Annotated in this window: 106 protein-coding genes, 1 tRNA gene, 1 pseudogene and 2 riboswitches (2 of these 110 cut by a window edge); of the genes and pseudogenes, 60 read left to right on the top strand and 48 right to left on the bottom strand. The window is 60.9% G+C overall.

The genetic code is table 11. The annotated features are described in order from the left end of the window. Together Q1A44_RS01100 and Q1A44_RS01095 are read left to right on the top strand one after the other, a co-directional pair. A protein-coding gene (locus tag Q1A44_RS01100; RefSeq protein ID WP_299618332.1) for a hypothetical protein crosses the window boundary here: on the top strand, positions 1-181 show its 3' portion. It extends 353 nt beyond the left edge of the window; 181 of the gene's 534 nt are visible here — the last part of the coding sequence; its start codon lies off the left edge, out of view; its stop codon occupies positions 179-181. Continuing rightward, on the top strand, positions 178-396 hold the full coding sequence (locus Q1A44_RS01095) for a helix-turn-helix transcriptional regulator (RefSeq protein ID WP_299618329.1): 219 nt from the start codon (positions 178-180) through the stop codon (positions 394-396). Before Q1A44_RS01100 ends, Q1A44_RS01095 begins: the two co-directional genes overlap by 4 nt. Here Q1A44_RS01095 and Q1A44_RS01090 read toward each other — a convergent pair. Continuing rightward, complete coding sequence (locus tag Q1A44_RS01090) at positions 351-1,652, bottom strand: mechanosensitive ion channel domain-containing protein (protein ID WP_299621297.1); 1,302 nt, start codon at positions 1,650-1,652, stop codon at positions 351-353. The genes Q1A44_RS01095 and Q1A44_RS01090 overlap by 46 nt on opposite strands. Before the next feature lie 406 nt (positions 1,653-2,058). On the opposite strand from Q1A44_RS01090, the gene leuC reads away from it, so the two are divergent. Next, a complete protein-coding gene (gene leuC / locus Q1A44_RS01085) occupies positions 2,059-3,462 on the top strand; it encodes a 3-isopropylmalate dehydratase large subunit (RefSeq protein WP_299618326.1) in 1,404 nt (467 codons plus the stop codon). After that, positions 3,462-4,067: a 3-isopropylmalate dehydratase small subunit gene (gene leuD, locus Q1A44_RS01080; protein WP_299618323.1), complete on the top strand. Its 606-nt coding sequence runs from the start codon at positions 3,462-3,464 to the stop codon at positions 4,065-4,067. Before leuC ends, leuD begins: the two co-directional genes overlap by 1 nt. 234 nt (positions 4,068-4,301) lie before the next feature. Here the strand turns inward: leuD and Q1A44_RS01075 are convergent, their stop codons facing one another. Next, the gene (locus tag Q1A44_RS01075) at positions 4,302-4,502 is read right to left on the bottom strand and encodes a hypothetical protein (RefSeq protein WP_299621409.1); all 201 of its coding nucleotides are present in this window, start codon (positions 4,500-4,502) and stop codon (positions 4,302-4,304) included. On the opposite strand from Q1A44_RS01075, the gene Q1A44_RS01070 reads away from it, so the two are divergent. The 5 genes from Q1A44_RS01070 (at position 4,414) to Q1A44_RS01050 (ending at position 8,914) form a co-directional block, all read left to right on the top strand. Then, a complete protein-coding gene (locus Q1A44_RS01070; protein ID WP_299621294.1) occupies positions 4,414-5,199 on the top strand; it encodes a hypothetical protein in 786 nt (261 codons plus the stop codon). The genes Q1A44_RS01075 and Q1A44_RS01070 overlap by 89 nt on opposite strands. 14 nt (positions 5,200-5,213) lie before the next feature. After that, positions 5,214-6,209 (top strand): endonuclease/exonuclease/phosphatase family protein, encoded by a 996-nt coding sequence (locus Q1A44_RS01065; protein ID WP_366942589.1) that lies wholly within the window; start codon positions 5,214-5,216, stop codon positions 6,207-6,209. 54 nt (positions 6,210-6,263) lie between these two features. Continuing rightward, positions 6,264-7,367 carry a 3-isopropylmalate dehydrogenase gene (leuB, locus tag Q1A44_RS01060; protein ID WP_299618320.1) on the top strand — a complete coding sequence of 368 codons (1,104 nt, stop codon included), beginning with the start codon at positions 6,264-6,266 and terminating at the stop codon, positions 7,365-7,367. A 128-nt stretch (positions 7,368-7,495) separates the two neighbouring features. Continuing rightward, positions 7,496-7,858 (top strand): hypothetical protein, encoded by a 363-nt coding sequence (locus Q1A44_RS01055; protein WP_299618317.1) that lies wholly within the window; start codon positions 7,496-7,498, stop codon positions 7,856-7,858. A 72-nt stretch (positions 7,859-7,930) separates the two neighbouring features. Then, on the top strand, positions 7,931-8,914 hold the full coding sequence (locus Q1A44_RS01050; protein ID WP_299618314.1) for a DMT family transporter: 984 nt from the start codon (positions 7,931-7,933) through the stop codon (positions 8,912-8,914). A gap of 40 nt (positions 8,915-8,954) precedes the next feature. Here the strand turns inward: Q1A44_RS01050 and Q1A44_RS01045 are convergent, their stop codons facing one another. The 4 genes from Q1A44_RS01045 to Q1A44_RS01030 form a co-directional block, all read right to left on the bottom strand. Continuing rightward, on the bottom strand, positions 8,955-10,130 hold the full coding sequence (locus tag Q1A44_RS01045) for a benzoate/H(+) symporter BenE family transporter (RefSeq protein WP_299618311.1): 1,176 nt from the start codon (positions 10,128-10,130) through the stop codon (positions 8,955-8,957). A gap of 103 nt (positions 10,131-10,233) precedes the next feature. Then, positions 10,234-11,439 (bottom strand): alpha-D-ribose 1-methylphosphonate 5-triphosphate diphosphatase, encoded by a 1,206-nt coding sequence (locus Q1A44_RS01040; RefSeq protein ID WP_299618308.1) that lies wholly within the window; start codon positions 11,437-11,439, stop codon positions 10,234-10,236. A gap of 67 nt (positions 11,440-11,506) precedes the next feature. Then, the gene (locus Q1A44_RS01035; RefSeq protein WP_299618305.1) at positions 11,507-12,682 is read right to left on the bottom strand and encodes an alpha-D-ribose 1-methylphosphonate 5-triphosphate diphosphatase; all 1,176 of its coding nucleotides are present in this window, start codon (positions 12,680-12,682) and stop codon (positions 11,507-11,509) included. Between the two features lie 197 nt (positions 12,683-12,879). Next, positions 12,880-13,269, bottom strand: a complete 390-nt coding sequence (locus Q1A44_RS01030; protein ID WP_299618301.1) for a VOC family protein — start codon at positions 13,267-13,269, stop codon at positions 12,880-12,882. Between the two features lie 247 nt (positions 13,270-13,516). Here Q1A44_RS01030 and phnF point away from each other — a divergent pair. Together phnF and Q1A44_RS01020 are read left to right on the top strand one after the other, a co-directional pair. Further along, a pseudogene (phnF, locus tag Q1A44_RS01025) lies at positions 13,517-14,216 on the top strand (phosphonate metabolism transcriptional regulator PhnF). A 117-nt stretch (positions 14,217-14,333) separates the two neighbouring features. Continuing rightward, positions 14,334-14,410 (top strand) — tRNA-Met (locus Q1A44_RS01020). Between the two features lie 84 nt (positions 14,411-14,494). Here the strand turns inward: Q1A44_RS01020 and Q1A44_RS01015 are convergent. Beyond that, a complete protein-coding gene (locus Q1A44_RS01015) occupies positions 14,495-15,385 on the bottom strand; it encodes a hydrogen peroxide-inducible genes activator (RefSeq protein WP_299618298.1) in 891 nt (296 codons plus the stop codon). 220 nt (positions 15,386-15,605) lie between these two features. On the opposite strand from Q1A44_RS01015, the gene katG reads away from it, so the two are divergent. The 5 genes from katG to Q1A44_RS00990 all read left to right on the top strand — a co-directional run bounded on the left by katG (position 15,606) and on the right by Q1A44_RS00990 (position 23,240). Then, positions 15,606-17,780: a catalase/peroxidase HPI gene (gene katG, locus Q1A44_RS01010; RefSeq protein WP_299618295.1), complete on the top strand. Its 2,175-nt coding sequence runs from the start codon at positions 15,606-15,608 to the stop codon at positions 17,778-17,780. 142 nt (positions 17,781-17,922) lie between these two features. Next, the gene (gene aspS / locus Q1A44_RS01005; RefSeq protein ID WP_299618292.1) at positions 17,923-19,779 is read left to right on the top strand and encodes an aspartate--tRNA ligase; all 1,857 of its coding nucleotides are present in this window, start codon (positions 17,923-17,925) and stop codon (positions 19,777-19,779) included. Positions 19,780-19,918: 139 nt separating this feature from the next. After that, a complete protein-coding gene (locus tag Q1A44_RS01000; protein WP_299618289.1) occupies positions 19,919-21,265 on the top strand; it encodes a DUF1800 domain-containing protein in 1,347 nt (448 codons plus the stop codon). 11 nt (positions 21,266-21,276) lie between these two features. Beyond that, the gene (locus Q1A44_RS00995) at positions 21,277-22,449 is read left to right on the top strand and encodes a DUF1501 domain-containing protein (RefSeq protein ID WP_299618286.1); all 1,173 of its coding nucleotides are present in this window, start codon (positions 21,277-21,279) and stop codon (positions 22,447-22,449) included. Between the two features lie 53 nt (positions 22,450-22,502). After that, positions 22,503-23,240 (top strand): GNAT family protein, encoded by a 738-nt coding sequence (locus tag Q1A44_RS00990; RefSeq protein WP_299618283.1) that lies wholly within the window; start codon positions 22,503-22,505, stop codon positions 23,238-23,240. A gap of 43 nt (positions 23,241-23,283) precedes the next feature. Here Q1A44_RS00990 and Q1A44_RS00985 read toward each other — a convergent pair whose 3' ends face one another. Then, positions 23,284-24,003: a response regulator gene (locus Q1A44_RS00985; RefSeq protein ID WP_299618280.1), complete on the bottom strand. Its 720-nt coding sequence runs from the start codon at positions 24,001-24,003 to the stop codon at positions 23,284-23,286. A 130-nt stretch (positions 24,004-24,133) separates the two neighbouring features. On the opposite strand from Q1A44_RS00985, the gene mce reads away from it, so the two are divergent. Together mce and Q1A44_RS00975 are read left to right on the top strand one after the other, a co-directional pair. Further along, positions 24,134-24,538, top strand: coding sequence for a methylmalonyl-CoA epimerase (gene mce, locus Q1A44_RS00980; RefSeq protein WP_299618276.1), 405 nt, complete (start codon positions 24,134-24,136; stop codon positions 24,536-24,538). After that, a complete protein-coding gene (locus tag Q1A44_RS00975) occupies positions 24,539-24,814 on the top strand; it encodes a DUF1467 family protein (protein ID WP_299618273.1) in 276 nt (91 codons plus the stop codon). It begins immediately after the preceding gene. On the opposite strand, the gene Q1A44_RS00970 is transcribed toward Q1A44_RS00975, so the two are convergent. The 5 genes from Q1A44_RS00970 to Q1A44_RS00950 all read right to left on the bottom strand — a co-directional run bounded on the left by Q1A44_RS00970 (position 24,771) and on the right by Q1A44_RS00950 (position 28,546). Further along, a complete protein-coding gene (locus Q1A44_RS00970) occupies positions 24,771-25,487 on the bottom strand; it encodes an EI24 domain-containing protein (RefSeq protein WP_299618270.1) in 717 nt (238 codons plus the stop codon). The two genes, Q1A44_RS00975 and Q1A44_RS00970, sit on opposite strands and share 44 nt — an antisense overlap. Next, positions 25,484-26,062 (bottom strand): nitroreductase, encoded by a 579-nt coding sequence (locus Q1A44_RS00965; RefSeq protein WP_299618267.1) that lies wholly within the window; start codon positions 26,060-26,062, stop codon positions 25,484-25,486. Before Q1A44_RS00965 ends, Q1A44_RS00970 begins: the two co-directional genes overlap by 4 nt. Positions 26,063-26,123: 61 nt before the next feature. Continuing rightward, the gene (locus Q1A44_RS00960; RefSeq protein ID WP_299621288.1) at positions 26,124-27,230 is read right to left on the bottom strand and encodes a class II histone deacetylase; all 1,107 of its coding nucleotides are present in this window, start codon (positions 27,228-27,230) and stop codon (positions 26,124-26,126) included. A gap of 277 nt (positions 27,231-27,507) precedes the next feature. Continuing rightward, on the bottom strand, positions 27,508-27,996 hold the full coding sequence (locus Q1A44_RS00955; protein ID WP_299618264.1) for a VOC family protein: 489 nt from the start codon (positions 27,994-27,996) through the stop codon (positions 27,508-27,510). Between the two features lie 103 nt (positions 27,997-28,099). Then, positions 28,100-28,546 (bottom strand): universal stress protein, encoded by a 447-nt coding sequence (locus Q1A44_RS00950; protein WP_299618261.1) that lies wholly within the window; start codon positions 28,544-28,546, stop codon positions 28,100-28,102. A gap of 154 nt (positions 28,547-28,700) precedes the next feature. On the opposite strand from Q1A44_RS00950, the gene Q1A44_RS00945 reads away from it, so the two are divergent. Further along, a complete protein-coding gene (locus Q1A44_RS00945; RefSeq protein ID WP_299618258.1) occupies positions 28,701-29,813 on the top strand; it encodes an aminotransferase in 1,113 nt (370 codons plus the stop codon). Positions 29,814-29,867: 54 nt separating this feature from the next. Here the strand turns inward: Q1A44_RS00945 and trpS are convergent, their stop codons facing one another. Further along, positions 29,868-30,890 carry a tryptophan--tRNA ligase gene (gene trpS, locus Q1A44_RS00940; RefSeq protein WP_299618255.1) on the bottom strand — a complete coding sequence of 341 codons (1,023 nt, stop codon included), beginning with the start codon at positions 30,888-30,890 and terminating at the stop codon, positions 29,868-29,870. A gap of 71 nt (positions 30,891-30,961) precedes the next feature. Between trpS and Q1A44_RS00935 the strand changes: the two genes are divergently transcribed. Further along, complete coding sequence (locus Q1A44_RS00935) at positions 30,962-31,645, top strand: rhomboid family intramembrane serine protease (RefSeq protein ID WP_299618253.1); 684 nt, start codon at positions 30,962-30,964, stop codon at positions 31,643-31,645. Here the strand turns inward: Q1A44_RS00935 and murJ are convergent. Next, entirely contained in the window at positions 31,642-33,177 is a 1,536-nt protein-coding gene (murJ, locus tag Q1A44_RS00930; RefSeq protein ID WP_299618250.1) for a murein biosynthesis integral membrane protein MurJ, read from the bottom strand. The genes Q1A44_RS00935 and murJ overlap by 4 nt on opposite strands. Positions 33,178-33,482: 305 nt before the next feature. On the opposite strand from murJ, the gene Q1A44_RS00925 reads away from it, so the two are divergent. After that, complete coding sequence (locus Q1A44_RS00925; protein WP_299618247.1) at positions 33,483-34,928, top strand: hypothetical protein; 1,446 nt, start codon at positions 33,483-33,485, stop codon at positions 34,926-34,928. Between the two features lie 44 nt (positions 34,929-34,972). Here Q1A44_RS00925 and Q1A44_RS00920 read toward each other — a convergent pair whose 3' ends face one another. The 6 genes from Q1A44_RS00920 to Q1A44_RS00895 all read right to left on the bottom strand — a co-directional run bounded on the left by Q1A44_RS00920 (position 34,973) and on the right by Q1A44_RS00895 (position 41,534). Then, complete coding sequence (locus tag Q1A44_RS00920; RefSeq protein WP_299618244.1) at positions 34,973-36,985, bottom strand: M3 family metallopeptidase; 2,013 nt, start codon at positions 36,983-36,985, stop codon at positions 34,973-34,975. A gap of 34 nt (positions 36,986-37,019) precedes the next feature. Next, positions 37,020-38,078 (bottom strand): HesA/MoeB/ThiF family protein, encoded by a 1,059-nt coding sequence (locus Q1A44_RS00915; protein ID WP_299618242.1) that lies wholly within the window; start codon positions 38,076-38,078, stop codon positions 37,020-37,022. Next, a complete protein-coding gene (gene dut, locus Q1A44_RS00910; protein WP_299618239.1) occupies positions 38,078-38,539 on the bottom strand; it encodes a dUTP diphosphatase in 462 nt (153 codons plus the stop codon). The genes Q1A44_RS00915 and dut overlap by 1 nt, the downstream gene beginning before the upstream one ends. 55 nt (positions 38,540-38,594) lie before the next feature. Further along, complete coding sequence (gene coaBC, locus Q1A44_RS00905) at positions 38,595-39,788, bottom strand: bifunctional phosphopantothenoylcysteine decarboxylase/phosphopantothenate--cysteine ligase CoaBC (protein ID WP_299618236.1); 1,194 nt, start codon at positions 39,786-39,788, stop codon at positions 38,595-38,597. 100 nt (positions 39,789-39,888) lie between these two features. Beyond that, positions 39,889-40,659, bottom strand: a complete 771-nt coding sequence (locus tag Q1A44_RS00900; protein ID WP_299618233.1) for a ChaN family lipoprotein — start codon at positions 40,657-40,659, stop codon at positions 39,889-39,891. Further along, positions 40,656-41,534 (bottom strand): RNA polymerase factor sigma-32, encoded by an 879-nt coding sequence (locus Q1A44_RS00895; protein ID WP_299618229.1) that lies wholly within the window; start codon positions 41,532-41,534, stop codon positions 40,656-40,658. The genes Q1A44_RS00900 and Q1A44_RS00895 overlap by 4 nt, the downstream gene beginning before the upstream one ends. 103 nt (positions 41,535-41,637) lie before the next feature. Here Q1A44_RS00895 and cobU point away from each other — a divergent pair, with 103 nt between their 5' ends. The 4 genes from cobU to Q1A44_RS00875 all read left to right on the top strand — a co-directional run bounded on the left by cobU (position 41,638) and on the right by Q1A44_RS00875 (position 45,074). Beyond that, positions 41,638-42,147: a bifunctional adenosylcobinamide kinase/adenosylcobinamide-phosphate guanylyltransferase gene (cobU, locus tag Q1A44_RS00890; protein WP_366942588.1), complete on the top strand. Its 510-nt coding sequence runs from the start codon at positions 41,638-41,640 to the stop codon at positions 42,145-42,147. Continuing rightward, entirely contained in the window at positions 42,144-42,716 is a 573-nt protein-coding gene (locus Q1A44_RS00885) for a histidine phosphatase family protein (protein WP_299618222.1), read from the top strand. Before cobU ends, Q1A44_RS00885 begins: the two co-directional genes overlap by 4 nt. Before the next feature lie 60 nt (positions 42,717-42,776). Further along, positions 42,777-43,454 (top strand): glutathione S-transferase, encoded by a 678-nt coding sequence (locus Q1A44_RS00880; protein ID WP_299618218.1) that lies wholly within the window; start codon positions 42,777-42,779, stop codon positions 43,452-43,454. Positions 43,455-43,562: 108 nt separating this feature from the next. After that, positions 43,563-45,074 carry a YifB family Mg chelatase-like AAA ATPase gene (locus Q1A44_RS00875; RefSeq protein WP_299618216.1) on the top strand — a complete coding sequence of 504 codons (1,512 nt, stop codon included), beginning with the start codon at positions 43,563-43,565 and terminating at the stop codon, positions 45,072-45,074. On the opposite strand, the gene Q1A44_RS00870 is transcribed toward Q1A44_RS00875, so the two are convergent. The 4 genes from Q1A44_RS00870 to rsmI all read right to left on the bottom strand — a co-directional run bounded on the left by Q1A44_RS00870 (position 45,044) and on the right by rsmI (position 48,291). Next, positions 45,044-45,961, bottom strand: coding sequence for an alpha/beta hydrolase (locus tag Q1A44_RS00870; protein WP_299618214.1), 918 nt, complete (start codon positions 45,959-45,961; stop codon positions 45,044-45,046). The genes Q1A44_RS00875 and Q1A44_RS00870 overlap by 31 nt on opposite strands. Beyond that, positions 45,958-46,893 (bottom strand): glutathione synthase, encoded by a 936-nt coding sequence (gshB, locus tag Q1A44_RS00865; protein WP_299618212.1) that lies wholly within the window; start codon positions 46,891-46,893, stop codon positions 45,958-45,960. The genes Q1A44_RS00870 and gshB overlap by 4 nt, the downstream gene beginning before the upstream one ends. Positions 46,894-46,992: 99 nt before the next feature. Further along, positions 46,993-47,418, bottom strand: coding sequence for a YraN family protein (locus Q1A44_RS00860; protein WP_299618210.1), 426 nt, complete (start codon positions 47,416-47,418; stop codon positions 46,993-46,995). 3 nt (positions 47,419-47,421) lie between these two features. Then, positions 47,422-48,291, bottom strand: coding sequence for a 16S rRNA (cytidine(1402)-2'-O)-methyltransferase (gene rsmI / locus Q1A44_RS00855; RefSeq protein WP_299618208.1), 870 nt, complete (start codon positions 48,289-48,291; stop codon positions 47,422-47,424). 139 nt (positions 48,292-48,430) lie between these two features. On the opposite strand from rsmI, the gene Q1A44_RS00850 reads away from it, so the two are divergent. The 4 genes from Q1A44_RS00850 (at position 48,431) to Q1A44_RS00835 (ending at position 56,241) form a co-directional block, all read left to right on the top strand. Then, positions 48,431-49,573, top strand: coding sequence for a penicillin-binding protein activator (locus Q1A44_RS00850; RefSeq protein ID WP_299618206.1), 1,143 nt, complete (start codon positions 48,431-48,433; stop codon positions 49,571-49,573). A 101-nt stretch (positions 49,574-49,674) separates the two neighbouring features. Continuing rightward, positions 49,675-52,380: a [protein-PII] uridylyltransferase gene (locus Q1A44_RS00845; protein ID WP_366942592.1), complete on the top strand. Its 2,706-nt coding sequence runs from the start codon at positions 49,675-49,677 to the stop codon at positions 52,378-52,380. Between the two features lie 342 nt (positions 52,381-52,722). Next, positions 52,723-53,283 carry a recombinase family protein gene (locus Q1A44_RS00840; RefSeq protein WP_299618202.1) on the top strand — a complete coding sequence of 187 codons (561 nt, stop codon included), beginning with the start codon at positions 52,723-52,725 and terminating at the stop codon, positions 53,281-53,283. 669 nt (positions 53,284-53,952) lie between these two features. Then, a complete protein-coding gene (locus Q1A44_RS00835) occupies positions 53,953-56,241 on the top strand; it encodes an NACHT domain-containing protein (RefSeq protein WP_299618199.1) in 2,289 nt (762 codons plus the stop codon). A gap of 686 nt (positions 56,242-56,927) precedes the next feature. Here Q1A44_RS00835 and Q1A44_RS00830 read toward each other — a convergent pair. The 8 genes from Q1A44_RS00830 to Q1A44_RS00795 form a co-directional block, all read right to left on the bottom strand. Beyond that, on the bottom strand, positions 56,928-57,860 hold the full coding sequence (locus Q1A44_RS00830; RefSeq protein WP_299618196.1) for a glyoxylate/hydroxypyruvate reductase A: 933 nt from the start codon (positions 57,858-57,860) through the stop codon (positions 56,928-56,930). A 143-nt stretch (positions 57,861-58,003) separates the two neighbouring features. Continuing rightward, the gene (locus tag Q1A44_RS00825) at positions 58,004-58,477 is read right to left on the bottom strand and encodes a hypothetical protein (RefSeq protein ID WP_299618192.1); all 474 of its coding nucleotides are present in this window, start codon (positions 58,475-58,477) and stop codon (positions 58,004-58,006) included. Beyond that, a complete protein-coding gene (gene rodA, locus Q1A44_RS00820; protein WP_299618190.1) occupies positions 58,474-59,613 on the bottom strand; it encodes a rod shape-determining protein RodA in 1,140 nt (379 codons plus the stop codon). The genes Q1A44_RS00825 and rodA overlap by 4 nt, the downstream gene beginning before the upstream one ends. Next, the gene (gene mrdA, locus Q1A44_RS00815) at positions 59,610-61,553 is read right to left on the bottom strand and encodes a penicillin-binding protein 2 (RefSeq protein WP_299618187.1); all 1,944 of its coding nucleotides are present in this window, start codon (positions 61,551-61,553) and stop codon (positions 59,610-59,612) included. The genes rodA and mrdA overlap by 4 nt, the downstream gene beginning before the upstream one ends. Beyond that, on the bottom strand, positions 61,550-62,089 hold the full coding sequence (locus tag Q1A44_RS00810) for a rod shape-determining protein MreD (protein WP_299618185.1): 540 nt from the start codon (positions 62,087-62,089) through the stop codon (positions 61,550-61,552). The genes mrdA and Q1A44_RS00810 overlap by 4 nt, the downstream gene beginning before the upstream one ends. Next, positions 62,086-62,976 (bottom strand): rod shape-determining protein MreC, encoded by an 891-nt coding sequence (gene mreC / locus Q1A44_RS00805; RefSeq protein ID WP_299618182.1) that lies wholly within the window; start codon positions 62,974-62,976, stop codon positions 62,086-62,088. The genes Q1A44_RS00810 and mreC overlap by 4 nt, the downstream gene beginning before the upstream one ends. An 87-nt stretch (positions 62,977-63,063) precedes the next feature. Next, positions 63,064-64,110, bottom strand: coding sequence for a rod shape-determining protein (locus tag Q1A44_RS00800; RefSeq protein WP_299618179.1), 1,047 nt, complete (start codon positions 64,108-64,110; stop codon positions 63,064-63,066). Positions 64,111-64,235: 125 nt separating this feature from the next. After that, a complete protein-coding gene (locus Q1A44_RS00795) occupies positions 64,236-65,993 on the bottom strand; it encodes an FAD-dependent monooxygenase (protein ID WP_299618175.1) in 1,758 nt (585 codons plus the stop codon). Between the two features lie 117 nt (positions 65,994-66,110). On the opposite strand from Q1A44_RS00795, the gene Q1A44_RS00790 reads away from it, so the two are divergent. Further along, positions 66,111-66,698 (top strand): VOC family protein, encoded by a 588-nt coding sequence (locus Q1A44_RS00790; RefSeq protein WP_299618172.1) that lies wholly within the window; start codon positions 66,111-66,113, stop codon positions 66,696-66,698. Here Q1A44_RS00790 and Q1A44_RS00785 read toward each other — a convergent pair. Both Q1A44_RS00785 and Q1A44_RS00780 read right to left on the bottom strand, forming a co-directional pair. Then, positions 66,695-68,035 (bottom strand): DUF4375 domain-containing protein, encoded by a 1,341-nt coding sequence (locus Q1A44_RS00785; RefSeq protein ID WP_299618169.1) that lies wholly within the window; start codon positions 68,033-68,035, stop codon positions 66,695-66,697. The two genes, Q1A44_RS00790 and Q1A44_RS00785, sit on opposite strands and share 4 nt — an antisense overlap. Next, positions 68,032-69,588 (bottom strand): 2-isopropylmalate synthase, encoded by a 1,557-nt coding sequence (locus Q1A44_RS00780; RefSeq protein ID WP_299618166.1) that lies wholly within the window; start codon positions 69,586-69,588, stop codon positions 68,032-68,034. Before Q1A44_RS00780 ends, Q1A44_RS00785 begins: the two co-directional genes overlap by 4 nt. A 280-nt stretch (positions 69,589-69,868) precedes the next feature. Between Q1A44_RS00780 and Q1A44_RS00775 the strand changes: the two genes are divergently transcribed. The 5 genes from Q1A44_RS00775 to Q1A44_RS00755 all read left to right on the top strand — a co-directional run bounded on the left by Q1A44_RS00775 (position 69,869) and on the right by Q1A44_RS00755 (position 73,821). Beyond that, positions 69,869-70,531 carry an SDR family NAD(P)-dependent oxidoreductase gene (locus tag Q1A44_RS00775; protein WP_299621284.1) on the top strand — a complete coding sequence of 221 codons (663 nt, stop codon included), beginning with the start codon at positions 69,869-69,871 and terminating at the stop codon, positions 70,529-70,531. After that, positions 70,528-72,054: a cryptochrome/photolyase family protein gene (locus tag Q1A44_RS00770; protein ID WP_299618163.1), complete on the top strand. Its 1,527-nt coding sequence runs from the start codon at positions 70,528-70,530 to the stop codon at positions 72,052-72,054. The genes Q1A44_RS00775 and Q1A44_RS00770 overlap by 4 nt, the downstream gene beginning before the upstream one ends. A gap of 106 nt (positions 72,055-72,160) precedes the next feature. After that, complete coding sequence (locus Q1A44_RS00765; protein WP_299618159.1) at positions 72,161-72,904, top strand: hypothetical protein; 744 nt, start codon at positions 72,161-72,163, stop codon at positions 72,902-72,904. 75 nt (positions 72,905-72,979) lie between these two features. Then, entirely contained in the window at positions 72,980-73,315 is a 336-nt protein-coding gene (locus Q1A44_RS00760) for a hypothetical protein (protein WP_299618156.1), read from the top strand. Further along, complete coding sequence (locus Q1A44_RS00755; protein ID WP_299618153.1) at positions 73,315-73,821, top strand: hypothetical protein; 507 nt, start codon at positions 73,315-73,317, stop codon at positions 73,819-73,821. The genes Q1A44_RS00760 and Q1A44_RS00755 overlap by 1 nt, the downstream gene beginning before the upstream one ends. Positions 73,822-73,827: 6 nt before the next feature. On the opposite strand, the gene Q1A44_RS00750 is transcribed toward Q1A44_RS00755, so the two are convergent. Together Q1A44_RS00750 and Q1A44_RS00745 are read right to left on the bottom strand one after the other, a co-directional pair. After that, positions 73,828-74,526, bottom strand: a complete 699-nt coding sequence (locus tag Q1A44_RS00750) for a hypothetical protein (protein WP_299618150.1) — start codon at positions 74,524-74,526, stop codon at positions 73,828-73,830. A gap of 5 nt (positions 74,527-74,531) precedes the next feature. Next, the gene (locus tag Q1A44_RS00745; protein WP_299618147.1) at positions 74,532-75,944 is read right to left on the bottom strand and encodes a 2-isopropylmalate synthase; all 1,413 of its coding nucleotides are present in this window, start codon (positions 75,942-75,944) and stop codon (positions 74,532-74,534) included. 287 nt (positions 75,945-76,231) lie between these two features. On the opposite strand from Q1A44_RS00745, the gene Q1A44_RS00740 reads away from it, so the two are divergent. Together Q1A44_RS00740 and Q1A44_RS00735 are read left to right on the top strand one after the other, a co-directional pair. Beyond that, positions 76,232-77,890, top strand: coding sequence for an NAD+ synthase (locus tag Q1A44_RS00740; RefSeq protein ID WP_299618144.1), 1,659 nt, complete (start codon positions 76,232-76,234; stop codon positions 77,888-77,890). An 80-nt stretch (positions 77,891-77,970) separates the two neighbouring features. Then, positions 77,971-78,783: a prolyl oligopeptidase family serine peptidase gene (locus tag Q1A44_RS00735; RefSeq protein WP_299618141.1), complete on the top strand. Its 813-nt coding sequence runs from the start codon at positions 77,971-77,973 to the stop codon at positions 78,781-78,783. A 94-nt stretch (positions 78,784-78,877) separates the two neighbouring features. On the opposite strand, the gene Q1A44_RS00730 is transcribed toward Q1A44_RS00735, so the two are convergent. Beyond that, the gene (locus tag Q1A44_RS00730) at positions 78,878-79,804 is read right to left on the bottom strand and encodes an MBL fold metallo-hydrolase (RefSeq protein ID WP_299618138.1); all 927 of its coding nucleotides are present in this window, start codon (positions 79,802-79,804) and stop codon (positions 78,878-78,880) included. 102 nt (positions 79,805-79,906) lie between these two features. Here Q1A44_RS00730 and Q1A44_RS00725 point away from each other — a divergent pair, with 102 nt between their 5' ends. From Q1A44_RS00725 to Q1A44_RS00715, 3 genes are all read left to right on the top strand, one after another. Next, a complete protein-coding gene (locus Q1A44_RS00725) occupies positions 79,907-80,335 on the top strand; it encodes a DUF1801 domain-containing protein (protein ID WP_299618135.1) in 429 nt (142 codons plus the stop codon). Positions 80,336-80,389: 54 nt separating this feature from the next. Then, positions 80,390-81,715 carry a glutamate--tRNA ligase gene (gene gltX, locus Q1A44_RS00720; RefSeq protein WP_299618132.1) on the top strand — a complete coding sequence of 442 codons (1,326 nt, stop codon included), beginning with the start codon at positions 80,390-80,392 and terminating at the stop codon, positions 81,713-81,715. Positions 81,716-81,787: 72 nt separating this feature from the next. Further along, positions 81,788-83,179: an MATE family efflux transporter gene (locus Q1A44_RS00715; protein ID WP_299618129.1), complete on the top strand. Its 1,392-nt coding sequence runs from the start codon at positions 81,788-81,790 to the stop codon at positions 83,177-83,179. Here Q1A44_RS00715 and Q1A44_RS00710 read toward each other — a convergent pair. From Q1A44_RS00710 to Q1A44_RS00695, 4 genes are all read right to left on the bottom strand, one after another. Beyond that, the gene (locus tag Q1A44_RS00710; RefSeq protein ID WP_299618126.1) at positions 83,159-83,698 is read right to left on the bottom strand and encodes a gamma-glutamylcyclotransferase family protein; all 540 of its coding nucleotides are present in this window, start codon (positions 83,696-83,698) and stop codon (positions 83,159-83,161) included. The two genes, Q1A44_RS00715 and Q1A44_RS00710, sit on opposite strands and share 21 nt — an antisense overlap. Next, positions 83,695-84,564 carry an inositol monophosphatase gene (locus tag Q1A44_RS00705; protein WP_299618123.1) on the bottom strand — a complete coding sequence of 290 codons (870 nt, stop codon included), beginning with the start codon at positions 84,562-84,564 and terminating at the stop codon, positions 83,695-83,697. The genes Q1A44_RS00710 and Q1A44_RS00705 overlap by 4 nt, the downstream gene beginning before the upstream one ends. 70 nt (positions 84,565-84,634) lie before the next feature. Next, positions 84,635-87,163 carry an FtsX-like permease family protein gene (locus Q1A44_RS00700; RefSeq protein ID WP_299618120.1) on the bottom strand — a complete coding sequence of 843 codons (2,529 nt, stop codon included), beginning with the start codon at positions 87,161-87,163 and terminating at the stop codon, positions 84,635-84,637. Continuing rightward, the gene (locus Q1A44_RS00695) at positions 87,160-87,849 is read right to left on the bottom strand and encodes an ABC transporter ATP-binding protein (protein ID WP_299618117.1); all 690 of its coding nucleotides are present in this window, start codon (positions 87,847-87,849) and stop codon (positions 87,160-87,162) included. The genes Q1A44_RS00700 and Q1A44_RS00695 overlap by 4 nt, the downstream gene beginning before the upstream one ends. A gap of 51 nt (positions 87,850-87,900) precedes the next feature. Here Q1A44_RS00695 and Q1A44_RS00690 point away from each other — a divergent pair, with 51 nt between their 5' ends. Further along, positions 87,901-88,536: an arylesterase gene (locus Q1A44_RS00690; protein WP_299618114.1), complete on the top strand. Its 636-nt coding sequence runs from the start codon at positions 87,901-87,903 to the stop codon at positions 88,534-88,536. After that, positions 88,537-89,151, top strand: a complete 615-nt coding sequence (locus Q1A44_RS00685) for an SOS response-associated peptidase (RefSeq protein WP_299618111.1) — start codon at positions 88,537-88,539, stop codon at positions 89,149-89,151. It begins immediately after the preceding gene. A 118-nt stretch (positions 89,152-89,269) separates the two neighbouring features. On the opposite strand, the gene Q1A44_RS00680 is transcribed toward Q1A44_RS00685, so the two are convergent. After that, entirely contained in the window at positions 89,270-89,476 is a 207-nt protein-coding gene (locus Q1A44_RS00680; RefSeq protein WP_299618108.1) for a cold-shock protein, read from the bottom strand. Between the two features lie 289 nt (positions 89,477-89,765). On the opposite strand from Q1A44_RS00680, the gene Q1A44_RS00675 reads away from it, so the two are divergent. Together Q1A44_RS00675 and preA are read left to right on the top strand one after the other, a co-directional pair. After that, on the top strand, positions 89,766-91,088 hold the full coding sequence (locus Q1A44_RS00675; RefSeq protein WP_299618105.1) for an NAD(P)-dependent oxidoreductase: 1,323 nt from the start codon (positions 89,766-89,768) through the stop codon (positions 91,086-91,088). 16 nt (positions 91,089-91,104) lie between these two features. Beyond that, positions 91,105-92,409, top strand: a complete 1,305-nt coding sequence (gene preA, locus Q1A44_RS00670; protein WP_299618103.1) for an NAD-dependent dihydropyrimidine dehydrogenase subunit PreA — start codon at positions 91,105-91,107, stop codon at positions 92,407-92,409. Positions 92,410-92,421: 12 nt separating this feature from the next. On the opposite strand, the gene Q1A44_RS00665 is transcribed toward preA, so the two are convergent. Both Q1A44_RS00665 and Q1A44_RS00660 read right to left on the bottom strand, forming a co-directional pair. After that, entirely contained in the window at positions 92,422-92,952 is a 531-nt protein-coding gene (locus Q1A44_RS00665; RefSeq protein WP_299618101.1) for a DinB family protein, read from the bottom strand. A gap of 29 nt (positions 92,953-92,981) precedes the next feature. Next, complete coding sequence (locus Q1A44_RS00660) at positions 92,982-93,593, bottom strand: TetR family transcriptional regulator C-terminal domain-containing protein (protein ID WP_299618099.1); 612 nt, start codon at positions 93,591-93,593, stop codon at positions 92,982-92,984. Positions 93,594-93,778: 185 nt separating this feature from the next. Here Q1A44_RS00660 and Q1A44_RS00655 point away from each other — a divergent pair, with 185 nt between their 5' ends. From Q1A44_RS00655 to Q1A44_RS00610, 10 genes are all read left to right on the top strand, one after another. Further along, positions 93,779-95,029 (top strand): Zn-dependent hydrolase, encoded by a 1,251-nt coding sequence (locus tag Q1A44_RS00655; RefSeq protein ID WP_299621281.1) that lies wholly within the window; start codon positions 93,779-93,781, stop codon positions 95,027-95,029. Continuing rightward, the gene (locus tag Q1A44_RS00650) at positions 94,995-95,417 is read left to right on the top strand and encodes a hypothetical protein (RefSeq protein WP_299621406.1); all 423 of its coding nucleotides are present in this window, start codon (positions 94,995-94,997) and stop codon (positions 95,415-95,417) included. Before Q1A44_RS00655 ends, Q1A44_RS00650 begins: the two co-directional genes overlap by 35 nt. Positions 95,418-95,489: 72 nt before the next feature. After that, positions 95,490-96,950, top strand: coding sequence for a dihydropyrimidinase (gene hydA / locus Q1A44_RS00645; RefSeq protein WP_299618097.1), 1,461 nt, complete (start codon positions 95,490-95,492; stop codon positions 96,948-96,950). A gap of 7 nt (positions 96,951-96,957) precedes the next feature. Then, entirely contained in the window at positions 96,958-97,365 is a 408-nt protein-coding gene (locus Q1A44_RS00640; RefSeq protein WP_299618094.1) for a hypothetical protein, read from the top strand. Beyond that, on the top strand, positions 97,361-98,137 hold the full coding sequence (locus tag Q1A44_RS00635) for an ABC transporter ATP-binding protein (protein ID WP_299621278.1): 777 nt from the start codon (positions 97,361-97,363) through the stop codon (positions 98,135-98,137). Before Q1A44_RS00640 ends, Q1A44_RS00635 begins: the two co-directional genes overlap by 5 nt. Before the next feature lie 239 nt (positions 98,138-98,376). Next, positions 98,377-99,237, top strand: coding sequence for an ABC transporter permease (locus Q1A44_RS00630; protein ID WP_299618091.1), 861 nt, complete (start codon positions 98,377-98,379; stop codon positions 99,235-99,237). Continuing rightward, positions 99,237-100,082, top strand: coding sequence for an ABC transporter permease (locus Q1A44_RS00625; RefSeq protein WP_299618088.1), 846 nt, complete (start codon positions 99,237-99,239; stop codon positions 100,080-100,082). Before Q1A44_RS00630 ends, Q1A44_RS00625 begins: the two co-directional genes overlap by 1 nt. A 39-nt stretch (positions 100,083-100,121) precedes the next feature. After that, positions 100,122-101,111: an ABC transporter substrate-binding protein gene (locus Q1A44_RS00620; protein WP_299618085.1), complete on the top strand. Its 990-nt coding sequence runs from the start codon at positions 100,122-100,124 to the stop codon at positions 101,109-101,111. A 118-nt stretch (positions 101,112-101,229) separates the two neighbouring features. After that, entirely contained in the window at positions 101,230-101,493 is a 264-nt protein-coding gene (locus tag Q1A44_RS00615; protein WP_299618082.1) for a hypothetical protein, read from the top strand. 198 nt (positions 101,494-101,691) lie between these two features. Then, positions 101,692-102,108, top strand: coding sequence for a BrnA antitoxin family protein (locus Q1A44_RS00610; RefSeq protein WP_299618079.1), 417 nt, complete (start codon positions 101,692-101,694; stop codon positions 102,106-102,108). A gap of 949 nt (positions 102,109-103,057) precedes the next feature. On the opposite strand, the gene ettA is transcribed toward Q1A44_RS00610, so the two are convergent. Next, a complete protein-coding gene (ettA, locus tag Q1A44_RS00605; RefSeq protein WP_299618076.1) occupies positions 103,058-104,713 on the bottom strand; it encodes an energy-dependent translational throttle protein EttA in 1,656 nt (551 codons plus the stop codon). 146 nt (positions 104,714-104,859) lie between these two features. Here ettA and Q1A44_RS00600 point away from each other — a divergent pair, with 146 nt between their 5' ends. The 4 genes from Q1A44_RS00600 to dacB all read left to right on the top strand — a co-directional run bounded on the left by Q1A44_RS00600 (position 104,860) and on the right by dacB (position 108,854). Beyond that, a complete protein-coding gene (locus tag Q1A44_RS00600) occupies positions 104,860-106,158 on the top strand; it encodes an alpha/beta hydrolase (RefSeq protein WP_299618073.1) in 1,299 nt (432 codons plus the stop codon). Then, positions 106,155-106,637 (top strand): MOSC domain-containing protein, encoded by a 483-nt coding sequence (locus tag Q1A44_RS00595; protein ID WP_299618070.1) that lies wholly within the window; start codon positions 106,155-106,157, stop codon positions 106,635-106,637. The genes Q1A44_RS00600 and Q1A44_RS00595 overlap by 4 nt, the downstream gene beginning before the upstream one ends. Positions 106,638-106,701: 64 nt before the next feature. Continuing rightward, positions 106,702-107,316, top strand: coding sequence for a nicotinate-nucleotide adenylyltransferase (locus Q1A44_RS00590; RefSeq protein WP_299618067.1), 615 nt, complete (start codon positions 106,702-106,704; stop codon positions 107,314-107,316). A 47-nt stretch (positions 107,317-107,363) separates the two neighbouring features. Continuing rightward, positions 107,364-108,854 carry a D-alanyl-D-alanine carboxypeptidase/D-alanyl-D-alanine-endopeptidase gene (gene dacB / locus Q1A44_RS00585; protein ID WP_299618064.1) on the top strand — a complete coding sequence of 497 codons (1,491 nt, stop codon included), beginning with the start codon at positions 107,364-107,366 and terminating at the stop codon, positions 108,852-108,854. Positions 108,855-108,962: 108 nt separating this feature from the next. Here dacB and Q1A44_RS00580 read toward each other — a convergent pair whose 3' ends face one another. Together Q1A44_RS00580 and Q1A44_RS00575 are read right to left on the bottom strand one after the other, a co-directional pair. Beyond that, on the bottom strand, positions 108,963-110,195 hold the full coding sequence (locus Q1A44_RS00580) for a D-amino acid dehydrogenase (protein ID WP_299618060.1): 1,233 nt from the start codon (positions 110,193-110,195) through the stop codon (positions 108,963-108,965). Positions 110,196-110,256: 61 nt separating this feature from the next. Beyond that, positions 110,257-110,364, bottom strand: a riboswitch (glycine riboswitch). Between the two features lie 12 nt (positions 110,365-110,376). Further along, a riboswitch (glycine riboswitch) is annotated at positions 110,377-110,466 on the bottom strand. Between the two features lie 285 nt (positions 110,467-110,751). Continuing rightward, complete coding sequence (locus Q1A44_RS00575; RefSeq protein WP_299618057.1) at positions 110,752-111,639, bottom strand: LysR family transcriptional regulator; 888 nt, start codon at positions 111,637-111,639, stop codon at positions 110,752-110,754. Positions 111,640-111,834: 195 nt separating this feature from the next. Here Q1A44_RS00575 and Q1A44_RS00570 point away from each other — a divergent pair, with 195 nt between their 5' ends. Continuing rightward, complete coding sequence (locus Q1A44_RS00570; protein ID WP_299621275.1) at positions 111,835-112,848, top strand: D-cysteine desulfhydrase; 1,014 nt, start codon at positions 111,835-111,837, stop codon at positions 112,846-112,848. A gap of 33 nt (positions 112,849-112,881) precedes the next feature. Beyond that, positions 112,882-113,157, top strand: partial view of a glycine betaine ABC transporter substrate-binding protein gene (locus tag Q1A44_RS00565; RefSeq protein WP_299618054.1) — the 5' end (the start) only. 684 nt of this gene lie beyond the right edge of the window; only the first 276 of its 960 coding nucleotides appear in the window; its start codon is at positions 112,882-112,884; the stop codon falls past the right edge of the window.

Genomic DNA, 113,157 nt, shown 5'->3' with positions numbered 1-113,157 from the left:
GGGCCACACGATTGCGGTGCTTGCGTTGACCTGGGGCAATCCGGCGGGGGAAAGGGCCCTGACGATCAGCTTTGGCAGCACGGAACTCTTCTTGCTCTTGGCTGCTGGGCTGGTCACTCTCTTTGGCTGGATTCAGGCCGAAGCGGCGCAACTCGATGCTGAGAACAAGGGCTTTGTATGACCGAAATCATCGTTCGTCTCGACGTCATGATGGCCCGCCGCAAAATCAAAGGCCGCGATCTGGCGGGCCAGATCGGAATCACCGAACAGAACCTGAGCTTGCTGAAATCGGGCAAGGTCAAAGGGGTCCGGTTCGAGACGCTTGCGCGGCTCTGTGCAGCGCTCGACTGTCAGCCCGGCGATTTGCTTGAGGCGTCGGACATATCCGAAGGCTGATCTTCCCCCAACAAACGCACCTCGCGCTGCGGGAACGGGATCGAAATATTGTGTTCCTTGAACGCGTCCCACAGCGCCAAGTACACATTCCCCCGGATATTGGTCAGCCCCCCGGTCGGGTCCGTAATCCAGAACCGCAGGATATAGTCCACTGAACTGTCGCCGAATCCCACGATGTGACAAACGGGCGGGCGGCTCGACAGGACCCGCTCCACCCCTTGGGCCGCCGCAATCGACAGTTTGCGCACTTGATGCGGATCGCAGCCATAGGACGTGCCAAAGTAGATATCGAGGCGGACAAAGTTGTTGGTATGCGACCAGTTCACGACCTGCCCTGTGATCAGGTCTTCGTTCGGGATTAGGTATTCCTTGCCGTCCCTTGTGACCACGGATGCGTATCTCGCGCCCAGTGTCTGAATCCAGCCAAAGGTTTCGCCCAGCGAAATCACGTCGCCGGGCTTGATCGACTTGTCGAGCAGGATGATGACGCCCGACACAAGGTTCGACACCACTTTTTGCAGACCAAACCCGATGCCGACACCGATGGCACCGGACAGCACCGCAAGGCCGGTCAGGTCGATGCCCAGGGCCCGGACCCCGACAAAGAAGGCGATGGCGTAAAACACCACTTGCACGACCTTGACGATCAGGACCCGCATGGAGGGCGAGATGTCTTCGTTGCTCTGAATGCGGGCCGAGGTGGACACCGTGATAAATCGCGCGGCGGCCAGTAGGCAGCCCAGGATCACAAAACCCTGCACCACCAAGAGAAGCGACAGATGCATAAAGCCGATGTTGATCGCCGCCGCATCCAGCAACTCGGCAGTCTCGTCAACAATCCCCAGCACATAAAGAGTGACGTAGACCCACGCCCCGTATCGCACCATGCGGCGCAGAAAGACGGACCGGATCAACCGCGTCGCGAAGGCCACCAGAAGCCAAGCACTGGCCAACGTCGCCACCAGGCTCAGCAGATAAGAGCGTGACGGCCAGGTGAACTCGCGCATCGCGAGGACGACGGCCCAGATCAGCAAGACAAAGATAATCGCCCGCAGCCGTTGATGTATCACCACCAGCACACGCATCCGCCACTTGGGCCAGTTTTCACGACTTGCCATCCAGGTGCGCACCGGCGGGCCAATCCAACGACGTAGCAAATGGGCGGCAACAAAGACACCGAGAATGATGAGAACCTGATAGGCGACCCAGGGTCGCAACAGCGATTCCGCAAATGCCTGCCCCTCGCTCAGCAACATCTGACCAAAGGACAGCGCAGTTTCGGCCAGTGCATCGCCCGGCTCGGCCCCGGTATCTGCAGCCGCCTCTGCCGCGGAATTTAGCGCGTCGGTCACTGGGGGTTCGACTGTTTGGTCGGTGTGATTGCTCATCTCGCCTCGCTGGTTCAGCCCAGAGTGCACCGGGCGCGGTCGGCAATCAATCGGCAGTCCGTATCCGCTTGCTTGATCGGCGGTGGGAATCCGGCTAACAGCGTCCTCATGACACGCCTCTTTGACATGGACGACCGCGCGCGCCTGCGCGAACGCTTTTTCGGGGCCACGCACACGGTGCTGGCGCGACTATAGCATCCGCGTGCCCATCTCGGCGCGCCGCGCGCGTTGATCCATTCAAAATCTGCACATCAAACCTGAGGGAGAGGACCACATGTCCCCCAAAACGCTCTATGATAAAATCTGGGATGCCCACGTCGCCCACGAGGCTGACGATGGTACCTGCCTGCTCTATATTGATCGTCACCTCGTGCACGAGGTGACCAGCCCGCAAGCCTTTGAAGGGCTGCGCATGACCAATCGCAAGGTACGCGCACCCGAAAAAACAATCGCGGTGCCGGATCACAACGTGCCGACCACCGCCGGTCGGGACGATCCCAAGAACATGACAGAGGACAGCGCCATTCAAGTCGCGGCTCTCGACAAGAACGCCAAGGACTTTGGCATTCACTACTACCCTGTGTCCGATGTCCGTCAGGGCATTGTCCACATCGTCGGTCCCGAGCAAGGCTGGACCTTGCCCGGCATGACCGTCGTTTGCGGCGACTCGCACACGGCGACGCACGGCGCCTTCGGCGCGCTGGCCCACGGCATCGGCACGTCCGAGGTTGAGCACGTTCTGGCCACCCAGACGCTGATCCAGAAAAAATCCAAGAATATGAAAGTCGAGATCACCGGTAAGCTCAAGCCCGGTGTGACCGCCAAGGACATCACCCTGTCGGTCATCGGCAAGACGGGGACGGCCGGCGGAACCGGCTATGTCATCGAGTATTGCGGCGAGGCGATCCGCGATCTGTCCATGGAAGGGCGGATGACGGTCTGCAACATGGCCATCGAAGGTGGCGCGCGGGCCGGGCTGATCGCGCCAGACGAGAAAACCTTCGAATACTGCATGGGCCGTCCCCACGCGCCAAAGGGTGCCCAGTGGGAGGCTGCTGTGGCGTGGTGGAAGACGCTCTATTCTGACGACGACGCCCATTGGGATGAGGTCATCACGATCAAGGGCGAAGATATCGCACCTGTCGTCACCTGGGGCACGTCGCCCGAAGATGTGCTGCCCATCACGGCCAAGGTGCCATCGGCAGATGATTTTGAGGGCGGCAAGGTTGGGGCGGCCCAGCGTTCGCTCGACTATATGGGCCTGACGCCCGGCACACCTCTGTCTGAAATCGAAATTGACACGGTTTTCATCGGTTCGTGCACCAATGGCCGGATCGAGGACCTGCGGGCCGCGGCCGAAATTTTGAAAGGCAAAAAGGTCAAAGTCAAACGGGCCATGGTTGTCCCCGGCTCCGGCCTTGTCCGCGCCCAGGCCGAAGAAGAAGGGCTGGCCGACATCTTCAAGGAAGCCGGCTTCGAATGGCGGCTTGCGGGTTGTTCCATGTGCCTCGCGATGAACCCCGATCAGCTGAGCGAGGGCGAGCGCTGCGCGTCAACTTCGAACCGCAACTTCGAGGGACGCCAGGGCTATAAGGGCCGCACGCATCTGGTATCGCCCGGCATGGCGGCTGCGGCGGCGATCACTGGTAAACTCACCGATGTGCGGGAGATGATGTAATGGACAAGTTCAACACGCTTACCGGAATCGCGGCGCCTATGCCGTTGGTCAATATCGACACCGATATGATCATCCCCAAACAGTTCCTCAAAACGATCAAACGCTCAGGGCTGGGCGCGAACCTTTTTGACGAGATGCGCTTTGACCGGCAAGGCAACGAGATTGCCGATTTCGTTTTGAACCAAGAGGCATACCGCAACGCCGAAATCATCGTGGCAGGTGAAAACTTTGGCTGCGGCTCGTCGCGCGAACATGCGCCATGGGCGATCAAGGATTTCGGCATCCGCTGCGTCATCGCGCCCAGCTTTGCAGACATCTTTTACAACAACTGCTTCAAGAACGGCATCCTGCCTATCGCGCTGCCGCAAGAGGTCGTCGATGTTCTGATGAAGGACGCCGAAAAAGGGGCGAACGCCCGCATGTCCATCGACCTTGAGGCACAGACCGTGACCACATCCGATGGTGAAGTCTTCACCTTCGAAGTCGATGCCTTCAAAAAGCATTGCCTCATGGAAGGGTTGGACGATATCGGCCTGACCATGGCCAAAGCGGACAGCATCGACAGCTTTGAAGCACAAGCGTCGCAAGCGCGCCCCTGGGTATAAGGCTGCGAAAGCCTACCCTTGGTAGAATTTCTATAAACGCTATGCGCTCGGCAAGGCCCATCCACAAGATGTTGGGCCCTGCCTAAATCCCGCCTCAGAAATGATGCACAAAGGCACCACACCCTCCTTCAAAATGCCCAAAGAGTTACGTTTGATTAACCAAGACACTTGAGAGATCGGGTCAATCAAGGCAGAAATACGGCAGCAATGAGGCACCCGCCAGACCCGGTGGGATCAAGTTGGAACAAGCACGCGGCAACGTATCGCGGCTGGCCAGTTTGAAGGGATCGAGAACGTGATAGCACGAATGTCAGGTGCCGCCTTGCGCGGTTTTTTGATTGCATTGATGATCGCCACCCCGGCGTTGATCTTGCCTGATGTGCCGATTGAATCCTCCCAAGTGACTGTTTTGATTGCGCTAATTGCGGCTTTCATGACCTTCGTTGAATACAACTCGTCCAGCCCCAGCATTGTTGAGTTTCGCGACGCGGCGCCGTTCAACCGCCTGCGCTTTGCGGCACTTCTGGGCACCGTTCTGTTTCTTAGCATCGCGTTCAAAGACCAGTCTTCGCCGACGGCACTGACCGGTGCGATGACCTCGATCGGCACAATCCTCGGCAACAGCATTGATTTCCCCTTCTCGCCTGTGCGCCTGGTTGTGCTGATGTTGCCTGCGGACTCGGACCCCCAAGTCGTGCAATCGGTACGGACCGCCGCAGGCATCGCCTACCTCACGTCGCTGACGGCTATGGCGGCCTTCCTCTTTTTGGTGCGCGTCATGGGTTGGCCTGCGCGCGGCCGCGCGTTCAACGTTTGGGTGAATCTGCCACTCTTTGACCCGACTGCCGGTGGCGACGTGCTGTACCGCCTGCAGCGGGATGCACGGGTGAACATCGCCCTTGGCTTTCTGCTGCCCTTCCTCATTCCCGCAGTGGTCAAGGCGGCAGCTGACCTGCTAAACCCGATCGTATTGGACAATCCCCAAACCCTGATCTGGACAATGACAGCATGGGCTTTCCTTCCCGCCAGCATGATCATGCGCGGCATCGCGATGCAGCGGATCGCCGAGATGATCCGCGACCAACGCAAGCGGGCTTACGCCAACGCCGACATCGATTTGCAAGTGGCCTGAGCGCCCTTGCCCTCGTGCTTTGCGCCGTCGTGGCGCAGGCAGACACCCTGCGCGTTGCAACTTATAATACCGAACTAAATCGTGACGGCCCGGGTCTGTTCCTGCGCGATTTGGCGCGCGGAACAGATGATCAGATTGCCGCTGTCTTCAAGGTGATCGCCGCCGCAGATGCGGACGTACTTGCCCTGCAAAGCATCGACTACGATCTGACCGGCGAAGCTTTGACGTTGCTCGCCGAAGCAACAGGCTATCCCCACCATTTTGCGCTGCGTCCCAATACCGGTATGCCCACGCCCTTCGACATGAATGATGACGGGCGCTTGGGTGGCCCCGCAGATGCGCAAGGCTACGGCCGGTTTTCGGGGCAGGGCGGCATGGCGATCCTGTCCCGGTACCCCATCTTGGACGATCAGGTCCGCAATTTGTCAGACATCCTCTGGGTCGATGTTCCCGATCCGCTGTTACCCGTCACCGCTGATGGCCCCTTCCCCTCAGCCGAGGCGCAGGCTGCGCTGCGTCTGTCCACGACCGGTCACTGGATCGTGCCCGTTGATGTGCCGGGCTCACGGTTCGATTTGATGGTGTTTCACGCCAGCCCGCCGGTGTTTGATGGTGTCGAGGATCGCAATGGCCGCCGCAATCACGACGAAATCCGGCTGTGGCAGCACGTGTTGAATGGCGATGTTGGCCCCGCGCCGACAGGGCCATTTGTCATTGCCGGGGATGCCAACCTGGATCCGGTTGATGGTGAGGGGATCAAATCGGCCATTCTGAACCTGTTGGCTGATCCGCGTGTCCAGGATGTCACGCCTCAGGGCGCGTCGGGCACCGATACCGTGGATTGGTCTGACCCGGTACCTGGCGACCTGCGGGTGGATTATGTCCTGCCCTCCACCCATTGGACGGTGCAGGATGCGGGCGTGCTCTGGCCCGAACCGAATGATCCCCTCGCCGAAACGGTGGCCACGGCCAGTCGTCACAGGCTGGTTTGGGTTGACCTCGGTTATTGACCCTGCCGCGCCCGGCAGGTAGGCGAAATGCGAGTTTTCAAAGGAGTTGCCCACATGTCCAATCCGTCGCTTTTGATCCTGCCAGGTGATGGCATCGGCCCCGAAGTTATGGCCCAAGTCACACGTGTCATCGACTGGTTCGGCGCGAAACGCGATCTGCCTTTTGACGTGGAAACCGATCTGGTGGGCGGTGCGGCCTATGACAAGCACGGCACGCCGCTGCATGACGACACCATGGCACGCGCTTTGGAAGTGGACGCGGTGCTGTTGGGCGCCGTGGGCGGCCCGAAATATGACGAACTGGACTTTTCGCTCAAGCCTGAGCGGGGACTTTTGCGCCTGCGCAAGGAAATGGACCTTTTCTCGAACCTGCGCCCGGCGCAGTGTTTTGACGCGCTCGCGGATTTCTCCTCGCTGAAAAAGGAAGTGGTGGCGGGCCTCGACATCATGATCGTGCGCGAACTGACCTCTGGCGTTTATTTCGGCGAACCGCGCGGTATCTTTGAAGAAGGCAACGAGCGTGTGGGTATCAACACCCAACGCTATACGGAATCCGAGATCGAGCGCGTCGCGCGCTCTGCCTTTGAACTGGCGATGCGCCGCGACAAGCGGCTCTGCTCCATGGAAAAGGCGAACGTGATGGAGAGCGGTGTGCTTTGGCGCGAGGTCGTGACCCGTGTTGCTGCTGATTACCCCGAGGTCGAGCTGAGCCACATGTATGCCGACAACGGCGCGATGCAGCTGGTGCGTGCGCCCAAGCAGTTTGACGTGATCGTTACCGACAACCTTTTTGGGGATGTGCTGTCCGACTGTGCCGCGATGCTGACTGGCAGCCTTGGCATGTTGCCCTCGGCCAGCCTTGGCGCGCCGATGGCCAATGGTCGCCCCAAGGCGCTTTATGAGCCGGTGCACGGATCTGCGCCCGACATCACGGGCCAGGGCAAGGCGAACCCGATTGCCTGTATTCTGAGCTTTGCCATGGCTTTGCGCTATTCTTTTGATCAGGGCGACGAGGCCGCGCGCCTTGAGGCCGCGATTGAAAGCGTTCTGGCCGGTGGCGCGCGCACCGCCGACCTGATGGGCCCCGAAGGCGGCACACCGATGAGCACGACGGAAATGGGTGACGCGATCCTGGCAGCGCTTGACGCCAGCCTCTGATCCGGGCGGCGGGATGCGCGCACCAGCAAATCCCGCACCAACTGTCAGGGCAGGAATACCTTACTTGTTGCAACCTGTGGCGATCACCAGTTCGTTTCACAGTGTTACAACAGCGTGAGGATGCGTAAATGTTTGGTTTTAATGCGAAACTGGCCATTTTTGGCCTGGGCTGCCTAGTGATCAGCGCCTGCGATACCGCCTATCCCGTGACGGTAATCGGTGAGGACGGCATGACGTTTCGCGGTGCGGCCAGCAACACGTTCCTGCATGGCGGCAGCTTTCAGGCCACCAATGGCAAGGCCACTTGCACAGGTACGTATGACAAATTTGCCGACATCAGCACCGTCAGTTTTCCAGTGGTGTGCAACAATGGGCTGCGCGGTATCGGCACGGCCTTTTTCCAGTCAGAAACTGCCGGATCCGGCTTTGTCACCATGTCGGATGGCAGCAAATGGCAGTTCATTTTCGGGCGCGGGGCACTGGCCATTTAATCGCGGTCCAAGCATAGACATGTCGGTCGTGGGTGCACTATGCAGCACGCGAACAAACACAAAGGGTCCGCCATGTCTCCGAATGTAAAAGGCGCTGTGCTGGCTTTGGTCGCCTTTGGGCTGTTTTCGACCCATGACGTTTTCATCAAGACGTTGGGCGCTCTTTATTCCCCGATCCAGATCGTGTTTTTCAGCGTCTTGCTCAGCTTTCCGCTGGCCACGGTGATGTTGATGCGGGATGCAAAGCCTGGAACATTGCTGCCCGTGCATCCGTGGTGGATGGCGGTGCGGACAGTGGGCGCGGTGATCACCGGCGTGTCCGCCTTCTATGCTTTTTCGGCGCTGCCGCTGACGCAGACCTATGCGATCCTCTTTGCTACGCCATTGCTGATCACCGTGCTGTCGATCCCGATCCTGGGCGAAACTGTGCGCCTGCAGCGCTGGCTGGCGGTGATCGTGGGTCTTGCAGGCGTGATGGTTGTGCTGCGCCCCGGTGCCACGGATCTGACGCTGGGCCATGCGGCGGCCATCGTGGCGGCTGTGGCAGGGTCTGTGGCCTCGATCGTGGTGCGCAAGATCGGGGCCGAAGAACGGACCGTTGTGCTCCTGCTTTATCCTATGGTTGCGAATTTCGTCGTAATGGGCGCGGCCCTTGCCTTTGTTTATAAACCCATGCCGATTGAGCATCTGGGCCTGCTGGCCATTGTTTCGGCGATGGCGTGGATTGCGGGCCGCTTCATCATCGCCGCTTATCAGACAGGCGAGGCGGCCATCGTGGCCCCAATGCAATATTCCCAGATTATCTGGGCATCGGTCTATGGCCTGATCTTTTTCAACGAAAGCATCGACAAGGCCACGGCGGTCGGGGCTGCAATCATCATTGCGTCGGGCCTGTTCATCGTGTTCCGCGAAAGCCGGTCGGGCAATTCTGAGAACACGCCGGTTTTGCGGACCCGCAGCCGCGTGGGCACGCCGTCGGCCTTTCGGATCAGTTCCATGATGACCAGTGGTCGGGCGCGGGACAAGGCACCCCAGAACGAGCGGCTGCCAGAGTAGGACCTGCCGACTGCTTTTCGATTGGTGTGCGCAACACGGGTCAGGCCCTTTGCGTTGCTGATTTTGCTATCCAAATGACGGCCCCGACAACGATGCTCCAGAACGCGCCGCTGATGCCAAACAGGGTCATGCCGCTCGCTGCAATCAGGAAGGTAAGTGCCGGGCTTTCCAGTTGTTTTGGGTCGCTGAACGCACCAGATAGGGAGCTGACGAGCGCCGGGACAAGCGCCAAGCCAGCCACGGCCGTGATCAACGCAATGGGCGCAAGGCTCGCGGCCGCCGCCACGATGCCCGCAGCGCAGGCAAGGCCGATATAGGCCGCCCCCGACACAACGGCGGACCAATAGCGCGTGGCCGGATCAGGGCCCGCGTCCTCGCCTGCCATCATGGCGGCAGTGATGGCTGACATGTTGACCGGAATGGATCCAAAGGGCGCGATGGCGCAACTCACCAGCCCCGTCCGGCGCAGCAAGGGTTGGCGGTCAACTGCATAGCCATTCAACTCAAGCACGGCAAAGCCCGGAATATTCTGGCCCGCCATTGTCACCAGATAAAGCGGGAGCGCGATCGAGATAATGGATTGGAGCGTGAAAATCGGCCAGACGTATTCCAGCGCAGGAAAAGCCGTCAGGTCAACGTTTGCTCCGCTGCTGGATGTGTCAGCGGTGAACAAAAGGACAATGACAAAGGCGATCACGGCAAGGGGCATGGCGGCCAACCGGTGCCAGACCAAGCCAAGCAACCAAGCTGCCAGAACCGGCATGACCAGCAGCGGGATCGACCCCAAGGCCACAGCCGGTGCAAAGCACAGCTTGAGCAGGACACCCGCCAGCAGTGCGTTGGCAATCGGTTTTGGGATCGCGGTGACGATCCGCCCAAGAGCGGGCACAAAGCCGGTCACAACGATCAGCACTGCACAACCGATCATGGCGCCCACGGCTTCGGCGAACCCGCCCGGCAGAACGGCCGCTGCGGCTAGAAACGCGGCCCCCGGCGTCGACCAGGCCACCGCAGCCGGAATGCGTGTCACGAGGGGCAACCAGATGCTGCAGACTCCCATCCCGATGGCGGCGAAAAAGAGGCCGGTGGCGGCCTGCGCGTCGGTTGCGCCCGCAGCCTTAAGTCCCGCCAGAACGATCGCGAAGGAGGCGGCATAGCCCACAAAGGCCGCCAGCAGCCCCATGTAGATTGCGGGTGCAGACAGGTCACGAATCATCAGTCAAAGCTCTTGGATGGTGGTTTGGAATTACGCGACGGTTCAGACGCTCAACGAGTGTCCCACAGTTAAATGCCGACCGCCACTGACAAAGCATAGGTCATTAGCCCGCAGGCATGCCCCGATAGGCGCAGCGCCCCGCGACCCATGTGCCTTGAATGGCGGGTGCCGCGCCGTCGGGCCAGTCTACCAGCACCAGATCAGCCCGTTGGCCTTCGCGTATATCGCCCCTGTCACTCAGGTTCATCGCCCTTGCAGGCCCTGTTGACACAAGGGACCAGAGCGCCAGCCGATCCGCGCGACGCTCAGCGTTCAACCGGGCAATGGCGGCCAGCATCGCGGGGTAAAAGTAATCAGAGGCCAGCGCATCGCAAAGTCCCGCCTCGACCATGTCACCCGCAGCAAGCGACCCGATATGGCTGCCGCCACGGGTGGCGTTCGGTGCCCCAAAGATGATGGGATCACCATTTGCGTGCGCTGTATTTACCGCCTCCATCGTCATCGGAAATTCGGCAACAGCCGCGCCCAGATCGCGGTAAAAGTTGCGCGTTTCGGCCCTTGTGTCATCGTGGCTGAGCATCGGTGCGCCTGCATCCTGGCCCATCCGCGCGACCTGCGCCATTGTCTCTGGTACGCTGCTGCGGCGGTCCCATACTTTGGCCAAGAGTGCGATATATGCGTCATTGTCCATGCCGGACCGATGCGCCTTGGACGCGGTGCGCGCGCGCATCCGGTCATCATCCAGCGCCGCGATAGCGAATTCGGGCGACTGCTCAAAGGCGCGATCCTGAATCGGCATGTCATAGGCGCGCATCGTCATCGACGTGTGGTCGTTAAATGCAAGCGACGGTAAAAGGGCCCCTGCCAGGGCCCAAGCGATCACCTCCAGTGCTTCAAAGGCAAAGGTTTCCCAACGCAGCTGTATCCGGTTTTCCACAGTCAGCCGCGGGGCAAGATCACGCATGGCCTGAATCAACGCGCGGCCCCGATCCACATCGCGCAGGCCCGGCTCCCATCCCAGGGTAACAGCGTGATAGGCGGTTGCGATTCCGTTTGCCGCCAATTGCCGATCAGTGTCGATCACGGCGGTGTCTGTTGGGAAAAAGACGCCCGGGCGCGGCATCATCTGCCGCTCGAACGCGTCACCATGCACATCAATCAGCGCGGGGGCCAGGATGAGGCCGCGCGCGTCAATTATCTCGCCCTGCTGCGGTCCACCAATTTCGACGATCGTGTCGCCGGACATGGTGACGGTGGTTTCAGCAATCTCGTCGGGCAGATAAACCTGCGCGCCTTGAAAAGTGATCATTGAACGTCATTCCGAAATATGAGGCCTTTACAGCCTGCCGTGTCTGACACGGATACGAGCCATGAGGTTAACCGATCTTGTTGCCCTGGCACCAAACCCCGCGCAGCAATGGGGTCCGGTCAAAGGCGCCCACCCGCAAGACATCGCCCCGCATTCCGACCTGTAACGTTCCACGATCGGTCAGGCGCGCGGCGCGCGCTGCATTGCGGGTCACGGTCGCAACAGCGCGCGGCAGGTCATCCCAAATCTCGGCCAATCGAAAGGCCGACAGCAGCAACGCCGAGGGGACGTAATCCGACGAGACGATGTCCAAAAGGTTGGCCTTGGCGAGGTCGTGGGCTGCCACATTTCCGGAATGCGAAACGCCCCGGATCAGGTTCGGTGCGCCCATCATCACCGCGATACCACTGTCATGGCAGGCTTGGGCGGCCTCGACCGTCGTGGGGAATTCGGCAAAGCCCACGCCATTGTCGGCAGAGGTGGCCACGTGGGCGGTTGTCGTGTCGTCATGGCTGGCCAATACGGCGCCGAGGCGGCCTGCTTCAGCCACGGCACCGGCCTCGTGCTTGGCCCCGAAGCGCGCTTGCAGCCCTCTGAGGTTTTCGACATGGGCAGTGAACTCGGCGTCGCCCATGTGGCGCTTCTTGGTCACATAGTTTTTCATTGCGACCATATCCCGGAATTGCCGCTGCCCCGGGGTATGGTCCATGAGGCTGACAATGCCGACCCGATCCTCGGGGCCAAAGGTGGCCAACTCTTCCAAAAGGGTTTCAGAGCAAATCTCGGCTCGTAGATGCAAAAAGTGACTGATCTTGAACAGCCCTTCTGCGCGTGCGGCCAACAACTCGTTTGCCAAGCTGCGCGCATAGTCGATGTAGCGGCCCTTGCCATTGTGAATCGAACCGACGCGCATCGCATCGAACACGGTCGTGATCCCGGTCGAGGCCAGTTCGGCGTCATGAGCCAGCAGTGCAGGCAGGTGCGGCCAATCCACGCCTGGACGTGGTTCGATATGGCGTTCGACATTGTCAGTGTGCAGCTCAACCAGCCCCGGCAAAACCAGATCGCCCGCACAATCCATCGCATCGGTGGGCACGGTGTCCCCCTCAGTAATATCTGAGATCGTTCCTTGCGTGATCGTGAGCGCCCCGGTGATGACCCTGTCGGGCAGCACCAGACGGGCATTGGCCAGGCAAAGGTCGCCAGCCAGTGTGTTCGCACTGAAGGAGTGTGTAGACGCCATGTTTGTCTCTCGATCCTTGACCTTGGTGTTAGGGCCTGCGAGCGCCCCTGCTCTCAAATGTGCGACCGCCTGCCATTACGCTGTCCTTGCCAGCTCCGGAGGGGCCCACAACTGCAATCAACCGTCCTTGGGTCATGGGGCGGCGCTAACTTGGCCCATTCGCAGCGTGTTTCGGTCGGTCGGTCGGTAGGTAGGCGCTAGCGCGGGTCATAAGAAAACTCCAATCGCGTGCCACCCGGCTCAGCGATCATGAAATGCATCTTGGGTCCTTTGCCGGAGAACTCAGGCTCGAATTCAACGCCCACGCCGGGCCAGTCTTTGACCCTTTCGAACAGGATTCCAAGCGCTGCCTCGTCCGGTACTTTCAGGCAGGTATGGTGCAAGCCGCAATTATTGTGCCGGTCAAAGGCCCCGTCGCCGCGCCGTTGCCAGAGCGTCAGCTTGGCATGACCGTTGGTGACATAGGCCGCCGGGTAGTCTGCGTTGCGGCCGAACACCTCCCAGCCGAGGCAATCGGTGAAAAATCGGGTCGAAGCGCCAAGATCCGTAACGGTCAGGCCCAGGTGGTCAATGCCAAGAGTTGTCATACTGTATCCTTTCGAGGCTGTGTTGCTGGCCAACCGGTCAGGTTATCCTTTGCGGCGGAGCATCCGAACTGACTATTCGTCGAATTTTCGGGGCGCGCCTGCCGTGTTGATCAACTTCGGCAGCCCTCGCGCCGCGCCTGGTATTTTTGTCAAAGGCGCTTTGCATCTCGACAACTTGCCCCAATCCTATACAACTATACATATCTTATCAGAATTGTGGCCAAGCGACAGAAGAGATTTGCCAAAAATGAGTGAGACCTCGGGCAAAACCCCAATCTGGCAGGCCATTGCGAGTGCTTTGCGCAGCGAACTGGCTGAAGGACGGTATGGCCTGGGTGCCAAGCTGCCGACAGAGGCGGACCTCGCCCACCGCTTTGGCGTGAACCGTCATACAGTGCGGCACGGGATATCGGCGCTCGTGGCCGAGGGGTTGATCCGAACCCGTCGTGGTGCCGGTGCATTTTTAGCCGCCAAGCCCACGGACTACCCAATCGGTAACCGCGTCCGGTTTCATGACAACCTGATCGCTGCGGGTCGTCGGCCGGAAAAGTAACTTCCCCAAGTCGAGGAGCGTGCGGCCACTGAAGTGGAGGCGCAGGCCCTCGGGATTGGGTCACAGGCGCTGGTCTGTGCCCATCACGGGCTGTCCTTGGCAGATGGCCACCCCATCGCGGTGTTCGAAAGTGTGTTTCCGGTGTCCCGGCTGCCCGGCATCACTGCCGCGCTGCGCGAGATCACCAGCGTGACTGAGGCCTTTCAATTGGTTGGCGTCCACGCGACTGACGGCGGAGCGTGCCGACGCGACCCAAGCGCTGCATCTTTTGGTGAACGAGGGCGATCCGCTGCCACGCTTCACGGGCCTGAATGTGGATGAAGCTGGCCAACAGGTGGACTATGGCCGGTCGTGGTTAGTCGGGGACAGAGTAACTCTGACGCTCGACACCTGATGCGGCAAGCGCGCCTGTTTCGCGAGAGGCTAGCATGTCCCAACATTTTTGACACCTTTCACGTTTGATGCCCTTGCGGTCCCGTGCGGAAGGGACTAAACCGCGCAAACCAAATGGCGCGGGATGGAGCAGCCCGGTAGCTCGTCAGGCTCATAACCTGAAGGTCGTAGGTTCAAATCCTACTCCCGCAACCAAAAACAAACGCCCTGCAGTTTCGACTGTGGGGCGTTTGTTTTTTGTCCGTGCTTCGTTTGGCCAAGCAGGTGCGCGCAGAGTGCTCAATGCCCTGCACAGGTCTGAACGATTGCAGCCAGTTCGGTGAGCTGGTTTGCCAACGGATTGCTGTTGCGCCAGACCATTCCCACCGTTCGTGTAGGTTGGGGTTCGGCAAAGCGGGCGATGCCAACGGGTGCGGACTTTGTTTCGATCTCGACCGCCATGTCCGGGATGAGGGTCACGCCGATACCGGCCCCCACCATTTGCACAAGCGTCGACAGCGATGTGCCGTCCAACCCGTCGCGCGGACGCCCGCCGCCTATATTGCAGAACGACAGGGCGTGATCGCGAAAACAATGCCCTTCTTCCAACAGCAACAGGCGCATATCGCGCAAGGCCGCCTGATCAGGGGTTGGCAATGCCGCATCGGCAGCAGGGCGCACCAAAACGAGGTCTTCGGTAAAAAGGGCCGTTTCGGTCAGCGCGGCATCGGCAATAGGCAAGGCAACGATAGCGGTATCAATCTTGCCTGCGTGCAATTCATCAACCAGGCGGGCGGTGACGGTTTCGCGGACATGCACGTCAAGATCAGGATGACGTGTCGCCAGATCACTGATGAGCGTGGGTAAAAGATAAGGGGCGATGGTCGGGATGACGCCGATGCGTAAACGGCCGACCAGCCCGCATTGGGTGGCACGGGCCAAATCGCCCAAACCGTCCACTGCACGCAAGATGTCGCGGGCGCGGGCACCAAATTCTTCGCCAAAGGCGGTCAGCCGGACCTGTCTTGGCCCACGTTCGAACAAGGCAACGCCCAGAGATTGCTCCAACTCTTTGATTTGTACCGACAGGGCGGGCTGAGAGATTGCGCAGGCATCTGCGGCACGGCCAAAATGCGCCTCTGCCGCGAGGGCTTCAAAATATCGTAACTGTTTCAAGGTGATATTATTCATAGTCTGAAATTATGACGACCATCAGAAAATGCAACTTAAGTTTATGGTAGGCCTTTGTTAGGATGATTTTAATTTGGGAGAGTTGGCCACAAGTCGAATCGGTGGTCCTGCGTGTTGTGGGGCGTCTCTGACTTATTTGAACGCAAGTCTAGAATCGTTCAAAATCGGGCCTAGCTCTTTCTCGAACCGAAAACAGAACCTACCCAGAACGGAGAACATCATGGACGGAAACGACGTTGGCAAATGCCCAGTCATGCATGGCGCAAGCCTTGCAACCACATTTGGCGGCCGCACAAACGAAGACTGGTGGCCCAACGCCCTGAAGGTCGACGTGCTGCACCAGCATGGTAAACCGACCGATCCGATGAACCCCGACTTTGACTACCGCGAAGCGGTCAAGGGCCTAGATTTCGACGGGATCAAGGCGGATCTGCACGCTTTGATGACTGATAGCCAACCCTGGTGGCCTGCGGACTGGGGACACTATGGCGGCCTGATGATCCGGATGGCGTGGCACGCGGCTGGATCCTACCGCAACTTTGACGGGCGCGGTGGCGGCTCTACCGGCAACCAGCGTTTTGCGCCCCTGAACTCCTGGCCTGACAACGCAAGCCTCGACAAGGCGCGTCGTTTGCTTTGGCCCATCAAAAAGAAATACGGCAATGCGATTTCCTGGGCGGATCTGATGCTGTTGGCGGGCAATGTGGCCTATGAATCAATGGGCCTGAAGACCTTTGGCTTTGGTTTTGGCCGCGCTGACATCTGGGCGCCAGAAACCGACATCAACTGGGGCGAAGAAGACGAATGGCTGGCCCCGTCAGAAAACCGCTATGAGGATCTCGACGACCCCTCGACCATGTCCAACCCACTGGCGGCGGTGCACATGGGGCTGATCTATGTGAATCCCGAGGGAGTGAACGGCAATCCTGATCCGGCCCGCACCGCACTGCACGTCCGTGAAACCTTTGCCCGTATGGCGATGAACGACGAAGAGACCGCCGCGCTGACCGCAGGCGGCCACACTGTCGGCAAGGCGCACGGCAATGGTGATGCATCCGCTTTGGGCGTCGAGCCTGAAAGCGCAGGCATCGAGGCACAGGGCTTTGGTTGGGCCAACCCGAACCAGACGGCGGATGCCAATTCGCATGTGACCTCTGGCATCGAAGGGGCCTGGACAACCGAGCCGACCAAGTTCGACATGGGCTATTTCAAACTGCTCTTTGGCTACGAGTGGGAACTGACCAAATCGCCCGCCGGTGCCAACCAGTGGAAGCCCATCGACATCAAGGAAGAAGACATGCCCGTGGACGCCACAGATGGCGTTACCCGGACAATGCCCATGATGACTGACGCGGATATGGCGATGAAGGTCGACCCGGCCTATCGCGCAATCTGCGAAAAGTTCATGGCGGACGAGGCCTATTTCCGCGACACATTTGCGCGTGCCTGGTTCAAGCTGACGCACCGCGACATGGGCCCCAAGGTCAACTATATCGGCCCCGACGTTCCGGCCGAGGACTTGCTGTGGCAAGATCCCGTTCCCGCTGGAAAAACCGATTATGACGTGGACGCCGTCAAGGCCAAGATCGCGGACGCTGGCATCAGCCAGGCTGACATGATCACGACCGCTTGGGACAGTGCCCGCACTTTCCGTGGGTCGGACAAGCGCGGCGGGGCCAATGGCGCACGCCTGCGTCTGGCACCGCAAAACGGGTGGGAGGGCAACGAGCCCGAGCGCCTGGCCGCGGTACTGGCCAAGCTGGAGCCCATCGCCGCCGACACCGGCGCATCCATTGCGGATGTGATCGTGCTGGCGGGTAACATGGGTGTTGAGGCTGCAGCTAAAGCAGGCGGGTTCGACATCGAAGTGCCCTTCACCCCGGGCCGTGGCGACGCCACCGACGAAATGACGGATGTCGACAGCTTTGACGTGCTTGAACCAGTCTCGGACGGGTTCCGCAACTGGCATGCCGACACGGCCAAGAAAAGCCGCGAGGATATGTTCCTGGACCGGGCCCAACTCTTGGGTCTGACAGGGGCGGAAATGACCGTTCTGTTGGGTGGTATGCGGGTCTTGGGCACCAACCATGGCGGCACCTCCCATGGCGTGTTCACCGACCGGGTGGGCCAGCTGACGCAAGACTTTTTCGTCACCCTGACTGACATGGCATATGTCTGGAAGCCCGGTCCGGACGGGGTCTATGAAATCTGCGATCGCGCTACAGGCGACACCAAATTCACCGCGACCAGCGCGGATCTGGTGTTTGGTTCCAACTCGATCCTGCGCGCCTATGCCGAGGTTTATGCTCAGGACGACAATGCCGAGAAGTTCGCGCATGACTTCGTTGCCGCCTGGACCAAGGTGATGAACGCGGATCGTTTCGACGTCACCTAAGACGCCTTCAAACGGCAAAGACAGACGCGGGCCTTGCAAAGGGCCCGCGTTTTACGTTTGTGACATGCCCTTGCCGCCTTGACTTTCCACCCCCGCCCCGGTGTATCTGCGCCGATCTTTATACGCCCGAAGGGACCAACCCATGCATGCTTATCGCTCACACTCCTGCGCCGCGCTGACCTCGGCCAATGTGGGTGACACCGTTCGCCTGTCGGGCTGGGTGCACCGGGTGCGCGACCATGGCGGCGTGCTGTTCATCGACCTGCGCGACCATTACGGGATCACGCAAGTTCTGTGCGACGGCGACAGCCCTGTCTTTGCCGAAGTGGAAAAGCTGCGCAGCGAGTGGTGCATTCGCATCGATGGTACGGTCAAGGCCCGCGACGAGAGCCTGATCAACCCCAAGCTGCCCACAGGCGAGGTCGAGGTTTACGTCCGTGACCTTGAGGTGCTTGGGCCTGCGGGCGAACTGCCCCTGATGGTATTCGGCGATCAGGAATACCCTGAAGAAACGCGGCTGACTTATCGCTATCTCGACCTGCGCCGGGAAAAGATGCAGGCCAACATGAAGATGCGGTCGGACGTTGTGTCCTCGATCCGCAAGCGCATGTGGGATCGCGCGTTCCGCGAGTATCAAACGCCGATCATCACCGCGTCTTCGCCCGAAGGCGCGCGTGACTTTCTGGTGCCCTCGCGTCTGCATCCGGGAAAGTTTTACGCTTTGCCGCAAGCACCGCAGCAGTTCAAACAGCTGCTTATGGTCTCGGGCTTTGACAAGTATTTCCAGATCGCGCCCTGTTTCCGCGACGAGGACCCGCGCGCTGACCGTTCGCCCACCGACTTCTATCAACTTGACCTCGAAATGAGCTTTGTCGAGCAGCAGGACGTATTCGATACCATCGCCCCCGTTCTGGCGGGCGTGTTCGAAGAGTTCGGCGGTGGCAAGAAAGTCGACGCACCCGAGAGTTGGGAGCAGATCAGCTACCGCGATGCGGCCCTCTGGTATGGCAGCGACAAACCCGACCTGCGCAACCCGATCAAGATGCAGGTGGTCTCCGAACACTTCCGCGGCTCTGGCTTTGCGATTTTTGCGAAACTGCTGGAGCAAGAAGGCACCGAAGTGCGCGCGATCCCTGCCCCAACGGGCGGTAGCCGCAAGTTCTGTGACCGCATGAATGCCTACGCCCAGAAAGAAGGCTTGCCCGGTATGGGGTACATCTTCTGGCGCGACAAAACAGCGGATTCCGTGGCGCAAGAGCTGGGGATCACCGTCAAAGAGGCGCAGGCCAAGCTGAAATCCGGTGAAGTCGAGGGCGGCATGGAAGCTGCCGGGCCGCTGGCCAAGAACATCGGGCCCGAACGGACCGAAGCCATTCGCCAGCAACTGGGTCTTGGCAAGGGAGATGCGGCGTTCTTCCTCGGTGGCAAGCCGAAGTCCTTCGAGGGGGTCGCAGGCCGAGCCCGCAACGTTATTGGCGAAGAGCTTGGCCTGACGGATCAAGACCGCTTTGCCTTTGTCTGGATCGTGGATTTCCCGATCTACGAAAAAGACGAAGAGACCGGCAGGATTGACTTTGAACATAACCCGTTCTCCATGCCCCAAGGCGGGATGGAAGCGCTGCAGGGCGATCCGCTGGATGTGCTGGGCTATCAATACGATCTGGCTTGCAACGGCTATGAACTGGTTTCGGGCGCCATCCGGAACCACCGGCCCGAGATCATGTTCAAGGCGTTCGAGATCGCTGGCTATGACGAGGCCGAAGTGCGCAAGCGGTTCGGCGGTATGGTTAACGCGTTCCAATACGGCGCACCGCCCCACGGTGGCTGTGCTGCAGGCATCGACCGGATCGTCATGCTGCTGGCCGGTGAACAGAACATCCGCGAGGTGATCCTGTTCCCGATGAACCAGCGGGCCGAAGACCTGATGATGGACGCGCCGTCCGACCCCACCAGCGACCAGCTGATGGAGATTGGACTTCGGGTTATCCCGCAAGACTAGGCAATCCTGCGCTCATTTCTCGGCAACGGGCGGTGCAAATTGTGCCGCCCGTTGTTATGTTATGGGCAGAGGCAGTGAGTGAGCGTTGGGCGTGGTGCAGTTTGATCGTCAGTTGGCGGAAATCCGGTTCGGATATGGGATGTCGCCCCTGGTGCCTGGCCCCACGGACGTGGACGCGATGCTGCGCGGCCTGCAAGGGCCGGATGCTATCGTGGACCGGTTCCCCATCGAACCTTTCAGCATCTTTCGCCAACGCATGGTCGCCGTCCGTGAGCAGATAACGATCCGGCGCAAGAACCGAGGCACGCCAGCCGCCGCAGCCGCACGCAAACAGCGCAACGTCCTGAATAAGGAAGCGCGGATCGCGATGTTCGAGTGGTTGGGTCAAACCATGCTGCGCCGCGCGCATACACCGACCGCCTTTCGAGAACGGTTGGTGGCCTTCTGGGCGGATCACTTTACCGCCTTGGGCAAGGCCGGCGTCGCCCGCCGCGCCACGTCGCCCTATATCGAAGATGCCATTCGCCCCAACCTGAACGGCAATTTTGCCGACCTCTTGCAGGCGACTGTGATGCACCCGCTCATGCTGGACTACCTTGATCAAATCCAGTCCATGGGGCCGGAAAGCGAACGGGCAGCCAAAATGGGGCCCAAGAAGAAGCGTGGGCTGAATGAAAACCTCGCCCGCGAGGTCATGGAATTGCATACGCTTGGTGTGGACGGGCCCTATACCCAAGAGGACGTTACCCAGCTGGCAGAGCTTTTTACCGGCATGTCGTTCCAACCGCGCAACGGCTTCAAATTCCGCAAGGATTTTGTCGAGCCTGGGGCGGAAACGGTCTTGGGCAAGACTTACCCTGATGCTTACAACGTGGCGCCTGTCAGGGCGGTTTTGTCGGATCTGGCAACCCATCCGGCCACAACCCGGCATATCGCGCATAAACTGGCCGTGCATTTCGTGACGGACGATCCGGACCCTGATCTGGTCGACCATATCGAAGCAGCTTTTGCCAAATCCGGCGGCGAGTTGATGTCGCTCTATGAGGCGCTGGTAACGCACCCGGCGGCCTGGGCACCCCAGTTGGTCAACTTCAAGCCGCCGATTGATTTTGTCTCGTCTTCTCTACGGGGCCTCGGCCTGCCGGACGGAGCGTTCGCCGCGTTCACAGAGAGGGACTTCAGGCAGGTTTTTGCAACCGGCCTTGTCCTTATGGGACAGCAATGGGAGCGCCCCGGCGGGCCGGACGGCTGGCCCGAAGAGGACGGTGAGTGGATCACGCCTCAGGGTCTGGCCGCGCGCGTCCGTTGGGCCATGGTGATGCCGCAGCGGATCATGGGCGGTGCACTGCCCGATCCACGTGAATTTGTCGAAACCGCGCTCGGCCGACATGGCAATGACGCGGTACGATTTGCCGCCGCCGCTGCCGAAAGCAAACCCGAAGCCATCGGCCTTGTGCTGATGTCGCCCGCCTTTCAACGCCGATAAGGAGCCTGCCCATGACGTCTGAACTGTCGCGCCGCACGTTCCTCACCCGCACTGGGCTGTTGGGCTGTTCGCTGGCGGCCAGCCCGCTGATCACGCCGGTCAGCTTTGCGCAAACGCCGTGGGACACGCGCCTCGTGGTCATCATTCTGCGGGGCGGGATGGACGGCTTGGACGCGGTGCAACCTTATGGCGATCCAGCCTTGCGGACTTTGCGCGGTGATCTGTCGGCTGGCCCGCAAGGTGGCGCGATCGACCTTGACGGCTACTTTGCGATGCACCCGGCTTTGGCCCCGCTGGTGCCCATGTGGGAGGCGCAGCAACTCGCCTTTGTTCACGCGGTGTCGACCCCTTACCGCGACAAGCGCAGCCACTTTGACGGGCAGGACCTGCTGGAGGCAGGGACATCAGAATTGGTGGGTGCGCGTGATGGCTGGCTGAACCGTATGTTGCAGGCCGTGCCCGGCGTGCATGCCCAGACCGCCTATGCCATTGGGCGCGGGGACATGCAGGTGCTGCAAGGGGCCGCAGAGGTTGCCAATTGGGCTCCGGGGTCCGAGCTGCGGCTTAGCCCGCAGGCGATCCGATTGATGGAACTTGTCGCGGCATCCGATCCCGCCATGCTCAATGCTCTTAACGAGGCGCAACTGCTGACCGAAGCGAGCCGCGAAGGCGTGACGCAACGGGTGCCCGGCTATGTCCAGGTCGCGGAGTTTGCAGCCCAGCAATTGTCTAAAGACGCGCGGATCGCCGCGTTCAGCTTGAATGGCTGGGACACCCATAGCAATCAGGGCAACACCTTGCGCCCCGCGCTGGAACGTCTGGCGGAGACCCTGACGACCCTCAAATCCAAGATGCGCGGGAACACATGGAAAAAAACTGCCGTTATCGCGATGACAGAATTTGGGCGAACTGCGCGCCAGAATGGCACACGGGGAACGGACCATGGCACCGGGGGTCTGATGGTGCTGGCCGGTGGCGCCATTCGGGGTGGTCGGGTCTATGGCGATTGGCCGGGCCTGGGGGACGGTGCGCTATACCAAGACCGCGACCTGATGCCGACGGGTGACGTGCGCGCCCATACGGGTTGGATCATGCGTGGATTGATGGGCTTGGACCAATCCGTGATCGAAAACGCGATCTTCCCGGGGGTTGATCTGGGCAGCGATGCGGGTCTGTTGCTGTAGTCGCGCGGTCAAAACCGCTTGGCCTTGGGCGGAACTCTGCCTAACGTTCGGGCATGTCATCGCTCTATCAGATCAACGCCAACCCGGTTCCCGATTGGACGCCGCCCCCGCCGCCAGACACGTCGACTGTTTTGACGGGCCGGTATTGTCGGTTGGAGCCTTTGGTGGCTGAAAAACATGCCGCTTTGCTGTTTCGCTCTTTCGTTGGGCATGACCACGTATGGGATTACCTCTCCTATGGCCCGTTTTCATCCTCGGCGCAGTATCACCGGTGGGTGCGCGAGACGGAAACCGCGTCTGACCCGCAATTCTATGCCATTCGCAATGGGGACAGCGGCGCGTTTGAGGGGGTGGCAAGCTTTCTTCGGATCGCGCCCAAGGCGGGGAGCATCGAGGTGGGGCACATCAATTTTAGCCCCGCTTTGCAACGCACCCGAGCCGGGACCGAGGCGATCTACCAGATGATGACTTGGGCCTTCGATGCAGGCTATCGTCGCTTCGAGTGGAAATGCGATGCGCTGAACATGGGGTCACGCCGCGCGGCGCAGCGCCTTGGCCTGAGTTATGAAGGGGTGTTTCGTCAGGCGACCGTTGTCAAAGGGCGCAATCGTGACACCGCCTGGTTCGCAGCCATCGACCAGGAATGGCCCGCCTTGAAAGAAGCCTTTGGCGCATGGCTGAACCCATCGAATTTTGACGCAGACGGAAAACAGATCGAGAGCCTGGCGGATTTGACCCGCCTGGTCCGGGTGGCCGATGATCCGGCGCTCAACGGGGCAGCGCACCATTGAGCACGGCGGTCTGTTCGCCCTCGGGCGCGCACCGCCTGCTGTTTCAAATTGCGATCTTTTCCGCCAATCGCTGCTGCACCAGACCCGCGACAACCGCCGCCTCTGAAGCCGCAGCATCACCGCGTGCGCGTTTCGCGGCCAAGGCGTCAGCGGCCAGAATAAGGTCATTGTCTTCGGCACTGCGGGCCACGCCGCCCAGAAACTGGGCGATATAATCCAGCGTCCGGGTGTCACCATCACTGTCCAATACGTCCGCGACATGGGCCATATCATCGCGATAAGCGATCGGGTCGGGATTAACCACATCCTGGGTCACGGCCCGTGGCCCGGTTGGGCGGCGGTCGTCAGGCAGGTTGGCCAGGATGCGGTCCTGGAACAGAGCAAGGGCCGTCACCGGCTTGGCAAGGAACCCATCGGCACCAGCTTCCATCGCGGCCGCTTCGCCATTGTCATCCCCTGACGTGCCCAGAATCACCTCGGGGCGGGGGCTGGCCTGCGCCAGTTCGGCAATCAGATCGGCACCGCTGCCATCAGGCAGGCCAAGGTCGATGATCGCCACGCTGGGGCGGTACACCTGTAGATGTCGGCGCGCGGCGCGCAAGGTGTCGGCCCGCCTGATCCGCGCCCCGCTGCGCAAGCAGAGCAGGCGCATCGCCTCGCAGGCATAGCGGCTGTCCTCGATCACAAGGACGGTCAGGCCCAGCAACGGGCGCATCGCCGTGGGTGCGGGGTAATTCGGCTTGAACGGGTCAGTCGTATCCATCACATCCTCCTGCATATGGTGCTGCGCCATCGTTACGCACCGTTGGCTAACAGTACGTTAACGCCGAACCCTTGCGCGGAGCTTTCCCCTTGGCGATAAGGACGAGACCCTGATGCAGAGGAGCCTGACGATGATCGGACGACTGAACCACGTGGCCATTGCCGTGCCTGACCTTGAGGCGGCCGCCGCCCAATATCGCGGTGCTTTGGGGGCCACCGTCGGTGCCCCGCAGGACGAACCCGACCACGGCGTCACGGTCATCTTCATCGAGTTGCCCAACACCAAGATCGAGTTGCTTTACCCTCTCGGCGATGACAGCCCCATCAACGGCTTTCTGGAAAAGAACCCGTCGGGCGGCATTCACCACATCTGCTACGAGGTCGATGATATCCTGGCGGCTCGTGACCATCTGCAAGCCACCGGCGCCCGCGTTCTGGGCACCGGGGAGCCCAAGATCGGAGCCCATGGCAAGCCGGTTTTGTTCTTGCATCCCAAGGACTTCAACGGTTGCCTCGTCGAGCTGGAGCAAGTGTAGATGGGCATCACCTCAGCCCTCGTGCTCTATGCCGTGATCTGGTGGATGTGCTTTCTGATTGCCCTGCCGATCAAGGTGCAGACCCAAGGCGACCTGGGCGAGATTGAGCCTGGCACCCATGCGGGCGCGCCCGAGCATCACCACACAAAGCGCAAGGCCTGGATTGTGACCTGGGTGGCGCTGGTCTTGTGGATAGTCATCGCGGGGATCATCCTGTCGGGATGGATTTCGCTTAGCGATATGAACTGGTTCGACCGCGCCCTGCCGCCCCTGTAAGCCCATGATATAAATGGGTAAACGTGGCGGCCCCGACGATCGGGATCAACAGGTTGATCAGTGGCACGGACAACGGGATCGCCATCAGAATACCCGCCAGCCAGATTGTGCCGGAGTGTTTCTTGCGCAACTCTTTGGCCCCGGTGCGGCCCACGCGGCGCATGGCCACCAGCGTGAAGTATTCACGGCCCAGCAGGTAACCGTTTAAGGCCCAAAAGATGAAGACGGCCGCGGGCAGGAAAATCGCGTAGACGATCAGCGCCAGAATGTTGGCTGCGATCAGTACGCCGAGGAAATTGACCGTGTCCACGACCGCGTCGCCAAAGGGGACTTTGGTGGGGGGTGGCAGGTCATAATGCCTGTCCTCAACTGCCTGTGCCACCTCGTCCAGAAACATGGATGTGATGGCCGAAGCCACTGGCATCATTAGGAAAATTGATAGGATAAAGAAGAGGAAGAACGACCCCCAAGTGATGATGTCACCGAACCATGTGATCTCTCCGATCCAGGGGACGGTGAGGGTGTCGGCGGTCAGTATTCCGATCAGCCAGACAAAGCCTGAGGTGGCCGCAATCAACAGCGCGATGGTGAGCGCGATGCCCAAGAGAAGGACCCGGCGAAAGCGTGGGTCGCCGATCTGGCCCAAGGCCGCGAAAAAGGACGTGAGGATCATGTGTCGACCCATTCGGTGATCGCGCCGAGGTCGGGGCGGGGCCGGTCGGGCGGCGCACTGGTTTCTGTGGCGATATGGATGAAGCCTGCGATGCGCTCATTGTCTTTCAGATCAAGGGCTTGGGTCATGAATGCGCGATCGTGACTGGGCCAGCCGCTCAGCCAATTGGCGCCCCATCCTGCGGCAAGCGCGGCATTCAAGAGCGCCAGACAGACGGCACCTGCGGAGTAGGTTTGCTCAATCGCGGGGATCTTTTCGGACGGTTTCTGAACCTCGATAACGGCGACGGCGAGGTGGCCCTGATCGAATTGCGCACGGCCCTTGGCGATTTGCTCTGGGTCTAAGCCATTGGATTTTCCGCACTTTTCCGCAGTTTCGGCCAGACGCGGCATGGCGGATTTTTCGATGACGATAAAGCGCCACGGTTCGAGCTTGCCATGGTCGGGCGTGCGCGCGGCGCCGGTCAACATAGGTTCCAGCTCGGCCCGCGTGGGGGCGGGGCCCGTCAGCGTTTTGGCCGGGCGCGAACGGCGCGTCAGCAGGAAGTCGAGGGCGGCAGGGTTGGGTACGGGCATATGTTACGCCTTTTTACATCTATGACCCCATGTCGGGGCTTTTGCGTATGATTACAAGGGGTCAGAGGCCCAATTGAGTGGCCATATGGTCGATTTCGCCGCGCAGGAACGCGTCAAAGCGGGGGCCGGGTTGGCGGACGTCGAAGGTGTGCTCGAACGGGTCGGGGGCGGTGATGGTGCTGCCTGACAGGGCCTCAATCGTGGCGTGGCCGCAGAAGGGAACATAGGCCTCGGAATAGCCGCCCTCGTGCACCAGGACGAGGTTTCCGTCGCAGATACGCTCGGCTAACCCTTTGATCTGTAATGTCATTTGGCGGAACGTGTCTGCGGTGGCCAGCATCCGTGCCAAAGGGTCGATGGCGCTGGCGTCATAGCCGCAGGCGACAATGATCAGGTCGGGGTTGAAGGCCTCGATGGCGGGCAGGGCCACGCGTTCCATGGCGTGCAGATAGGCGGTATGGCCGGTGCCTGCGGGCAGAGGCAGGTTGATGTTCAGGCCCTCGCCCGGGCCTTTGCCGCGATGAGCTAAGTCACCGGTATCTAACGGATAATTCCCCTCCTGATGGAAGGAGATGGTCAGCACATCGTCGCGGTCATAATAGATCGCTTCGGTCCCGTTGCCGTGGTGCACGTCCCAATCCAGCACCGCAACCTTGAGGTCGGGGCGGGTGGCCTGGGCGGCCTCAATCGCGACGGCGATGTTCGCTAACAGACAGAAACCATTGGGAAAATCGGGAAGGCAGTGGTGGCCCGGCGGGCGGCTGAGGGCGTAGGCATTGGTGTGGGTGCCGTCCAACACTGCCTCGACCGCCGCGATGGCAAGGCCGGTGGACAGCGCGCAGATCTCGTAACCGCCCGCGGCGAAGGGGGTGCGGCGACCCAGTTCGCCCCCGCCTGCGTCGGATAACTCTTTGAATTCCTGTAAATAATAATCGGGGTGCACGCGCTGCAACTGTTCAGTCGTGGCGGCAGGCGCAGAAGAGACAGCGAGGTCGTTGATCAGCCCGGTGACGTCCATCAGGTTCTTGAGCCGCCGCTTTGTTTCGGGGCTTTCGGGCAGGCCGCCCGCGGCCAAGGGTTGCACCAGACCGCCAATGGGCAGGGTAAATGTATAGTTGCCACCGCCGTGCCAAAGCGTGCGTTCGTCGTGGTAAAACCCTGTGCTCATGATCTGGCCTTTCTGCTGCCCTGCGACGGCAAAGTGACCGAGCGGGGCGGGCTTGTCCATCAGCAGCGTACGCTGTGTTAACCGTGGGAAACAGCGCCACAAACTGGCGATATGGGCGCAGGAAATGAGCAGTCTTGCCGCGCTTCTGTACGTTTTGAGCACCCGGATTCGGCCCGGTTTGCCCCCGCATTTCAGAAAATGAGCAGTTTGCCACCGGGTCTGTACGTTTTCCCGTCAGGCCGTCCAAACAGCCCGGAAAAAGGGTTAATGCAGGCGATTATGTCGCAGCTTCGGCCAGAAGCGCGGGTACGTCCAGTCGGTCATTGACCATGGCCAATGTTCCGTCCGGCCCGCGCGGCCAATCGACCGGGTCGCGATCCACATAAAGCTCGACCCCGTTGTCGTCGGGGTCGCGGAAATAGACCGCCTGCGACACGCCATGATCCGCCGCCCCGTCAAGCGGTGTGCCATGATCCAGCACCCGTTGGAGCGCAGCTCCGAGCGAGGCGCGGTCGGGAAAGACAAAAGCGGAGTGATAGAGCCCGGCGGCCCGCACGGGGGCGGCCCCGGCTCCTTTGGAATGCCAGGTGTTCAGCCCGATATGGTGGTGGTATTCGCCCGCGGCGAGAAAGGCCGCCTGATCGCCATAGCGCTGCGTGACGCTGAACCCCAACACGTCGCTGTAAAAGTGGATGGCACGGTCGAGGTCAGTGACCTTGAGGTGGATGTGGCCGACGCGGGTGTCGGCGGGGACGGTGGCGGGCATGATGTGCTCCTGTCTTGAGGTCTGACAAAAGCTATGGCCTGCCGCCGTCCCGGACAATGCGCGCGGGCGCGCAGTGTTGGTGCGCGCCGGTGGGGCTATGGCCTCAGGTCACGGAGAGGCAGGCGCATTCTGCCAGATGGTTGACCCGTTGGGTTGTGCTGCCCAGCACCAGCGCACCTACGCCGCCCAGCCCCCGGCGGCCCGTCACGATCAGGTCGGCGCCCACGGATTTGGCCACGGCGATGATCTCGTCCGCAGGTTCGCCCGCGTTTGTGTGTACGCCGGTGATGGTCTGGTTGCAGTCCTTGGCCACATCGCGGGCCGAGGTCACGATGGCGGCGGCCGCTTTTTCCACCTCGTCGGCGTGGGGCATGGTCGTGGCGGCGTGATAGCCCGCAACCGCGCCGAGGGCGAAAGCGACCGTATGCGGCTGCGGTGTGTGCACCAGATGCAGCTCTGAATCGTATTTCTGAGCAAGATCACAGGCCAGCCGCATCGCGTTTTTCGCCGTATCCGACCCATCATAGCCGACAACAATTTTCGCAAACATATCGCTTCTCTCCCTTTTAGGTGTGGCTGCGAGGGTAATGCCCTGGCTGGCTTGGCGCGTTGATATGGGTCAATGACCGCGCCGAGGCTGGTGAAGGGGCCGGTTTTGGCCCTAGAAAGGCGCATTGACCTTTTTCCCCGGGGGACTCCTGCCCATGCTGATTGAGCCGTTCAAAGTCGAGATCTGGATGAACGAGTGGGAAACCCGCTGTGCCTATAATCTGGCGGAAACCTGTGTGGCGAGCATCACCATTGATGAGCTGTTGCACCTGGCGGGCCGGAACCATGCGGACCTGTCAGAGCTTTTGCCGATGAAGATGACCTATGGTGCCATCGAAGGGTCGACGCGATTGCGTCAGGCGATTGCCGATATGTATGCCGATCAGTCCGTCGAAGATGTGACCGTGACCCATGGGACCATCGCGGCCAACATGCTGGTCCACAAGGCGCTGGTGTCGCCGGGCGACCGGGTTGTGTCGATTGTGCCGACCTATCAGCAGCACTATTCCATCCCCGCCAGTATCGGGGCGGATGTGGCGCAGTTGCGGTTGCGGGCTGATGATGGGTTTTTGCCTGATCTGGACGCTTTGCGGGCCATGGTCACACCCGGCACGCGGTTGATTGCCCTGACCAACCCCAACAATCCGACCGGAGCCCTGATCCCCCGCGCGATGCTGGAAGAGATTGCAGGGATTGCGCGGGATGCGGGGGCCTACGTGCTGTGCGACGAGGTCTATCGCGGGACAGGGCAGGTGGGCGACGGGATGTCCGCCTCTATCGTGGATGTCTATGAGAAGGGGATCAGCACGGCGAGCACGTCCAAGGCGTTTTCACTGGCTGGCTTGCGCGTGGGCTGGATGGTGGCGCCTGCGGAGGTGACAGAACAGGTGTTGATCCACCGCGATTACGACACGATTTCAGTGGGGATGATCAACGATCACTTTGCGGCGCTGGCGTTGGAGAACCGGGACAAGATCCTGGCCCGAAGCCATGCGATCACGCGGGGGAACCTGGCCTATTTGTCTGACTGGATCGAAGGTCAGCCGCGTCTGTCCTGGGTCAAACCGCAGGCGGGGACAACCGCGATGCTGAGGGTCGAGACGGAGGGGACGGCGCGGGCGTTTTGCGTGGACCTGCTGGAGAAGACGGGCGTGATGCTGACACCCGGTGATGCGTTCGAGATGGAGGGCTATGTGCGGATCGGGTTTGCCAATGACCCGGATGTGCTGCGCACGGGTCTGGCGAAACTGGGCGATTACCTGAGATAGGGGCGCGCCATCCCCGCGTCCCCGTAAGGCGGATCTTGATCCGCCATCGGCGGTTCAGCTGCCGACCATCCCGACGATCTCATAGGTCTTTTTCAGGATCGGCGCGGTGATTTCGCGCGCCTGTTCGGCGCCGCGGGCCAGAACCTTGTCGATCTCGGTCACGTCATCCATCAGTCGGGCCATCTCGCCCGAAATGGGCGACAGTTTCGCCACGGCCAGATCGGCAAGTGCTGGCTTGAACGCGCCGAATTGTGCGCCGCCATGTTCGGCCAGCACCTGATCGACGCTCAGGTCGGCCAAGCCCGCATAGATGTTCACCAGATTGCGCGCCTCGGGCCGGTCCTCAAGCCCCTTGGCCTCGGACGGCAGGGCGTCGGGGTCGGTCTTGGCCTTGCGGATCTTTTTCGCAATCGTGTCGGCATCGTCGGTCATGTTGATCCGGCTGGCATCGGAGGGGTCGGATTTCGACATCTTCTTGGCGCCATCGCGCAGGGACATCACCCGTGTCGCCGCCCCCTCAATCACCGGTTCGGTGATGGGAAAGAAATCGACGCCGAAGTCGTGGTTGAACTTGGTGGCGATGTCGCGGGTCAGTTCAAGGTGCTGTTTCTGATCCTCGCCCACCGGCACGTGGGTGGCGTGGTAGATCAGGATATCGGCGGCCATCAGGGCCGGGTAGGCAAAGAGGCCCAGCGACGAGGCTTCGGCATTCTTGCCCGCCTTGTCCTTGAACTGGGTCATCCGCTGCATCCAGCCCATGCGGGCCACGCAGTTGAAGATCCACGCCAGTTGGGCATGTTCGGGCACCTGGGATTGGTTGATCAGGATCGACTTTTCCGGCGAGATGCCCGAGGCAATGAACCCCGCCGCCAGTTCGCGCGTATTGTGGCGCAGGGTCGCGGGATCGAGAAACTTGGCGGTGATCGCGTGCAGGTCGACCATGCAATAGACCGTCTCAAACGCTTCGTCCTGCATGGACACGAACCGTTTGATCGCCCCCAGATAGTTGCCAAGGGTCAGCCCGCCGGACGGCTGGATGCCGGAGAAAACACGGGGGGTGAAAGAGCTGTCTGACATTGGAACCTCTGGGCATTCTTGCGTGGCTGGCTTACCCATGGGGGCCAGTAGCGTCAAGTAAGGCCCGGCCCATGTCCAACCACCCCGATCCCAGCCCCGTGAACCCATTGCCGGCCCCTGTCTGGATGCTGTTTATCGTCCTTGCGGGTGTCGAGGGGATGTTCAGCCTGGGCGAGGCGGGCCTGATCGGTGGGCCGTCCGCGGTGGGGTGGCGCTTGCAGGCCATCAATGACTACGGATTTTCGGGATCGGCCTTTGATTTCATGCTCGCCAATGCGCGGCTGTTGCCCGAGCATCTGATCCGCTTCCTGACCTATCCCTTTGTCCATGGTTCCTTTACCTCGACCATTTTTGCAGGCGTGATCCTGTTGGCCATGGGCAAGATGGTGGGCGAGGCCATGGGCGGCTGGGCAGTTGTCCTGCTTTTTGTTTTGTGCGGGGTGCTGGGCGCGGTCGTTTTTGGCCTGCTTACAGATCAGGCCTGGATGATCGGGGCCTACCCGTCGGTCTATGGCCTCATTGGGGCCTATACGTTCCTGCTGTGGCAGCGGCAGGTGGCGACGGGCGGGCCGCAGGCGCAGGCCTTTACTCTCATTGGTTTTCTCATGGGTATTCAGTTGGTGTTCGGCATCTTTTTTCAGGTGGGGTACACGTGGGTTGGCGAGCTTGCGGGCTTTGTCGTGGGCTTTGCCCTGACTGCCTTTGTCCTGCCGGGGGGCATGGCGCGTCTGGTGGCGGTTTTGCGCCGCCGCTAGCGACGAACGGCCCGGCGGATGTCGGACAGGCGCAGTGCGCCCGTGATGTGGGCCATGCCGAAATAGCTGATGATGCCGATGGCGATCAGTACGACCAGCGCGCCATAGCGCACATAGGCCGCGCCGAGGGCGGGCGACAATGCCACCGACGCCATCCACAGCGCGACGCCCATCACGGCGGCAGCCAGCACGATCCGGGGCAGCCGCTGGCGATAGCGGGTGTCGAGCGTCGTGACCTCGCCCAGGCCCCGCACCCCCCAAAAGAGCAGGCCCAGCATGACCCAGCCCGCCACCGTTGTGGCAATGGCCGGGGCAATCCAGCCGATCACGGGCGCAAGCCCAATGGCAAGTGCCGCGTTGATGACCATGGCAACCAGCGCATAATGGAAAGGCCGTTTGGTGTCGCCCCGCGCAAAGTATTGCGGTTGCAGCACTTTTTGCAGCACAAAGGCCGGCAGCCCCAGCCCGTAGATTGCCACGGCCACCGCGATGGAAGCCACGTCATCTGCACCTGTCTGTCCCCGCTCAAACAGGACCGAGACCAGCGGCAATGGGATCACCATCAGCGCCACGGCAGAGGGGATGGTGAGCGCCATGGAAAACTCGGCCGCGCGGGAATAGGCGTCGCGCGCGCCAGTGTAATCCTCGGCCTTGAGCCTGCGCGCCAGATCGGGCAGCAGTACGATCCCGACGGCAATCCCCACCACGCCAAGCGGCAGTTGATAGAGCCTGTCGGCGGCAAAAAGCCAGCTGACCGCGCTGTCGAAGCGGCTGGCCACCAATTGGCCCACGACGAGGTTGATCTGCATCACGCCGGTCGCCAGCGCGGCGGGCACCGCCGTGCGCACCATCTTGGCCATGTCTGGCGTCCATTTCGGCAGGCTGAGGCCGAGGCCAAAGCCCGCCCGTGACGCGGCCCCCCAGGTCAGCGCAAGCTGTGCCACGCCCGCCAGCGGGATCGTCCAGATCAGCCAGGTGATGATCGCCCCGCCTGTGAACCAGGCCAGCGCCATCGCCGCGATCACCAGCACATTGAGCAGGACGGGGGCCGCTGCCGCCGCAGCGAACCGGCCCGTCGCGTTCAGCACGCCCGAGAACAACGCCGAGAGCGACATGAAGAAGATGTAGGGGAACACGATCCGCCCGAATTCCACCGTCAGATCAAAGCGTTCTGCGTCGAACCCGCCTGCCGTCGCCCAGACCAGCGCAGGCATGAAGATCATCGCCAATCCGGTCAGCATCAGCGTGGCCAGCGCCAGCAGGCTAAGTGCGTCGCGCCCGAACGTGGCGGCCCCCTCGTCCCCTTCCAGCTTGGCCGAGAACATCGGGACAAAGGCCGCGTTGAACGCCCCTTCGGCAAAGAACCGTCGGAACATGTTGGGCAGCCGGAAGGCGGCGACAAAGGCGTCCATCACCGGGCCGGGGCCGATCAGCGCCAGCAGCATGATCTCGCGCACAAAGCCCAGCACGCGGCTGGCCAGGGTCCAGAAGCCCACGGTGAGGAACCCGGACATGAGGCGGATCGGTTTCATGAGAATGGCGTAGCGGCTGGGGAACGGCGGTGCAACGGGTTTGGGTGCAACGCGGGAGGGCGGTGCGTGATGTGGTGGCCGTTCTGGCCCTGACGCCCTGGCGCAAAAGTCACATCAGATATCCGGGTGCGCAGCGCAGATGCGGGCCAGGCGAGCGGGGGTGACGACACTCGGACCTCGTCGCCAACAAAATCCATAAGCGCAAAGGTTGAGAAGTTTTCCGCATACGATTTATGGTTGAATTGAGGCCCGCCTTATAGCCTCGGTGATAAACAACAAAGACACAAACCAAAGGTCAAAACGCCATGAGCACGATTACTTTTGAAATCAATGATAATACCGGTCTGACGGACGACCAAGGCATCGTATATGTCGCAGGCTGGATCAATGGCGGGAGCTATGATTCCACGGCACACACAACCGATTTTAAAATTTTGGGCAGCACTGGCGCATTTGAGGCGACCACTGGCAGCACCTTGCCCTTTTATCCCCTGTCGACAATGCCCCCGGTCACCCTGACCGACACCACAAACGGCAATGATCGCCTTGTGTTCATGGTCAGCACAAAGGCACCCAAGGCCCTGGACCTGCTGGCGCAGACCTGGACCAGCAAGGACAAGAAAACCGGTAAAACGATCACCCATGACGTCTATGACGATGTGCAGATGTATACCCAATACCCCTATCTGAATGCGCCGGGAGTGGCCGCTGAGGGCCCTTATGATTTCATCGAATTCGGGATGGATGCGGCCTTTGACGTGTCGGCGGTGGATGGGATGTGTCTGAACCTGAACTTCACAGTCTCCGGCAATGGCGGCGCGCCTGACGAAAGCTTTGGCGTGGACAGTTCTGTGACCCGGGCCGATATTGCGTCGGCCTATACCGCGTTTCTGGCCAATCAGACGGGCATTGCCGGATCGGACGCCTATAGCGTGTTGCTGTATGATGCGCCGATCACGGGCAGCATTTATACCCCGCCGTTGGTGGCGGGCCAGTTCTTTGCCCTGACCGGCCCCAACGACTATCTGGCCGCGACAACCAGCAACTATTCGACCTCATCCGGAAGCGCGCTGGAGACCTATTGGACGGCGACCCTTCAGTCGTTTTTTCAGGATGGGAACATGCTGTCCATCAACCTGTCGGGGGACGCAACGAACCCCAACATTTATGCGGGTACCTGCCAGACCAAGACCAACCCGACCACCGGCACCGATATGCTGGCCTATAGCCTCAGCAACGGCACAAACACCTATGACTTCTTTACCCCGCTGGGGGCCGATCCGGTGACCGCGCCCAACGAATTGCAGGGTGCGCAATACGTGTTTCAGCAGGCCTTTACCGATGATCTGACGCCGGGCGTGACTGCGCCGGAGGCGATGCTGCTTCAGGACACGATCTGGGAGGCGCTGTGTCGCGGTGTGGCCCTTGACGGTGTGGGCGCGCTGGGCGCGACCGAGACGCCAACTGCCTTCAGCACGACCGCCTGGAATGACGACAGCAAGTGGTACAGCGCGACGGCCATCAGCCAGCTTTATGCCAAGTTCCTGCACACCAGTGACGTGAACGGAAATGATTACCGCACGGTGGGCACGACGCCCATCATGATCGGTGGGGCGGCCTATGGCTTTTCCATGGATGAGACGCCGATTGGGCCCTATTCCGGTGGTCAGGTCCCGTCGAAAACCCTCGCCAATATCAGCGAAGGCACGGTGACAGTGAATGTGGGCCCTTGGGTGGCTGCATCGACCTAAGCGTTTGCATATGGCGGTCGGTTTCGCGCCGACCGCCATGATGTTTATGCCGCAAGCCCGCGACCCCGGAGCAAGGCATCCACCCCCGGCAGCCGTCCACGGAACGCCACATAAAGGTCGGCGGCATCCGCACTGCCGCCGGTGCTGAGGATGTTGTCTTCCAGCGCCTTGGCCTTGGCGGGATCGAAAGCGCCGCCTGCTTCCTCGAACGCGGCAAAGGCGTCGGCGTCCATCACTTCGGACCACATGTAGCTGTAATAGCCCGATGAGTATCCGTCGCCTGCAAAGACATGGGCGAAATGTGGTGTCGCGTGGCGCATCCCGATCGCGTGGGGCATCCCCATTTCCGCCAGAATTTCGGCCTGGCGCGCCATTGGGTCGGCGGGTGGCGTACCCTCGTGAAAGGCCAGATCGACAAGGGCGGAGGCCACATACTCTACCGTCTGGAACCCCATGTCATAGGTGGCCGCCGCCAGCACATTGTCGAGCAGTTCGGCAGGCATCGCCGCGCCTGTTTCGGCATGGGTGGCGTATTCGCGCAGCACCTCTGGCACGTCGAGCCAGTGTTCATAAAGCTGGCTGGGCAGTTCCACGAAATCGCGCGCTACGGATGTGCCCGATACGCTTTCGTATGTTACGTCCGACAGCATCTGGTGCAGCGCGTGGCCAAATTCGTGAAAGAGCGTGCGCGCATCATCATAGCTGAGCAAAGCGGGATCGCCCTTGGCAAAGTTGCAGACGTTGATCACCACGGGTGTTTGCGGTTCAGGGAATTTGGCTTGCGACCGCATGGCCGAACACCAGGCCCCCGACCGTTTTGAGCCGCGCGCGAAATAATCCCCGATGAAGACGGCGATATGCTTGCCGTCGCGGGTCACCTCCCATGCGCGGCAATCGGGATGGTACAGCGGCACGTCCAACGGTTTGAAATTCAGGTTGAAAAGGCGGGTAGCGCAAGCAAATGACGCCTCGATCATGCGGTCGAGTTGGAAATAGGGTTTGAGTTCGGCCTCATCCAGATCGTGCAATGCCTTGCGCCGTTTTTCGGAATAGAACCGCCAGTCCCATGGTTCCAGCGGGCCGTTCACGCCATCGTCGCGCATCATCGCCTCAAGCGCCTCGGCATCGGTTTCGGCGCGGGCCTTGGCGGGGCCCCATACGGCCATGAGCAGATCGCGCACGGCGGCGGGCGTCTTGGCCATCTCGGTTTCCAGCTTGTAATCTGCGAAGCTGTTATACCCCAATAGGCTGGCACGTTCGGCCCGCAACGCCAGGATTTCTGCAGCGATGGCGCGGTTGTCGGTGTCGCCCCCGTTGGCTCCGCGCGCGGCCCAGGCTTTGTATGCCTTTTCGCGCAGATCGCGGCGGGTGGAGAATTGCAGAAATGGCGTGATCAATGACCGTGACAGGGTGACCACCGGCCCGCCCGCGTCCTTTTCATCGCCTGCGGCATGGGCGGCATCAATGACAAAGGGCGGAAGGCCCGCCAGATCCTCTTTGGCCAGCGTCATGAACCAGGAACGCTCGTCCGCCAAAAGGTTCTGGGTAAACTGCGTGCCCAGCTCGGCCAGCCGCCCCTTGATCACCTTGATCCGGTCCTCATCCGCGCCTTTGAGCGCGGCACCAGAGCGGACAAAACCGCGATGGGTCAGCATCAGAACCCGGGCCTGTTCGTCGGTCAGGTCGAGGGTGTCGCGTTGCGCCCACACGTCCGCTATTCGTTGATATAGGGCGGCGTTGCCGGAAATCTCGGCAAAATGCGCGGCAAGCTTGGGCGAGAAGTCGCGTTGCAGGGCCTCGCGGGCCGGGTTGCTGTCGGCGCCTGCCATGGAAAAGAACGGCCCCAGCACCTTGTCGAGGTCACGGCCTGCGGCCTCCAGCGCTTCGATCGTGTTGGCGAAGGTGGCGGGGCCGTCTGTGCCGGTAATCGCGTCGATCTCGGCCCGGTGATTGGCCAGCGCCACATCAAGAGCAGGGGCGAAATCATCGTCGGAAATGGCGTCAAAGGGGGCAATCTGAAACGGGGTGTCCCAGTCCTGCAAAAGCACGTTGGTCATTAAGGTCTCCTTTGGAGGATATGTAGGGCGGGGTTCACCCCGCCGCCACTGCCGCGTCACCGCAGATGGGGCAATCGGCGCGGCGGGTTACGCCGATCTTGCGGCTTTCGCCATAAAGCGCGTCATAGATCACCATGTCACCGCGCAACGGGGTACCAGCACCGGTGATCAGCTTGATCGCCTCGACGGCCATCATGGAACCGATCACGCCGGGCAGGGGGCCGATCACGCCCGCCTCGGCACAATTCGGGGCAAGCTCTGGCGCGGGGGCCTTGGGGAACAGGCAGCGATAGCAGGGCGCGCCGTTGGCCGGGTCAAAGACGCTGATCTGCCCTTCCCACTGGGTCAAAGCGCCGGAAATCAGGGGGATGCCCCGCGCGACGGCGGCGTCATTTACCAGATAACGCGTGTCGAAATTGTCGGTGCCGTCCAGCACCAGGTCATAATCCGCGAACAGTCTGTGCGCGATGCCGGCCGTCAGCCGCTGATGATAGGGGCGCACAGTGACAAAGGGATTTTGGGCCTCCATCGCGGCTTGGGCGGAAAAGACCTTGGGCGTGCTGATGTCGCCGTCCCGGTGAATGACCTGCCGCTGGAGGTTGGCATTTTCGACGATGTCATCGTCAATAACCCCGATGGTGCCGACGCCGGCCGCCGCCAGATACTGCAAGGCAGGGGCACCAAGCCCACCTGCGCCAACGACCAAAACGCGTGCCTCTTTCAACGCCTTTTGCCCGGTCCCGCCAATCTCGCGCAGCACGATGTGCCTGGCGTAGCGGTTCAATTCGGTGTCGGAAAACGAGCCCTGCTGTTGTGCGGTTCCTGAGGGATGCCGCGTTTGGGCCCGGCCGCGCAGCCGTTGCAGCCCAAATCGATAAGCCAGAACCAGTGCCGTAAACCCACCTAGGATCAGCCAAAAGGCTGGGCTTTCCCCCGTCGCCATCCGCAGTGGATGCCCATCCGGGAAGGCCACGTGAAGCCCCAGCACTGCCACATAAAGCAGCCCAATCATGGTCCACCTGGCCGAGCGGGGCGCCTTCATCAGCGCGCCCATGCCCCAGATGCCCGCCGCCATGGCAAAGACCAAAACCATCAGTCTGCCCCCGTCGATCCAAAGCCACCTTTTCCGCGCGCTGTCGCATCCAGCGCCTCGACGATGGCAAATTCTGTTTGCAGGACGGGGGCCACTACCATTTGCGCGATCCGCATCCCATGGGTGATCTCGAACGGGGAGTCGCCGGTGTTCAGCACGATCACCCCAACCTCGCCACGGTAGTCGCTGTCGATGGTGCCAGGGCTGTTGACCAGCATCAGCCCGTGTTTCAGCGCCAGGCCGGACCGGGGCCGCACCTGCACCTCAAATCCCAGGGGGATCGCAATGGCGAGACCGGTGGGCACAAGTGTCCGTGCGCCCGGAGCCACGACAACCCCCTGACGGTCCGCAAAATTCGCCCGGATGTCGGCCCCTGCCGCCCCTGCGGTTTCATAGCCGGGCAAGGCCACATCCGGGTCCGCACCGGGCATGCGCATGATTTCAATCACCACGGCTCCCATCTTCATTGTTCCTCAAAATACTCAAAAAAACCGGGTCACTTTTGCCCAGTTAAGGTCAGGTGATCGCCGCCGCCACCCGTTCCGCCAATTGCGCGGCCACGTCTGATTTGGACATGCGCGGCCAGGTTTCCGCCCCTGCGTCGCTGATCAGGGTCACGGCGTTTTCGGACCCGCCCATGATGCCGGTTTCGGGTGATACGTCATTGGCGACGATCCAGTCGCAGCCCTTGCGCGCCCGTTTGGCGGTGGCATGGGCGATCACGTCGTCGGTCTCGGCGGCAAAGCCGATGACGAGGCCGGGACGCCCCTTGGTCATCTGCGCCACGCCCGCCAGGATGTCAGGGTTTTCCGCAAATTCCAGCACAGGCAAGCCGTCCTTTGATTTTTTCAGCTTGCGGTCGCTGGCGCTGGCCACGCGCCAATCGGCCACGGCGGCGGCAAAGATGGCGGCATCGGCAGGCAAGGCGGCGGCGACCGCATCACGCATTTCGTGCGCCGTTTGCACGGGCACCACCTGCACCCCGGGCGGCGGGGGTACGTCGGCCGGCCCGGTGACAAAGACAACTTCGGCCCCCAGCCCTGCAAGGGCGTACGCCAGCGCGGTGCCTTGCGCGCCCGAGGACCGGTTGGCGATATAGCGGACGGGGTCAATGGGCTCGTGCGTGGGCCCGGAGGTGACGAGCACCCGTTTGCCCGCCAGCGGGCGTGGCCCGAAATGAGCGGCCACCGCGTCTACGATCTCAAGCGGTTCGGACATGCGCCCGGGCCCGTGTTCGCCGCAGGCCATGTCGCCCTTGTTGGGGCCCACGATTGCAACGCCATCCGCGCGCAGCTGCACAAGGTTCCGCTGGGTTGCAGGGTGATCCCACATGCGTACGTTCATTGCGGGCGCAATCATCACAGGCGTGTCGGTGGCCAGCAGAAGGGTCGAGGGCAGGTCGTCGGCGCGGCCCTGCACCATCTTGGCCATGATGTCTGCGGTGGCCGGGGCCACAAGGATCAGGTCCGCAGAGCGGGAAAGCTGGATATGGCCCATCTCGGCCTCGTCCGTCAGATCGAAGAGATCGCGATAGACCTTGTGACCGGCCAGGGCCGACACCGACAAGGGCGTCACAAACTGCTCTGCCGCGCGGGTCAGCACCGGGGTCACATGGGCGCCGCGCTCGCGCAGACGGCGGATCAGGTCGAGGGCCTTGTAGGCCGCGATGCCGCCTGTGATGATCAGCAGAATGCGCTTGTCGGTCAGCATGTTGCTCGCTCCGCCAGGGATGTTGAGGCAACCATAGTGCGGCGGTGGGGCGAGGGCCAGCCCGGTCACGCGTCCCCGTAAAACCGACGTGTGGTCCGCCCTAGCGAAAGGCCAGACAGGGATCGGGCCGGTCAACACCGGGCGTGGTTTCCATGAGGTCGAATTCACCGGCCAGCGGGGCGTCGCTCTCTGCCTGACCCAAAGCGATAACCGTGACTTCCGGGGCAGCCGCGGCCAGATAGACGGGCATGCCCCAATCTGTGCGGGCGTGCCCGTTGCCGGTGATCACAACCACAGGGCCGCCGGTCAACTCAAGGGCGCGCAACGCCATCTTGGCCAGTTCCGCATCGCGCAGACGTTGAATATCGACCATCGCAGGCAGCAAATCGGGGGGTAGAGCATCGCAATGGGCAGCCATCTGCAACGCTTCGCGCGCCTCTTGCTCTTGCTTGTCCAAGGGCGTGGTCAGCCCGTAAGCCCCGGCACCGATGCCAAAGGCAAAGGCGACGCCGTCGGTCATCGCCTGCCGTGCGGCTAATCTGGGCACGCCCGCGCCAAATACGCGTGCATCTGGTGCGGCGGCAAAGATCGGGTAATACATGGCAAAATCGGGCCACCCGCTGTCACGCCAGCCAAAGGCATCCTCAAGCGTGGCGGCATCCGCGCCGGGCACATGTTTCAGGGCCTGCGTGGCGGTCAGCATCTCAAAGACCAGCGCGCTGGGCTGTACTTGCGCCACAATCTCGGCCTGTCGGGCATGGTGATAGGGGTTGTCGTGAAACTCACCCAGAACGACGACATCTGCATCAAATTGGCCCGCCCAAAGGGGCAGGCCGATCAGCGTGAGAACAAGGGGGACCACATACCTCATGCGAGGAAGTGATGGACCTCACGGCTTTGGTTTTCCAGCGATTTGCGCATTTTGTTAAAGGCCGCCGCCTCCAACTGGCGCACACGCTCTTTGGACAGGCTGAGTTCCTGACCAAGGCTTTCCAGCGTGCGGGGCTGATCGCGCAACTTGCGTTCACGTACGATGAACCGCTCGCGTTCGTTCAGGGCGTTCATCGCAAAGAGCAGCCATTCGCGCAGCTGTTCGGTGTCGTGCGAATGTTCAACCGTCTCTGCCGCCTGGGGGCTGTCGTCTTCAAGCGCGTCAATCCACTCGCGGCCTTCATCCTCAACCGATTGGGTCGCGTTCAGAGAATAGTCAGAGCCGGACAGGCGCCCTTCCATCATCTCGACATCATGCAACGGCACGCCAATCTCGGTCGAGATCATCTGGCGCAGCTGGTGTTTGTCCAGCGTTTCGCCCGCCGCCTGGCTTTCCCGCTCAAGCCGGGCCTGCACACGGCGCATGTTGAAAAACAGGGACTTCTGCGAAGAGGTCGACCCGGTGCGGACCATCGACCAGTTGCGCATCACGTAATCCTGGATCGATGCCTTGATCCACCAGACCGCATAGGTTGAAAAGCGCACGCCACGGTCTGGGTCGAATTTGTCAGCGGCCTTCATCAGGCCCAAACCCGCCTCCTGGATCAGATCGTTCATCGGCGCGCCATAGCGTTTGAACTTGGACGCCATCGAAATGGCGAGGCGCATATAGGCGGTAATCAGGCGGTGCAGCGCCGCCTCGTCCCGCTCGTCCCGCCAGGCATAGGCGAGTCGCAGTTCGGTTTCCGCGTCTAGCAATTCCGCCTTCATGGCGGTGCGCGACAATGACATCTCTCTTACATTATCCAAAGCCATAGATCGTCCCCCTGAACGGTTGGTCTTGTTTTGCGCACTTGTAGTATTTACGGAGCAGGTGCCCTCTTGGTTCACTGGAAAGATTAAAAAAGTGTTGTCAGGCTTGAGTTTCGTTTTAGGTGGGGCTGCCTCGGGCAAGTCCGTGTTTGCTGAGGGTCTTATAGAAAACAGTGGTTTACGCCCTGTTTATCTGGCGACATCCCGTGTCTATGACGCCGAGATGCAGGAGAAAGTTGATCTGCATATTTCGCGTCGTGATGCCCGGTGGGAGACATTTGACGCGCCGAAGGACGTGGCGGCGGTGTTGTCTTGCTGCACATCAGACCAGGCTGTTTTGCTCGATTGCGCGACCATGTGGCTGACCAATGTGATGCTGGATGAGGACGATCTGGCGACGGCGCAGTCCGGTTTCCTGTCGGCCCTCAAGGCGTGCCCAGCCCCCGTTGTCGTGGTGTCGAACGAGGTGGGTCAGGGCATTGTGCCCGAAAACGCGCTGGCCCGCCGGTTCCGCGAGGCGCAGGGGCGGTTGAACATCGCGCTGGCGGCGCAGGCGGATTGCGTGATCCACGTCGTCGCGGGCCTGCCGCAGTGCCTAAAGGGGGAGATGCCATGACCACCTGGCACTGGGTCAGGCACGGGCCGACCCATCAGAAAAACTTCACCGGTTGGCGCGATGTGCCTGCGGACCTGTCGGATCAAGGGGCCATCGACCGGCTTTGCGCACATTTGCCCGAGGGTGCTTTGGTGATCTCGTCAGACCTGACGCGCTCCGTCACCACTGCCGACGCGATCCAAGGGGGGCGCAGGCGGCTGCGCCACGACCCCGCTCTTCGCGAATTCCACTTCGGCACCTGGGACGGTGTTCATTTCAGCACCGTAGCCGATTGGCACCCTGACCTCAGCCGCGCGTATTGGGAAAGCCCCGGCGATCACAGCCCCCCCGGCGGCGAAAGCTGGAACCAATCGGCGGCCCGCGTGGCCATGGCCGTCCGGCGGATCGAGGCGGCGCATCCCGATGCCCATATCGTCGCTGTCGCCCATTTCGGCGTGATCCTGACGCAGGTGCAGGCGGTGCTGGGCCTGTCGGGTTACGAGGTACTCGGCCACAAGATCGACCCGCTCTCTGTCACGACGCTGCACCCGGCCCGGGGCAAGGCTGAGACAATCAATCACCACCCTTGATGGGCAGCTTCACAAATCGGCGTTGGTCAAGGGCGCGGGGCACGGGCTAGCCTGCGGGTCATGACGTATGACCTTTATATCGGCGATCGCACCTTCTCCAGCTGGTCCTTGCGGGGCTGGCTGATGATGGAGAAATTCAATCTGGCGCACCGGGTGCATCTTGTGGGCCTCTATTCCGGCACGATGGCCGATGATCTGGCGCCTTTGCCGCCTGCGCGGCTGGTGCCTGCGATACGGTGCCCGGATGGCACGGTGGTCGGCGAAAGCCTCGCCATGGCCGAGACGCTGGCCGAACAAAACCCCGAGGCCGGGATGTGGCCAGCGGATTCAGCGGCCCGGGCGACGGCCCGCTGGCTTTGCGCCGAAATGGTCGGTGGTTTCGGGGCCTTGCGCGGCGACTGTCCGATGCAGTTGCAGCATGTGAATGTGGGGTTTGAGCCGTCCGAGGCCGTCAAAACCGACCTTGCGCGGGTTGAAACCCTCTGGGCCCATGCGGCCAAGTTCAAATCGCAAGGCGACTGGATCTTTGGCGCATATTCGCTGGCCGATGTTTTTTACGCCCCCGTCTGCGCCCGGATCATCGGCTATGACCTGCCGGTCAGTGGTGCAACCCGCGCCTATTGCATGCAAACGATCAGCGACCCGGCCTTTCAGACATGGCGCGCCGAGGGGCAAAAGGTAACCTATGATCCATTCCCCTATGACATGGGCACAGCCACCAAAGTGTGGCCCATTTAACTTTCATTGTTCCAAAAATACTCAAAATCCCAACGCTCCACCTGGCGTTAACCAATCGTAAACCACGCCCCGTTAGCCATTAACCTTTGAGGACAAGGAGAACGGGGCATGGTCTCTCGCGCCTATACGGTCGCATTTCAGGGGGTCGACGCGCGCGAGGTCGAGGTGCAGTGCGCCATGACACCGGGCATGCCCGCTTTTTCAATTGTGGGCCTGCCGGACAAGGCGGTGTCAGAGGCGCGCGACCGGGTGCGCGCCGCGCTTACGGCGATGTCGATCGCGCTGCCCTCGAAACGGATCACCATCAACCTGTCGCCCGCCGACCTGCCCAAGGAAGGATCGCATTTCGACCTGCCCATCGCCATGGCGCTGTTGGCGGCGCTGGGCATCCTGCCTGACGACGCGGTGGAGGGGACGGTGGCGCTGGGCGAATTGTCTCTCGACGGCACATTGGTGCCGGTGCTGGGCGCATTGCCCGCCGCCATGGCTGCGGCGGAACAGGATCGCAGCCTGCTCTGCCCTGCTGGGTCAGGGGCCGAGGCAGCCTGGGTCGATGCCACGTCGGTGATTGCGGCCAAATCCCTTGGCGCGGTTGTGCGCCATTTCACCGGACAAGCGCCGCTGGAACCGGCCCAGGCGGGTCAGATCGCTAGCTCAACCGGCCTGCCCGATCTGCGCGACGTCAAGGGCCAGGAACGGGCCAAACGCGCGCTTGAGATTGCGGCGGCGGGCCGTCATCACCTGCTGATGGTGGGCACGCCCGGATCGGGCAAATCCATGCTGGCTGCGCGCCTGCCCGGCATCTTGCCGCCTTTGTCGGCGATGGAGGCGTTGGAAACCTCGATGATCCACTCGCTTGCGGGCCTGTTGGATGCGGGCGGCATTTCGATGGACCGCCCCTTTCGCGAACCGCATCACACGGCCTCCATGGCCGCGATCATCGGCGGTGGGCGCGGCGCCAAACCGGGGGAGGCATCGCTGGCCCATAACGGTGTGTTGTTCATGGACGAGTTCCCCGAATTTCCGCGCACGGTGCTGGAAACCCTGCGCCAGCCCATCGAGACGGGCGAGGTGATGATCGCGCGGGCCAACAACCATGTGAAATATCCCTGCCGCTTCATGCTGGTGGCTGCCGCAAACCCTTGCAAGTGCGGCTACCTCAGCGACCCGGCAAGGGCGTGTGGCCGCGCGCCCGCCTGCGGCGATGACTATATGGGCCGGATTTCGGGGCCTTTGATGGACCGGTTTGATCTGCGGGTTGACGTGCCGCCGGTCAGTTTTGCAGACCTAGACCTGCCCCCAACGGGTGACAGCACGGCAACTGTCGCCACCCGCGTGGCCACGGCGCGCAAGGTCCAGACGGCGCGTTTTGCCGAGACTGCGCTGCGCTGCAATGCGGATCTTTCGGGGGCGGCGCTAGACGATTGGGCGACGCCGGACGCGGAGGGGCGTGCGCTGCTCACCAAAGTGGCGGAACGCTTTGGCCTGTCGGCGCGCGGCTATCACCGGGTCTTGCGCGTCGCGCGTACCATCGCCGATCTGGACGGGGCAGAGGCCGTGCAAAAACCGCATGTGGCCGAGGCGGTCAGCTACCGGGTGGCGGCGCTTGCCCTTGTCTGAACCCTGATCCAGTCCGCCAGCGCATTCAACGTCTCATGCGCCTCGGGGATCAGCGTGTGAAACATCGGCCAGACGTGGGGCAAATCGTGTTCCACGGTCAGATCGACGGGGGCTCCTTGCGCCCGCAAGCGCTCGGCCATGCGCAGGGTGTCATCGCGCAAAATCTCGGTATCGGCCACGGCCAGCCAGACGGGCGGCGCGCCGTGAAAATCGGCGAATAGCGGGCTGACGCTTGGGTCTTCTCGGGGATGATCGGGGATGTAGGCCTCGGTCATGTCGGTCATGCGCGATGCGGGCAGGACCACCTCGGTTTCGGCATTTGCAGTTACGCTGTCGCCCGAATAGGTCAGGTCCGTCACCGGCGACAGGGCAAAGACGCCCGCCGGGTGCGGGTCGCCCGCCGCGATGATCTGCGCGAGCAGGGACAGGGCCAGGTTGCCGCCTGCACTGTCACCGCCGATGATGATCTGGGCGGGGTTCACCCCCTGATCGAGCAGCGCGCGATAGGACGCATATGCGTGCTCGGTCGCGGCGGGGAAGGGGGCTTCGGGTGCCAGCGGGTATTGGGGCAGAACGGCGCGGGCGTTGGACTTTTTCGCCAGATGAGCGACCATTTTGGCGATGGTGCGCGGGCTGCCAAAGACAAAGCCGCCGCCGTGGAAATAAAGTAGAACCGGCGCGGTTTCGTCTGTCGTAGCGCGCAGCTTCAGAGCCGGTTTGTCGGCGAGTTCGGCCCATTCCGCCAGAACCCCAAGCGGGCCGCGAAAGAACAGCGCCGCCTTGAGCTCAAAGCTGATCCGCAGGGCGCGCGGGCTGGTGGCGCGGGTCAGAAAAGGCTTTTCTGTCCAGCGCAGCCAGTGGTTCAGGATCGTGGCCCTCAGGCTCATGCGCATTTGGCCTCGATAGCGTGCCAGATCTTTGCGGCGATGTTGACGCCGTCAAAGCGCTCCAATTCCTGAATGCCGGTGGGCGAGGTCACGTTGATTTCGGTGAGGTATTCGCCAATGACGTCGATGCCGACAAAGACCTGGCCCTTTTCGCGCAGAAGCGGGCCGATGCGAGCGCAGATTTCGAGGTCGCGGTCGGTCAGGCCGATTTTTTCGGGGCGCCCGCCCACATGCATGTTGGATCGGGTTTCGCCCGGGGCGGGGACACGGTTGATCGCGCCCACGGCCTCGCCGTCGACGAGGATGACGCGTTTGTCGCCATTGGACACATCGGGCAGGAATTTCTGCACGATCAGCGGCTCGCGGGAAAAGCCGGTGAACAGCTCGTGGAGCGAGGACAGGTTGCGGTCGTTGGCATCGAGGCGGAACACACCCGCGCCGCCATTGCCATAAAGCGGCTTGAGGATGACATCGCCGTGTTGGGCCTTGAACGCCTTGATCGTGTCCAGGTCCCGGGCAATCGTCGTGGGCGGGGTCAGATCGGGAAAGTCCAAAACCATCAGTTTTTCGGGATAATTACGGACCCAGAACGGGTCGTTCACGACCACGGCCTGCCCCTTGAGCCGGTCCAGCAGGTGGGTCGAGGTGATGTAATGCATGTCAAAAGGCGGGTCCTGGCGGAGCCAGACCACGTCGAAGTCGGCCAGATCCACGTCGCGCTGAGGCCCGAGTTGGGCGTGATCGCCCTGGACCCGCTGCACCGTCATGTCATGGCCACGCGCGGTGATCCGCCCCTCTTGATAGGCGAGGTGATCGGGGGTGTAGAAAAACAGGCTGTGGCCGCGTGCCTGCGCCTCTTCCGCGAGGCGAAAGCTGCTGTCGGCATTGATGTCCACGGCCCCGATCGGGTCCATTTGAAAGGCGATTTTCATGGCGCGTCTCCGGCATTGTACCGGACCTAGATGGCGCAGCGCGGCCCAAGGCGCAATGGGGTGGCCCTGTGCGCCTGCGCAGGGCGCAGGCTCAGCCCCTTAAAAGAGGGGCCCGAAGGCGTTTTCCATTAGGCGCACCGCGCCGGTGCCATCCACAAGTGCCACGTCAAAGCGCACATCCCGCAGGCTGCCGTCGGCCAAGGTACCGAGATATTCCTCGCCCGTGGTATAGAGGCGGCGCACCTGCGCGGGCGTCACATGGGACAGGGCCGTGTCAAAATCGCGGCTTTGCTTGACCTCGACAAAGACGATTGTGTCGCCATCAGCCACGATCAGGTCAATTTCGCCACGCTGCCCATGCCAGCGCTGTTCCAGAATGATGTGGCCATGTTCGACAAAGTGGCGTGCGATCTGATCCTCTGCGGCGAGGCCCGCGTGATAGGCCATGCGTCCGCGATGGACGTTTTGCGCAGGAATGACGGGTGGCGCGGTCTGAAAACTGTGATCCCGGTCCGCGAAACTCATGGTTTAATCCTCTGGGCTGCCCCTGGCGATGTCGAGGGCGCGTTGATAAATCTGCCGCTTCGGTACGTTCAGGGTGTCGGCGACAAAGGCGGCGGCGTCTTTGGTGGACATGGTTTTGAGGGCAGAGTGTAGAGCGGAAGTGATGTCGAGATCGTTAACGGGGGCCCCGGATTGACGGTCGATGAGGACGACCACCTCGCCTTTGACGGCTGTATTTTCGTAAAATTCGCTGAGTTCCGCCAAGGTGCCCCGCCGCGTTTCTTCGAACCGTTTTGTCAGCTCTCGACACACTGCCCCCTGCCTGTCGCCGCCCAAAACCTCTGCGGCGTCCCGCATCAGCGCGCCGACCCGCTTGGGCGATTCGTACAGGACCAGCGTTGCCTCGATCCGCGCCAACCCTTCGAGCGCCTTTTTGCGCGCGCCTGTCGCATTGGGCAAGAATCCGGCAAAGTGAAACGCATCCGTGGGCAGGCCCGCCACCACCAGCGCCGTCAGCACCGCCGAGGGCCCGGGCGCGCAGGTCACCGCCACATCGGCTGCGCGCGCGGCGCGGGCCAGTTCGAACCCAGGATCAGCGATCAGCGGCATCCCGGCCTCTGAGGCATAGGCCACGCTGGCCCCGCCTTGGGCCCGCGTGATCAGCCGTTCGATCACGCCCCCCTTGCTGTGGTCATGCAGCGCCTCGATCCGACGCCCGCCCAAAGGCACGCCGTGAATCTCCATCAATTTGCGCAAGCTGCGGGTGTCTTCGGCCACCAGGATTTCTGCGGAGGCCAGCACATCCAGCGCCCGCAAGGTGATGTCGCGTGCCGTCCCGATGGGGACACCGACAAACCACACCCCCGCAGCCAGAGGGACCTGAAGATGATTCAAAGCTGGACCCGCCTTTCCTGACGTCTATTATCCGCCCCAAATCAAGCGGGAAGGCCAAAGCGAGCCAAGCCCCAATTTTCGGGAGTAACTGTACCTCATGTTCGCGTTTTTGAAATCTGTGCGCAAGGCGGGACGCCTTATGCTTGTTCCGCTGGCCGCAATGGCGCTGGCCGCCTGTGACCCTGCCGCTTTGGGTGGCCTGGGCGGCAGTACCGGCCCCCGAATCAATACATCTGAGCCTGTTCCCGTTGCCCTGCTTGTGCCCAGGGGCGGGTCGGCCAGCGATGACCTGCTGGCCCAAAACCTTGAAAACGCGGCCCGATTGGCAATGCGGGACCTGAACGGGGTCGAGATTGACCTGCGCGTCTATGGCACCGCCGGCAATGCCCAGACCGCCGCCACCCAGGCGGCCCAGGCCGTCAATGACGGGGCCCGGATCATTCTTGGTCCGCTCTATGGTGAAGCGGCCAATGCCGCAGGTGTCGCAGTGGCCGCAAAGAACGTGAACGTGCTGGCCTTTTCCAACAACCCGACCATCGCGGGCGGCAACGTCTTTATCCTGGGGCCGACCTTTGACTCGTCGGCCAATCGCCTTGTGCAATACGGCACCCAGCAGGGTCGCGACCGTGTTGTCATCGTCCATGCGCAGGATGTTGCCGGGCAACTGGGCCGCAATGCGATCCAGCGGGCCATCACCCGCAACGGTGCAACGCTGGCCGGCACAGTAGATTATCCGCTGTCTCAACAGGGTGTCGTGAACGCGGTCCCGCGTATCCGGTCGACTATCAGCCAGAGCGGGGGCAACGCCCTGTTCATGACAGCCACCACGGCGGGTGGCCTGCCCTTGCTGACGCAGCTGTTGCCCGAGGCGGGGGTAAACCCGACCAGCACGCAATATATCGGCCTGACCCGGTGGGATATCCCACCCCAGACCCTTGACCTGCCCGGTGTGCAGGGCGGTTGGTTTGCGTTGCCGGACCCAGGCCGCACCAACGCTTTCCGCGCGCAATACCAGGCCGCCTATGGCGGAGCGCCGCACCCTGTGGCGGGCCTTGCCTTTGACGGCATCGCTGCTGTCGGCGCCCTTGTCAGCCGGGGCAATCCCAATGCGCTGAGCGGCACGGCCCTGACCCAGGGCGCGGGCTTCCAAGGCGCATCTGGCGTCTTTCGTCTGCTCAATGACGGCACCAACGAACGCGGTCTGGCCGTGGCAACCGTGCGCGACAAGCAGGTTGTCGTGATCAGCCCCGCACCGCGCGGATTTGGCGGCGCAGGCTCGTAACCCAAGCCCGCGCCCAAGGCAGGAGCACACCCAACGTGACCGACGTAACTGAGGCGGCCCCTGTCCCCGTCTTGCCGGAGCTGATCTGCCCCCGGCAGGACATTTTTGACACCACAGCCTTTGCGGCCATTTTGGCCGACGCACAGGCACTGCCCCCCTCGGAGGGCCGGGCCCTCGTCGTGGCCCATTTGCGCGCGGGCCAGAAGGCGGGCCGCGCCGCCATCGCCGACGCCTTTCGCGCCAACCCGTTCCGGTCGCGCCCCACCACGCGCGCCTATACCTATCTGACCGATCAACTGGTGGCGGCGGCGGTGCGCACGGCCGAAACCTGCATGCACCCTAATCCAAACCCGACCACCGGCGAGCGCCTCGCCGTGATTGCCGTAGGCGGCTATGGTCGGGGCGAAATGGCCCCTTTCTCGGATGTGGATCTGCTGTTTCTGACGCCCTACAAGATCACGGCTTGGGCCGAGAATGTGATTGAAACGACCCTCTATATCCTGTGGGATCTCAAGTTGAAGGTGGGTCATGCCAGCCGCACCGTCCGCGATTGCATCCGTCTGGGAGGCGAGGATTTCACCATCCGCACCGCCATGCTGGAGCATCGCTTTCTCATGGGTGATGCGGCCCTTGCGGACACCTTTGACCAAAGCCTGCGCGCGGACTTGTTTCAGGGCAGCGAACGCGAGTTCATCGAGGCCAAGCTGGCCGAGCGGGACAACCGCCACAAACGGCAGGGCCAACGCTATGTCGTTGAACCCAATGTCAAAGAGGCCAAAGGCGGTTTGCGTGATCTGCAATCTCTTTTCTGGATCGGCAAGTATATCCACAAGGTACAGGATGCCGCGGAACTCGTGCCTTTGGGGCTCTTTACCGAGGATGAATTTCGCAGCTTTGTCGGGGCGGAGGATTTCCTTTGGGCCACCCGGTGCCACCTGCATCTGATTTCGAACCGGCCGACGGATCAGCTGACCTTTGACATGCAGGCCAGCGTCGCCGAGGCCATGGGCTATCAGGACAAAGCAGGCCGCCGCGCGGTCGAACAGTTCATGCAGGACTATTTCCGCCATGCCACCGAAGTGGGCGACCTGACCCGCATCTTTTTGACCAAGCTTGAGGCGGTTCACCTCAAGGCCGAACCCCTGCTGGAGCGGTTGTTCAAGCGCCGCCCCAAGGTCAAGGACGGCTATGAGGTGATCCACAACCGGTTGGCCATCGCGGACGAGGCGGGGTTTCTGTCGGACAAGCTAAACCTCTTGCGCCTGTTCGAAGAAGCGCTGCGCACCGGCATGTTGATCCACCCCGACGCGATGCGTCTGGTGAAATCGAACCTTGATCTGATCGACGACGAGATGCGCAATGATCCCGAGGCGCAGCGTCGCTTCCTTGATTTGCTGCTGAAACACGGCAACCCCGAACGGGCCTTGCGCCGTATGAACGAGTTGGGCGTTCTGTCGGCCTTTATCCCCGAGTTCGAGCACATCGTGGCGATGATGCAGTTCAACATGTATCACAGCTATACGGTGGACGAGCATATCATCCAGTGTGTCGCCCAATTGGCGATGATCGAAAAGGGCGAGCTGGTCGAGGACCTGCCGGTCGCCTCGTCGATCCTCAAGACCGGGGTGAACCGCAAGGTGCTGTATGTCGCCCTGCTTTTGCATGACATCGGCAAGGGGCGGGAGGAAGACCATTCCATCTTGGGTGCTCAGATGGTGCGCAAGATCGCCCCGCGTCTGGGCCTGAAACAAGACGAGGTGGACACCGTCGAATGGCTGGTCCGCTATCACCTGTTGATGTCCGATATGGCCCAGAAACGCGACATCGCTGATCCGCGCACGGTGCGCGACTTTGCCAAGGCGGTGCAGACGGTCAAGCGGCTTGATCTGCTCTGTGTTCTGACGGTCTGTGACATTCGCGGCGTTGGCCCCACCACCTGGAACAACTGGAAGGCCGTGCTGATCCGCGCCCTCTATCGCCAGACCAAGCGGGCGCTTGAGGATGGGATGGAGGCGCTGAACCGCGACAACCGCGGGGCAGAGGCGAAAAAGGCCCTGCGCGCGGCCCTGTCCGATTGGCCCCGCAAGGATTTGCAGGTCGAGACCGCGCGCCACTATGCGCCCTATTGGCAGGGCCTGCATGTCACGGCCCATGTCACCATTGCCAAACTGTTGCGCGACATCGGCGAAAACGAGATCGCGATGGACCTGCACCCCGATGAGGATCGCGACGCCACCCGCGCCTGTTTCGTGATGCCCGACCACCCGGGCATCTTTGCGCGGCTGACGGGGGCCTTGGCGCTGGTCGGTGCGAACGTGGTCGATGCGCGCAGCTATACGACCAAGGACGGCTATGTGACCGATGCGTTCTGGATTCAGGACGCCGAGGGCAACCCCTATGACCCCTCGCGCCTGCCGCGCCTGCGCAAGATGATCGAACGAACCCTGGCAGGCGAGGTCGTGACCCAGGACGCCATCCGCGACCGCGACCGGGTGAAAAAGCGGGAAAAGGCGTTCCGCGTGCCGACGCACATCACCTTCGACAACGAAGGGTCTGACATCTACACCATCATCGAGGTCGACACCCGCGACCGCCCGGGCCTCTTGCACGACCTATCGCGGGCGATGGCGGGGTCCAACGTCTATATCGCCAACGCGGTCATCGCGACCTATGGCGAACAGGTGGTGGACACGTTCTATGTCAAGGACATGTTCGGCCTGAAATACTACTCCGAAGGCAAGCAAAAGACTCTGGAAAAACGGCTGCGCGAGGCCATCTCCGAAGGGGCAGAGCGGGCGGCGGGGTAGGTTCCGCGGTGTAAAACCAGCCTCGGTCGATAGTGTCGGAACGGGTGTTCTCGGTTTGAACGAAACAACAAAGACGCGTCCGGCCCATTGTTGTAAGGACTTACGCGCCTCTGCTGCGGCGCAGCAAAAAGGAGACAATGGCAGCTTCGAGCCCAGAGGCACCGATGCTGCAATCTGCATAAACGTCAGTAACATCGCTAAAATGCGCCGTTCGTGTCCATTTTGAGTATAATCTGTCAGGACCAGAAAACTAAACCAAAATTCGTCCGATTAGACTTGCGGAATCGTTTATGGGACACTAACTATTTTTCGGACACTCAAAACGGACGGAGAACTCAAGATATGGCTGAACTTGTTGGATACGCACGCGTTTCGACACGCGCGCAATCTCTGGACATTCAAATAGCCGCGCTGACGCGCGCAGGGGTCAAGGCAGAGCACCTCTATTCTGAGAAAGCATCCGGCAAAAATCGCTATGCACGTGACGAACTTAGTGCCCTCCTGCACCGAGGTGTTCGAAAAGGCGACAAACTTGTTGTTACCCGGCTTGACCGCCTCGCGAGATCACTTCGCGACCTTCAAAATATCTCCCACACTCTTCGAGAGAAAGAGGTCGAACTGTTGGTACTCGAACAAGCAATTGACACCGCAACAGCCGAAGGTAGACTTTTTTTTAATATGCTTGGAGCAATCGCAGAGTTTGAGACAGAGATAAGGAAGGCCCGTCAGCGGGAGGGCATCGACGCAGCACTTGCTTTAGGTGACGAAAGCCCCTTCCAAGGTCGACCCCCTTCAATTGAGGCCGACAAAGTCCGGAAGCTAAGAGAGGAAGGCCATACACCCACCGAAATTGCGAAAACTATGGGAATTGCGAGATCATCAGTGTATCGCTACCTTACGTAGCGAGCGTTTGGCAATTTACGAGCTAAAATTAATTATTACTTTACAGATACTTAGGGAAAAATGCGGAACCCAATTTTCTACGGTCACTGGCGTCAAATGCTAAAAATCGCACGAGATTTAGCTTCGACGAGTGCACGTCGAGATTCAGACAGTCTTTCCAACCACTCGGCTTCAATAATACTCAGTAGAACTTGCCTCGAAATATTTTTTAATGAACTCTATTTCCTTCAAATTCATGAAGGAGTTCTGTCTGAGCGATCTACTTTCTACTCCCACATGAAGGAAAAACGATACAAGCTGAGTTACAAGAACTTCGTTAATCTACACATATGTGAACGGTTAGAAGTTACCTTACCTGATCCAACTGAAATGCTTGTCAACGACGTATCTTTGCAGAACCAAATTAGGAATTACTGCATCCACTACACCGCTTCGGATGTGAAGCAACAACTCACACTTGATTTCAATGCGCATCCAAACTTCCAAGACATTAAAGCTCAAGGGGCAGACACGCCCCAAGAACTCTACATTAACAAGAGAACCGCCGAATGGTGCAACTCAGTCGCGTTGAAGACGATAATCGCGGCTGAAGAGGGCCAACAACAAGCTCACTCCAACTCCGAAATAAATATAGCACACTGTTTAGACTTGCTGACGTAAAGGACCGATATGGGAGAATTTTCGCAAACACTAGGGTTTCTAGGGCTGTCTGACCCAACTGAAAATCAGCTTGAAACCTGTAGCATTTGGAAGGGCACGGAAGATACAGTATTTGATGCCCGAGTGCTTACTATGTTGCAAGTGCGCTCTTTTTCATCTCAGGCCCAACTCGAGAGAGAACTGTCTTCTCTGGCGGTGGTGCCCTCCAATGCTGTTCTCACCACAATCCAAGAAAGGGCCAAAATTACTGCAATACTCAAAGCTCACGGTATCAACGCGGTCGAAACTGAAGATCAAATTCTCTTCAGAAATGCTACCAAAAAATTTGGGAATAGGTCGTTGCGAGCAAAGGAAGAGCTCTACATTCAGCCTACAATCCGAGACAAAAAGGAAAAGAAGGACAGCAGCGCTTCGAGAGCCATTGTCGACTGGCTCCGGGCTGATCGCATTGATGACAGAGTTGCAATTATTACCGGGAACGCTGGCTTTGGGAAAACTACATTCTGCAAAGAAATCGTAGGCACGCTCCAATCACTTCCAAATCTAACGCGTCTACCCATCTACATCGACTCTAGCCACTGGCGTCACCTTGTTAATGAAAAGCGGTTTTCTGTGAGAAGCGCATGTTCAGAAGCCGTAGCAAAAGCGTACCCAAATTCAGCGATTGGTGACGAAGCAATCGAACACCTGATTTCTAGGGGGGCAATTCTTCCAATTTTCGACGGATTGGACGAGCTTTGTACGGATGCCTACACTGAGGCCACCGTCGGCGACATTATTGCTCAAATGGAGAACATTTTCGAAGAAGACAGTGCCGGAAAGGCCATTTTCACGAGTAGATCCACCTTCTGGGCAGATGTGCGCAGTTCCGAGAGAATGAAATTGCATGAGTATGAAGTCTTACCGTTCGACAACTCACAACGTGAAGAGTTCTTGAACGGATGGTTCGAGCTCCATACAGGAAACCGCAAGTTTGCTGAACAGACCCTAGCAATCGTGGACAGCAGCTCACCGACGGCCAATCAAACCCAGAATGGAAGTTCCATTCGCTTCTCGCAATCACCTTATATATTGCGTCTTGTTTGCTTGAGCGCGACACATAGAAAAGGAGGCGACTTTGATAAAGATGAGTTTCTAAATCGCACCGATCCTCTTGACGGAATCATTATTGCGGCGGGGAACCGCGAAATCCGAAAAAGCGGCATTTCTTACACAACACAAAGCGGCGTACTGTTTTCTCTCAGCTTATTGCATGGCGACGTATTCTCAGTCGAAGAATTTCTATCAATTATGGATCTATATGATCTCGATGAGGACGCCCTCGATGGAATGCTATCTCACCACTTCATCGGAAACTCGGGCAGTCGAAAATCATTCTTGTTCAACGGTATGAGCGATTACTTGAGAGCTAAAGGATTGGCAGAGTTTATTTTCAAACAAAACGATAACTTTATTGGGGTTGAAGAGTATCTCCGTCAAATCAACAATCTGAAAGATACGTCTGTCGAGTTATTCGCAGACATCTCAGCATTCTACGCCAATGCTTCGCAACTTAGCGACTATTTTTCTGATAGACGGGTTAGTCAGCATTTTCGCAACCGTTCTGCACAGGGCCTGATCCTCTTGTTTACAAGCTGCTGCAAAAAGGCGTTCAACTTGAATCGGTTCGAGGTGGGCGAGCTACTTGCGGAAGTATTATTGTCAGGCAAAAAGTGCTTCAAAAACCTCGATTTCTCCTGCCATTTTGAAAGTTTTGACTTTTCCGGGTTCGAGTTTCACAATTGCCGCTTACAAGATGTTGTATTTCGCGACTGTACTTTCGATAAGCAGACCAATTTCTCAGGATGTACTTTCGACGGTGAATTCGAAATTCAGGGCTGCACAGATTTCGATGAGGTAAATGATAAAAATTGCAACTTCAAATCAATGCAGGCTCGCTCAACGTTTGATAATCGCAGTTCTCGCGTTTCTTTAAGAAAGACGACTCCAGATGACATCAAGGCGCTCACGCGTGAAACACTTCGCCTGCTAAACTCACGTGATAACAACACATTCTTGGATGTAAGTCGGGAAGGCGTCTTGTCTCGCTTGCAGAAGAAGAACTCGTATTTGGCAGCAGACGTCCTCGTCTCATTGGAAAAAAGTGGAGTAATTAGAATAAAAAACGGAACGAAGGGTCACCGTGCGAGGATCGAGGTTGGCAACATCGGAGATGTCCTCGCATTTTGGGACGACGGTGCTGAGATTGGAACAGTGCGCGATGCTATTTCAAAGCTCTCCAGCAAACATTGCAGGTGAATGTTCATTAGGTCTAAATGTACATGTTGAATGGGCAGAAACTTACTTCTGTCATCATGGAATAGGCTGAATACAGTGGATTGGCGAAAGGTTGTTAAATGACTGAGAGTTCCGACGATAAATTCCTTACAGAACTTGAGAGACTCAAGGTGCGTCTTGACTGGATATGTGAAGAAGAGGCTCGTTCCGCTCAGTTTGGAGGATTAGCTGCCAGTGGACACTTTCAACCTGAGCGAGACCGCATTATCGAACGAACCAATGAAGTGCTGACCGAATGGGAGACGTCCATTAAGACGCGGCGGTCCCCCGAACAAAGAGCTTGAACCTAGCAACTTCTGTGTGTTCTTTGTACAAACTGCAGTACAGGACACGTGTATACGTTTGAAAAATAACCAAACTATTGAATGTCCGTCCAATCCATCATCGGACAGACCAAGGATCAGTCTCGAACACGCAGATACGAGGAAGATCAATGTCGCCTGCCACGCGATAGGAGCCGTCCGAGTTTACGTTGTCGATGACGGCTTTGTCCGCACTGCCGACTTTCAAGTGTTACATTTGTCATGGCCTCTGCACCAATGTCTAAACCACCGCGCGAACATGGTGCACACATCGGGTGCGGTTTTTGGCCAAGACGGGGCATGCAACAAGATGAAGACGTTCAAAGGCGCTCCTAAATGGCCCCTTTAATATCCCGCCGACCGGTCCACTTGATAAAGAAACGTCTCATCTGCCTCGCCCCGCCGGATGTTTTCCGCGACGGTTTTCGACGAATAGGCTGCGCGCGTTTCTGACGCCACATGCGGGGTGATTGTGACGTTAGGCGTGGTCCAGAACGGGTGGTCCTGAGGCAATGGCTCCACCCGGAATGTGTCGAGTGTGGCGTGGCCTATCTGACCCGAAGCTAGTGCCACCAGCAGGGCGTCGTCGTCGATCAGCGGGCCGCGTCCCGGGTTCAGGATGCGCGCGCCGTGCGGCATCAGCGCAAGCGTTTCGGCGTTTAGCGTGTTTTCCGTCGCGGGCGTCTTGGGCAGCAGAAGGACGCAGTAGTCGGCGCGCCTCAGCGCCTCGGTCAAACCGTCCGGGCCGGACAGGCAGGTGATCCCAGCGATGTCCTTTTGCGACCGGCTCCACCCCGTCACCTGAAACCCGAGACCTGCCAAGGCTTGCGCGCAGGCGGTGCCCAGCTCGCCAAGGCCCAGCACCGTCACGCGGGTGTCAAAGGACAGTGGCGGGGCCACGGGCGCCCACGTGCCGGGGGCGGCCCCGATATGGGCGTCCATCCCCAGATGCAGGCGCAGCACATGGCCCGTCACCCATTCGACCATCCCTTGGGTCAAGGCCGGATCGACCATGCGGCACAACGGGATCTTCAGCGTCTCATTGCCCACCACCGCCTCGACCCCGGCCCAGAGGTTCAAAACCGCCTTGGCGCGGGTGTAGGTCGTGAAATCCTGCACCGCGGAATTGGGCGCATAGACGATGTAATCGACGATCTCGGGGGCCATGTCTGTGGCGATATACGCCTCTACTCCGATGGCCGCGATGGCATCGCGCAAGGGCGCCTCATATTCGGCCCAACGGGCTTCGGTGGCAGCGAAAAGGACGTTGACGCTCATGTGTTGTACTCCGTGCCGTGGCTGGCCAAGCCTGTGATCCTGATCCGAACCTGAGCGGGGTGATTACAGTGCTCTGGTCGGGGGTGTTTGCGCCTTGTGTAACGCCGTAAGCGCGGAATGCAAAAGGCCGATTGCGGCGGGTCTTAAACCGCGACGCGGGACAGATAGGTTTCGCGGTTTGCGCCGGGGGTGCCCTGACCGCTCAGCATTGTGGCGGTCCAGGCTTGAACCTCAAAAGTGACGATCTCCATCTCCCAGATGCAGCCAAAGACTTCGGTCTTGCCCGTCTCAAAACGGGTGGGGTTGGACCAGGGCGCACGGATCTGATCGCTGTGGGCCAGTACGCTGCCCCATTGCCAATAAAACGTCGGCACAACCACAGCGACCTGGGCAAAATGAATGATCTGAAAGCCCACCCCGTGATTGCCATCCGGGTTCTCCAGGGCCCCGGCGTCAGGCAGGCGGGCAAGGGCCGCATCGGCGGCCGCGGTTGCAATGTCTTCTGCATAGTCTCGCCCGTCGGCGAGGATGGCATAGCGTTTCAGGTGCCATCCGTTGCGGGCTACTGGATCAAGCGTCAGCACGGTGCGCGGGCGGAAGGCATCCAGATGCGTCATCGCGGACGGTGGACATGCGCGCTTTGCGCCAACCCAAAGGCGAGCATCAGGACCAGCATGGCCGATCCCCCATAGCTGACCAGCGGCAGCGGTACGCCGACCACGGGGGCCAGCCCCATAACCATCGACATGTTCACGGCGAAAAACAAAAAGAAGTTGAGCGCGATACCCAAGGTTAGGAGCGAGGAGAAGCGGTCCTTGTTGGCCAGCGCCGAGACCACGCAGAACACGATGATGAGGGCGTAAAGAACCAGGAGCGAGAACGCCCCGACAAAGCCGAATTCCTCTGCCAAAGTCGTAAAGATAAAGTCGGTATGTTTCTCGGGCAGGAAATTCAGGCGCGATTGCGTGCCCTGCATGAACCCCCGCCCGGTCCAGCCGCCAGAGCCGAGCGCAATCTTGGATTGGGTGATGTGATAGCCCGCGCCCAACGGATCGGTAGAGGGGTCAAGGAAGGTGTCGATGCGCCGAAACTGATAATTCTCCAGCAGTTGCCAACTGGTTCCGCGTGACTGAAACACCGCCGTCAAAAGGCCGATGCCAGAGGCGAGGACAGCGGCAAAATAGGCCCAGTGCACACCGGCCAGAAACATAAGCCCGCCGCCTGCCGCCAGCAGCAGGATCGAGGTGCCCAGATCAGGCTGGTTCAGCACCAGTGCTACGGGTGCAATGATCAGGATGACGGGCAACAACACCCAAAAGGGGCGCGATTTTCGGTGCGAGGGCAGCCAGTCGTAATAGGCAGCCAGCATGAGAACCAGCGTGACTTTCATCAGTTCGGACGGTTGCAGGCGCATGAACCCCAGGTCGATCCAGCGTTGCGCCCCCATCCCGACAGAGCCAAAGAACTCAACCGCAATGAGCAGCATGAAAGACACCGCATAGGCAAATCCCGCCATGCTCCGCCAGAACCAGATGGGCACCATCGCCACGATCAGCATCAGGACAAATCCCATGGCAAAACGCTTCATCTGGGTTTCGGCCCAAGGGGAAAACGACCCGCCCGCCACGGAATAGAGCATCAAGAACCCGATGCCCGCCACCGCCGCCAGCAACAAGGCCAGCGGCCAGTTCAGGTACAACAGTTTGCGCGGGCCGGTCGGGACATATTTGACCGTGTACTCAAGATAACTCATGCCTGATCGCTGCCCTGCACATTGGCCACGGGACGCACGCCGCGCAGGGTGCGCTGTTGTTCAGCGATGCGGTCCCGGTCCTTGGTGGGATATGCATCCAGGGGCGGCTCGCCCCCATAAAGCGCCTGGAGGGTGATGTCGCGGGCGATGGGGGCTGCGGCCTTGGACCCGCCGCCGCCATGTTCGACCACCACGGCCACTGCATATTTGGGATCGTCATAGGGGGCAAAGTTTACAAACAGGGCGTGGTCGCGCCGTTCCCACGGCAGATCCTCGTTGCGCGTCACGCCGCGCGCACGTTCGGCGGCGGTGATGTTGCGCACTTGCGAGGTGCCTGTCTTGCCCGCCATGCGCATCGCGTCCTCAATGATGCGGCTGCCATATGCGGTGCCGCGCCGGTCATTGACCACGGCAAACATCGCCCGGCGCATCTTGCGCAGGTTGTTTTCGTTCATCCCCATGCTGGGACCTGCCCCGGTCGGCTGTTCAATGCCGTCGATGTTTTTGATCAGGCGCGGTTTGACCGCCGTGCCACTGGCCAACCGAGCCGTCATCACTGCCAGTTGCAGCGGCGAGGCCAGCATATAGCCCTGACCGATTGACGCGTTGACTGTGTCGCCGATCACCCAATCGCTGCCATGCACGCGGTTCTTCCACGCCTTTGTGGGTGTAAGGCCCTGCACCACGGCCGACATGGGCACATCGTGCCGTTCGCCCAAGCCAAAGCGGTTGGCCATGGCGGTGATTTTTTCAATCCCCACCTTGAGGGCCAAATCGTAATAGTAGACGTCGCAGGACTGTTTGAGTGAATTTTGCAGGTCAACCCAGCCGTGACCCGCCCGTTTCCAACAGTGGAACTTGCGCCCCGCAACCTCAAGGTGGCCGGGGCAATAGACGGTTTCGTCCGGGCCAATCAGCCCTTCTTCAAGCGCGGCCATCGCCGTGATCATCTTGAAGGTCGAGCCGGGCGGATAGGCCCCTTGCACGGTTTTCGAGGCCAGCGGTCGATATTTGTTTTCCGTGAGTGCGTTGTAATCACGGTTGGAAATCCCGCGCACGAAAAGGTTGGGGTCAAAGGTTGGGGCGGAGGCGATGGCCACCAGATCGCCATTGGTCACGTCCATGATGATGGCGCTGGCACTCTCGTCAGCGATGCGCGCCTGCACGTAACTTTGCAGGTCCGCGTCGACGGTCAGTTGCAGGTCAGAACCGGGGATGCCCTCGCGCCGGTCCAACTCGCGCATGACCCGGCCCGTGGCGTTGACCTCGACCCGCTTGGCGCCGCCTTTGCCGCGCAAGGGCGTTTCGGCCTTGGCCTCGACACCGACCTTGCCGATCTGAAATCGGGGAATGCGCAGCAATTGGTCGGGGTCTTCGATCCGTTCCAGATCAAAGTCGCTGACCGGACCCACATAGCCCAGCACATGGGCAAAGTCCGAACCACGGGGATACACCCGGCTGAGGCCCACCTCGGGCGTGACGCCGGGCAGGGCGGGGGCGTTGACCGACACGCGGCTCAGGTCCTCCCACTGCACCTCGTCCGCGACGGTGACGGGCAAGAAAGGGGCCGAGCGTTTCATCTCGGTACGCGCGCGCTCCACCTCGTCGGGGTCGAGATTGACGACCGCGGCCAGCCGCTCCATCACTTCGTCCACGTCGCCCGCATCTTCACGCACCATCACGATCCGGTAGCTTGGCACGTTGCGGGCAAGCGGGATGCCGTTGCGGTCAAAGACTTCGCCCCGCGCGGGTGGGATCAGCCGGATGTTGATCCGGTTTTCTTCGGCCAGCAGGCGAAACTGATCGGCCTGGTCCACCTGCAAGAACTGCATCCGGGCCCCAAGCGCACCGACAAAGGCCAGTTGAACGCCGCCCAGGATCAGGGCGCGCCTGCCAATAACCCTCTGATTTGCTTCACTATCAACGCGGGGCCGTTTCATGATCGTACTCCCTTGCCGCCGATATCATTCGGGGCTGCCTTGCGCACCCCCATGACCGTGTGCGTGATGCCGAGCACCAGGGGATAGGCCAGCACCGTGACCGCGATCTGGATCAGAGCCGGGCCGATGGGTGGCATTTCGACCAGCAGGATCGCGAGGATGATCCGGTAGCTGATGCCGATCCCGATGATCCAGGCCGTGACCGAGGCGAGTTCCGTCGCGAGGCTCGCGTCCCTCAAGCTGCGCGATTGCAGCTTGACCCGTTCGCAAGCGATCAGTGCCAGCAGGGCCCAGAGCCCGGGGGGGCGTTGCAGCAATAGGTCTGCGAGCAGGAACGCCGCCGCCAGCAGGACGGCGGGCACGTATTTGGGACGGCGAACGGACCAGGCCAGCGCAAAGGTCAGGATCAGGTCGGGCCATATCAACCCGCCCGTCGCCGTCTGCAGCGGCAGCAGATGAAAGAACAGGATGGTGAGTATCAAAAGCGCAAACGCGCCCCGCATCATCCAAAGCCGGGAGGGGGTGAGATCGTTCATTCCGTGCCCTCCTCGATCAGCAGAGCAGACGGCGCAGGGCCCAGAACATCGGTGGTGTCAGAAACGGGTTCGGTCCCGTAGTGGCGCAGCACCCGCAGAAATTCGAGCCTTTCATAGTCAGCGGCGAGGCGCACGCGCAAACGCCCGCCGGGGTCGGCGGCCACCTGGCCCAACAGCAGTCCCGCCGGGAACACACCACCATCGCCGCTGGTCACCACCCGGTCGCCGGGGCGCACGAGATCGGGGTTTTCCAGAAAGTCGATGGGTGGTGCGGCAGAGTTGTCGCCCGCCACAATCGCCCGCTGACCCGAGGGCTGGATGATGGCCGGAATGCGGCTGGAGGCGTCGGTGGCCAAAATCACCCGCGCGGTGTTCTGGGCCACGCCTGACACCCGACCCACGAGGCCGATGCCGTCCATGGTGGCCCAGCCTTCGACGATGCCGTCGCGCGCGCCGACATTCAGCAGAACGGACTGGCGGAAGGGGGAGCCAGAGTCCGCCAGAACCACGCCGGTGATGTAGGTCAGGCGGGGATCGAGGCGCACGTTGTTGAGGTCGAGCAGCCGGGCGTTTTCCTGCTCAAGCTGCAAGGCCGCCTCTTTCCACGCTTGCATCTGGCGCAGCTCGCGGCGCAGTTCGGCGTTTTGTTCGGCGATCCGCCGGTAGCTTTGGAAATCGCGGATCAGGTTCACTGTGCCCGTTACGGGGGCCATGGCCCAATCCATATTGGGTACGATCCGATCGGTGACCTGGGCGCGGAAGCGTTCAACGCGGGGGCTGTCGATCCGCCAGATCAGAAAGGTCGCCGCCAACGCAAGCACCAGAACAGCCAGAACCAGCCGCCGAAGCGGTCCTCCGTAGTCCACGTTTGTGCGGTCCTTGGCCAAGGCGGTTTCACCTCACTCTGGGTCGCTTGGATCTGATGGTCGGGCATTTGCCCCTTTGGGGCAAGTCACTTGCCCGCCAGTGGCGACTTAGCTGTCGTAGTCGATGGCGTGGCGCAGTTGTTTTTCGTATTCCAGCGCCTTGCCGGTGCCCAGGGCCACGCAGTTCAGGCTTTCGTCGGCGATGGACACGGCCAGACCTGTCTGTTCGCGCAAGGCGAGGTCAAGATCGCCCAGCAAAGCGCCACCGCCGGTCAGCATCACGCCCCGGTCGACGATGTCTGCCGCAAGATCAGGCGGTGTGGTTTCGAGCGCGGTCATCACCGCCTCGCAAATCTGCTGGACGGGTTCGGCCAGTGCCTCGGCGATCTGGGCCTGGGTCACTTCGATTTCCTTGGGCACACCATTCAGAAGGTCGCGGCCACGGATCTGCATCGAGGTGCCGCGCCCGTCATCAGGCATCCGCGCGGTGCCGATGCTGGTCTTGATCCGTTCAGCGGTTGTTTCACCAACCAGAAGGTTCTGTTGGCGGCGCAGGTAGCTGATGATCGCCTCGTCCATGCGGTCACCCCCGACACGGACGGAGCGGGCGTAGACGATGTCACCGAGGGACAGCACCGCCACCTCGGTCGTCCCGCCGCCGATGTCCACAACCATGTTGCCGGTCGGATCGGTAATTGGCATGCCCGCGCCAATGGCCGCCGCGATGGGTTCGGCGATCAGGCCCGCGCGGCGGGCGCCTGCGCTCAGCACCGACTGGCGAATGGCGCGTTTTTCTACGGGGGTCGCGCCGTGTGGGACGCAGACGATGATCTTGGGTTTGGAGAATGTTGAGCGTTTGTGGACCTTGCGGATGAAGTGCTTGATCATCTCTTCGGCGGTGTCGAAGTCTGCGATGACGCCTTCGCGCATCGGGCGGATGGCTTCGATGGACCCGGGCGTCCGGCCCAGCATCAGCTTGGCGTCTTCGCCCACGGCGAGCACTTTCTTCACGCCGTCTTTGATGTGATAGGCAACCACGGAAGGTTCGGACAGCACGACGCCCTTGCCCTTGACGTAAACAAGCGTGTTGGCAGTGCCCAGATCAATCGCCATGTCCGACGAAAACAGCCCACCAAGATTTCCGAAGATCGACATCTGCCGCGCACCCCAATGCTTTTAGCGCCCCGACTCGGGACGCGATTGATTGGGGCCTTATACGGTCGCCCTTGGCCGGATTAAAGGCCGTATTGGGGATGCCGTTGGCGCGATTGCGCCGATATTCAGCTTTGTGTTAGCGCCAGAAACTCGGTCAGTTCTGCATGGCCGCTAAGTGGCAGAACATGCGCGATATATTGGTCCGGTCGCACCAGAATTGCGCCCCCCTGTTCGGTGTCGATGCCCCGCATGTCATATATGTTGGCCGCAGGATCGACGCAAAACACCCGTTCGTAGTCTGTCAGGCCCAGCGTTCCCACGGTGGGAAAGAGGGTTTGGTCGCTTGGGTCCAGTACCGTGTCGCGATGCGGGCTTTGCAGGATCAGGCGCAATTCGGGCGTGGCCGATTGGGCGAGTGTCATGGCCTCATCGGGGTCTTGCCCGGCAAAGATCATCAGCCGCCACTGCCCATCAGCGCGCAGCGTGTGCCCGAGCTGCATCGCCTTTGCATCGGCCCAGCGGATCACTGGGGCCGAATGGAAGCGGGTACCGATTGCGAGGCCTGTGGCCAGGTATTGCCATGTGTCGGGGCCTCGGATGATCGACGGGCCATAGCAGGTGGCGACCCCGGCGGTGTAGCGCCCGTGTTGCAGGAAATAGCTTTGGAAAGCGGGTCCGTTGCCCTTGGTGTCTGCGAACATGGCGGCAAAGGCCTTGTCAAAGGTGATCAGTTCCTGGGCGATGGCCTGCCGTTCGGCGGAATAGCTGTGCAGGAGTTCGGAGCCTGCGTGCCCGTCGATCACCGATTGCAGTTTCCAACCGAGGTTGAAGGCATCAGCCATTGAGACGTTCATGCCCTGACCCGCCTTGGGGCTGTGGGTGTGGCAGGCGTCGCCTGCGATGAAGACGCGGGGCGCTTGGGCGTCCGTCGGCGCTGTGTCGGCGAAGCGGTCGCTGATCCGTTGGCCGATTTCATAGACAGACCACCAGGCAACCTGTTTCACATCGAGGCTGTGTGGCGCGAGGATGCGCTGGGCCGCCGCGATCAGGTGGTCGGAGGTGATGGCGCGATCCGCGACGCGTTCGTCGGGGTTCAGCTTGTCCAGCTCGATATAGAGCCGGACCATATGCCCGCCCTCGCGCGGGATGATCAACAGGCTGCCCTCTCCCGCTGACTGGATGGCGCATTTGAGGCGGATATCGGGAAAATCGGTGGTGGCGAGCACATCCATCACGCCCCAGGCTGCGTTTGCGGCCTCGCCTTTCAGTTCGATGTTCAGCGCCCGCCGCACCTGGCTGCGCGCACCGTCGCAGCCGACGACAAAACGGGCGGTCGTGACCTCGGTCTTGCTATTGGTTTCCAGTGTGATCCCTACGGGTGCGTCTGGTTCTGAAGGAAGCGTGAGATCGACCAGTTTGGTATCATAGTCCGGCGTCAGTCGGCTGGGCGACTTGGCCATCATGTCAAGGTAGAAATCTTGCACCCGCGCCTGACTGAGGATGACATGGGGCATTTCGGACAGGTCATCCTCCACGTCCTGGATGCGCCCTGTGCGGATGATCGTGCCGCTGTCATCTGGCCGCCAGAAGGTTGTTTCGTTGACAAAATAGGCTTCGTGCAGGACCTGATGGGCAAATCCGAAGGCCTGAAACATTTCCATTGTGCGGCAGGCAATGCCGTCGGCCTGGCCCATGATCAAAGGGCCGTCGCGACGTTCGACAATACGGGTACGAATGTGGGGGAATTGGGCGAGATAGGCGGCGAGTGTAAGGCCCGCAGGGCCGGTGCCGACGATGAGGACATCGGTGGGCCCGTCGGCGCGGTCCGCCGCAGGCGCGAGAGAAGGATCGCCGGTTTGCACCCCGTTTTGGTGGTATTGCAACGTCTGTTTCCCGCTTGATTGCCCTTGCCCAGCATTGCCGCGACGCCAGTTTCAATGCAAAGGAAATGTTCCATTTTGTGGAAGCCACGGGATGTAACGCAGCAAGGAAAAGAGAAAATGCAAAAAGTTCAGAGTCTTGGGGTACATCATATCACGCTTGTGGGAGCGGATAGGCAAACCTCTATCGACTTTTGGGAAGGGGTGCTGGGCATGCCGTTCATCTTTGATCAGCCCAATCTGGATCATCCCGAACAGGGGCATCTGTATTTTGATCCCGGTGACGGGCGGCTGATCACCATCTTTACCGATGAAAGCCGGGCGGTCGATCCGGGCCGCACCCCCACCGATCCGGGCTGTGTCCATCATGTGGCGTTCGAGGTGGACCGGGCGATGTTTGCGCAGGTGCCGGCCCGTCTGGTGGCGCGGGGCATTGACCATACGGGTGTGAAGGACCGTGGCTTTATGGATTCGATTTATTTCAACGATCCTCTGGGTCTGACCATTGAACTGGCCTGCTACAAATTCATTCCGCCGCGTGGGTCGAGCCATGCCGAAGTGCTGATGGAGGCGCATAAGATCCGTGTGGCCTGCGGCGATGATGCGATTGCCGAGGTGCACGTGGCTGATGCGGTGCTGGCAATTGTCGAGCGGTCGCAGCCGTCCTTGAGCGCGGATCGCGGGGCGAAGAACCCCTATGCCGATTAACCCAGTTGTTCGGCCAGCGCACGCAGGTCCGAGACGAAGTAGCGGCTGAGTTCCGGAGCGTCCTGGAGCCGGACCAGCACGGCTTCGGGTTTCTGGATCACGTGCGCGGTCGGGTCGGTGGCACCGTGCCCGAACTTGAACATCCAGTCGATTTTGGGGGTATCCCCTTGCGCCACACTTATAAGGCGCAGGGCCGTGGGGGCGGGCAACCCTTGATCCTGGGTGAACCGCGTGAGTGCTTCGGCCAGGTACATATCTGACCAGGCTTTGTGCAGCGCCTTGCCCGCTGACAGTGGGGCGGTTTCGGTGGGGGCGCGGGCCCGGGCCGCGTTCTCGGCGGCGAGGCGGGCGTCAAAAATGGCTTGCTGTTTTTGTTGTTTTCGCCGGGCAAAGAAGCCTTTGGCCTTTGGTGCGGGCACGGCTGGCTGTTGCAGCGGAGGCGGTGCCTGAAGGACGGTGACGGTGCCCTGGCTCACGGTGATGTCACGCGCCTCGGCCCCGATCAGGCGCAAGAGGCCCTTGCCCCCGACATGCGGGCGCGCCTTGGACAATTTGTCGTCGCCCCAGATCTCAACCCATGTGCCGTCGGGCAGGCTGTGCATCGTGGCCAGCAAAGCGGCGGAAAACCAGGGACCTGGCAGGTGAAACAGCACGTCGACGCGCGCCCGTTTGAGAGGGGCCAGCCGGGCCGCATCGCTTTGGGCCACTTGGGCCAGGACGACAGCGTCAAAATCGCCGCGTGGCACGATCTGGACGGGCTCATGGCGCAGCAGCGCCAGTTGCATCGCTACGCTGTGCAGCGGGGTATAGGGCATGGTGGGCGCACCGATGCCGAGGGCGTGACGCAGGTTTTCGGCAATCGTTGGGTCGGCGGGGGCGAGGGCCGCGTCGAACGCGTCCGTGTCGCCGCGATCCAGTTTAAGATAGCGCGTATCCAGCGGATCAAGGGCGGGCGCGCGCCCACCGGATGCGCCGGTCTGGTCCTGCGCATCTTCAGGGTGGGCGGTGACCCAATCAAGTGCCTCTTGGGCGAGGTCGGCCAAGTCGTCAGCGCCGACTTGGCGCGCGCCGTCGATCACCCAATCCAGCGCGGTGCTCGCGCCTGTATCCCCCAGTGTCGCGATGGCATTTGCGATGAATTGCGAGTGACCGCCATTGGCCACGTCGCCGGCATAGCGGCTCAGCCAGACGCAACCGCGCAGCACAGGCGGAATCTCGGACCAGTTGGACCCGTTCTGAATCAACAGTTGAATTTGCCGAGCGAGCAGGTCGCTCGGCAATGCTTTGCCTTGCCGCGCTTGCGGCGTGAGGTGCAGCGTTAGGGCCGGTTTGATCAACCGACGTCCTTGTAGCTGATTTCGGCCTTGTCGCTGCCGCCCTTTTCGCGCCGCACGAGCAGGCGGTTGAGCGCGTGCACATAGGCCTTAGCGCTGGCCACGACGGTGTCGGTGTCGGCGGATTGGCCGGTCACGATGCGCCCGTTTTCCTCCATCCGGACCGTCACGGTGGCTTGGGCGTCTGTCCCTTCAGTCACGGCGTGCACCTGATACAGTTGCAGCCGCGCCTCGTGCGGGAAGAGCGCCTTGACCGCGTTGAAGGTCGCGTCGACGGGGCCGTCGCCGGTTTGCGTCGTCATCTGGCTGATGCCGTCGATATTGAGAACCATATCAGCCACTTGCGGCCCTTCGGTGCCACAGCGCACGGCCAATTTCTCGATCTTGAGCCGCTCGTCTTCGGGGTCAGAGGAGGTGCGCATCAAGGCGACGAGATCGTCGTCGAAGACTTCTTTTTTCCGGTCGGCCAGATCCTTGAAGCGGACAAAGATGTCCTTGAGCTGGTTGTCGCCCACCTCGAACCCCAGTTCCTCAAGCTTGGCCCGCAGCGCGGCGCGGCCTGAATGCTTGCCCAGCGGCAAAGAGGTGCCCGAAAGGCCCACATCCTCGGGGCGCATGATCTCGAACGTCTCGGCGTTTTTGAGCATGCCGTCCTGGTGGATGCCGCTTTCGTGGGCAAAGGCGTTTTTGCCAACGATGGCCTTGTTGAACTGCACGGGAAAGCCGCTGACTGCCGCGACGCGGCGCGAGATGTTCATGATCTTGCGCGTGTCGATGCCGGTCTGGAAAGGCATGATATCGTTGCGGACCTTGAGGGCCATCACGACTTCCTCAAGGGCTGTGTTGCCCGCCCGTTCGCCCAGCCCGTTGATGGTGCATTCGATTTGGCGCGCGCCCGCCTCGACGGCCGCGAGGCTGTTGGCCGTCGCCATGCCCAGATCATTGTGGCAGTGGGTGGCAAAGATCACCTCGTCCGCGCCGGGGACGTTTTCGATCAGTTTGGCGATCAGGTCCGCGCTTTCGCGCGGTGCGGTGTAGCCGACTGTGTCGGGGATGTTGATCGTCGTGGCCCCGCATTTGATGGCGATTTCCACGACGCGGTAGAGGTAGTCAAGCTCGGTCCGGGTGGCGTCCATGGGCGACCATTGCACGTTGTCGCAGAGGTTGCGGGCGTGGGTGACCGTCTGTTCGATCCGCTCGGCCATTTCGTCCATGGTCAGGTTCGGGATGGCGCGGTGCAGGGGCGAGGTGCCGATGAAGGTGTGGATGCGGGGTTTTGCTGCGTGCTTGACCGCCTCCCAACAGCGGTCGATGTCGCCGATCTGGGCGCGGGCGAGCCCGCAGATAACAGAATTATCGGCGTTTTTCGCAATTTCGGAAACGGCGTTGAAGTCCCCTTCGGAGGCGATGGGAAAGCCCGCCTCGATGATATCGACGCCCATTTCGTCCAGCAGACCCGCAATCTCGAGCTTTTCTGCGTGGGTCATGGTGGCGCCGGGCGATTGTTCGCCGTCGCGGAGTGTTGTGTCGAAAATGACAACTTTGTCTTGGGTCATGTGAGGTCTCTTGTTGATCTGATCCTGAAGCCTGGGGCGCGCGGGCTATCCTCTGAGCGGGCGCGCCAACAGGCTGCGCTCAGAGGCGAACTAGGAGCAGGAGGCCACGCAGAGCGGCGCCGGAAAGGCGCGGGCTTGGGATATGCGTGGCAAGTGTCATGGCCGCATTTATAGCCGGTTCGATTGAAATGGGAAGGGTGGAATTTCTGGGGGCCTTGGATTGAGTATTTGGGAAACAATGAAGGTGGAAGAGTTCCGTTTCGGGGCTAGGTCGGGCGAGATGGAAGAGGTTTTGATAATTGGGGCGTCGGGGGGCATTGGGTCTGCTCTGGCGTCCGCATATGCCGCCCGTGGGTACAGAGTGCACGGGCTGTCGCGGTCTGTGGATGGCTTTGACATTACCGACCCTGCGTCGGTTGAGGCGCATTTGGCGGGCCGTGGTCCCTATGCACGGATTATTGTTGCGACGGGGGCCCTGGAGATTGACGGGGCGGTGCCTGAGAAGACCATCAAGGCGGTCAGCCGCGATGCGATGATGGATCAATTTGCGCTGAATGCGATGGGGCCTGCGCTGGTCTTGTCCCATGTGGCGGGCCTGTTGGATCGCGATGCGCCGTCTGTTGTTGCTGTGTTGTCGGCGCGCGTGGGGTCGATTGGCGACAACCGGATTGGCGGTTGGATCAGTTACCGCACGGCCAAGGCGGCGGTGAACCAAGTGGTGCGCACCTCTGCGATCGAGTTGGGGCGAACCCACAAGCACGCCTGTCTGGTGGCCCTGCATCCCGGCACCGTGGCGACGCCGTTTACCGAGAAGTATCTGGGTCGTCACCCTGCCGTTTCGGCTGCGGAGGCGGCTGGAAACCTGATGGCCGTCATGGATGGGTTGGGTCCTGACCAGAGCGGCGGGTTTTACGATTATTCCGGGGCAGAGGTGCCGTGGTGAGCCGTTTGATCCTGGTTTTGGGCGATCAACTGAGCGAAGGGTTGGCGTCATTGAAAGCCGCCGATAGGGCGTCGGATGTCGTGGTGATGGCCGAGGTGATGGAGGAGGGCACCTATGTGCCCCATCACCCCAAGAAGATCGTCTTGATTCTGGCCGCGATGCGCAAATTTGCGGCACGGTTGCGCGATGATGGCTGGCAGGTGGCCTATGCTGAGTTGGATGACACCGCGAATGCGCAGAGCATCCCGGGCGAGTTGATCCGGCGGGCTGAGCAATATGGCGCCAGCGAGGTCATTGCGACCCGGCCCGGCGAGTGGCGTTTGATCGCGGCGCTGGAGGACTGCCCCCTGACCGTGACCTTGCTGGAGGATGACCGGTTTCTGGCCAGCCATGCCCGGTTCGAGACCTGGGCCGAGGGGCGCAAGGCCCTGCGCATGGAGTATTTTTACCGAGAGATGCGCCGGGAAACGGGCCTGTTGATGGAGGGCGATGACCCGGCGGGCGGCAAGTGGAATTATGACCATGACAACCGCAAGCCGGCACCCGATGAGGTGAATTTTAGCGGACCGATGCAATTTACGCCTGATGCAGTGGTCGAGGATGTGATTGCGCTGGTCGAGCGCCGCTTTGACAGCCATTTCGGGGCGGTGCGCCCGTTCTGGTTTGCCACCGATCAGGGTCAGGCGCGGCGGGCCTTGGCCCATTTTGTGAAACACGGGCTGGCCAAGTTTGGCGATTACCAGGATGCGATGCTGGCCGAGCATCAGTTTCTCTATCACGCGCTTGTGTCGCCTTATCTGAACATCGGCCTGCTGGACCCGATCGAGGTGTGCCGGGCTGTCGAGGATGCGTGGAAGGCGGGCGACGTACCCATCAATGCGGCCGAAGGGTTTATTCGTCAGGTCATTGGCTGGCGTGAATATGTGCGCGGCATCTATTTTTTGGAAGGGCCGGATTATGCGGGCCGTAACGGGTTGAATCATGACCGCAAGCTGCCGGATTTTTTCTGGGGGGCGGAGACACGGATGCGCTGTGTCTCAAAGGCTGTGGAACAGACCCGCGACGAGGCCTATGCCCACCATATTCAGCGGCTGATGGTGACCGGCAACTTTGCACTGCTCGCAGGGATTGATCCGGGCGCGGTGTCGGAGTGGTATCTGGCCGTCTATGCGGACGCGTTTGAGTGGGTGGAGGCCCCCAATGTCGTGGGCATGTCGCAATTCGCGGATGGGGGCGTGATCGCGTCCAAGCCCTACGTGTCGTCGGGGGCCTATATCAACCGGATGTCGGATTACTGCAAAGGCTGCGCCTACAAGGTCAGCGTCAAGACGGGCGCGGGGGCATGCCCCTTTAACCTGCTCTATTGGCATTTCCTGGACCGACACCGAGAGCGGTTTTCGAACAATGCGCGGATGGGCAATATGTACCGGACGTGGGACCGGATGGATGACGAAAAACGGGCGACGGTGCTGTCGGAGGCAGAGGCATTCCTGAACCGGATGGAGGCGGGTGAGGTGGTCTGAGGCAGCCGCCCTTGGGCGGTATCTTGCGACGGGCAATTGACCTGCCCCTCGGTCGCCCTAAACCGTTGGGGGCAGGTGCGCGTCTGTGACAATGAGTGGTAATGTGATGACCCAGACGAAACCGATCCTGATCCTTGGCAGTGCGCCCAATGTTACCCAAGCCCGCGACCTGCCCAAATCCCTGTTTTCGGCCATCGTGGCGATCAACAATGCCTGGCAGGTTCGCGACGATTGGGATTATCACATTGCGCCCGACGATTTTGCGCCCGACCGGATGCCCCCCATGGTGGGGGAAGGGCAGCGCCTGATCCGCTCTGAACATTATGTGCCTGCAAACAATGCTTATGGCGGGATCGTATATGCCGGGGGCACGATGGCCTTTACCGCCGGGTATTGGGCGCTGCATGCGTTGCGGCCTGCCGGGATCGTCTTTTACGGCTGTGACATGGTGTACCCGGCGCAGGGCAAGGGACACTTTTACGGGACGGGCACGGCTGATCCGCTGCGCGATGATGTGACCCTGCGCAGTCTTGAGGCCAAGTCGGCCCGCCTGATGCTGTTGGCCGCATTGCAGGATTGCGCCTGCCTGCGCGCCCCCTTTGGCGAAAGCCGCCTTGTCTGTCCGGTGGTCAGCCCGGAGCAGTTGGAGGCGGGCGCGCCGCGTGCCCAAGCCCCGGACCTGATCGCGGTGGGCCGGGCGCAAGCGCGGGAGGCCGAATTGGGCTATATCGTGGAGTCGGGTCGTTATTGGGAGAGTGATATGCCCATCCTGGCCGAAGAGTTGGACACCGTGGACCGGTTGTGGCTGGATGCCACCTGGCCCGGGACGATGCGCGCGTCGGTGGCTTAGTCACTGCATGTTTTGCCAGAGCGATCAACGTGTGGTAGTATGCGCTCATATTTGAGTGCAACGAAGATTTCCAGAATGCGCGCTTTACACTTGTTCAATTGCGGCCTCGTCGGGGTTTGGTTGGTGGCAACGCCGCTGCGGGCCGATGACCCCGAGGTGATCGAAGCCGAAGACCCCGCACTATCGCGTGAGGAATTCTGTGCCACCATCACCCGTAAATCAGCCAATTCCGAAACCCTGACCCCTGCCGAGGGTGACGCTCTGATTGCGTGCTTTTTTCCCGACGATTTGCTGGAGGGCAGCCCGACCCGCGAGGGGTTTCAGGCCTATCAGCCGCCCCCAAGCCTTTATGATCAACAGGATTTCATCAACGTACCCGGCGTGCTGGGCGGTGGCATGGTGAACGGCTGATGTACGGCACAGATATTACCGCAAGCCTGGAAAAGACCCTGATCATCGTGGCGATCGCTGCGGGCTTTGTTCTGGTTGTTTTCCTGTTTCTCAAGGTTGTTGAGGCGGTGAGCGACCAAAAACAGAGCCAAATTCCGGTTCTGTGCCTGATTGCTTTTGTCTTTGGCACGCTGGCCCTGGTCACCGGGATGATCACGGGCGCCAGTCGGAATGCGGCGGTGGGCGATGTGATCCCGGCCGCTTTGGGCCTGATTGGGGCGGTTGCCCTTTATGTTGTGACGAAATCCCCAAGGGAAGTTCCACTGGCCGCCACGGCGGTGGCGTCCTTTTCGATCCTGTTGCTGTTTGGCACAGTCTTGGGCAGTTACGAGCGGGTGCGTTCAGTCGCCTACCAGGAATCGCTGCGCTATGACTTTCCACGCCTGAAATCTCAGGCAGATATCGAATTTGTCATCAACGGCTATCGCCGGTCCCGGGGCCTTGAGCCGTTGGACTTTTCCGACTGAGCGACATTATTTGGACGGGGCAGCGACGCAGGTTTCGAACCCGTCAATGTCGCGGTCCTCGCTGATGGCGCTGCTGCAGGCGGTGACCTTTTGCACACAGGTCACGTCGAGTTTGGGGAACTGGCAGGCTGTCATCGCGGCCAAGAGGGACTGCGCGGCGGCGTCGTCCCATTCGGCCCCTGCTGCCACGCCCTCTATCTTGATCCCCAGCGCCTGGGCAATGGGCAGACCTGCCCCTTCCATCACCCATGTGCTGGTGCGGGCGCTGTCGTCTTCCAGCTGAAAGCGGGCGGTCAGTGCCGGAGCCTCAAGCAGGTCGCGGAAGGTGCCGAATGCCGGTGCCTCCCCCTCGCCATGCCAGAGCCGGTCGCGTAGCATCCGCCCGGTGCTGAGCCCGTATTCGATGATGCGACCTGGTTCGGGGCGCACTTCGATGTCCTTGGTGGCGAACCCTTCGGGTGTGATCCGGGCCACGATCCCTTGTGCCGCGAGGTCCGCGCCGCCCTGCGGCAGGGTGAAGAGCGCATAGACCCGCCCGGACGCGTTACGGTAAAGGTGCAGCGTGGTGCCATCGTCGCCCGTGGCGGTCGCTGCGCGGACGGTGGCCTGATCAATGGGGTCGGTCCAGTTTTCCAGAAACTGCCAGTCGGCAAAGGCGGGCGTCGCCAATATCCAAGCAGCCAGACCCGCGATCCAGAACCGCATCGGGGTCAGCCGCCCTCGGTTTCGGTGTCTGCTTCGGTGTCTGGCAGGGCGCCGTTGTCCCATTGCCCTGTGGCCTCTTCGCCCGTCGCATAGCGCATCGTGCCTGTGCCCTGGCGTTTGCCGTTCTTGAAGGTGCCTTCGTACACGTCGCCATTGGCATATGTCGCGACGCCCAAACCGTCGATTTCGCCGCGTATCCATTGCCCGTCATATTCAAAGCCGGAGGCCATCACGATTTTGCCTTGCCCGTGCCGTTGCCCGGCCTCGAAGTCGCCGACATAGACGGTGCCATCAGGATAGGTGGCGGTGCCTTGCCCGTGCCGTTGCCCGTTCAGCCACGCGCCTTCATAGCGGTAGCCGTCAGAATAGGTCATGACGCCCTGGCCGTGGTTCAGCGCGTTTTTGTAATCGCCCTCATAAACGATCCCGTTGGCATAGGTGGCGCGGCCTTGCCCTTCGATGACGCCCGCGACCCAGTCGCCCTCATAGGTGGAGCCGTCGGTATAGGTGATCTTGCCCTTGCCGTCGGACAGGTCATCGCGGAAATCGCCCTCGTAAACCGCGCCATCGGGATACGTCACACGGCCCTTGCCCTCGATCTGGCCTTGGGTCCACTGGCCGATATAGTGATACCCGTCATTGCCGATGAACGTGCCCTGGCCATGGCGGCGGTCGTCCTGAAAGGTGCCGTCATAGACGTCCCCATTGGCATAGGTGACGCGGCCTTGCCCCTCGCGCTTGCCCGAGACCAGATCGCCCTCGTAAACGTCTCCATTGGGTTGGGTCAGGGTGCCCTTGCCGTCGATTTGCCCGTCTTTCCAGAGCCCCACATAGATCAGCCCGTCGGGCGTTGTAAGTGTGCCGGTGCCCTGCCGTTTGCCGGCATCGATCTGGCCGTCATAGACCGCCCCGTCCGGATAGGTGATCGTGCCCATCCCCTGCTTGACCCCATCGACCCAGTCGCCCTGGTATTCATAGCCGCCGGGCGACTGCATGGTGCCCTTGCCGTGGTGCTTGGCGTTGCGGAACGATCCCTCATACCGGACACCGTTGGCATAAAGCGCCACCCCCTCGCCGATAATCGCGCCTGCCTGCCAGTCGCCCTCATAGGTGCCCCCATCGGCAAAGATGATCTTGCCGAACCCGTCGGGCTTGCCCTTGGCAAAGCTGCCTTCATAGATGGAGCCATTGGGGAAGCGTGCTGTGCCTTCGCCCTTGATCTCGCCATCGACCCATTCGCCGGTATATTCATATCCGTTGGGCAGCCGGTAGGTGCCCGTTCCGTGCTGGAGCCCGCCCCGGAACGTCCCCTCATAGACCCCGCCATCGTCATATTGCTTGGTCAGCACCGCGCCGCTTTGGGCCAGTGCCATCCCCGGCAGCAGAACCAGGCAGAAGATCAGACTGCGAATGCGCATCGCGTACCTCGGGTTATCATGTGGGTCGTAGCCAGATGTGGCGGTTGCGCAAAGGTTAAGACAGGGGGGCGGGAGGAGCAATGGCCTTTGGATGCGTGGCCTCGCGCCCTGTTGGACTGTTGGGTAGTCCCTGAATATAGGGACTATTGGGGGCCAACCCCCAAACCCCCGGGAGTATTTCTGAAGAAAAGAAGGGCAGGGCCGGACAGTGTTCAATGCGTCGCAGGTGGGTTCCCTTGCCTTGGCAATCTGCTACATCACGCCGTGAGCTTTTAAGGAGTGCCGCCATGGCCGACAGGTTCCGCATCACATTGGGTCAGTTGAATCCCACTGTCGGAGATATCCCGGGCAATGCCGCCAAGGCCCGCGCCGCCTGGGATGAGGGCAAGGCCGCAGGCGCCGATATGGTGGCCCTGCCCGAGATGTTTATTGCCGGGTATAATGCTCAGGATCTGGTGTCCAAGCCCGCTTTTCACACGGCGGCGATGCAGGCCGTTGAGGCGCTTGCGGTGGACTGCGCGGATGGGCCGGCCCTGGCTATCGGCTGCCCATGGGCTGAAGGGGCCGAGCTTTTCAACGCCTACCTCATTTGCAAGGGCGGGCGCATCGCGAGCAGGGTGCTGAAGCATCATTTGCCCAATGAGACCGTATTTGACGAGGTGCGCATTTTTGATGCGGGGCCTTTGGGCGGCCCCTATTCCGTGGGCAATACCCGCGTGGGATCGCCCGTGTGCGAGGACGCCTGGCATTCGGACGTGGCGGAGACTTTGCAGGAGACGGGGGCCGAGTTCCTGCTCGTTCCCAATGGCTCGCCCTATTACCGGAACAAGTTCGAGACCCGCCTGAACCACATGGTGGCTCGTGTGGTCGAAACCGGCCTGCCCGTGATTTACCTCAATATGGTGGGCGGACAGGACGATCAGGTGTTTGATGGCGGCTCTTTTGCCCTGAACCCGGGCGGCGCGATGGCCATGTTGTTGCCCGCCTTTGACGAGACGGTGACCCATCTGGACCTGGAGCGTGGCCCTGAGGGTTGGCGCGTATTGCCCGGCGAGATGGCCCACCACCCGGACGAATGGGAACAGGATTACCGTGTCATGGTCACGTCCTTGCGCGATTATTGCGCCAAGACGGGCTTTAGCAAAGTGCTGTTGGGCATGTCGGGGGGGGTGGATTCCGCACTTGTTGCGACTATAGCTGCCGATGCCCTCGGCCCGGACAACGTGCGCTGTGTCATGCTGCCGTCGGAATACACTTCGGGCGACAGTCTTGAGGATGCCGAGGCCTGCGCCAAAGCCTTGGGCTGCCGCTATGACTATGTGCCGATTGGTGAGACGCGCGCTGCGGTGACCAGCACCCTTTCGCCGCTCTTTGAAGGCATGGACGAGGGCCTGACCGAGGAAAATATCCAGTCCCGCATTCGCGGTTTGCTGCTCATGGCCCTGTCGAACAAGTTTGGCGAGATGCTGTTGACCACCGGCAACAAATCCGAGGTCGCCGTGGGCTATGCCACGATCTATGGCGACATGGCGGGCGGGTACAATCCGATCAAGGACCTCTACAAGACCCGCGTGTTTGAGACCTGCCGCTGGCGGAACGCAAATCACCGCGACTGGATGATGGGCAATGCGGGTGAAGTGATTCCCGACCGGATCATCACCAAGCCCCCCAGCGCCGAGCTGCGCGAGGATCAGAAGGACAGCGACAGCTTGCCAGACTATCCCGAACTGGACGCGCTGTTGGACATTCTGGTGGATCAGGATGGGTCGATTGCCGATTGTGTGGCCGCCGGGTTTGACGCCGATGTGGCGCGCAAGATCGAGAAGCTGATTTACCTCAGTGAATACAAGCGTTTCCAGTCTGCGCCGGGTGCCCGGTTGACCAAGCGGGCCTTCTGGCTGGATCGCCGTTACCCCATTGTGAACCGGTGGCGCGATCTGTCTTGAGGCGATTGACGCAGAGGTGATTTGCGACGCCGCCTGACCCGTAGGATGCTGCGCGTCAAAGCGGTAGGCGAGGGCAAACCATGACAGCGTTGCGCATTTTGATCGGATTGGCCTTGGCCTGGGTGGCCCCTGTGGCTTTTGCCTGCGGCCCTGATACCGATTGCCCCTTGGGCGACCGCCATTACCGCATCGCGATGCCCGAGGGCCATGATGGGGTCACGCCAGTGGGGGCGATTGTCTTTGCCCATGGCTATCGCGGATCGGCCCGTGGTGTGATGCGCAACACTGGGCTGCGCCGGATGGTGTCGGATATGGGCCTTGCCCTGATTGCGGTGAAATCGGGGGATGAGGATTGGGTGATCCCCAATGCCCCCCGACATCCCGACACGGATGGGGCGGTGGAGTTCGACTATTTCGAGGCGGTGATGGGAGATGCATCGTTGCGCTTTGCACTGGACCGGACACGCGTGATGATGACCGGGTTTTCGGCAGGCGGCATGATGGTGTGGAACCTCGCCTGTGCGCGGCCCGATCTGTTTGCGGGCTTTGCGCCCATTGCGGGCACGTTCTGGTTGGAGCCGCCGGAGGCCTGTGCCGCTCCCGTGGCCAGCGTGATCCATATTCACGGAACCGAAGACCGCACCGTGCCTTTGGGCGGCCGGCCCATTGGGCCGACGCATCAGGGGGATGTGCGGGAGGCGCTGGCGATGTACCGCGCGCATGGTGGTTTTGGCCCGGCAGAACGCGAGCAGGTTGAGGATTTGGACTGTGCGCGACGCGGCAATGACGTCGGTGCGGTGCTGGAGTTCTGCACCTTTCCCGGCGGGCATTCGTTTCGGCGGGGGTTTGTGAGCTATGCCTGGGCGCGCCTGGAGGCGGCAGGGAAGCTCTAGCGGATAGGCTGTGGCGTACCAACGGGTCCGCCTTACGGGGGTGACATCAGATTCATTCCCGTAAGGCGGACGTGTCGTCCGCTATGCCTGTGGCTTAGACCGTCAGCTGATAGCTGTGCGCGACATAGCGGTAACCGCCCTCGCCATTGGTCTCGACATAGCCGATGGCGGGCCAGGGCATGTGGTAGCCGACAAAGGCGATCCGGTCGGCAGCCAGCATGTCCAACAGCCGCTTGCGCGTGGCGGCCGCGGCGGTCTTGTCCATGTCGAACCGCACTTCCCAATCGGGATGGGCCAGCGACCAAACGTAATGGTTAGCAAAGTCCGCGCCCAGCACCAGTTGGGTGCCTTCGCTTTCGATCATATAGGCCATGTGGCCCGGCGTGTGCCCGAAGGTGGCCATCGCCGTGATCCCCGAGGCAGGCGCGCCGCCATCGTCCAGCATCGTCATCTGCTCGGCCAGTGGACGGACCTTGCCCTCAAAATTCTCGTTGTCCGTGCCGGACCACGCATCAAATTCTACGGCACCGGTCATATAGGCGGCATTGGCAAAAGTCGGCGCGCCGTCGGTCATCAGACCGCCGATGTGGTCGCCATGCATGTGCGTGATCACGACCTTGTCGACCTGATCGGCGGTATAGCCTGCCGCCTCGATCGCGCCCACGGTTCCGGGGCCGTTCAGGCCGGTGTCGAACAGCACCAGTTCAGAGCCTGTGTTGACCAGCGTCGGCGTAAAGAAAAACTGCGCCGCGTCCGTGGGCAGGCCAGCCGCGGCAGAGACGCCGTTGAACTCGTCGGCCTCGACATTCAGGCCAAAGATCTTGTGCGGATCGGGCACCGCGCGGGTGCCTGCCAAAAGCGTGGTCACCTCAAACGCGCCAACCTTGACCCGTTTGAAGTTGTGCTGGCTGACACCCATCATGGGCGCGGCGGCGCGGGTGGCGGTGCCTGCCGCAGCAAGTGGGAGCGCAGCAGCACCCAACAGCGCCGTGCGGCGTGAGAATTTGGGGGAATGAGACATCGGTGTTATCCTCTTTGTCAGATACTCAAGAGATAGTGCGGATTTGGCGCAGTCACGTCTCATCACGCAAAAATTATCGATTTTTTTTGAGGTCGGGTGCAAATGAACCAGAAAACAAAGGTCGAAGAGGTGCTTTTTGCCGATTGGGTCACGGGTGTTTCACCCGAGCGACGGGAGGCCGGGGCCCGGGCGTTGGACACCCTATTCCGGGCGGCGACCGGTTTTCAGCCGGTGATCTGGACGGGCGGCATCGTGGGTTACGGCGCTTATGACAATACCTATGCGTCGGGCCGGTCCGGCACCTGGATGGCCACCGGTTATGCCCCACGCAAGGCCAGGCTGAGCATCTACATTATGCCCGGTTACACCGATTGCAGTGTCATTCTGGACAGGCTGGGACAGCATAACAAAGGCAAATCCTGTCTGTATCTGACCCGATTGGACCGCGTGGACGCGGATGTTCTGGGCGAATTGATCCAGGCGGGCCTGCGCGATCTGGCCACCCATTGGCCAGTTCGTGCCATCCCTTAAACTGGACAAGTTCGTGCCCCTGTGACAAGGCTCCGCCAACATCGGAGATGACCCATGACAACCACCCGTTTCGCCCCGTCGCCCACCGGCTATATCCATGTGGGCAACCTGCGCACCGCCCTTATGAACTACCTGATCGCCCGCAAGGCAAGCGGCACATTCATCCTGCGCATCGACGATACCGACCCAGAGCGGTCGAAGGAAGAATATGTCGACGCGATCAAGCGGGATCTGGAGTGGTTGGGCCTGCATTGGGACCGGGTCGAGCGGCAATCGGATCGGTTGGACCGCTATGCCGCCGCCGCAGACACGCTGCGCGACATTGGTCGGTTCTACGAGGCGTTCGAGACGCCGACCGAACTGGACCTCAAGCGCAAGAAACAGTTGAACATGGGCAAGCCGCCCGTCTACGACCGTGCCGCATTGGCCCTGAGCGAGGCCGCGCGGGAGGCGCTGCGTGCCGAGCGTGGGCAGGGCGTGTGGCGTTTCAAGCTGGATCAGGCGCGGATCGAGTGGGACGACGGCATTCTGGGCAATATCAGCATTGATGCCGCCAGCGTCAGTGACCCGGTTCTGATCCGTCAGGACGGACAGGTCCTGTATACCATCGCGTCGGTGGTGGACGACACCGATATGGGTGTGACCCATGTGGTGCGCGGATCCGATCACGTGACCAACACGGCCACCCAAATCCAGATTATCGAAGCGTTGGGCGGTTCTGTGCCCAGCTTTGCCCACCATTCGCTGCTGACCGGCCCGCAGGGCGAGGCGCTGTCCAAACGTCTGGGCACGCTGGCCTTGCGTGATCTGCGCGAACGTGGCGTGCAGCCGATGGCGCTCTTGAGCCTGATGGCGCGGTTGGGGTCGTCGGACCCTGTTGAGCTACGCACCGACATGGCGGAGCTGATTGACGGGTTTGACATTGGCCATTTCGGGTCCGCACCGACCAAGTTTGACGAGGCGGACCTGTTTCCGCTGACCGGTCGCTATTTGCAGTACTTGCCGCTGGACGCCGTGCGCGCCGAGATTGATGCGCTTGGTGTGCCTGCGGACATGGCAGAGCCGTTCTGGACCGTGATGCGCGACAATATTGAAACGCTGCATGATCTGGACGCGTGGTGGGCCTTGTGCCGCGACGGCGCCGATCCGGTGATCGACGATGAAGACCGCGAGTTTGTCGCCGAGGCTATGGGCTTGCTGCCCGAGGGGCCCTTTGCCGCCGATACCTGGAGTACGTGGACAGGTGCCGTGAAGGCCGCCACCGGTCGCAAAGGGCGCGGCCTGTTCATGCCGCTGCGCAAGGCGGTAACGGGGCAGGCGCACGGGCCGGATATGGCGGCGCTTATGCCACTTTTGCAGGTTGTGAAGGCGCGCGCATGATCCTCCCCGGGGCTGTGATTGCAGAACGGCCCGTCGGCGAGGGATTTTTTAGAATTGGGCAGATGCGGGCCTATGGCTGACGCTCAGGCCAAATTCCTGAGCGGCTCGCCTTTGAGCCACGTGACGGTCATGTCGCTGACGTCGAGCGTGGGCCTGATGGCGGTATTTCTGGTCGATTTTATCGACATGATTTTCATCTCGATGCTGGGCAAGGCCGAATTGGCCGCCGCCGTGGGCTATGCCGGGTCCATCCTGTTTTTCACCACGTCCTTTTCCATCGGCATGGCGATTGCCGTGGGCGCGCTCGTGGCCCGATCGCTGGGCGCGGGAGACACGGATTTGGCCCGCGCGCGATCCGTTCATGGGCTGACATTTGGTGTCGTGTTCGGCGTGATCTTTGCGGCCCTTGTCTGGGTCAATATCCCGCTCTTTGTCTGGATGATCGGAGCGGAGGGCGAGACGGCGCGTTTGGCTGAGGGATACCTTCAGATCGTTGTACCATCTCTGCCGTTTCTGGTGGTCGCCATGATGGGGGGCGGCATTTTGCGCGCCCATGGCGATGCCCGCCGGGCGATGATGTCGACCATCATCGGGGGCGGTGTGAACGCGGTGCTTGACCCGATTCTGATCTTTGGTCTGGGTCTTGATCTGACGGGGGCGGCGCTGGCCTCGGTGGCAGCGCGGATTGCTATTGCGGTGGCTGCGATCCTGCCGATCCTGCGCCATCACGGGGGGCTGCCACGCCCCGCATTCGTGCCGATGATCCGCGATCTGGGCCCGATGCTGACCATCGGCTTTCCTGCGATCCTGACGCAGTTTGCGACCCCTTTCGGACAAGCCATCGTCACCCGATCCATGGCCCAATACGGGATGGAAGCAGTGGCGGGCATGGCCATCGTGGGCCGTTTGATGCCGGTGTCTTTTGCCGTGATCTTTGCCCTCTCCGGCGCGGTGGGGCCGATCATCGGGCAGAACTTTGGCGCGGGAAATCAGGCGCGGGTGCGGCAGACATTCAATGCAGCACTTTTGTTCACCGGGGTGGTGATTGCCTTGATTTCGGCGATCCTGTTTGTGTTGCGGGGCCCGATTGCGGACCTTTTTACCGCTACGGGCGTTGCCCGCGATCTGGTGTACCTGTTTTGTGGGCCGCTTGCGCTCTTGTTTTTCTTTAACGGGGTTCTGTTCGTCAGCAATGCGGGCTTTAACAATCTGGGTCACCCGTTCTACTCGACCTGGATGAACTGGGGGCGCAATACCGTTGCCATGATCCCGCTGGTCTGGCTGGGCTCGGCCCTGTTTGGCGCACCCGGCGTGATGGTGGGTCAAGCACTGGCGGGTGTTGTTTTTGGGACGGTTGCGTGGTTCTTGGCCTTGCGGGTCATGACCGGTGAAGGTGGCGCGCAAACGGGTGACAAGTTTGACCGCGAGGGGCGGCTTATGTCCCTATTGAACTTGCGCAAGTAGCCGGTCGACGAGGGCCTGTTCTTCGCGGCTGACCTGTGTGGCGCGGGGGTAGCGGGGCTGGCCCCGGTCGTCATGGACAGGGATCGCCCAGTTGTCGGTTGTGTCAAAGAACGCCTCGACCCCGGCCTGCCCAAATTCGCGCAGGAACCCCTGAACCACCACGTCGAGATAGCTAAGCAGCATGCAGTGGTCGCCGTCGTGCCGTTGCAGCGCGGGCGGCACCTGATAGGCGGCAATGTCGCTGGCCTCCGCGCCGTGGACGATGTGATCGGTGGCGGCAAAGCGGCTGTAACCGGCTTCGCGCGTGTCCAGTGCGGTCCAGTCGGCCTGTGGCACGGCGGCGATCAGGCCGTTGATGCTGTGCCCCGGTGCCTTGTGGATCGACAGGAACACCACATCGCGCAGCGCGGTCCGCACCCAAGTCCGCCGCCAGCCCCGCAAGGTGGCCTGTTGCGCTTGCGGATAGCTGTGGGTGTCGCGGTTGACGAGGCTTCCATAGCCAAAGAACCAGGACGTCATGCGTCGGACATCAGTTCGGCAAAATGGGCAGCGACGGTATCCCAGACTTGATCCGAGCTTGCGCACAACAGATAGCCGCTGGAGGTTGTCGCATCGTATACCGATCCGTCGAGCATGGCCGTCTTGCCCCCCGCCTGGGCGCAGATCAGCGCCCCTGCGGCATGGTCCCAGGCGTTGAGGTTGCCCGTCAGGACAAAATCCGCCCCGCCCGTGGCCAGCAACCGGTATTCATGGGCCGAACAGCGTAGGGAGCTTACGTTGCCCACCTCGTTCAATTTGGCAAAGGTCAGGGCGCGGTCGGCCTGTGGCATCAGCCGGATGTGCATATAGCCATAAAGCTTGCCAAGCGATTTTGGGGCGGCGGTGTGGACCGGCTTTTGCCGCCCCTTGACCGTTTGCCAAAGAGCTGGCGAGGTATTGTCGGCCATGATCACGTCATCGCCCACTGGATCGTAGATCAGCCCAAAGACGGGTTGGCCAAAGCGGCAGACCGCCACCATCGTGCCAAAGAGCGGCATACCATGGGCAAAGTTGAACGTGCCGTCCACGGGGTCGATGATAAAGCTCAGCTCGGCCTCGCCCACACCGTCCATCAGGTCGGGCTTGGCGGAAATTGCCTCCTCACCGATGACCAGCGCGTGAGGGAAGGCCATTTGCAGGCCACGCGTGATCATTGCCTCGGCGGCCGTGTCGGCGGCGGTGACCAGATCATTCTGGTCCTTCTTGGTGTCGATATCGCCTGCGTCTAGGCTGCGAAAACGGGGCATGATCTCGGCCCGGGCCGCGCGGCGCACGAGATTGAGAAGCTGGGTCTTTTGCGCGTTTGTCAGAGGGGCAGTGACGGGCATGGGCAACTGGTCTGTCATGGCGGGGCCTTTGGTCTATCCATTGCTTGCGGCGTTTGTGCCACGTATGCCGCGCTGCGGCAACGGCTGGTTATTCGCGGCCTCGGAGGACCTGGGCAGGGCGGGCAGCCAGTGGACCCCAGGCGAAGGCAAGGCCTGCCAGCAACGTGGCCAGGACGCCGCCTGTGATGATCGCCAGAGCTGAGGGCCAGATGATTGTGAAATCGGTGTCCATCACGAAATTGCTGACGGCCCAGCCGCCGGTGATGCCTGCGGCCAGTGCGACGATGCCCGCGCTGAGGCCCAGTAGGGCGGCCCGCGTTGCAAAGCTGATCAGGATGCGTTTGCGGGATGCGCCGAGCGTCTTGAGCACCGCCGCCTCGTATGTACGCGCCTGTGTGCCTGCGGCCGCTGCGCCGATCAGAACGAGAAAGCCGGTCAGCAGGGTCGCTGCCGCGCCATAGGACGTGGCTGCGGCAAGGCCGGACAATACTTCGCTGACCCGCTCAATCGCGTCTTTGACCCGGATCGCCGTCACGTTGGGATAGGCATTTGCGATGTCGCGCAGGATCTGCGTTTCCGCCTCGGGGTCGGCGTAGACCGTCGAGATGAACGTATGCGGCGCGCCTTGCAGGGCGGAGGGGTTCATCGACAGGATAAATCCGATGCCTGCGGTCGAAAAATCCACCTCGCGGAAGGAGGTGATTGTGCCGGTGATGTCGCGGCCCAGGATGTTGATTGTGAGGCTGTCACCGAGGGAGAGGCCCATTTCCTCGGCCTCTTCGGCGGCAAAGCTGATCTGCGGATTGCCGGTGTAATTGGTGGGCCACCATTCGCCTGCAGTGATCCGCGTATTTTCGGACGGCTGGGCGGAGTAGGTTACGCCCCGGTCACCCGAAATGACCCAATGGTCGCCTGCGACCTCGCGGGCAGGTGCGCCGTTGATCTGGGTTATGATGCCTCGGAGCATCGGCGCGCTGTCGATGCGGGTGACGGCGGCGTCATTCTCCAGCCGCTCGGTATAGCCCGCCATCTGGTCGCGCTGGATATCGACAAAGAAATAGCTGGGCGCGATCTCGGGCAGGTTGCCGGAGATCGCATTGCGCAGGTTGCCGTCGATCTGGCCCACGGCAGCCAGCACCGACAGGCCAAGGCCGAGCGACAGGACAACCGATGCCGCCCCTTCGCGCGTGCCAGAGATGGCGCCGAGCGCCCAACGGAGTGCGGGCCGTCCCTTGGCCCTCGGCGCGGCGCGTTTTGAGAGCCAGCGGATCGCGGTGGCCGCCAGAGCGAGTAAGCCGAGGGCGAAGGCGATCCCGCCTGCCGTCCAGAGCGTCAGTCGCCAAGTGCCGGAGAAGAGGCCCGCGAGGCCGATGAGGGCCGTCAGGCCAAGCGCAATCCACATGAGGTATCTTGGCGCGGGCAGTATTTTGGAGGTGCCCAGTGCGTCGCGAAACAGGGTCGCGGCGCGCACGTCTTCGGCCCGTGCCAGCGGCCAGAGGGTGAAGACAAAGGCGGTGAGGAGGCCATAGATGGCCGCCTCGACCAGCGGTGCGGGGTAGATCGTGAAGGCCGCCGGGATGGGCAGCCGCGCCTCGATGACCGGGGCGAGTGCAATGGGAATGAGTGCGCCGAGGGTAAGACCGATGACAATGCCAAGGATCGACAGCGCGCCAATTTGGATAAAGTAGGTTTGGAAGATGGTGGAGCGTTCCGCGCCCAATGTCCTGAGGGTCGCGATCACGGATGTTTTGTCGGCCAGATAGGCACGCACGGCGGCAGAGACGCCGACGCCGCCCACTGCGAGGCCCGACAGACCAACGAGCACGAGGAATGCGCCCAAACGGTCCACGAATTCCGACACCCCGGGCGCCCCGTTTCGCGCGTCGGTCCAGCGCAGGCCGCTGTTTTCGAACCGCGCGCGGGCGTCGGCCTCGATCTCTTCGAGGTTGGTACCGGGTGGAAGTTGCAGCCGGTATTTCGAGTTGAAGAGCGTCCCTGCGGCCAGCAGTTCGGCGTTTTCAAGACTGGTGCGCAGTACGATGGTGCGGGGCCCAAGGCCAAAGCCGCCTGCGGCGCTGTCGGGCTCGCGGTCCAGCGTTGCGGTCAGGGTGAAGTCCTGCGTGCCAAGGCGAAAGGCATCGCCAACAGCGAGGCCAAGCCGGTCAATCAAAGCGCGCTCCATCACGGCGCCGGGTTGTCCGTTCTGGTCGCCGAGAGCGTCGGCAAGCGGGATGTTCGGCGTCAATTTAACCGCGCCGATCAGAGGATAGAAATCGTCAACGGCCTTGATCTGCGTCAGGCCGCGTTCGGTGTCGCCGCCCCGTTCGACCACCGCCATGGACCGGAAATCGGCGATTTCGGACACGGCGGTGGCGACGCCTTGCATCCACGCCTGTTCTCCTTCGGTGGCAAAGCGGTAGGTGAAATCAAGCTCGGCATCGCCGCCCAAAAGGGCCGCCCCTTCCCGCTCCAACCCCGCCTCGATGCCAGAGCGGACAGAGCCGACAGCGGCAATGGCCGCGACCCCAAGGGCAAGGCAGGCAAGGAAGATGCGGAACCCCGACAGCCCTCCGCGCAATTCGCGGCGTGCAAAGCGGGCAGAGGTTGCGAAGCTCATTCGGCGGCGGCCTGTGCGGTGGCGATGCGGCCGTCGGCCAGTTCGATTACCCGGTCACAGCGCGCCGCCAAAGCGGGCGCGTGGGTGACAAGTACCAAGGTGGCCCCATGCCGGTCACGCAGGGCAAAGAGCAGGTCCATGATCGCGGTGCCGTTGGCCCCGTCAAGGTTGCCGGTCGGTTCATCCGCCAGCAGGATATCGGGGCGGGTAACAAGGGCGCGGGCCAGGGCCACGCGTTGCTGCTCGCCCCCCGACATCTGGCTGGGATAATGCCCGGCGCGGTGGCCGAGGCCCACGGCGTCCAGTTCCACTTCGGCCCTCTCGAACGCGTCGCGTACGCCTGCCAATTCCAGCGGCGTGGCCACATTCTCAAGCGCCGTCATCGTCGGGATCAGGTGAAAGGACTGGAACACGACGCCCATGTGATCGCGGCGGAACCGGGCCAAAGCATCCTCGTTCATGGCTGTCAGGTCATGGCCCAAAGCGTTGATCTGACCGCCCGTTGCTCGCTCCAACCCGCCCATGATCATCAGGAGCGACGATTTGCCAGAGCCGGATGGCCCAACCAGCCCGACCGTTTCGCCACGCTGAATATCCAGTGAAATCCCGTGCAGGATATCGACCTGTCCGGCATTGCCATCGAGGGACAATGCCGCATTTTTGAGGCTGAGGACTGGATCGGACATAAGAATGCGCCTTTATAGAGGGGTACGAGGACATATGGAGATCGGATCAGCATGGGCAAGGTAGTGGCCGCAATTGTCATGGTTTTTTGGGCCGGGTGCGTTTGGGCCCAGGCGGTCACAATTGCAGCACTAGGCGACAGCTTGACCCAAGGCTATGGCCTGCCGGTCGAAGACGGATTTGTGCCGCAGCTGGAAGGGTGGTTGACTGCCGCTGGTCATGACGTGCGCGTGATCAACGCGGGCGTGTCGGGCGACACCACGGCGGGCGGGTTGTCGCGGGCGGCCTGGACGCTAACGCCGGATGTGGATGCGATGATCGTGGCGCTGGGGGGCAATGACCTCTTGCGCGGGATCGACCCGGAGGTCAGCCGCGCGAACCTTGGAGGTATCTTGCAGGCGGCGGATGCGGCGAACGTGCCTGTACTGCTGATCGGGATGCAAGCGCCCGGGAACTATGGGCCTGAGTACAAGGCGGCCTTTGACGGGATGTACCCGGAATTGGCGGCAGAGTTTGGGACGCTCTATTTGGACAGCTTTTTTGCTGGGCTTGGGAGCGTGGGCACCGATCCGGCGGATGTGCGTCAGTATATGCAGGCGGATGGTGTTCACCCCAATGCGACGGGCGTTGCGCGGATCGTCGAAGGGGTGGGGCCGCTGGCGGTTGAGCTGATCGCGGTGGCCAAGTAAATGCCGGGGCGGTTCTTTCTGGACAGCCCCATGGCCGATCTGAGTGCCGCATTGGGCGTGCCAACGGGCGTGGTCGACGACGAACCGGCCCGCCACAACATCGCGCCAGGGCAAGAGATCGTGGTTTTTGACGGGGCGCTGCGGCGGATGCGTTGGGGCATTGTGCCCGTGGGCCGGGTCAACGCGCGGGGTCGTCCGGTGATGGAGCAGATCATCAACGCCCGCTCGGAAACGGTGTTCGACAAGTCGGCTTTTGACGGGGTCGAGCGCGCCGTGATCCCGGTGAACGGCTGGTACGAATGGACGGGCGAAAAGCGGCGCAAGACCGCGTGGCGGATCGCGCCAAAAGGCGGCGGGTTCCTTTATTTTGCCGCGATAACGGATGTGTGGACAGCGCCTGGTGGGCTGCAAGTTCCCCAAGTGGCGGCGGTGACCTGCGCGCCGAACAAGGACGTGGCGGCGATCCACCACCGGATGGGCGTGCTGCTTGACCGCGATGCGCTGGCGGTCTGGTTGGGTGACGACCTGGAAGCGGCCAAGGCGTTGATGGAACCCTGGCCCGCGGGTCGGCTGGTGATCACGGAAGCGAAAGACGTGAACTGGGACGGCCTGTGATCAGTGGGCATGGCGTTTGGCGTTAGTTGCCAATGAGCGCGGAAGCCCCAGGCGTGGCAAAAAGAAAAGGCGGCGCACCGCAATGCACCGCCTCCAAGTCTCGGAAATCGCAGGTCCGTTAGGCCAGTGCGATATTCACAGCGCTTTCGCGTCCGTCACGGCCCGCTTCCATATCGAAGGTCACCTTCTGGTTGTCGGCGAGGCCGGTCAGGCCGGACCGCTCAACTGCGGAAATGTGTACAAAGATGTCTTTGCCGCCATCTTCGGGCGCGATAAAGCCGTAGCCTTTGGTGGTGTTGAACCATTTGACTGTGCCGCTGGCCATAGTCATGTCTCCTAGTCGATCTGCCCGCAACATGCGGCAGCTTGGCGTCGTCATTAGATCGAGTGACTGAGCCGATAGGAGCAGTGGGTCGGTAATGATGTAGCACGTTTAAATAGAGTGCGATCTGAGATTCGGGCAAGGTTTGTTTCGTGACATTCTCGCTATTGGCGAAACGGCGCTTCTTTGGGCAGAGGTCAAAAAACCTGAAGGCGGATTATTTTTTACCAGTTGATAAAAATTTCTTCCTGTGACAGCGTTTTGAACGAACGAATGTTGCGATGGAGCGGTCATGACGCAATCTCCTTTCTCTCCCGGTGTGGCGGCGGGCCGTCTGGCCGCCAGCGGCTATGCCGAAAATTTCTCTGATCTGCATCCCGCGCTGGACCCGCATGAGGCGTTGGTGGCCGCGGATCGGTGTTATTTCTGCCATGACGCGCCGTGTATCACGGCGTGCCCCACGGACATCGACATCCCCCTGTTCATTCGCCAGATCGCGACGGGCACGCCCGATGCGGCGGCCAAAACGATCCTGAGCCAGAACATCATGGGCGGCATGTGCGCCCGCGTCTGCCCAACCGAACAACTTTGCGAGGAAGCCTGCGTGCGTGAGGCTGCTGAGGGCAAGCCGGTGCTGATTGGCCAACTCCAGCGTTACGCAACCGACCATTTGCAAGAAAAGGGAATCCATCCGTTCTCCCGTGCTGCGGTCACCGGTAAAACGGTGGCCGTGGTGGGGGCGGGGCCGGCAGGCCTGTCTGCTGCGCATCGCTTGGCGATGCTGGGGCATGAGGTGACCGTTTATGATGCTCGCCCCAAGCCCGGTGGCCTGAACGAATACGGCATTGCGGCCTACAAGACGCCCGAAGGGTTTGCGCAGGCCGAGGTGGATTGGCTGTTGCAGATCGGCGGGATCACTATTGAGAATGGCAAGGCGTTGGGGGCTGACCTGAGCCTGGACGGGTTGAAGGCCGAGTTTGACGCGGTGTTCCTGGCCATGGGCCTGGGCGGCGTGAACGGTCTGGCGGTCGAGGGCGGCGACAAGGACGGCGTTTTGGATGCGGTCGATTTCATCGCCGATCTGCGCCAGGCCGATGATCTGTCGGCCCTGCCCGTGGGCCGCGATGTGGTTGTGATTGGTGGCGGCATGACGGCGGTGGATGCGGCGGTGCAGTCCAAGTTGCTGGGCGCGCTGAACGTGACGCTTGCCTATCGCCGGGGCCGCGACCGGATGAACGCCAGCACCTTTGAGCAGGATCTGGCCGCCTCGAAAGGGGTGCGTATCATGACCCATGTGGTGCCGGTGGCCGTGCATGGAAACGGTTCGGTCCGCGAGGTCGAGTTTGAATATGTGAATGATGACATGAGCGGCACGGGCCAGATGGTTCGCGTGCCTGCCGATCAGGTGTTGCGCGCCATTGGTCAGACGCTGGAGGGGGAGGGCCTGCCCGACCTGACGGGCGGCAAGATCGCCGTCACTGGCGCCGGTCGTACCACGGTGGATGGCGTTTGGGCCGGGGGCGATTGCGCCACGGGCGGTGATGACCTGACCGTGACAGCGGTGGCCGAGGGCCGTGATGCGGCGATGGATATTCATGCGAGCCTGATGGGCTGAGCAAGGGAGACGGAAGATGGCAAACCTTCAAAGTGACTTCGTCGGCATCAAAAGCCCAAACCCGTTCTGGCTGGCTTCGGCCCCACCTACGGACAAGGAATACAATGTGCGCCGCGCCTTTGAGGCCGGTTGGGGCGGTGTCGTCTGGAAGACCCTTGGGTCCGAAGGGCCGCCCGTCGTCAACGTCAACGGCCCCCGCTATGGCGCGATATATGGGGCAGACCGGCGTTTGCTGGGTCTGAACAACATCGAGTTGATCACCGACCGGGACCTCTTCACCAACCTTGAAGAGATCAAACGCGTCAAAGCCGACTATCCTGACCGCGCAATGATCGTGTCGATCATGGTCCCCTGCGAGGAGGAGGCTTGGAAAGCCATCCTGCCTCTGGTCGAGGACACAGGTGCCGACGGGATCGAGCTGAACTTTGGCTGTCCGCATGGGATGAGCGAGCGGGGCATGGGCGCTGCTGTGGGCCAAGTGCCCGAATATATCGAAATGGTGACCCGCTGGTGCAAACAGTATTACTCCAAGCCCGTCATTGTGAAGCTGACCCCAAACATCACCGATATCCGTAAACCGGCGGCCGCGGCAAAGGCGGGCGGTGCCGATGCGGTGAGTTTGATCAATACGATCAATTCGATCACATCCGTGAACCTCGACACCATGTCGCCCGAGCCGTCAATTGATGGAAAAGGGTCGCATGGGGGCTATTGCGGGCCTGCCGTCAAACCCATCGCCATGTCCATGGTGTCCGAGATTGCGCGGGGCGCAGATACGGCAGGCATCCCGATTTCGGGCATCGGTGGCATCACCACATGGCGCGATGCGGCTGAATACATCACCCTGGGTTGCGGCAATGTGCAGGTGTGTACGGCGGCGATGACCTACGGGTTCAAGATTGTCCAAGAGATGATCAGCGGGCTGTCGGAATGGATGGATGAAAAGGGCCACACCAGCATCGAGGATTTCCGCGGCGCAGCGGTGCCCAATGTGACGGACTGGCAATATCTGAACCTGAATTATGTGGCCAAGGCCAAGATCAATCAGGACCTGTGTATCTCTTGTGGCCGCTGTTTCGCCGCCTGCGAGGACACCTCGCATCAGGCGATTTCGATATCCGAGGATCGGGTGTTCGAAGTGATCGACGGCGAATGCGTGGCCTGCAACCTCTGTGTGAATGTCTGCCCTGTCGAGGACTGTATCACGATGGAGATGATGGAACCCGGCACCGTCGATCCGCGCACCCAAAAAGTGGTGGAGCCGGAATATGCCAACTGGACAACACATCCCAACAATCCCAGCGCGACGGCGGCGGAATAACGTAGCCGGATGTCAGGCTGCCGGGTCACTCTGAACCCCACCGCCCTCCAACATTTGAAGGTCGGTGGGCTGTGGTGTTGCACCGAACCGGGTGAGCAGGGCGTGAACCTGACCGCGGTGATGGGTTTGGTGGTTCATCATGTGTACCAGATTGAACCCGAAATTGGTTTGAACCGGGGTGTCACCTTTGATCCATGGCGTTGATTGGGCGAGGTCCTCTGCCGTCAGCGCGTCAGCCCATTCAATAATCTCATCATCCAGCGCGGTGCGGGCGTGCACATAATCGTCCCAGGCTCTTGGCGTGGCAGTATAGGGGTGGGTCGCGCCTATTTGGGCGGCGGTTTCGGTGTCGCCCCGCAACCGCGCCAACCAGATACGATCATCCCAAAGGATGTGGTTTAGCGTTTCCGCGATGGACCCAAAGAATGCGCCCTCGTCCTGCCAGCGTTGCGCATCCGACAGTCCATGGGCAGCCTCAATCAGCGAGCGGTTCTGCCAGTGATTATAACGCGCCAGGATACGCGCATATTCCGGTGTGATCATCGCGAACCTCGTGGGCGAAAGGCCTGACCCTAGGGGGCAAGCAGGCGCTCGAACAGGGTGTTGAGGTGTTTTCTGGCCCCGTCCATCGTATCACCACTGGACAGGACCCTGACCTGGGCGTCAAAATCGGCATAATGCTGGGTGGTTGACCAGATGGAAAAGATCAGGTGCCCCGGGTCCACCGGGGCCAGTTTGCCCGCGTCGACCCAGCCTTGGATAACGCTGCACTTCTCGTCAAAGAGCGGTTTGAGGTCGGCCATCAGGTGCGGGTGCATCCGTGGCGCGCCTTGCAGGATCTCGCCCGCGAAAAGGCGGCTTTGGCGCGGCAGATCACGGGCCATGTCAAGCTTGCGGTTCACATAGCCCAAAAGCTCGGTCATCGGGTCGCCATCGGCGTCCATCTCGACCAAAGGGTCCAGCCATGTTTCCATCAACTGGCTGAGAAGGGTCACGTGGATCTCTTCCTTGCCGGAAAAGTAATACAGGATATTGGGTTTGGAGAGGCCTGCGGCTTCGGCGATCTGGTCTAGCGTCGCACCGCGATACCCATGGGCCGAAAACACATCGAGGGCGGCATCGAGGATCAGGTGCCGGTTTCGCTGCTGAATGCGGCTTGGTTTCTTTTGGGTGCCGTCGGGCATGGCCAGTCCTTTGATCCGGGTGCCGCCAAAGGCGGGGAGTGCTGCAAGTCTAGGCAGATGCACGGGCCTTGGGCAATTGTGTCCAAACCAGTTCTTGACAGAAATGCGCCACATGGCAATCGTGTCTTTACCAATTGGTCAAAAAGTGACCGGATGGGCGGCGACAGAATATGACGGGGAAAATCATGGCGGCACCGGGTCAAAACTTGGCGGTCAATGCGGATCGGCTGTGGGACAGCCTGATGGAGATGGCCCAGATCGGCCCCGGCGTGGCGGGGGGCAACAACCGTCAGACCCTGACGGATGAGGACGGCGAAGGCCGCGCTCTTTTTCAGTCCTGGTGCGAGGCGGCGGGCTGTTCCATGGGTTTGGACCAGATGGGCAATATGTTCGCGCGGCGTGAGGGGACGGACCCCGACGCACTGCCGGTCTATGTGGGCTCGCACCTCGATACCCAGCCTACGGGCGGAAAATATGACGGTGTCCTGGGCGTGCTGGCCGGGCTGGAGATTGTCCGGACTCTGAACGATCTGGATGTGAAAACCAAACACCCCATCGTTATCACCAATTTCACCAATGAAGAGGGCACCCGATATGCCCCGGCGATGCTGTCTTCGGGCGTGTTTGCGGGCATTCATACGCAGGACTGGGCCTATGCCCGCGTCGACGCAGAGGGCAAATCCTTTGGCGATGAGCTGAGCCGGATCGGCTGGCGCGGGGACGAAGAGGTGGGCGCGCGCAAAATGCACGCCTTTTTTGAGCTGCACATCGAACAAGGGCCGATCCTGGAGGCCGAGGGCAAAGACATTGGCGTTGTCACCCACGGGCAGGGCCTGTCCTGGACGCAAGTAACGATTCTGGGGAAGGATTCGCATACAGGCTCGACCCCCATGCCGATGCGCAAGAACGCAGGTTTGGGCATGGCGCGGGTGCTGGAGAAGGTGGACGAAATCGCCTGGTCCCACGCGCCTCATGCGGTTGGGGCTGCGGGGCATATTGACGTCTATCCAAACTCGCGGAACGTGATACCGGGCAAGGTGGTCTTTACGGTCGATTTCCGCTCGCCCGAGTTGAGCGTGATCGAAGATATGGAAGCGCGCTTGCGCACCGAAGCACAGGCGATTGCGGACGAAATGGAGCTGGAGATTACCTTCGAGAAGGTTGGTGGCTTTGACCCGGTGGCCTTTGACGAGACCTGTGTGAGTGCGGTGCGGTCTGCGGCAGAACGGCTTGGCTATTCGCATCAGAACATCATTTCGGGGGCTGGTCACGATGCGTGCTGGATCAATCAGGTGGCGCCAACGGCGATGGTCATGTGCCCATGTGTCGACGGGTTGAGCCACAATGAGGCGGAAGAGATTTCGCGCGATTGGGCCAAGGCGGGGGCCGATGTTTTGATGCATGCGGTTGTTGAAACAGCGGAGATTGTCGGGTGATGCCGCGCGTTTTCCGACACGGAAAACGGCCGGAAACCGCGTCGGTTTCCGTCGCGAGGTTGCAACCGTGATTGATCAGGATCAAAGCATTGCAGGCCGTATTGCGGACTTGATCGACGCCGAGTTGGTCGATGCACCTCGGGACACGATCAGCGATCGCGCCACACTTGCGGCCTTTCGTGCGGCACGCGTCCCTCCGTTTGAGACAACGGTGAATTTCAGCGGCGGTCTCACGCAACGCTGTTGGACGGTGACCCGCACGGACGGCACGTACCGCGTCGTCTATCTGCCCTTGGCTGGCTATTTCTCGCTTTGTGTCGAGAGCGACTTTGGCCCGTTGGACATCGGCGTGCATGGGCCTGCTTTGGGATGTTTTGCATCGGTGTGATTGGGGGGCTCACCCCCCGGACACCCGAGGATATTTTTGGCCATAAGAAATGGCCGAGCGAGGAGAGATGAGATGAGCAAAGTGATCAAAGGCGGAATGGTCTGCACCGCAGACCGGACCTGGAAAGCGGATGTGTTGGTCGAGGGCGAAGTGATCAAGGCCATTGGCGAAGACCTAGTTGGCGACGAATATATCGATGCCGAAGGCGCCTATGTCATTCCGGGCGGGATTGACCCGCACACCCACCTTGAGATGCCTTTTATGGGCACGACTGCCGCCGAGACCTTTGAGAGTGGCACCTGGGCTGCTGCCGTCGGTGGCACCACCATGATCGTGGATTTCTGTCTGCCCGGTGCGGATGGGTCGATCAAGAATGCTATCAACGAATGGCACCGCAAATCCGCCCCGCAAATCTGTTCCGACGTGGGCTATCACATGGCCATCACTGGCTGGAACGAGGACGTGTTCAACGAGATGAAGGATGCCGTCGATATGGGCGTGAACTCCTTCAAACACTTCATGGCCTATAAGGGCGCGTTGATGATCGAGGACGACGAAATGTTCGCCTCGTTCAAACGCTGCGCCGAGCTGGGTGCGCTGCCCATGGTCCATGCCGAAAATGGCGATCTGGTCGCCGAGATGCAGCAGAAGTATTTCGATCAGGGGATCACTGGGCCGGAAGGGCATGCCTATTCCCGCCCGCCCGAGTTTGAAGGAGAGGCCGCCAACCGCGCCATTACCATCGCCGATGCGGCAGGGGTGCCGTTGTATATTGTGCACGTGTCCTGCGAACAGGCTCACGAGGCGATCCGTCGCGCCCGCCAAAAAGGTATGCGTGTTTATGGCGAGCCTTTGATCCAGTTTCTGACATTGGACGAGAGCGTCTATTTCGACACCGATTGGGACTATGCCGCACGGCGCGTCATGTCGCCCCCTTTCCGGTCCAAGGATCATCAGGACTCGCTTTGGGCGGGGCTTCAGTCGGGATCGTTGCAGGTGGTGGCGACGGACCATGCGGCCTTCAACACCGAACAAAAGCGCGCGGGCCGTGACGATTTCCGGATCATTCCCAATGGGTCGAACGGGCTTGAGGAACGGCTAGCCGTCCTTTGGACCGAAGGTGTGGAGACGGGCCGCCTGACGCCCAATGAGTTTGTCGCAGCAACATCGACCAACGTGGCCAAGATCCTGAACATCTATCCCAAGAAAGGGGCCATTGTCGAAGGGGCGGACGCGGATATCGTGGTGTGGGACCCCAAGATCACCAAAACGATCTCCCCCGCCAACCACCATTCGGTGCTGGATTACAACGTATTCGAAGGGTTCGAGGTCAAGGCGCAGTCGCGTTATACCCTGTCGCGGGGAGAGGTGATCTGGGCCTGGGGGCAAAACTCGCAACCCGCGCCCGGGCGGGGCAAGTTCGTACCGCGCCCCGCGTTCTCATCCGCGTCTCAGGCTTTGAGCAAGTGGAAGGCTTTGACCGCTCCCAAGATGATCCAGCGCGATCCGTTGAATATTCCGGCGGGGATTTAAGCCAAGCATGCGCGTCGTGGGAGCACATATTTTGTCTGTTTACTTGGGCTCTTTGGTTCTGCTCATCGGCATCGAGGTTACCGTATTTGGCGCGATGGGGTTCGTCCAAGGTCTGGGCAAATGGATAGGAGGCTTTGTGGTTTTCCTGACACTGTCGTTGCTCAGCCTGCCGATTGGCCTCTTGCTGCGATCCGGGATCGGGCGGATGCCAATCAAACCCTTGCACGGTGCCCTCTTAGGAGGCGGTGCGGTTGGATTGGTACTTATGTTTGTTTTACACCCGGCGATGTATCCACCACTGTCATTTGGTTCGAACCCCCTTTCATTGACCGTGGCTCATTTAGCCGCTGGCCTCTCAGCAGGCATAATCTGGTATTCTATAGAGTTTGCCGGGAAGGAAGTGATTGTTGATTGATTGCGCTATCTCGGCACAAAACCTCGACCTGACATTTCAGACGAATGATGGTCCGGTTCATGCGCTCAGGGATGTTTCCCTCGACATCAAGAAGGGCGATTTTGTATCGTTCATCGGCCCCTCGGGCTGCGGTAAGACCACGTTCCTGCGCTGTATGGCGGACCTGGAACAACCCACAGGCGGCAGCATCACCGTAAACGGCGTCAGCCCCGAGGCGGCGCGCAAGGCGCGGGCCTATGGCTATGTGTTTCAGGCTGCAGGGCTTTACCCTTGGCGGACGATTGGGGGAAATATCTCTCTGCCGCTGGAGATCATGGGCTATTCCAAGGCGGATCAGGCTGAGCGTGTGCGGCGCGTGTTGGAATTGGTTGAGCTGGCGGGGTTTGAAAAGAAATACCCCTGGCAGTTGTCGGGGGGCATGCAGCAGCGCGCCAGTATCGCGCGGGCGCTGGCTTTTGATGCCGATATCCTGCTGATGGATGAACCTTTTGGCGCGCTGGACGAGATTGTGCGCGATCACCTCAATGAACAGCTTTTGCATCTGTGGGCGCGCACGGAAAAAACCATCGCCTTTGTCACCCACTCGATCCCCGAGGCCGTCTATCTGTCGACCAAGATCGTGGTGATGAGCCCGCGCCCGGGGCGCATCACAGACGTGATAGACAGTCCGCTGCCCAAAGAGCGACCCTTGGACATTCGTGAGACGCCAGAGTTCCTGGAGGTCGCTCACCGCGTTCGCGAAGGGCTGCGTGCAGGGCATGCGGATGATTGAGGCCGTTCTACCAGGGCGGAGCCTGAACCTCGCCCAAACCCCGCCGCCGGACCGCAGTTTGGTTAAAGGCGCGGCGACCCCCTTCATCGTTCACGGTCATCGGCATGCCTGCCTGTACCGTGCCGACACTACACTCCCATTTCCTTTCATTGTTCTTAAAATATGCAAAAAACTCCGTTCGTTTCAGGCGTCTGTGTTTGCATATTTGCGGAACAATGAAGCAGCGGTCGGGGCTTCGCATGCGTAGCGTGGTGCCTGTTTTGACCGTTGTTGGGGCGATCTTTGTCCTTTGGTACCTGGCGGCTATCTGGCTGAATGCGCCTTGGGCCTATGACAAGGCGGGGCGTGCGGGTGTGACCTTGTCAGCGTCTGAGTTGGTTGCCGACACCTGGGCGCAGGAAAAACCCAAACTGCCTGCGCCGCATCAGGTGGTGACGGAGATTTGGAACACCACGGTAGAGAAGAAGATCACCTCCAAGCGGTCGTTGATCTATCATTCCTGGATTACGCTCAGTGCGACCCTTTTGGGTTTTGCGCTCGGGACGGGACTTGGCATTTTGCTGGCTGTGGGCATTGTCTATAACCGGGTTATGGATCGGTCCGTGATGCCTTGGGTGATCACCAGTCAGACCATTCCGATCCTGGCCCTGGCGCCCATGATCATTGTCGTTTTGAATGCTGTGGGGATTTCGGGCCTGCTGCCAAAGGCCATGATATCCATGTACCTTTCCTTTTTTCCTGTCGTCGTGGGCATGGTCAAAGGCCTGCGCAGCCCAGAGGTCATGCAGCTCGACCAGATGCGCACCTGGAATGCCAGCAGTTCTCAGACTTTTTGGAGATTGCGCCTTCCGGCCTCGATGCCCTTCCTTTTTGCCTCCCTCAAAGTGGGTGTCGCGGCCAGCCTTGTTGGGGCCATTGTCGGTGAACTGCCCACGGGGGCGGTTGCGGGGCTGGGTGCGCGCCTGCTGGCGGGCAGCTATTACGGGCAGACGATCCAGATCTGGTCTGCCCTGATCATGGCCGCTGCTCTTGCCGCCTTGCTTGTCGCTGTCATCGGCGTGATCCAACGCGCGACCCTCAAGCGGATGGGGATGGCGTGATGGGGTGGGTTGTCTTTGCTCTGGCGGCTTGGGCCTTTGGATGGCTTTTGAACGTCTGGCTGTCCCGCCAGCCCGCGACGCCATTGGTTCGCCTTGCGATGCCTGTGATCTTTGGACTGACCCTGATTGCCATTTGGGAAGGCGTCGTACGCGGTTTTGACATTTCGGCTGTGCTTTTGCCTGCGCCTTCGGCCATCGCTGCCCGGTTTGTCGTGTCGACGGCTATCCTGTGGGAGGATTTTGTTCAGACGGTCATCAAAGGCGCGCTCACCGGCTATGTCATGGGCTGCGGCGCAGCGTTCCTGACGGCCATCCTGATTGACCGGTTCGACTTTCTGCGCCGGGGTCTCATGCCCGTTGGCAACTTTGTGGCCGCCTTGCCAATCGTGGGCATGGCCCCCATTCTGGTGATGTGGTTCGGTTTTGACTGGCAGTCCAAGGCAGCCGTGGTCGTCGTCATGGTCTTTTTCCCGATGCTGGTGAACACCGTGCAAGGCCTACAGGCCACCCACGCCATGCAGCGCGACTTGATGCAGACCTATGCTGCCAGCCCTGTGCAAACCTTGCTCAAGCTGCGCTTGCCCATGGCGATGCCCTTCGTGTTCAATGGTCTCAAGATTGCCACGACCCTGGCGTTGATCGGCGCCATTGTTGCTGAATTTTTCGGCTCGCCCATTCGGGGTATGGGCTTTCGTATCTCGGTCTCGGTGGGTCAGCTTGCGCTTGATCTGGTCTGGGCCGAAATTGTCGTCGCAGCCCTGGTCGGCTCGGCCGCCTATGGCGGTGTTGCGCTGATCGAGCGGGCGGTGACATTCTGGCATCCATCCCAACGGTCCCGTTCATGAAGGGCCGGTTTATCAACCAACACAACAAGGAGAGTACTGATGAAAACCTTAGCTACCTTTGCCGCAAGCGCCGCGCTTGGCCTCGCAGGTATGGCCGCCCAAGCCGCCGATGACGTGACCCTGCAACTCAAATGGGTCACCCAGGCCCAGTTTGCCGGTTACTACGTGGCCCTCGACAAGGGGTTCTATGCCGAAGAAGACCTGGACGTCACCATCAAGCCCGGTGGCCCCGACATTGCCCCCACCCAGGTGCTGGCCGGTGGCGGTGCCGACGTGACGGTCGAGTGGATGCCTGCCGCTCTGGCTGCGCGTGAAAAGGGTCTGGGGATGGTCAACATTGCCCAACCTTTCAAGTCCAGCGGTATGATGCTGACCTGCCGCAAGGATGCGGGCGTATCATCGACCGATGACTTTGCGGGCAAGACCCTGGGCGTCTGGTTCTTTGGCAACGAGTTCCCCTTCCTGTCCTGGATGAGCCAGCTTGGCATTGCCACCGATGGTTCGGACGGGGGCGTTACCGTTTTGAAACAAGGCTTTAACGTGGACCCGATCCTGCAAGGGCAGGCGGCCTGCGTGTCGACCATGACCTATAATGAATACTGGCAGATCATTGATGCGGGCCTGACCCCTGACGATTTGCAGGTCTTCAAATATGAGGATCAGGGCGTCGCGACCCTTGAGGATGGCCTGTATGTCCTGGAAGAAAACCTGGCCGATCCTGCGTTCGAGGACAAAATGGTTCGCTTTGTCCGCGCTTCGATGAAGGGGTGGAAATATGCCGAAGCCAACCCGGATGAAGCCGCCGAAATCGTGTTGGACAATGACGCGTCCGGTGCACAGACGGAAAAGCACCAAAAGCGTATGATGGGCGAGATTGCCAAGCTGACGGCTGGGTCCAACGGCGCGCTGGATGTGGCGGACTATGAACGCACGGTGGCATCGCTGCTGTCGGGCGGCTCTGACCCCGTGATTTCCAAAGCACCTGAAGGGGCGTGGACGCACACCATCACGGACAAAGCGTTGAACTAAAGCGATTTTTCGCCCACGCGAGGAAAAGGCCAGCCTTCGGGTTGGCCTTTTTTCTGTTCAGGCTGGACTTCTGCCCTCTTGGCCCCATCTAGAGTCGTTGAATTGGGAGTGCGTAAGAATGACAAATATGGAAAATCTGCAACCACAGTTAGACGAACAAACCCGCCAGGATCAGGTCTATGAGGCTGCAATGCGGTCGATCAACGCGTCCAAGCGGGACGAAGAGCGCAACGGCTATGCGGTGATGTCAGCGGCCATGGGCTGGGGCGAGGGATCGCTGGGCGACGGCATGTTCGGCAAGGTCAGCCACGCGGCCAAGCTGTTCATGATCGCGTTTGGATGTGCCGTACCCCCGTTTTTGGTGTGGTGGGTGTTGCTCTGAATTCAGAGCAACTGATGTAGGGAGAGGTCGCGTTTTGCGCGGCCTTTTTTGTTGGCAAAATGCCTGTCGGTTTCACGTCGGTATTGCGTCGGTATCGCGTCGGTGCGGCGCGCACGGTGGTCTCAGCCCCCGTTAACGGTTTGTTGGCATGTTGAATGCGTCCTGAACCCAGCGCCGGAGAGACCGATGGCCTACCGCATGACCAAGACCGAACGGATCGCCCTGGATCGGCTGATGCTGCACACGTGGCACTGGATGAATGACGCCGACACGGTCGAGGAGGAATTGCGCCGGATCACGCCGCGCGCCTGGGCGACGCTTGAGATGGACATTGATTGCGACGAGCCGAAGGAGAAGGTGACGCTGTACCTGGACCGGACGGTGGCGCGGGCCTTCAAGATGATGGGTAAGGGATATCAGGCGCGGATAAATCGTCTGCTGGCCACATGGCTGCAAATGCGCGCGGCTGAGATGTTGGAGACGGATGAGGAATTGCGCAAACGTGCGTTGGATATGTTTGAGAAAGGCCGGGAGGCGAAGGCACTTGGGGAGAAGACACCGGTTTACGGGCTGCGCCCGACGGACTGGCCGAGGGATGAGGTGCCGGAGGGGTGAGATCGGATTGGTGCTTTGCGGAAACGCCCCGCGTTTTCGCCGCCTCAGCGTCCACGCAGTGGGCGCGTAACCCGGCAGCATATTGCGGAGCAATGTGCGAGAGGGCCCGATTGAGATGGTTGTTACTTTTGCTCAGCGGAAACGCCCCGCGTTTTCGCCGCCCCCGACCGCCCCCATGGGCGGGGGCGACTGCGTCTCCCCCGGGGCTATCGCCCTCTGCGGCCTCAAAGGCTCCACTGGAGCCTTTGCGAGACGGCCTTCGACCCGCGGTCGAGGGCTCGTATTCAACCAAAAGAAAGGGCGGCCCGAAGACCGCCCAACATCATAGATACAAGTCTATGAGCATCAGCAAGAGTGCAATAGTCGCGACAACGTCACGATAAGACACTCGCCCTTTCAGTTTGGTCAAAAAACGCATTAGCCTAAGCCCCGTGCGATGCTCGACCGGTCGAGCGATTTCACTCGCTCAGTATTTGTATCCCGCCCTAACGAGGCGGTTCGGCACGTTCCTATGATCACTTGGAACCACCGTCTCGAAAGCTACCCGTCAACATCCCGTTGAAGGACCTCCTTAGCCAGTCCGGGCTAGGGTCTGACACAGCACCGCTAAGTGCTTGCAGTTTCGGGGCGTCTTCGCAGGTTACCCATCGGGGCCGCTAGTTCACCACACGGTAGTATTTCAACCTTCCGCTGCCACAATACAAAGTAGTGATGCATTGGCGATTCTGCAAGAGCGTTTTCTGTTTGTTCTTTTTAGGATATCCTTTGAACATCAATCGGATGGCTGCTACGCGCGTTTATCAACCAGACACCATGGCGCTAGCCTCAATCCCAGATTTGAAAAAATTCGGCAGCATGCTGGCGCGTCCAAATATCCTAGGAGTGCAAACGCGCCCGCCGAGGCTGACGCTGCCTCGCACCCGTTGAATTTACTTCGTAAAGTTCAACGTTAACGAGCGAACTTCTTATGCTTCAGACGTTTGGGTTCAAGGGCATCTGGCCCCAACCGCCGCATTTTGTCTTCTTCGTAGTCCTCGAAGTTGCCCTCAAACCACTCCACATGAGCATCGCCTTCAAAGGCCAGCATGTGCGTGCAGATCCGGTCGAGGAAGAAGCGGTCGTGGCTGATTACCACCGCGCAGCCGCCGAAATCGACCAGCGCGTCTTCCAAAGCCCGTAGCGTTTCCACGTCGAGGTCGTTGGTCGGCTCGTCGAGCAGCAGCACGTTGCCGCCTGATTTCAACAGTCGTGCCATGTGGACCCGGTTGCGTTCGCCGCCTGAGAGCAGGCCGACTTTCTTCTGCTGGTCGCCGCCCTTGAAGTTGAAGGACGAGCAATAGGCGCGCGAGTTCACTTCGGCGTCGCCCAGCTGGATCAGCTCGGCGCCGCCCGTGATCGCCTGCCAGACGTTGTCGTCGGGGTTCAGGTCGTCGCGGGACTGGTCGACATAAGACAGTTGCACCGTATCCCCAATCTCGACCGTGCCTGCATCGGGTGTTTCCTGACCCGTCAGCATCTTGAACAAGGTCGATTTGCCCGCCCCGTTGGGGCCGATCACACCGACGATTGCGCCGGGTGGGATGGAGAATTCGAGATTTTCCATCAACAGCTTGTCACCCATGCCCTTGGTCAGGCCCGCCACGTCGATCACTTTGCCGCCCAGCCGCTGGCCGTTGGGGATGACGATCTGGGCATAGGCCAGTTTCTCGCGCTCGGACGTGTCCAGCATGTCCTTATAGGCGTTGATCCGGGCTTTGGACTTGGCCTGGCGCGCTTTGGCCCCCTGCCGCATCCATTGAAGTTCGCGCTCCAGCGTTTTCTGGCGGCTCTTGTCTTCGCGGGCTTCCTGCGCGAGGCGCTTGGCCTTTTGTTCGACCCAGCTTGAATAGTTGCCTTCCCATGGTACGCCCCGGCCGCGGTCCAGTTCGAGGATCCAGGTGGTGATGCTGTCGAGGAAATAGCGGTCGTGGGTGACGATCAGGATCGTGCCCTTGTAGTCGATCAGGTGCTGTTGGAGCCAGGCGATGGTTTCGGCATCCAGGTGGTTGGTCGGCTCATCAAGCAGCAGCATCTCGGGCGCTTCGAGCAGAAGCTTGCAGAGCGCCACGCGCCGCGCCTCGCCACCCGAGAGCGTCGTCACATCGGCATCATCAGGGGGGCAGCGCAACGCCTCCATGCTGACGTCGATCTGGCTGTCCAGATCCCAGAGGTTTTCGGCGTCGATCTGGTCCTGCAACTGGCCCATCTCATCCGCAGTCTCGTCGGAGTAATTCATCGCCAGCTCATTATAGCGATCCAGCACGGCCTTTTTTTCCGCCACGCCGAGCATCACATTTTCGCGGACGGTCAGGTTCGGGTCCAGCTTGGGTTCCTGCGGCAGATAGCCGACGCGTGCCCCTTCGGCGACCCAGGCCTCGCCCGTGAAATCAGTGTCCATGCCGGCCATGATCTTCATCAGGGTGGACTTACCCGCGCCGTTCACGCCCACAACGCCGATTTTCACGCCGGGCAGGAAGTTCAGATTGATGTTTTCAAAACACTTCTTGCCGCCCGGATAGGATTTGGACACGCCGGACATGTGGTAGACATATTGATAAGCGGCCATGGGCAAGCTCCTTTGAAAGGCAGATCGGTTTGGGCGTTGAGATACAGGCGCGTCCTTGCGGGCGCAATGGCGTGTGCACCTGTTGTTTTGCGCGACTGCCGAGAATCTGTTAGCGCCTGAGTAGACCTGAAGACCGGAACGTGCCGATGCGGATAATCTTCCTCTTTGCGATGATGCTGGGCCTGCTGTCGGCATGTGCTGGTGGCACGTTTCTGGCCTCGCCACCGAACCTGTACCTGGCGGGCAAAAACTATCCCTCCAGCCTGGTGGCGGCACCGTTGCGCACAGCCACGCCCGAGATTTTCTATGTCACGGACCGGGTTCGCGAGGGCGATACTTACGGGGCCGAACGGTCACAGGCGATGGCCTTTGGAGCGGCGACGGTGCGTTTTGGCACCGACCTGACCTGGGCAGATGTCGTGGAGCGGACCCATGTGGACGCGGGCCGGGCCATTTCGTCCCTGACAGTGGACCAGGTGCAAGAGATGGTGCGCTTTTCTTCCACACCTCTGCCCTACGAGCGTAAGGATGGCGAGCTGCGCCACTTGCCTGCTTCGACCGCACAGTATCAGGTGGAAACCATGGCCTTTCAGGACGCGATCCGCGCCCAGATTGCGGCCACGGGCAACACCCGTATCCTGCTCTACGTCCACGGGTTCAACAACGCGTTCAGCGACAGTGTGACGACCTTGGCCAATGTCTGGCACTTTTCGGGGCGGGGCACGATCCCGGTGGCCTTTACCTGGCCTGCGGGGGCGGGTGCAGGGCCGCTGGGCTATTTCCGTGACCGCGATGCAGGCACCTTTTCGGTCCACCACGCCAAAGAGTTTATCCGGATGCTCGCCTCGATCCCCGAGGTCAGCGACATCGACATCGTGGCTCATTCACGCGGCACGGATGTGGTCACGACGGCCCTGCGCGAGCTGATCATCTTTGCACGGGGCCAAGGCATCCATCCCAAGATCGCCCTCAAGACCGGGACGTTCATAATGGCCGCGCCCGATCTGGACATCGACATTGTGCGCCAGCGCCTGCAGGCCGAGCGGTTTTCGGAGGCGTTCGAGCAGATCAACCTCTATATCAACCCTGATGATGCGGCCTTGCGCCTGTCGGCCTATCTGACCCGGTCGCGGCGGCTTGGGGCGCTCAAGTCCGAAGACTTTGCCGACGGCGAATTACAACTGCTGAGCAAACAGGGATTGGTTCATTTCATCCGCGTCGAACAGGTCCGCGGTGGGTTCGGGCACGCCTATTTCCGGGACAATCCAGCCGTTCTGTCGGATGTGGTTTTGGCCCTACGCACACGCGCCTTTCCGGGGGGGAGCTTGCGCCCACTTGAGCAGGATGAAAGTGGGGTTTGGGTGCTTTACCCGAATTACCCGCTGGAGCGGTTGCCGGAACTGGAACTGCTTTTGGCCCGCGAACAGCGCAGCGATGAACGGTGAGCCAACTCAAGAACATGATCGCACGCTGGGCACAGCCCGGGGTCGTCACATGGCTGGGGCTGAGACCTGCGCGGCGCGCGAGGATGCACGTGGTGCAAGAGGCGCAAATTGGGCTGGACGGTTTGGCGGGGGATAGATCACGTGCGGGCAAACGCGCGGTGACCCTCATCCAGGCTGAACACCTGCCTGCAATTGGTGCCTATCTGGGCCGGGACGCTGTCGATCCAATGGATTTGCGTCGCAACATCGTGATTTCCGGGCTGAACCTCGCATCGCTGAAAGATCGGCAGATTGCAATTGGTGACGCTGTTTTGCACCTGAGCGTCATCTGCGCACCTTGCAGCCGGATGGAGGAGACCTTTGGTTGTGGCGGGTACGCGGCGGTGCGTGGCCATGGTGGCTGGTGTGCCGAAGTGATCACGCCGGGTGTCGTCCGGATCGGCGATCCGGTGTGCCCTGTGGATAGGGTGGCGGATTGACATTGCGCCTCGCGTGCTGTGGTTTCGGCCTTCAGTGATCTGCGAGCGAACGGAACGTCCCGAGATGCGTCACGCCTTTCCCATGGCCCGCCCCGGCCAAACCATTGGCCTGCTGGGCGGCTCGTTCGATCCGGCGCATAGGGGCCATGTTCACATTACGCGCGAGGCGATGAAACGGTTTGGGTTGAGCCATGTGTGGTGGCTGGTCAGTCCGGGTAACCCGCTGAAATCAAAGGGTCCTGCACCATTGGCGCAACGAATGGCCCACGCGCGATCTGTAATGACCCACCCACGTGTGCGGGTCACCGATATCGAGGCGCGACTGGGCACGCGCTATACGGCCCAGACCCTTGCGCGGTTGACGGCTCTCTATCCCGGTGTGCGCTTTGTCTGGTTGATGGGGGCCGACAACCTGGCGCAGTTTCACAAATGGCAGGACTGGCAGAAGATCATGAAAACCGTGCCTGTGGGTGTGCTGGCCCGGCCAGGTGACCGCATTTCAGCTCGGATGAGCCGGGCGGCGCGGGTCTTTGACACAGCGCGTATATCGGGGCGGGCCAGTCAAATGCTGGGCCGTGCCACGGCCCCGGCCTGGTGTTTTGTGAACGTGGCGATGTCGCCGCAGTCTTCGACCGCGATTCGGGCCTCGGGGGCCTGGGCCACACCCGCTGAAAAGTGATGCTCTGAGCGCTTGTTTGCCGATCCGGCCTGAGGTTAGATGCGCCCATGGTGCGCGATATTTCGAGACGATTGTTTTTAGGGGCGACGGCCAGTGTTTTGGCGCAAGTGGCGGTCGCGGCCCCGCCGGCGGCCTCGTTGCGGCCGATTGCACGGGGCGCGGATCATTTCAAAAAATCGGTGGACGGGGGCGACTCCATCGTGGCCTCGGCCAAGCTGGGTGGGCGCGTCTGCTATGCGGTAGCGGATGCCGCGTCCGGCCTTCGTCTCGAAGGGTCCAACAGCAAGACGGGCACGCCGCCCGCGAGTGTGGCCAAGGCCATCACGGCGCTTTATGCGCTGGATGTATTGGGCCCATCGCACCGGTTTACGACCCGCGTGGTTGCCACCGGATCGGTGTCGGGCGGCGTGGTGTCGGGCGATCTGATCCTGGTCGGTGGGGGCGATCCGACTTTGGATACAAACGGCCTTGCGGATTTGGCCAAGGCCCTGAAAGATAAAGGTATTCGCGAGGTGCGCGGTGCCTTCAAAGTGGCAGAAGGAGTGCTGCCCTTTGTCCAGACCATCGACCGGGATCAGCCGGATCATGTGGGCTATAGTCCCGCTATCAGCGGGATCGCCCTCAATTACAATCGGGTCCATTTCGAGTGGAAGCGCGCGGGCAGTGGATATGGCGTGACGATGGATGCACGCTCTGACCGTTTGCGGCCGGAAGTGGCGATGGCCCGGATGCAGGTCGTGGAGCGTGATCTGCCGGTCTACACCTACAAAGGCAGCGCGCGGATCGACACCTGGACCGTGGCGCGTCGAGCCCTGGGCAATGGGGGTGCGCGCTGGTTGCCCGTGCGCAAGCCCGGGCTTTATGCGGGTGACGTGTTCCAGACGTTGGCCCGGTCGCATGGGATCGTGTTGAAGAATCCCAAAGTGGTTCAAGCGGCCCCGTCAGGCACGGTTTTGGCAACACTGCAAAGTGACGATTTACGCAGTATTCTCAGGGGGATGTTGCGATTTTCAACGAACCTGACGGCTGAAATGGTCGGCATGGCTGCGACCGTGAAGCGGGCGGGGGCTGTGCGGGGGCTGAAAGCGTCGGCGACCGAGATGAACCGCTGGGCGAAGGATACGCTGGGCACCTCGGCGATCAAGCTGGTGGACCATTCCGGGCTGGGCAGTGACAGCCGGATGACGGCCGATGATATGGTCGCGGCGCTGGTCAAGGTGCATGGCAATGGCGTTTTGCGCCCGATCCTCAAACCGGTCGCGATGCGGGACGAGAAGGGGCGACCGTTGAAGACCCATCCTATTGATGTGGAAGCGAAAACCGGGACGCTGAACTTTGTTTCGGGCCTCGCAGGCTATATGACGGGGCGGGATGGGACTGTGCTGGCCTTTGCCATTTTTGCAGCGGATGAAGCAACGCGGAAGCGGTTGTCGCGGGCCAACCGCGAGGCCCCGCAGGGCGCGCGCGGGTGGAACCGGCGCGCCAAGGTGATGCAGCAAAAGCTGATTGAACGTTGGGGTGTGCTTTACGCGACCTGAGAATGACGGCTCAACATCCGCCGCATGGGTATGCGGCGCTGTTTTTCTTTTTTATACAAGGCGGTATGGAATTCCCCGTAAGGCGGACCTGTGGTCCGCCCCACCGGTTCAGGCCGCGTTTTGCATGCGATCGCTGTCGATCACGTCTGCGGTCAATTGGGCCGTGCCGGCCGACAGGGTCCAACCCAAGTGCCCGTGTCCGGTGTTGTAATAGACGCCGGGTTTGGAGCCGGGGCCGACGCGGGGCATCATCGAGGGAAGCATGGGCCGCAGGCCTGCCCACGGGACGCAGTGCTCGGTCGATACGTCGGGAAAAAACGTTTCGCACCAGTCACGTAGCGGTTTGATCCGGTCGTCGCGGATGTCGAGGTTGTAGCCGTTGAACTCGGCCGTGCCTGCGATGCGGAAGCGGTTTTTGCCGAGGCGGCTGGTCACCACTTTGGCCTCGTCATCCAGCAGGCTGACCCAGGGGGCTGCGGCCTGGCTTTCGGCGTCGTCAAGGTTGACGGTGATCGAATATCCTTTGACCGGATAGATGTTCACGCGGTCGCCCAACTGGGCGGCGATGGCGCGGCTGCCCACACCTGCGCAGACAACAATACCGTCAAATTTTTCCTTTTCTGACAGGCCTGTAGACGTCCAATCCAGTTCCACGCCGGTGCCGGTGTGGTGGATGTTTGTCACCGAGGTCTTGTAGTGGAACGTCACGCCCAGCCGTTCGCAACCTTCGCTGAGCTTGCGGGCATAGCGGTGGATATCGCCGGTGAAATCGCTGGCGGTGTAAAATCCGCCGATGGTTTCGGTGCGCAGGGCGGGCTCCAGGTTTTGGACCTCGGCGGCGGACAGTTCCTGCCGTTCAAGCCCGCCCTTTTTCAGCAGCGCGTTGACGCGGCGGGCGTGATCGAACTCGGATTGTTTTTTGTAGACGTGCAGGATGCCGCGCTGTTCGATGTCGAATTCGACGCCGACCTCGGCCGCAAATTCCAGCAAGTGCGCACGGGACGCGATGGCCAGTTCGGTGGTCTGAACCGTGTTGGCCTCGTAGCGGGGGATGTTGCCCATGAATTCGGCCATCCAGGACATCTTGTGCCAGCTTGGCTTGGGGTTCACCAAGAGCGGCGCGTCCTTTTTCATCATCCATTTCAAGCCCTTAAAGATCGTGCCCCAGCGCGTCCACACTTCGGCGTTCGACGCGGAAAGCTGGCCGCCATTGGCAAAGGATGTCTCCATTGCGGCATAGCGGTTGCGGTCGAAAACGGACACGTCATAGCCGCGACGGGCCAGGGCGTAGGCAGTTGTGATGCCGGTGATACCGGCGCCGATCACGGCGATATGGGTCATTCTGGGGTCCTCCCAAGAGACGCGGTTTGATACGGACGCCCCCGGCGGCATGCCGGTGAATGCGTCCCCATCTGTCGCGTGACCTGAGAGTTTGACGCCGGTGGTCTGGCGCTTTCTCCGTCGGTGGATCAGGGGCGTCTGCACCTGACCGCTCTCCAGATTGTCGATGTTCCCTTGCGGGGCGGCTGGCACGGTTCTTGATGCCTGAGAGTTTCCGGGGCGTTGCTCCTTCGGCGGCGGAATGTGCTCCGCGCTCTCCCATGTCAGCCTTGTCGACTGCGCGTCGTATAGGAGGGCCGTGTGAGTCGCGCAACGGAAATTATGGGGGCCCGGTTTGACAGGTTAACGGACCGTGCGGTGCGGCCCATTGGGGCAACTGAGCAGTTGATGAAGCAAACTGTACGTTTTGAAACGGCGATTGTGGTGCGATTGAGGGCCAGTGCGGGAAAACATGCAGTTTTGCCGTGCAACTGTACGTTTTGATGGCCCGCCGCCCATTTATGGATCGTTTACCTTTGGCCCGTGTTAATGTTTGAACGCGGGCGGTTACTTTTGGTTAAGACTTGTTCCAGAGCGCCAGCAAGGTCGCTGCAGCCTCCACCTTGCTGTCGGCGTAGATCGCGACCTCAAGCGCCTCCTTGCCAAAGCTATTGGCAAGCGAAACCAGCGCGCCACTTTCGACCTCGCGATGAACCATGCTGTAGGGCAGCCAGCCCACGCCCAATCCGTTGAGCACCAATTCGCGGATGCCGCTGGAAAAGGCGGTTTCGCACACGGCATTGGCACTGAACACCTGGGTGCCGAATTGCCGTTCGCTGTGGAGCAGGATCTGGCCGAACGAACTGTCCTCGGGGTAAACGATGGCGGGGGTGTTTGCGGCCACCGCGCCCGCGTCGCGGATGGAAAAGCGCAGCGCGCCGCCCACCACCGGGATCAGAAAGTCGCCCCCCCAGCGTCCGCGCAACACGCCCGGCCCGAACTTCAGCGGCGCGCCCCCTTCTGCTTCGTGGCAGAGCAGCATGCTTGTGTCACCACGCAGAAACATCGACACGCAATCGCGCAGGTTGCCGGGCCGCATCCGAAACCGGATTTCGGGATGGGCATTTTTGGCGCGCAAAGCCATGTCGGGAAAGGTGGAGAATACCGACGCGTGCTGGGCTGAGATTGCAACCGTGCTGGCGGCTGCATCATGATGCGCAATTTTTGTGCGCAACTCCTTGAGCCGCGAAACGAGGGCGCGAATTTCGCCCTCGTTCGAGACCAGCGCGGGGCTGAGCCCGATCCGATTGGTTTGCCGGTCAATGAGGTCGGTGCCCACCCAGTCCTCAAAACTGCGAATCCGCCTTGAAAAAGCAGGTTGTGTGATGTTCTGGCGCGCCGCAGCACGGGTCATGTTGCCTTCCTCAAGAAGCGTCAACACATCGTCCAGCCACTGCAAATCCATCGTAATCCTCGCTTTGCCCAAAGGAAATGTATGAGCAGACATAGAAAATAGCACTGTTTTTATTGATCTGCACACGTAACGCTTTGGCCGGAACCACCGTGGGGAGCTGCCGAAGTGGCACAGACTGATCAGATTATCGCCGAAAAACCGTCCGAGCAGGCGGACCTGACCGCCAGCCGCTGCAAAGAGCTGTCTATTGCGCTGGCGCAGTTTCCGCGCGTGTCCCTGGGGCATTTCCCGACGCCATTGGAGCCGATGGATCGGTTGAGCGCGGCCTTGGGTGGCCCCCGTCTGTGGGTCAAGCGGGATGACTGCACCGGTCTGTCTTCGGGTGGGAACAAGACCCGCAAGCTGGAATACCTGATGGCCGATGCCATGGCCCATGGTGCGGACACCATCATCACCCAAGGGGCCACCCAATCCAACCACGCGCGCCAGACCGCTGCGGCGGCCGCCAAGTGCGGCATGGCCTGCCATATTCTGCTGGAGGATCGGACCGGGTCCAACGACCCCAACTATATCATGAACGGCAACGTTCTGCTGGACCGGCTGCATGGCGCGACGGTGTCAAAGCGCCCGGGCGGTGCGGATATGAATGCGGAGATGGAGCAGTTGGCCGAACAGCTGCGGGCAAAGGGGGTCAAACCCTATATCATTCCGGGCGGTGGGTCGAACGCCATTGGTGCGCTGGGCTATGTCAATGCGGCCCGCGAATTGGCCGAACAGGCGACGGGTATCGGGTTGAAAATTGATGCGCTGGTCCATGCCACGGGCAGTTCCGGCACGCAGGCCGGTCTGGTTGCGGGCCTGGCCGCCATTCAAAGCGACATTCACCTGTTGGGCATTGGTGTGCGCGCCCCGCAGGAAAAGCAGGAAGCCATGGTCTATGACCTGGCCGTCAAGACGGCGGCCCATATCGGCACAGGTGTCGAGATTGCCCGCGACCTCGTCCGCGCCAATTGCGGCTATGTCGGTGGCGGCTATGGCGTGCCCACCGATGGCATGATTGCGGCCACCAAGATGCTGGCCCAGACCGAGGGCCTTTTGTTTGACCCGGTTTATTCCGGCAAGGGCCTCGATGGACTCATCAACCTGGTCAAAACTGGATATTTCGATGGCATGGAAAATGTCGTCTTTTTGCACACGGGCGGCAGTGCGGCGCTGTTTGGCTATGCCGACAGCTTCGAATTGCCCGGCTACACCACATAACAAAAAACCAAAACGACAACATGGAGACCTGAGATGAAACTGATGAAACCCCTTATGAGCGCTGCCCTTCTGGCGGCCATCAGCGCCCCGGCCTTTGCCGAGGAAGTCAAGATCGGCGTGCCGTCCTGGACCGGTGCGCAGGCGATTGCCTATGTGCTGGGCGAGGTTGTCACCTCGCGCATTGGCGGCACCGTTGAATATGTGCCCGGCAACAATGCCACGATTTTCCAGGCTATGGATCAGGGCAAGGGCGACATTGACGTCCATCCCGATGTATGGCTGCCCAACCAGCAAAGCTTTACCCAGAAA

Origin of the sequence: uncultured Tateyamaria sp., assembly GCF_947503705.1 — a bacterium.
Classification (GTDB): domain Bacteria; phylum Pseudomonadota; class Alphaproteobacteria; order Rhodobacterales; family Rhodobacteraceae; genus Tateyamaria.
Note: the sequence above shows the minus strand (reverse complement) of the source record. Positions and strands in the feature narration are given on the sequence as shown.

Coding starts and splice junctions, on each gene's coding strand:
- Q1A44_RS01095 (WP_299618329.1), top strand. CDS start 178: ATGACCGAAATCATCGTTCGTCTCGACGTCATGATGGCCCGCCGCAAA.
- Q1A44_RS01090 (WP_299621297.1), bottom strand. CDS start 1,652: ATGTTGCTGAGCGAGGGGCAGGCATTTGCGGAATCGCTGTTGCGACCC.
- leuC (WP_299618326.1), top strand. CDS start 2,059: ATGTCCCCCAAAACGCTCTATGATAAAATCTGGGATGCCCACGTCGCC.
- leuD (WP_299618323.1), top strand. CDS start 3,462: ATGGACAAGTTCAACACGCTTACCGGAATCGCGGCGCCTATGCCGTTG.
- Q1A44_RS01070 (WP_299621294.1), top strand. CDS start 4,414: ATGATCGCCACCCCGGCGTTGATCTTGCCTGATGTGCCGATTGAATCC.
- Q1A44_RS01075 (WP_299621409.1), bottom strand. CDS start 4,502: ATGAAAGCCGCAATTAGCGCAATCAAAACAGTCACTTGGGAGGATTCA.
- leuB (WP_299618320.1), top strand. CDS start 6,264: ATGTCCAATCCGTCGCTTTTGATCCTGCCAGGTGATGGCATCGGCCCC.
- Q1A44_RS01055 (WP_299618317.1), top strand. CDS start 7,496: ATGTTTGGTTTTAATGCGAAACTGGCCATTTTTGGCCTGGGCTGCCTA.
- Q1A44_RS01050 (WP_299618314.1), top strand. CDS start 7,931: ATGTCTCCGAATGTAAAAGGCGCTGTGCTGGCTTTGGTCGCCTTTGGG.
- Q1A44_RS01045 (WP_299618311.1), bottom strand. CDS start 10,130: ATGATTCGTGACCTGTCTGCACCCGCAATCTACATGGGGCTGCTGGCG.
- Q1A44_RS01040 (WP_299618308.1), bottom strand. CDS start 11,439: ATGATCACTTTTCAAGGCGCGCAGGTTTATCTGCCCGACGAGATTGCT.
- Q1A44_RS01035 (WP_299618305.1), bottom strand. CDS start 12,682: ATGGCGTCTACACACTCCTTCAGTGCGAACACACTGGCTGGCGACCTT.
- Q1A44_RS01030 (WP_299618301.1), bottom strand. CDS start 13,269: ATGACAACTCTTGGCATTGACCACCTGGGCCTGACCGTTACGGATCTT.
- Q1A44_RS01015 (WP_299618298.1), bottom strand. CDS start 15,385: ATGAATAATATCACCTTGAAACAGTTACGATATTTTGAAGCCCTCGCG.
- katG (WP_299618295.1), top strand. CDS start 15,606: ATGGACGGAAACGACGTTGGCAAATGCCCAGTCATGCATGGCGCAAGC.
- aspS (WP_299618292.1), top strand. CDS start 17,923: ATGCATGCTTATCGCTCACACTCCTGCGCCGCGCTGACCTCGGCCAAT.
- Q1A44_RS01000 (WP_299618289.1), top strand. CDS start 19,919: ATGTCGCCCCTGGTGCCTGGCCCCACGGACGTGGACGCGATGCTGCGC.
- Q1A44_RS00995 (WP_299618286.1), top strand. CDS start 21,277: ATGACGTCTGAACTGTCGCGCCGCACGTTCCTCACCCGCACTGGGCTG.
- Q1A44_RS00990 (WP_299618283.1), top strand. CDS start 22,503: ATGTCATCGCTCTATCAGATCAACGCCAACCCGGTTCCCGATTGGACG.
- Q1A44_RS00985 (WP_299618280.1), bottom strand. CDS start 24,003: ATGGATACGACTGACCCGTTCAAGCCGAATTACCCCGCACCCACGGCG.
- mce (WP_299618276.1), top strand. CDS start 24,134: ATGATCGGACGACTGAACCACGTGGCCATTGCCGTGCCTGACCTTGAG.
- Q1A44_RS00975 (WP_299618273.1), top strand. CDS start 24,539: ATGGGCATCACCTCAGCCCTCGTGCTCTATGCCGTGATCTGGTGGATG.
- Q1A44_RS00970 (WP_299618270.1), bottom strand. CDS start 25,487: ATGATCCTCACGTCCTTTTTCGCGGCCTTGGGCCAGATCGGCGACCCA.
- Q1A44_RS00965 (WP_299618267.1), bottom strand. CDS start 26,062: ATGCCCGTACCCAACCCTGCCGCCCTCGACTTCCTGCTGACGCGCCGT.
- Q1A44_RS00960 (WP_299621288.1), bottom strand. CDS start 27,230: ATGAGCACAGGGTTTTACCACGACGAACGCACGCTTTGGCACGGCGGT.
- Q1A44_RS00955 (WP_299618264.1), bottom strand. CDS start 27,996: ATGCCCGCCACCGTCCCCGCCGACACCCGCGTCGGCCACATCCACCTC.
- Q1A44_RS00950 (WP_299618261.1), bottom strand. CDS start 28,546: ATGTTTGCGAAAATTGTTGTCGGCTATGATGGGTCGGATACGGCGAAA.
- Q1A44_RS00945 (WP_299618258.1), top strand. CDS start 28,701: ATGCTGATTGAGCCGTTCAAAGTCGAGATCTGGATGAACGAGTGGGAA.
- trpS (WP_299618255.1), bottom strand. CDS start 30,890: ATGTCAGACAGCTCTTTCACCCCCCGTGTTTTCTCCGGCATCCAGCCG.
- Q1A44_RS00935 (WP_299618253.1), top strand. CDS start 30,962: ATGTCCAACCACCCCGATCCCAGCCCCGTGAACCCATTGCCGGCCCCT.
- murJ (WP_299618250.1), bottom strand. CDS start 33,177: ATGAAACCGATCCGCCTCATGTCCGGGTTCCTCACCGTGGGCTTCTGG.
- Q1A44_RS00925 (WP_299618247.1), top strand. CDS start 33,483: ATGAGCACGATTACTTTTGAAATCAATGATAATACCGGTCTGACGGAC.
- Q1A44_RS00920 (WP_299618244.1), bottom strand. CDS start 36,985: ATGACCAACGTGCTTTTGCAGGACTGGGACACCCCGTTTCAGATTGCC.
- Q1A44_RS00915 (WP_299618242.1), bottom strand. CDS start 38,078: ATGGTTTTGGTCTTTGCCATGGCGGCGGGCATCTGGGGCATGGGCGCG.
- dut (WP_299618239.1), bottom strand. CDS start 38,539: ATGGGAGCCGTGGTGATTGAAATCATGCGCATGCCCGGTGCGGACCCG.
- coaBC (WP_299618236.1), bottom strand. CDS start 39,788: ATGCTGACCGACAAGCGCATTCTGCTGATCATCACAGGCGGCATCGCG.
- Q1A44_RS00900 (WP_299618233.1), bottom strand. CDS start 40,659: ATGAGGTATGTGGTCCCCCTTGTTCTCACGCTGATCGGCCTGCCCCTT.
- Q1A44_RS00895 (WP_299618229.1), bottom strand. CDS start 41,534: ATGGCTTTGGATAATGTAAGAGAGATGTCATTGTCGCGCACCGCCATG.
- Q1A44_RS00885 (WP_299618222.1), top strand. CDS start 42,144: ATGACCACCTGGCACTGGGTCAGGCACGGGCCGACCCATCAGAAAAAC.
- Q1A44_RS00880 (WP_299618218.1), top strand. CDS start 42,777: ATGACGTATGACCTTTATATCGGCGATCGCACCTTCTCCAGCTGGTCC.
- Q1A44_RS00875 (WP_299618216.1), top strand. CDS start 43,563: ATGGTCTCTCGCGCCTATACGGTCGCATTTCAGGGGGTCGACGCGCGC.
- Q1A44_RS00870 (WP_299618214.1), bottom strand. CDS start 45,961: ATGAGCCTGAGGGCCACGATCCTGAACCACTGGCTGCGCTGGACAGAA.
- gshB (WP_299618212.1), bottom strand. CDS start 46,893: ATGAAAATCGCCTTTCAAATGGACCCGATCGGGGCCGTGGACATCAAT.
- Q1A44_RS00860 (WP_299618210.1), bottom strand. CDS start 47,418: ATGAGTTTCGCGGACCGGGATCACAGTTTTCAGACCGCGCCACCCGTC.
- Q1A44_RS00850 (WP_299618206.1), top strand. CDS start 48,431: ATGCTTGTTCCGCTGGCCGCAATGGCGCTGGCCGCCTGTGACCCTGCC.
- Q1A44_RS00840 (WP_299618202.1), top strand. CDS start 52,723: ATGGCTGAACTTGTTGGATACGCACGCGTTTCGACACGCGCGCAATCT.
- Q1A44_RS00835 (WP_299618199.1), top strand. CDS start 53,953: ATGGGAGAATTTTCGCAAACACTAGGGTTTCTAGGGCTGTCTGACCCA.
- Q1A44_RS00830 (WP_299618196.1), bottom strand. CDS start 57,860: ATGAGCGTCAACGTCCTTTTCGCTGCCACCGAAGCCCGTTGGGCCGAA.
- Q1A44_RS00825 (WP_299618192.1), bottom strand. CDS start 58,477: ATGACGCATCTGGATGCCTTCCGCCCGCGCACCGTGCTGACGCTTGAT.
- rodA (WP_299618190.1), bottom strand. CDS start 59,613: ATGAGTTATCTTGAGTACACGGTCAAATATGTCCCGACCGGCCCGCGC.
- mrdA (WP_299618187.1), bottom strand. CDS start 61,553: ATGAAACGGCCCCGCGTTGATAGTGAAGCAAATCAGAGGGTTATTGGC.
- Q1A44_RS00810 (WP_299618185.1), bottom strand. CDS start 62,089: ATGAACGATCTCACCCCCTCCCGGCTTTGGATGATGCGGGGCGCGTTT.
- Q1A44_RS00800 (WP_299618179.1), bottom strand. CDS start 64,110: ATGTCGATCTTCGGAAATCTTGGTGGGCTGTTTTCGTCGGACATGGCG.
- Q1A44_RS00790 (WP_299618172.1), top strand. CDS start 66,111: ATGCAAAAAGTTCAGAGTCTTGGGGTACATCATATCACGCTTGTGGGA.
- Q1A44_RS00780 (WP_299618166.1), bottom strand. CDS start 69,588: ATGACCCAAGACAAAGTTGTCATTTTCGACACAACACTCCGCGACGGC.
- Q1A44_RS00775 (WP_299621284.1), top strand. CDS start 69,869: ATGGAAGAGGTTTTGATAATTGGGGCGTCGGGGGGCATTGGGTCTGCT.
- Q1A44_RS00765 (WP_299618159.1), top strand. CDS start 72,161: ATGACCCAGACGAAACCGATCCTGATCCTTGGCAGTGCGCCCAATGTT.
- Q1A44_RS00760 (WP_299618156.1), top strand. CDS start 72,980: ATGCGCGCTTTACACTTGTTCAATTGCGGCCTCGTCGGGGTTTGGTTG.
- Q1A44_RS00755 (WP_299618153.1), top strand. CDS start 73,315: ATGTACGGCACAGATATTACCGCAAGCCTGGAAAAGACCCTGATCATC.
- Q1A44_RS00750 (WP_299618150.1), bottom strand. CDS start 74,526: ATGCGGTTCTGGATCGCGGGTCTGGCTGCTTGGATATTGGCGACGCCC.
- Q1A44_RS00745 (WP_299618147.1), bottom strand. CDS start 75,944: ATGCGCATTCGCAGTCTGATCTTCTGCCTGGTTCTGCTGCCGGGGATG.
- Q1A44_RS00740 (WP_299618144.1), top strand. CDS start 76,232: ATGGCCGACAGGTTCCGCATCACATTGGGTCAGTTGAATCCCACTGTC.
- Q1A44_RS00735 (WP_299618141.1), top strand. CDS start 77,971: ATGACAGCGTTGCGCATTTTGATCGGATTGGCCTTGGCCTGGGTGGCC.
- Q1A44_RS00730 (WP_299618138.1), bottom strand. CDS start 79,804: ATGTCTCATTCCCCCAAATTCTCACGCCGCACGGCGCTGTTGGGTGCT.
- Q1A44_RS00725 (WP_299618135.1), top strand. CDS start 79,907: ATGAACCAGAAAACAAAGGTCGAAGAGGTGCTTTTTGCCGATTGGGTC.
- gltX (WP_299618132.1), top strand. CDS start 80,390: ATGACAACCACCCGTTTCGCCCCGTCGCCCACCGGCTATATCCATGTG.
- Q1A44_RS00715 (WP_299618129.1), top strand. CDS start 81,788: ATGGCTGACGCTCAGGCCAAATTCCTGAGCGGCTCGCCTTTGAGCCAC.
- Q1A44_RS00710 (WP_299618126.1), bottom strand. CDS start 83,698: ATGACGTCCTGGTTCTTTGGCTATGGAAGCCTCGTCAACCGCGACACC.
- Q1A44_RS00705 (WP_299618123.1), bottom strand. CDS start 84,564: ATGACAGACCAGTTGCCCATGCCCGTCACTGCCCCTCTGACAAACGCG.
- Q1A44_RS00700 (WP_299618120.1), bottom strand. CDS start 87,163: ATGAGCTTCGCAACCTCTGCCCGCTTTGCACGCCGCGAATTGCGCGGA.
- Q1A44_RS00695 (WP_299618117.1), bottom strand. CDS start 87,849: ATGTCCGATCCAGTCCTCAGCCTCAAAAATGCGGCATTGTCCCTCGAT.
- Q1A44_RS00690 (WP_299618114.1), top strand. CDS start 87,901: ATGGGCAAGGTAGTGGCCGCAATTGTCATGGTTTTTTGGGCCGGGTGC.
- Q1A44_RS00685 (WP_299618111.1), top strand. CDS start 88,537: ATGCCGGGGCGGTTCTTTCTGGACAGCCCCATGGCCGATCTGAGTGCC.
- Q1A44_RS00680 (WP_299618108.1), bottom strand. CDS start 89,476: ATGGCCAGCGGCACAGTCAAATGGTTCAACACCACCAAAGGCTACGGC.
- Q1A44_RS00675 (WP_299618105.1), top strand. CDS start 89,766: ATGACGCAATCTCCTTTCTCTCCCGGTGTGGCGGCGGGCCGTCTGGCC.
- preA (WP_299618103.1), top strand. CDS start 91,105: ATGGCAAACCTTCAAAGTGACTTCGTCGGCATCAAAAGCCCAAACCCG.
- Q1A44_RS00665 (WP_299618101.1), bottom strand. CDS start 92,952: ATGATCACACCGGAATATGCGCGTATCCTGGCGCGTTATAATCACTGG.
- Q1A44_RS00660 (WP_299618099.1), bottom strand. CDS start 93,593: ATGCCCGACGGCACCCAAAAGAAACCAAGCCGCATTCAGCAGCGAAAC.
- Q1A44_RS00655 (WP_299621281.1), top strand. CDS start 93,779: ATGGCGGCACCGGGTCAAAACTTGGCGGTCAATGCGGATCGGCTGTGG.
- Q1A44_RS00650 (WP_299621406.1), top strand. CDS start 94,995: ATGCGGTTGTTGAAACAGCGGAGATTGTCGGGTGATGCCGCGCGTTTT.
- hydA (WP_299618097.1), top strand. CDS start 95,490: ATGAGCAAAGTGATCAAAGGCGGAATGGTCTGCACCGCAGACCGGACC.
- Q1A44_RS00640 (WP_299618094.1), top strand. CDS start 96,958: ATGCGCGTCGTGGGAGCACATATTTTGTCTGTTTACTTGGGCTCTTTG.
- Q1A44_RS00630 (WP_299618091.1), top strand. CDS start 98,377: ATGCGTAGCGTGGTGCCTGTTTTGACCGTTGTTGGGGCGATCTTTGTC.
- Q1A44_RS00625 (WP_299618088.1), top strand. CDS start 99,237: ATGGGGTGGGTTGTCTTTGCTCTGGCGGCTTGGGCCTTTGGATGGCTT.
- Q1A44_RS00620 (WP_299618085.1), top strand. CDS start 100,122: ATGAAAACCTTAGCTACCTTTGCCGCAAGCGCCGCGCTTGGCCTCGCA.
- Q1A44_RS00615 (WP_299618082.1), top strand. CDS start 101,230: ATGACAAATATGGAAAATCTGCAACCACAGTTAGACGAACAAACCCGC.
- Q1A44_RS00610 (WP_299618079.1), top strand. CDS start 101,692: ATGACCAAGACCGAACGGATCGCCCTGGATCGGCTGATGCTGCACACG.
- ettA (WP_299618076.1), bottom strand. CDS start 104,713: ATGGCCGCTTATCAATATGTCTACCACATGTCCGGCGTGTCCAAATCC.
- Q1A44_RS00600 (WP_299618073.1), top strand. CDS start 104,860: ATGCGGATAATCTTCCTCTTTGCGATGATGCTGGGCCTGCTGTCGGCA.
- Q1A44_RS00590 (WP_299618067.1), top strand. CDS start 106,702: ATGCGTCACGCCTTTCCCATGGCCCGCCCCGGCCAAACCATTGGCCTG.
- dacB (WP_299618064.1), top strand. CDS start 107,364: ATGGTGCGCGATATTTCGAGACGATTGTTTTTAGGGGCGACGGCCAGT.
- Q1A44_RS00580 (WP_299618060.1), bottom strand. CDS start 110,195: ATGACCCATATCGCCGTGATCGGCGCCGGTATCACCGGCATCACAACT.
- Q1A44_RS00575 (WP_299618057.1), bottom strand. CDS start 111,639: ATGGATTTGCAGTGGCTGGACGATGTGTTGACGCTTCTTGAGGAAGGC.